At 69.1% G+C, this 101,785-nt stretch carries 93 protein-coding genes and 3 tRNA genes; 49 read left to right on the top strand and 47 right to left on the bottom strand.

What is annotated here, in order from left to right; all coding sequences use genetic code 11:
• Nucleotides 1–9: 9 nt before the first annotated feature.
• Entirely contained in the window at nucleotides 10–522 is a 513-nt protein-coding gene (locus ABD793_RS19520) for a hypothetical protein (RefSeq protein ID WP_344861910.1), read from the bottom strand.
• Nucleotides 523–714: 192 nt separating this feature from the next.
• On the opposite strand from ABD793_RS19520, the gene ABD793_RS19525 reads away from it, so the two are divergent.
• The 4 genes from ABD793_RS19525 (at nucleotide 715) to ABD793_RS19540 (ending at nucleotide 5,673) form a co-directional block, all read left to right on the top strand.
• Nucleotides 715–2,262 (top strand): molybdopterin-dependent oxidoreductase, encoded by a 1,548-nt coding sequence (locus tag ABD793_RS19525; protein WP_344861912.1) that lies wholly within the window; start codon nucleotides 715–717, stop codon nucleotides 2,260–2,262.
• Nucleotides 2,263–2,359: 97 nt separating this feature from the next.
• Nucleotides 2,360–3,028: a fasciclin domain-containing protein gene (locus ABD793_RS19530; RefSeq protein ID WP_344861914.1), complete on the top strand. Its 669-nt coding sequence runs from the start codon at nucleotides 2,360–2,362 to the stop codon at nucleotides 3,026–3,028.
• Between the two features lie 120 nt (nucleotides 3,029–3,148).
• Complete coding sequence (locus ABD793_RS19535; protein ID WP_344861916.1) at nucleotides 3,149–4,120, top strand: LacI family DNA-binding transcriptional regulator; 972 nt, start codon at nucleotides 3,149–3,151, stop codon at nucleotides 4,118–4,120.
• A gap of 107 nt (nucleotides 4,121–4,227) precedes the next feature.
• Nucleotides 4,228–5,673 (top strand): GntP family permease, encoded by a 1,446-nt coding sequence (locus ABD793_RS19540; RefSeq protein ID WP_344861918.1) that lies wholly within the window; start codon nucleotides 4,228–4,230, stop codon nucleotides 5,671–5,673.
• A gap of 10 nt (nucleotides 5,674–5,683) precedes the next feature.
• On the opposite strand, the gene ABD793_RS19545 is transcribed toward ABD793_RS19540, so the two are convergent.
• Together ABD793_RS19545 and ABD793_RS19550 are read right to left on the bottom strand one after the other, a co-directional pair.
• Nucleotides 5,684–6,097 carry an acyl-CoA thioesterase gene (locus tag ABD793_RS19545; RefSeq protein ID WP_344861920.1) on the bottom strand — a complete coding sequence of 138 codons (414 nt, stop codon included), beginning with the start codon at nucleotides 6,095–6,097 and terminating at the stop codon, nucleotides 5,684–5,686.
• Nucleotides 6,091–7,413, bottom strand: a complete 1,323-nt coding sequence (locus tag ABD793_RS19550; RefSeq protein ID WP_344861922.1) for a hydroxyacid-oxoacid transhydrogenase — start codon at nucleotides 7,411–7,413, stop codon at nucleotides 6,091–6,093. The genes ABD793_RS19545 and ABD793_RS19550 overlap by 7 nt, the downstream gene beginning before the upstream one ends.
• Nucleotides 7,414–7,497: 84 nt before the next feature.
• Here ABD793_RS19550 and ABD793_RS19555 point away from each other — a divergent pair, with 84 nt between their 5' ends.
• From ABD793_RS19555 to ABD793_RS19590, 8 genes are all read left to right on the top strand, one after another.
• On the top strand, nucleotides 7,498–9,141 hold the full coding sequence (locus ABD793_RS19555; protein WP_344861924.1) for a thiamine pyrophosphate-dependent enzyme: 1,644 nt from the start codon (nucleotides 7,498–7,500) through the stop codon (nucleotides 9,139–9,141).
• A 175-nt stretch (nucleotides 9,142–9,316) separates the two neighbouring features.
• Complete coding sequence (locus ABD793_RS19560; protein ID WP_344861926.1) at nucleotides 9,317–9,691, top strand: hypothetical protein; 375 nt, start codon at nucleotides 9,317–9,319, stop codon at nucleotides 9,689–9,691.
• A gap of 2,743 nt (nucleotides 9,692–12,434) precedes the next feature.
• Nucleotides 12,435–12,638, top strand: coding sequence for a cold-shock protein (locus ABD793_RS19565; protein WP_344861928.1), 204 nt, complete (start codon nucleotides 12,435–12,437; stop codon nucleotides 12,636–12,638).
• A 104-nt stretch (nucleotides 12,639–12,742) separates the two neighbouring features.
• The gene (locus ABD793_RS19570; protein ID WP_344861930.1) at nucleotides 12,743–12,964 is read left to right on the top strand and encodes a heavy-metal-associated domain-containing protein; all 222 of its coding nucleotides are present in this window, start codon (nucleotides 12,743–12,745) and stop codon (nucleotides 12,962–12,964) included.
• 1,144 nt (nucleotides 12,965–14,108) lie between these two features.
• Entirely contained in the window at nucleotides 14,109–15,146 is a 1,038-nt protein-coding gene (locus ABD793_RS19575; RefSeq protein WP_344861932.1) for an NAD(+)/NADH kinase, read from the top strand.
• Nucleotides 15,147–15,674: 528 nt separating this feature from the next.
• A complete protein-coding gene (locus ABD793_RS19580) occupies nucleotides 15,675–17,060 on the top strand; it encodes a hypothetical protein (protein WP_344861934.1) in 1,386 nt (461 codons plus the stop codon).
• Nucleotides 17,060–18,031, top strand: a complete 972-nt coding sequence (locus ABD793_RS19585) for a glutamate ABC transporter substrate-binding protein (RefSeq protein ID WP_344861936.1) — start codon at nucleotides 17,060–17,062, stop codon at nucleotides 18,029–18,031. The genes ABD793_RS19580 and ABD793_RS19585 overlap by 1 nt, the downstream gene beginning before the upstream one ends.
• Before the next feature lie 1,231 nt (nucleotides 18,032–19,262).
• Complete coding sequence (locus ABD793_RS19590) at nucleotides 19,263–21,653, top strand: serine/threonine-protein kinase (RefSeq protein ID WP_344862478.1); 2,391 nt, start codon at nucleotides 19,263–19,265, stop codon at nucleotides 21,651–21,653.
• Between the two features lie 4 nt (nucleotides 21,654–21,657).
• On the opposite strand, the gene ABD793_RS19595 is transcribed toward ABD793_RS19590, so the two are convergent.
• Entirely contained in the window at nucleotides 21,658–22,248 is a 591-nt protein-coding gene (locus ABD793_RS19595; RefSeq protein WP_344861938.1) for a PaaI family thioesterase, read from the bottom strand.
• Nucleotides 22,249–22,521: 273 nt separating this feature from the next.
• Between ABD793_RS19595 and ABD793_RS19600 the strand changes: the two genes are divergently transcribed.
• Nucleotides 22,522–23,805: an MFS transporter gene (locus ABD793_RS19600; protein WP_344861940.1), complete on the top strand. Its 1,284-nt coding sequence runs from the start codon at nucleotides 22,522–22,524 to the stop codon at nucleotides 23,803–23,805.
• A 443-nt stretch (nucleotides 23,806–24,248) separates the two neighbouring features.
• Here ABD793_RS19600 and ABD793_RS19605 read toward each other — a convergent pair whose 3' ends face one another.
• From ABD793_RS19605 to ABD793_RS19620, 4 genes are all read right to left on the bottom strand, one after another.
• Entirely contained in the window at nucleotides 24,249–24,722 is a 474-nt protein-coding gene (locus ABD793_RS19605; protein ID WP_344861942.1) for a RodZ family helix-turn-helix domain-containing protein, read from the bottom strand.
• Nucleotides 24,723–24,726: 4 nt separating this feature from the next.
• On the bottom strand, nucleotides 24,727–25,272 hold the full coding sequence (locus ABD793_RS19610; RefSeq protein ID WP_344861944.1) for a SigE family RNA polymerase sigma factor: 546 nt from the start codon (nucleotides 25,270–25,272) through the stop codon (nucleotides 24,727–24,729).
• A 7-nt stretch (nucleotides 25,273–25,279) separates the two neighbouring features.
• Nucleotides 25,280–25,606, bottom strand: coding sequence for a hypothetical protein (locus tag ABD793_RS19615; protein ID WP_344861946.1), 327 nt, complete (start codon nucleotides 25,604–25,606; stop codon nucleotides 25,280–25,282).
• Nucleotides 25,607–25,766: 160 nt separating this feature from the next.
• On the bottom strand, nucleotides 25,767–26,969 hold the full coding sequence (locus ABD793_RS19620) for a L,D-transpeptidase (protein WP_344861948.1): 1,203 nt from the start codon (nucleotides 26,967–26,969) through the stop codon (nucleotides 25,767–25,769).
• Between the two features lie 458 nt (nucleotides 26,970–27,427).
• Here ABD793_RS19620 and ABD793_RS19625 point away from each other — a divergent pair, with 458 nt between their 5' ends.
• A complete protein-coding gene (locus tag ABD793_RS19625) occupies nucleotides 27,428–27,631 on the top strand; it encodes a cold-shock protein (RefSeq protein WP_003097368.1) in 204 nt (67 codons plus the stop codon).
• Nucleotides 27,632–28,104: 473 nt separating this feature from the next.
• On the opposite strand, the gene ABD793_RS19630 is transcribed toward ABD793_RS19625, so the two are convergent.
• Nucleotides 28,105–28,524 (bottom strand): hypothetical protein, encoded by a 420-nt coding sequence (locus tag ABD793_RS19630; RefSeq protein WP_344861951.1) that lies wholly within the window; start codon nucleotides 28,522–28,524, stop codon nucleotides 28,105–28,107.
• A gap of 435 nt (nucleotides 28,525–28,959) precedes the next feature.
• On the opposite strand from ABD793_RS19630, the gene ABD793_RS19635 reads away from it, so the two are divergent.
• The 4 genes from ABD793_RS19635 (at nucleotide 28,960) to ABD793_RS19650 (ending at nucleotide 29,809) form a co-directional block, all read left to right on the top strand.
• Nucleotides 28,960–29,211 (top strand): hypothetical protein, encoded by a 252-nt coding sequence (locus ABD793_RS19635; protein WP_344861953.1) that lies wholly within the window; start codon nucleotides 28,960–28,962, stop codon nucleotides 29,209–29,211.
• A 331-nt stretch (nucleotides 29,212–29,542) separates the two neighbouring features.
• Nucleotides 29,543–29,615: transfer RNA gene (locus tag ABD793_RS19640), tRNA-Glu, on the top strand.
• A gap of 15 nt (nucleotides 29,616–29,630) precedes the next feature.
• Nucleotides 29,631–29,704, top strand: a tRNA-Asp gene (locus ABD793_RS19645).
• 31 nt (nucleotides 29,705–29,735) lie between these two features.
• Nucleotides 29,736–29,809, top strand: a tRNA-Phe gene (locus ABD793_RS19650).
• A gap of 67 nt (nucleotides 29,810–29,876) precedes the next feature.
• On the opposite strand, the gene ABD793_RS19655 is transcribed toward ABD793_RS19650, so the two are convergent.
• The 9 genes from ABD793_RS19655 to ABD793_RS19695 all read right to left on the bottom strand — a co-directional run bounded on the left by ABD793_RS19655 (nucleotide 29,877) and on the right by ABD793_RS19695 (nucleotide 36,448).
• Nucleotides 29,877–31,256, bottom strand: a complete 1,380-nt coding sequence (locus tag ABD793_RS19655; protein ID WP_344861955.1) for a tyrosine-type recombinase/integrase — start codon at nucleotides 31,254–31,256, stop codon at nucleotides 29,877–29,879.
• A gap of 21 nt (nucleotides 31,257–31,277) precedes the next feature.
• Nucleotides 31,278–31,481: a helix-turn-helix domain-containing protein gene (locus ABD793_RS19660; protein WP_344861957.1), complete on the bottom strand. Its 204-nt coding sequence runs from the start codon at nucleotides 31,479–31,481 to the stop codon at nucleotides 31,278–31,280.
• Between the two features lie 26 nt (nucleotides 31,482–31,507).
• Nucleotides 31,508–31,777, bottom strand: a complete 270-nt coding sequence (locus tag ABD793_RS19665) for a MerR family transcriptional regulator (RefSeq protein WP_344861959.1) — start codon at nucleotides 31,775–31,777, stop codon at nucleotides 31,508–31,510.
• 852 nt (nucleotides 31,778–32,629) lie between these two features.
• Entirely contained in the window at nucleotides 32,630–32,968 is a 339-nt protein-coding gene (locus tag ABD793_RS19670) for a hypothetical protein (protein ID WP_344861961.1), read from the bottom strand.
• Nucleotides 32,969–33,402: 434 nt separating this feature from the next.
• Nucleotides 33,403–34,812: a DUF3987 domain-containing protein gene (locus ABD793_RS19675; protein ID WP_344861964.1), complete on the bottom strand. Its 1,410-nt coding sequence runs from the start codon at nucleotides 34,810–34,812 to the stop codon at nucleotides 33,403–33,405.
• Nucleotides 34,813–34,915: 103 nt separating this feature from the next.
• Entirely contained in the window at nucleotides 34,916–35,263 is a 348-nt protein-coding gene (locus ABD793_RS19680) for a hypothetical protein (protein WP_344861966.1), read from the bottom strand.
• A 110-nt stretch (nucleotides 35,264–35,373) separates the two neighbouring features.
• Nucleotides 35,374–35,757 carry a hypothetical protein gene (locus ABD793_RS19685; protein ID WP_344861968.1) on the bottom strand — a complete coding sequence of 128 codons (384 nt, stop codon included), beginning with the start codon at nucleotides 35,755–35,757 and terminating at the stop codon, nucleotides 35,374–35,376.
• Complete coding sequence (locus ABD793_RS19690; protein WP_344861970.1) at nucleotides 35,757–36,206, bottom strand: hypothetical protein; 450 nt, start codon at nucleotides 36,204–36,206, stop codon at nucleotides 35,757–35,759. The genes ABD793_RS19685 and ABD793_RS19690 overlap by 1 nt, the downstream gene beginning before the upstream one ends.
• Nucleotides 36,203–36,448 (bottom strand): helix-turn-helix domain-containing protein, encoded by a 246-nt coding sequence (locus ABD793_RS19695; RefSeq protein ID WP_344861972.1) that lies wholly within the window; start codon nucleotides 36,446–36,448, stop codon nucleotides 36,203–36,205. Before ABD793_RS19695 ends, ABD793_RS19690 begins: the two co-directional genes overlap by 4 nt.
• A gap of 172 nt (nucleotides 36,449–36,620) precedes the next feature.
• Here ABD793_RS19695 and ABD793_RS19700 point away from each other — a divergent pair, with 172 nt between their 5' ends.
• Nucleotides 36,621–36,971 (top strand): GntR family transcriptional regulator, encoded by a 351-nt coding sequence (locus ABD793_RS19700; RefSeq protein WP_344861973.1) that lies wholly within the window; start codon nucleotides 36,621–36,623, stop codon nucleotides 36,969–36,971.
• Here the strand turns inward: ABD793_RS19700 and ABD793_RS19705 are convergent.
• A complete protein-coding gene (locus ABD793_RS19705) occupies nucleotides 36,968–37,168 on the bottom strand; it encodes a hypothetical protein (protein WP_344861975.1) in 201 nt (66 codons plus the stop codon). The two genes, ABD793_RS19700 and ABD793_RS19705, sit on opposite strands and share 4 nt — an antisense overlap.
• 175 nt (nucleotides 37,169–37,343) lie before the next feature.
• Here ABD793_RS19705 and ABD793_RS19710 point away from each other — a divergent pair, with 175 nt between their 5' ends.
• Nucleotides 37,344–38,738: an NsdA family TPR-like regulatory protein gene (locus tag ABD793_RS19710; protein WP_344861977.1), complete on the top strand. Its 1,395-nt coding sequence runs from the start codon at nucleotides 37,344–37,346 to the stop codon at nucleotides 38,736–38,738.
• An 8-nt stretch (nucleotides 38,739–38,746) separates the two neighbouring features.
• Here the strand turns inward: ABD793_RS19710 and ABD793_RS19715 are convergent, their stop codons facing one another.
• Nucleotides 38,747–39,649: a phosphotransferase gene (locus ABD793_RS19715; protein ID WP_344861979.1), complete on the bottom strand. Its 903-nt coding sequence runs from the start codon at nucleotides 39,647–39,649 to the stop codon at nucleotides 38,747–38,749.
• 961 nt (nucleotides 39,650–40,610) lie between these two features.
• Here ABD793_RS19715 and ABD793_RS19720 point away from each other — a divergent pair.
• From ABD793_RS19720 to ABD793_RS19730, 3 genes are read left to right on the top strand one after another with little or no spacing between them, the layout of a single operon-like run.
• Nucleotides 40,611–41,495: a CPBP family intramembrane glutamic endopeptidase gene (locus ABD793_RS19720; RefSeq protein WP_344861981.1), complete on the top strand. Its 885-nt coding sequence runs from the start codon at nucleotides 40,611–40,613 to the stop codon at nucleotides 41,493–41,495.
• Nucleotides 41,492–42,649, top strand: a complete 1,158-nt coding sequence (locus ABD793_RS19725) for a sensor histidine kinase (protein WP_344861983.1) — start codon at nucleotides 41,492–41,494, stop codon at nucleotides 42,647–42,649. The genes ABD793_RS19720 and ABD793_RS19725 overlap by 4 nt, the downstream gene beginning before the upstream one ends.
• Nucleotides 42,646–43,305, top strand: a complete 660-nt coding sequence (locus ABD793_RS19730) for a response regulator (RefSeq protein WP_344861985.1) — start codon at nucleotides 42,646–42,648, stop codon at nucleotides 43,303–43,305. Before ABD793_RS19725 ends, ABD793_RS19730 begins: the two co-directional genes overlap by 4 nt.
• 28 nt (nucleotides 43,306–43,333) lie before the next feature.
• Here the strand turns inward: ABD793_RS19730 and ABD793_RS19735 are convergent, their stop codons facing one another.
• The 4 genes from ABD793_RS19735 to ABD793_RS19750 all read right to left on the bottom strand — a co-directional run bounded on the left by ABD793_RS19735 (nucleotide 43,334) and on the right by ABD793_RS19750 (nucleotide 49,036).
• Nucleotides 43,334–44,527, bottom strand: a complete 1,194-nt coding sequence (locus ABD793_RS19735) for a hypothetical protein (protein ID WP_344861987.1) — start codon at nucleotides 44,525–44,527, stop codon at nucleotides 43,334–43,336.
• 86 nt (nucleotides 44,528–44,613) lie between these two features.
• Nucleotides 44,614–46,098 carry an arabinofuranosidase catalytic domain-containing protein gene (locus ABD793_RS19740; protein ID WP_344861989.1) on the bottom strand — a complete coding sequence of 495 codons (1,485 nt, stop codon included), beginning with the start codon at nucleotides 46,096–46,098 and terminating at the stop codon, nucleotides 44,614–44,616.
• A gap of 23 nt (nucleotides 46,099–46,121) precedes the next feature.
• The gene (locus ABD793_RS19745; RefSeq protein ID WP_344861991.1) at nucleotides 46,122–47,735 is read right to left on the bottom strand and encodes a glycoside hydrolase family 76 protein; all 1,614 of its coding nucleotides are present in this window, start codon (nucleotides 47,733–47,735) and stop codon (nucleotides 46,122–46,124) included.
• A gap of 425 nt (nucleotides 47,736–48,160) precedes the next feature.
• Nucleotides 48,161–49,036 (bottom strand): serine protease, encoded by an 876-nt coding sequence (locus tag ABD793_RS19750; RefSeq protein WP_344861993.1) that lies wholly within the window; start codon nucleotides 49,034–49,036, stop codon nucleotides 48,161–48,163.
• 121 nt (nucleotides 49,037–49,157) lie between these two features.
• Here ABD793_RS19750 and ABD793_RS19755 point away from each other — a divergent pair, with 121 nt between their 5' ends.
• Nucleotides 49,158–49,958 carry an arylamine N-acetyltransferase family protein gene (locus ABD793_RS19755; RefSeq protein WP_344861995.1) on the top strand — a complete coding sequence of 267 codons (801 nt, stop codon included), beginning with the start codon at nucleotides 49,158–49,160 and terminating at the stop codon, nucleotides 49,956–49,958.
• Between the two features lie 1,791 nt (nucleotides 49,959–51,749).
• Here the strand turns inward: ABD793_RS19755 and ABD793_RS19760 are convergent.
• Together ABD793_RS19760 and ABD793_RS19765 are read right to left on the bottom strand one after the other, a co-directional pair.
• Entirely contained in the window at nucleotides 51,750–54,479 is a 2,730-nt protein-coding gene (locus tag ABD793_RS19760; RefSeq protein WP_344861997.1) for a sensor domain-containing protein, read from the bottom strand.
• 206 nt (nucleotides 54,480–54,685) lie between these two features.
• Complete coding sequence (locus tag ABD793_RS19765; protein ID WP_344861999.1) at nucleotides 54,686–55,516, bottom strand: rhomboid-like protein; 831 nt, start codon at nucleotides 55,514–55,516, stop codon at nucleotides 54,686–54,688.
• A gap of 170 nt (nucleotides 55,517–55,686) precedes the next feature.
• Between ABD793_RS19765 and ABD793_RS19770 the strand changes: the two genes are divergently transcribed.
• Nucleotides 55,687–56,226, top strand: coding sequence for a hypothetical protein (locus tag ABD793_RS19770; protein WP_344862001.1), 540 nt, complete (start codon nucleotides 55,687–55,689; stop codon nucleotides 56,224–56,226).
• An 18-nt stretch (nucleotides 56,227–56,244) separates the two neighbouring features.
• On the opposite strand, the gene ABD793_RS19775 is transcribed toward ABD793_RS19770, so the two are convergent.
• Complete coding sequence (locus tag ABD793_RS19775) at nucleotides 56,245–56,691, bottom strand: pyridoxamine 5'-phosphate oxidase family protein (RefSeq protein ID WP_344862003.1); 447 nt, start codon at nucleotides 56,689–56,691, stop codon at nucleotides 56,245–56,247.
• An 84-nt stretch (nucleotides 56,692–56,775) separates the two neighbouring features.
• Here ABD793_RS19775 and ABD793_RS19780 point away from each other — a divergent pair, with 84 nt between their 5' ends.
• On the top strand, nucleotides 56,776–57,366 hold the full coding sequence (locus ABD793_RS19780; protein WP_344862005.1) for a TetR-like C-terminal domain-containing protein: 591 nt from the start codon (nucleotides 56,776–56,778) through the stop codon (nucleotides 57,364–57,366).
• Here the strand turns inward: ABD793_RS19780 and ABD793_RS19785 are convergent.
• Nucleotides 57,317–58,663, bottom strand: coding sequence for a nucleobase:cation symporter-2 family protein (locus tag ABD793_RS19785; protein WP_344862007.1), 1,347 nt, complete (start codon nucleotides 58,661–58,663; stop codon nucleotides 57,317–57,319). The genes ABD793_RS19780 and ABD793_RS19785 overlap by 50 nt on opposite strands.
• 114 nt (nucleotides 58,664–58,777) lie before the next feature.
• On the opposite strand from ABD793_RS19785, the gene ABD793_RS19790 reads away from it, so the two are divergent.
• Nucleotides 58,778–59,899 carry a 5-methyltetrahydropteroyltriglutamate--homocysteine S-methyltransferase gene (locus tag ABD793_RS19790; protein ID WP_344862010.1) on the top strand — a complete coding sequence of 374 codons (1,122 nt, stop codon included), beginning with the start codon at nucleotides 58,778–58,780 and terminating at the stop codon, nucleotides 59,897–59,899.
• A 56-nt stretch (nucleotides 59,900–59,955) separates the two neighbouring features.
• Here the strand turns inward: ABD793_RS19790 and ABD793_RS19795 are convergent, their stop codons facing one another.
• Nucleotides 59,956–60,663, bottom strand: coding sequence for a MerR family transcriptional regulator (locus tag ABD793_RS19795; RefSeq protein ID WP_425548726.1), 708 nt, complete (start codon nucleotides 60,661–60,663; stop codon nucleotides 59,956–59,958).
• A gap of 59 nt (nucleotides 60,664–60,722) precedes the next feature.
• Here ABD793_RS19795 and ABD793_RS19800 point away from each other — a divergent pair, with 59 nt between their 5' ends.
• Nucleotides 60,723–61,817: an erythromycin esterase family protein gene (locus tag ABD793_RS19800; RefSeq protein ID WP_344862012.1), complete on the top strand. Its 1,095-nt coding sequence runs from the start codon at nucleotides 60,723–60,725 to the stop codon at nucleotides 61,815–61,817.
• 206 nt (nucleotides 61,818–62,023) lie between these two features.
• Complete coding sequence (locus tag ABD793_RS19805) at nucleotides 62,024–63,259, top strand: NAD(P)/FAD-dependent oxidoreductase (RefSeq protein WP_344862014.1); 1,236 nt, start codon at nucleotides 62,024–62,026, stop codon at nucleotides 63,257–63,259.
• A gap of 141 nt (nucleotides 63,260–63,400) precedes the next feature.
• Here the strand turns inward: ABD793_RS19805 and gndA are convergent, their stop codons facing one another.
• Complete coding sequence (gene gndA, locus ABD793_RS19810) at nucleotides 63,401–64,840, bottom strand: NADP-dependent phosphogluconate dehydrogenase (protein ID WP_344862016.1); 1,440 nt, start codon at nucleotides 64,838–64,840, stop codon at nucleotides 63,401–63,403.
• 87 nt (nucleotides 64,841–64,927) lie between these two features.
• The gene (locus tag ABD793_RS19815; protein ID WP_344862018.1) at nucleotides 64,928–65,845 is read right to left on the bottom strand and encodes an MBL fold metallo-hydrolase; all 918 of its coding nucleotides are present in this window, start codon (nucleotides 65,843–65,845) and stop codon (nucleotides 64,928–64,930) included.
• A gap of 322 nt (nucleotides 65,846–66,167) precedes the next feature.
• Between ABD793_RS19815 and ABD793_RS19820 the strand changes: the two genes are divergently transcribed.
• Complete coding sequence (locus ABD793_RS19820; protein ID WP_344862020.1) at nucleotides 66,168–67,022, top strand: helix-turn-helix domain-containing protein; 855 nt, start codon at nucleotides 66,168–66,170, stop codon at nucleotides 67,020–67,022.
• On the opposite strand, the gene ABD793_RS19825 is transcribed toward ABD793_RS19820, so the two are convergent.
• Nucleotides 66,982–68,136 (bottom strand): glycosyltransferase, encoded by a 1,155-nt coding sequence (locus ABD793_RS19825; protein WP_344862022.1) that lies wholly within the window; start codon nucleotides 68,134–68,136, stop codon nucleotides 66,982–66,984. The genes ABD793_RS19820 and ABD793_RS19825 overlap by 41 nt on opposite strands.
• 129 nt (nucleotides 68,137–68,265) lie before the next feature.
• Between ABD793_RS19825 and ABD793_RS19830 the strand changes: the two genes are divergently transcribed.
• Nucleotides 68,266–69,114, top strand: a complete 849-nt coding sequence (locus tag ABD793_RS19830; protein WP_344862024.1) for an SAM-dependent methyltransferase — start codon at nucleotides 68,266–68,268, stop codon at nucleotides 69,112–69,114.
• Between the two features lie 200 nt (nucleotides 69,115–69,314).
• On the opposite strand, the gene ABD793_RS19835 is transcribed toward ABD793_RS19830, so the two are convergent.
• The gene (locus tag ABD793_RS19835; RefSeq protein ID WP_344862026.1) at nucleotides 69,315–69,560 is read right to left on the bottom strand and encodes a hypothetical protein; all 246 of its coding nucleotides are present in this window, start codon (nucleotides 69,558–69,560) and stop codon (nucleotides 69,315–69,317) included.
• A 503-nt stretch (nucleotides 69,561–70,063) separates the two neighbouring features.
• Between ABD793_RS19835 and ABD793_RS19840 the strand changes: the two genes are divergently transcribed.
• A complete protein-coding gene (locus ABD793_RS19840; protein WP_344862029.1) occupies nucleotides 70,064–70,324 on the top strand; it encodes a DUF397 domain-containing protein in 261 nt (86 codons plus the stop codon).
• A 734-nt stretch (nucleotides 70,325–71,058) separates the two neighbouring features.
• Here ABD793_RS19840 and ABD793_RS19845 read toward each other — a convergent pair.
• Nucleotides 71,059–71,916 carry an alpha/beta fold hydrolase gene (locus ABD793_RS19845; RefSeq protein WP_344862031.1) on the bottom strand — a complete coding sequence of 286 codons (858 nt, stop codon included), beginning with the start codon at nucleotides 71,914–71,916 and terminating at the stop codon, nucleotides 71,059–71,061.
• Between the two features lie 54 nt (nucleotides 71,917–71,970).
• Between ABD793_RS19845 and ABD793_RS19850 the strand changes: the two genes are divergently transcribed.
• Entirely contained in the window at nucleotides 71,971–72,510 is a 540-nt protein-coding gene (locus ABD793_RS19850) for a CGNR zinc finger domain-containing protein (RefSeq protein WP_344862033.1), read from the top strand.
• Here the strand turns inward: ABD793_RS19850 and ABD793_RS19855 are convergent.
• The 4 genes from ABD793_RS19855 to ABD793_RS19870 all read right to left on the bottom strand — a co-directional run bounded on the left by ABD793_RS19855 (nucleotide 72,486) and on the right by ABD793_RS19870 (nucleotide 76,258).
• A complete protein-coding gene (locus tag ABD793_RS19855; protein ID WP_344862035.1) occupies nucleotides 72,486–73,337 on the bottom strand; it encodes an oxygenase MpaB family protein in 852 nt (283 codons plus the stop codon). The genes ABD793_RS19850 and ABD793_RS19855 overlap by 25 nt on opposite strands.
• A gap of 1 nt (nucleotide 73,338) precedes the next feature.
• The gene (locus tag ABD793_RS19860) at nucleotides 73,339–73,917 is read right to left on the bottom strand and encodes a TetR/AcrR family transcriptional regulator (protein ID WP_344862037.1); all 579 of its coding nucleotides are present in this window, start codon (nucleotides 73,915–73,917) and stop codon (nucleotides 73,339–73,341) included.
• Nucleotides 73,884–75,260, bottom strand: a complete 1,377-nt coding sequence (locus ABD793_RS19865; RefSeq protein ID WP_344862039.1) for an amidase — start codon at nucleotides 75,258–75,260, stop codon at nucleotides 73,884–73,886. The genes ABD793_RS19860 and ABD793_RS19865 overlap by 34 nt, the downstream gene beginning before the upstream one ends.
• Nucleotides 75,261–75,346: 86 nt before the next feature.
• Nucleotides 75,347–76,258 (bottom strand): S41 family peptidase, encoded by a 912-nt coding sequence (locus tag ABD793_RS19870; protein WP_344862041.1) that lies wholly within the window; start codon nucleotides 76,256–76,258, stop codon nucleotides 75,347–75,349.
• Between the two features lie 55 nt (nucleotides 76,259–76,313).
• On the opposite strand from ABD793_RS19870, the gene ABD793_RS19875 reads away from it, so the two are divergent.
• On the top strand, nucleotides 76,314–76,814 hold the full coding sequence (locus tag ABD793_RS19875; protein ID WP_344862043.1) for an ArsR/SmtB family transcription factor: 501 nt from the start codon (nucleotides 76,314–76,316) through the stop codon (nucleotides 76,812–76,814).
• A 166-nt stretch (nucleotides 76,815–76,980) separates the two neighbouring features.
• Nucleotides 76,981–78,009 (top strand): D-cysteine desulfhydrase family protein, encoded by a 1,029-nt coding sequence (locus ABD793_RS19880; protein ID WP_344862045.1) that lies wholly within the window; start codon nucleotides 76,981–76,983, stop codon nucleotides 78,007–78,009.
• Here the strand turns inward: ABD793_RS19880 and ABD793_RS19885 are convergent.
• Both ABD793_RS19885 and ABD793_RS19890 read right to left on the bottom strand, forming a co-directional pair.
• The gene (locus tag ABD793_RS19885; protein WP_344862047.1) at nucleotides 77,987–78,670 is read right to left on the bottom strand and encodes a DUF998 domain-containing protein; all 684 of its coding nucleotides are present in this window, start codon (nucleotides 78,668–78,670) and stop codon (nucleotides 77,987–77,989) included. The genes ABD793_RS19880 and ABD793_RS19885 overlap by 23 nt on opposite strands.
• Nucleotides 78,671–78,729: 59 nt before the next feature.
• A complete protein-coding gene (locus ABD793_RS19890; RefSeq protein ID WP_344862049.1) occupies nucleotides 78,730–79,491 on the bottom strand; it encodes a hypothetical protein in 762 nt (253 codons plus the stop codon).
• Nucleotides 79,492–79,563: 72 nt separating this feature from the next.
• Between ABD793_RS19890 and ABD793_RS19895 the strand changes: the two genes are divergently transcribed.
• Together ABD793_RS19895 and ABD793_RS19900 are read left to right on the top strand one after the other, a co-directional pair.
• The gene (locus ABD793_RS19895; protein ID WP_344862051.1) at nucleotides 79,564–79,773 is read left to right on the top strand and encodes a helix-turn-helix domain-containing protein; all 210 of its coding nucleotides are present in this window, start codon (nucleotides 79,564–79,566) and stop codon (nucleotides 79,771–79,773) included.
• Nucleotides 79,773–80,309: a Clp protease N-terminal domain-containing protein gene (locus tag ABD793_RS19900; RefSeq protein WP_344862053.1), complete on the top strand. Its 537-nt coding sequence runs from the start codon at nucleotides 79,773–79,775 to the stop codon at nucleotides 80,307–80,309. The genes ABD793_RS19895 and ABD793_RS19900 overlap by 1 nt, the downstream gene beginning before the upstream one ends.
• On the opposite strand, the gene yczE is transcribed toward ABD793_RS19900, so the two are convergent.
• Nucleotides 80,306–80,947, bottom strand: coding sequence for a membrane protein YczE (gene yczE / locus ABD793_RS19905; RefSeq protein ID WP_344862055.1), 642 nt, complete (start codon nucleotides 80,945–80,947; stop codon nucleotides 80,306–80,308). The two genes, ABD793_RS19900 and yczE, sit on opposite strands and share 4 nt — an antisense overlap.
• Nucleotides 80,948–81,008: 61 nt before the next feature.
• On the opposite strand from yczE, the gene yczR reads away from it, so the two are divergent.
• Nucleotides 81,009–82,457 (top strand): MocR-like transcription factor YczR, encoded by a 1,449-nt coding sequence (yczR, locus tag ABD793_RS19910; protein ID WP_344862057.1) that lies wholly within the window; start codon nucleotides 81,009–81,011, stop codon nucleotides 82,455–82,457.
• Between the two features lie 423 nt (nucleotides 82,458–82,880).
• Here yczR and ABD793_RS19915 read toward each other — a convergent pair whose 3' ends face one another.
• Both ABD793_RS19915 and ABD793_RS19920 read right to left on the bottom strand, forming a co-directional pair.
• Nucleotides 82,881–83,525, bottom strand: a complete 645-nt coding sequence (locus ABD793_RS19915) for a hypothetical protein (protein WP_344862059.1) — start codon at nucleotides 83,523–83,525, stop codon at nucleotides 82,881–82,883.
• Nucleotides 83,526–85,532: 2,007 nt separating this feature from the next.
• Nucleotides 85,533–86,699 carry a pyridoxal phosphate-dependent aminotransferase gene (locus tag ABD793_RS19920; protein WP_344862061.1) on the bottom strand — a complete coding sequence of 389 codons (1,167 nt, stop codon included), beginning with the start codon at nucleotides 86,697–86,699 and terminating at the stop codon, nucleotides 85,533–85,535.
• 29 nt (nucleotides 86,700–86,728) lie between these two features.
• Between ABD793_RS19920 and ABD793_RS19925 the strand changes: the two genes are divergently transcribed.
• A complete protein-coding gene (locus ABD793_RS19925; RefSeq protein ID WP_344862062.1) occupies nucleotides 86,729–88,027 on the top strand; it encodes a DUF445 domain-containing protein in 1,299 nt (432 codons plus the stop codon).
• Nucleotides 88,028–88,069: 42 nt separating this feature from the next.
• Here the strand turns inward: ABD793_RS19925 and ABD793_RS19930 are convergent, their stop codons facing one another.
• Nucleotides 88,070–89,017: an NAD-dependent epimerase/dehydratase family protein gene (locus tag ABD793_RS19930; protein WP_344862065.1), complete on the bottom strand. Its 948-nt coding sequence runs from the start codon at nucleotides 89,015–89,017 to the stop codon at nucleotides 88,070–88,072.
• A gap of 68 nt (nucleotides 89,018–89,085) precedes the next feature.
• On the opposite strand from ABD793_RS19930, the gene ABD793_RS19935 reads away from it, so the two are divergent.
• Complete coding sequence (locus ABD793_RS19935; protein WP_344862067.1) at nucleotides 89,086–89,538, top strand: MarR family winged helix-turn-helix transcriptional regulator; 453 nt, start codon at nucleotides 89,086–89,088, stop codon at nucleotides 89,536–89,538.
• Nucleotides 89,539–91,463: 1,925 nt separating this feature from the next.
• Here the strand turns inward: ABD793_RS19935 and ABD793_RS19940 are convergent.
• Entirely contained in the window at nucleotides 91,464–91,931 is a 468-nt protein-coding gene (locus tag ABD793_RS19940) for a CGNR zinc finger domain-containing protein (protein ID WP_344862069.1), read from the bottom strand.
• 91 nt (nucleotides 91,932–92,022) lie between these two features.
• On the opposite strand from ABD793_RS19940, the gene ABD793_RS19945 reads away from it, so the two are divergent.
• On the top strand, nucleotides 92,023–92,391 hold the full coding sequence (locus ABD793_RS19945; protein ID WP_344862071.1) for a VOC family protein: 369 nt from the start codon (nucleotides 92,023–92,025) through the stop codon (nucleotides 92,389–92,391).
• Nucleotides 92,392–92,424: 33 nt separating this feature from the next.
• Nucleotides 92,425–92,820: a TFIIB-type zinc ribbon-containing protein gene (locus tag ABD793_RS19950; protein ID WP_425548727.1), complete on the top strand. Its 396-nt coding sequence runs from the start codon at nucleotides 92,425–92,427 to the stop codon at nucleotides 92,818–92,820.
• A 566-nt stretch (nucleotides 92,821–93,386) separates the two neighbouring features.
• Here ABD793_RS19950 and ABD793_RS19955 read toward each other — a convergent pair.
• A complete protein-coding gene (locus ABD793_RS19955; protein ID WP_344862073.1) occupies nucleotides 93,387–94,313 on the bottom strand; it encodes an alpha/beta hydrolase in 927 nt (308 codons plus the stop codon).
• Nucleotides 94,314–94,443: 130 nt separating this feature from the next.
• Here ABD793_RS19955 and ABD793_RS19960 point away from each other — a divergent pair, with 130 nt between their 5' ends.
• Nucleotides 94,444–95,322 carry a helix-turn-helix domain-containing protein gene (locus ABD793_RS19960; protein ID WP_344862075.1) on the top strand — a complete coding sequence of 293 codons (879 nt, stop codon included), beginning with the start codon at nucleotides 94,444–94,446 and terminating at the stop codon, nucleotides 95,320–95,322.
• Nucleotides 95,323–95,599: 277 nt separating this feature from the next.
• Here the strand turns inward: ABD793_RS19960 and ABD793_RS19965 are convergent, their stop codons facing one another.
• Entirely contained in the window at nucleotides 95,600–96,736 is a 1,137-nt protein-coding gene (locus ABD793_RS19965) for a methyltransferase domain-containing protein (RefSeq protein WP_344862077.1), read from the bottom strand.
• 141 nt (nucleotides 96,737–96,877) lie between these two features.
• Here ABD793_RS19965 and ABD793_RS19970 point away from each other — a divergent pair, with 141 nt between their 5' ends.
• The 6 genes from ABD793_RS19970 (at nucleotide 96,878) to ABD793_RS19995 (ending at nucleotide 101,768) form a co-directional block, all read left to right on the top strand.
• Nucleotides 96,878–97,270, top strand: a complete 393-nt coding sequence (locus tag ABD793_RS19970; protein WP_344862484.1) for a helix-turn-helix domain-containing protein — start codon at nucleotides 96,878–96,880, stop codon at nucleotides 97,268–97,270.
• The gene (locus tag ABD793_RS19975) at nucleotides 97,267–97,938 is read left to right on the top strand and encodes a hypothetical protein (RefSeq protein ID WP_344862079.1); all 672 of its coding nucleotides are present in this window, start codon (nucleotides 97,267–97,269) and stop codon (nucleotides 97,936–97,938) included. The genes ABD793_RS19970 and ABD793_RS19975 overlap by 4 nt, the downstream gene beginning before the upstream one ends.
• A gap of 475 nt (nucleotides 97,939–98,413) precedes the next feature.
• Nucleotides 98,414–98,707 carry a DUF2516 family protein gene (locus ABD793_RS19980; protein ID WP_344862081.1) on the top strand — a complete coding sequence of 98 codons (294 nt, stop codon included), beginning with the start codon at nucleotides 98,414–98,416 and terminating at the stop codon, nucleotides 98,705–98,707.
• A gap of 42 nt (nucleotides 98,708–98,749) precedes the next feature.
• On the top strand, nucleotides 98,750–99,295 hold the full coding sequence (locus ABD793_RS19985) for a YbaK/EbsC family protein (RefSeq protein WP_344862083.1): 546 nt from the start codon (nucleotides 98,750–98,752) through the stop codon (nucleotides 99,293–99,295).
• Nucleotides 99,292–100,299, top strand: a complete 1,008-nt coding sequence (locus tag ABD793_RS19990) for an ornithine cyclodeaminase family protein (RefSeq protein WP_344862085.1) — start codon at nucleotides 99,292–99,294, stop codon at nucleotides 100,297–100,299. Before ABD793_RS19985 ends, ABD793_RS19990 begins: the two co-directional genes overlap by 4 nt.
• Entirely contained in the window at nucleotides 100,296–101,768 is a 1,473-nt protein-coding gene (locus ABD793_RS19995) for an aromatic amino acid lyase (protein ID WP_344862087.1), read from the top strand. Before ABD793_RS19990 ends, ABD793_RS19995 begins: the two co-directional genes overlap by 4 nt.
• Nucleotides 101,769–101,785: the final 17 nt, after the last annotated feature.

The raw sequence follows: 101,785 nt of genomic DNA on the forward strand, positions 1-101,785 counted from the left end.
GGTGGCGGCTCAGTCCTGGGTGATCACGCTGAAGTGCGCGGACGTGGTGAGGTCCTGGCCGGGCCAGCCCACCGCGATCGCGGTGCGCGAGGCGTCCGAGGGCAGGTGCAGGCCGAGCTTGGCCACGGTCGGGCCGGCCGCGGTGTCGTTCGGGATGATCACGTAGGAGCTGGCGGTGTGCGTCGCGTCGATGGTCACCTGCGGCGCGCCGGCGCTGTCGTCCGACGAGCTCGGCACACCGAGCGGAGCGTTGCCACCGTCGTAGAACACCGTGCCGTAGGGTGCGCCGCTCAGGGTGCAGTTCGTGGTCGGAGTGGCCGCGGAGTAGTGCAGGATGTCCGCGTGGTGCCCGGAAGCGTGGTCCGGGGCGGGCGTTGCGGTCACGGTGACGTCGGCGTCGGTGCACAGCGGCACTTCGGCCGGGGCAGCGTTGGCGGCGGAGGCGGTCAGCGCCGCGGCACCCCCGACGGTCGCGAAAACGGCGGCTGCGGCGAGGGCGCGGCGGACAGTGGTGGCGATCATGGTGACTTCCTCCCGGTGTCATTCGGTGATCGTTTGACCGATCCTGCTTCTACCCGGTAAGACGCCTGCTTCCGGCGGGGGTGCGCCCGCTGTGCGGTTTGGCACCCGGACGCAACCTCGCCGCCTCCCACCGTTTTCACCGGTTCGGGACGGCCACCAATCCATCGTGGACGCAGTCTCGAATCCCCGGATATGACGAAGGACGACCTGCGGTTGCGACGTCCCAGCGCTGCGGTGTGCGGTGTGCTGGCGTTGCTGGCCGCACTCGCCGCGGGACACCTGGTCGCGTCGTTCATCGCGGTGGACGCCTCGCCTTATCTGGCGGTCGGCAGTGCGGCGATCGACCTGACCCCGACGTCGCTCAAGGATTTCGCGGTGCGCACGTTCGGCACCCACGACAAGGAAGTGCTGCTCGGCGGCATGGCGGTGGTCATGGTCGTCGTCGCCGCGGTCGCCGGCCTGGTTTCGGTGCGGCGTGCCTGGCCCGGGGCTGCGCTGGTCAGCGCGTTCGGAGTGGTCGGTATCGCCGCAGTTCTCAGCCGGCCGAGCCTCCCCGTGGTCGCGGTACTGGCACCGGTTGCGAGCACATTCGTCGGCGTCGGGATTTTCCTGCTGTTGCACCGGATTTCGTCGCGGGTCGCGCAGCGTGGCACGGACGGCCACCGCCGCGGTACGCCGCGGCGGGCATTCTTACTGGGTGGCGCAGGTGTCGTGGTCGGCACCGGACTCGTCGGCGGGGCGGGACAGTTGATCGGCTCGGCGCGGGACGCGGCTGCTTCCCGTGCTGCGGTCGGGAAGCTGGTCCCGGCCCGTCGCGCACCGGCCATCCCCGCCGACGCGGACTTCGAAAAGCTCGGCACACCACCGTTCATCACCCCGAACGCGCGCTTCTACCGAGTCGACACCGCGCTGTCGGTACCTCAGGTCCGTGCGGAGGAATGGACGTTGCGCATCCACGGCATGGTCGAACGGGAGCGCACCTACCGGTACTCCGACATCCGTGACCGGGCGCTGATCGAGCGCACGATCACGATGACCTGCGTGTCCAATGAGGTCGGTGGCGACTACGTGTCCACTTCGAACTTCATCGGCGTCGATCTCGCAGACCTGCTTGCCGAGTGCGGTGTCCGGCCGGGTGCCGAGCAGCTGTTCGCGACCAGTGTGGACGGTTGGACCTCGGGCACCCCGGTGGCGGCCGCGCTCGACCGGGGCAGGGGAGCGATGCTCGCGATCGGGATGAACGGCGAACCGCTGCCGTTGGAACACGGGTTTCCGGCTCGGCTGGTCACCCCGGGGTTGTTCGGCTACGTGTCCGCGACCAAGTGGGTGGTCGATCTCGAAGTGACCACCTGGGCCGCGCGGCAGTCGTACTGGCTGCGCCGCGGCTGGGGGCAGGAGGCACCGATCAAGACCGAATCCCGCATCGATCAGCCGAAGGGGTTCGCCACGGTGTCCGCAGGTGCGGTCCGGTTGTCCGGGATCGCCTGGGCCCAGCACAAGGGGATCGAGAAGGTCGAGATCAGTGTCGACAACGGACCGTGGACACCGGCCACACTGTCCACAGAGGTCAATGTGGACACCTGGCGGATGTGGTGGACGCAGATCTCGGTGAAACCCGGCACCCACCAAATTCTCTGCCGTGCCACCGACCGGACCGGCTACATCCAGACCGCCGACCGTGCCGGCACGGTGCCGGACGGGGCGACCGGCCGGCACTCGACGACGTTCATCGCGAACTGATCCGAATTCACACCAATCCGGTTCGGGGGCAGATCCGAATCACCAGTGAAAGCGGTTCGAACAAGGACCGTCCTACCCAGACCCTGGAGTGATGATCGTGAACAAGCTTCGTGTGGCCGGAATCGGCCTGACCGCCTCCGCCGCGCTCGTGCTGACCGCGTGCAGCAGTAACGATCAGGCTTCGTCTGGTGGGGATTCCAGCAGCGCGCCGGCACCCTCGTCGTCGGCGCCTGCCTCGGGCGGTGCTTCCGCGGACGGCGTGACCACCAATGCCGATGTGTTCGGCTCGGCCTGTTCGAAGCTGCCGCAGGGCAACGAGGCGGGCTCGCTGGACTCGATGGGCCCGCAGCCGGTCGCGAGTGCCGCGTCGACGAACCCGTTGCTGACCAAGCTGGTTGCCGCGGTGAAGGCGAGCAATCTGGTCGACACGCTCAACAGCCAGCCCGCGATCACCGTGTTCGCCCCGGCGGACACCGCGTTCCAGGAGCTTGGCGACGCGAAGTTCAACGAACTGGCGAAGAACCCGAGCCAGCTCACGCCGATCCTGCAGTACCACGTGCTCGGCAAGCGCTACGACGCCAAGGGGCTCTCCGCCGCAGGCAGCGTGACCTCGCTCAACGCCGGGGGCGGCCCGGTCAAGATCGAGGGCTCCGGCGACAACATGACGGTCAACGGCGCCAAGGTGCTGTGCGGCAACATCCCGACGAAGAACGCCACCGTGTTCGTGATCGACAAGGTGCTCAGCCCCGGCGCCAACCAGAACTGACGCTCCCCGCGCCACCCGTCGTACGGCTTCGGTCGTGCGGCGGGTTTCCACTGCCCGGACCCGGCGCGCTGTGGGATGCTGTCGGAATCGGTTCCGGTCCGGGAGGGTGCCATGCGTCGGGTGTCGCTCGCAGACGTCGCGAAGGCCGCAGGAGTGGCCAAGGCGACGGCTTCGCGTGCGCTTTCGTCCCGGCAGCAGGACGTCGGCGCGGCCACTCGGGCGCGCATTCTCGAAGTGGCCGCGGACCTCGGCTACCAGCCCAATCGCGCGGCGCAGAGCCTGCGCACCGGGCGGCTGCGGCTGCTGGCCGTCGCAGTGCCCGCGGACTTGCGCGGGTGGGAACCGATTCTGGCCGGCGCCGCCGGGCAGGCCCGGCGGCGTGGCTATCACCTCGTGCTGCACTACCTGGACTCGGCGAGTGAAGACGAGCAGCTGGCCGAGGGTCTTTCGGCGGACGGCCTGTTGCTGATCGCCCCTGGCCGCACATTGCGCCCGCCGGTCGGTGAGGACGGCGTACCGCTGCCGACCGCAGTCGTGGACGACACCGTCGAGCACGGTGACGGTGCCTTGCTGCGCACCGCGTTGTGGCAGGCAGGCCGTACCGCCGGGCGGCACCTGGCCGATCAGGACCGGTTCCGGCTCGCGGTATTGGCCGAATCATCCGGCCCGGTGGTCGACGGTTTCCTCGCCGCTTGCACGGACGCCGGGCTGTCTGCGCCGGAAGTGCACATCTCGGCGCCGGGAGAGGTCGCCGTCGAGCGGGTGGTCACCGATGCGCCGGTGGACGGGTTCTTCGCCACCACCCCGGCGTTGGCCGCGCATTCCGTGGCGGGCTTCCGCCGGATCGGGCTGACCGTGCCGGAGGACGTGTCCGTGGTGGCCCTCGGGGACGGGGACCTGGCGCAGCATTTCGACCCGCCGCTGACCGTCGTCTCCCCGCCGTGGCAGGCACTCGGCGCACGTGCGGTGGATCTGCTGGTGGACGCGATCGAGGACGGCGCCGTGGTACCGGCGGGCCTGGAGCTCGTGGCGGAACTCGTGGTGCGCGGCTCCAGCGTTCCGGAACGACGGCGCGCGGTCGCCCGCGACTGACTCGGGCACCCCGGGGTTGACCAGGGGTAACCTGACTGGCACACTTCCGGAATCGATTCCAGTAGTGCGGTGCCGCACGGTCGGGCGCCGCCGAGAGGAGGCTGCCGGTGACCGGGCACACGTGGTTCCTGCTGGTGGTGCTGGTCGCGGCGATCGCATTGCTGGTCACGCTGATCAACTCGCGGCTGCGGCTGCATCCGTTCGTGGCCCTGCTGGTCGTCGCGCTGGCCGCGGGCCTGGTGGCGGGCGAGCCGGTGACGAAGCTGGCCAAGTCGATCGAAACCGGTGCCGGCGACATCCTCGGCAACGTCGGTGTCACACTCGCGCTCGGCACGATGCTCGGCAGGCTGCTGGCCGATTCCGGGGCCACCGACCGGATCGCCACCGCGGTGGTCGAGCGGTCCACCCCGCGTACGCTGCCGTGGCTGATAACGCTGGCCGCGTTCATCATCGGGATCCCGATGTTCTTCGAGGTCGGGCTCATCGTGTTGCTGCCGCTGGTGTTCAGCGTCGCGGAGCGGCTGAAGCGGGCCGGTGCCGCCACGACGTCGTCCTACACGCTGCTGGCCACCCCGACCATTGCCGCGCTCGCCACCCTGCACGGTATGGTCCCGCCGCATCCCGGCCCGCTGATCGCGGTGTCCGGGCTGCACGCCGACCTCGGCAAGACGATCCTGATCGGCTTCGTGTGCGCCATCCCGACGGTGATCCTCGCCGGTCCGGTTTTCGGCCGCTGGCTCGCCGCGCGGCTGAGCGTGCAGCCGGAACAGGCACTCGTGGACCAGTTCACCCAGCGCGGCCGCATCGAGGACCGCGCGGACGCCGGTGGGATGGCGGGGGCGGGTGTCCCCGCCCGCGGTGGCGATGGGCCCGGCCGGGCGCGCACCGCCGTGCCCACCGGAACCGCAATCGTTTCCATCCTCGTGCCGGTCGTGCTGATGCTGTTGCGCACGCTCGCCGAAATCGTGCTGCCGGACGGAAACGGTGTGCGGTCCGCCGCGACGCTGCTCGGCGAGCCGGTGATCGCGATGCTGGCCGGGTTCCTGTTCGCACTGTTCGCCCTCGCGCTGGTGCGTGGCCGCGCCGGTGAGTCCGTGCGACGGTCCCTTTCGGACAGCCTCAAGCCGGTCGTCGGCATCCTGCTGATCATCGGTGGCGGCGGCGCGTTCAACGAGGTGCTGCAGGATTCCGGGATCAGCGACGCGGTGGGTTCGGCCGCGGGCAGCCTGCGGATCAGCGTGCTCGTGCTCGGCTGGCTGCTGGCCCTGCTGCTTTCGGCGTCCACCGGTTCGGCGACGGTCGGCATCGTGTCTTCCACCGGGATCGTCGCACCGCTGCTCGTGCACGGCGACAGCTGGTACACCGCGATGGTCGTGGTCGCGATCGGGGCCGGTTCGATCGGCCTCAACTACGTGAACCACGCCGGGTTCTGGCTGGTCAAGGAGTCGTTCGGGATGAGCATGGGGCAGGCGACGAAGCTGCACACCACGGTGCAGACGCTGGTCAGCGTGCTGGGCCTGGCGGTACTGGGGGTGCTGTCGATCTTCGTGTGACCCCGCGCCCTCAGGCCGGGAGCAGCAGCTCCGCCAGCGACTCGCGCAGCTTCCCGGAAACCGATACCGGACGCCGGGTTTCGCGGTCCACGAACACGTGCACGAAATGGCCCTCGGCCACCAGCACGTCCGCGGTGGAGTACATCCCGATCTCGTACCGCACGCTCGACCGGCCGAGGTGCGCCACCCGCAGTCCGATCCGCAGCGAGTCGGGAAAGGACACCGATGCGTGGTACGCGCAGTGCGATTCCACACACAGTCCGATCACCGGCCCGGTGGCGATGTCCAGTCCGCCGCGTTCGACGAGCCAGGTGTTGATCACGGTGTCCATCAGCGCGTAGTGCACCACGTTGTTCACGTGGCCGTAGACGTCGTTGTCCTTCCAGCGCAACGGAACCGTATGCCAGTGCGGATAGCTCACCACAGGTTCACCGAGGCGAGCAGGATGTCCGCGAGGTCCTCTTCGGACGCACTGCGCGGTGCGGTCGCCAGCAGCCGCTGCTGCTTGAGCGTACCGGACACCAGTGAGTCCACATCGGACTCCGAATATCCCACGGAACCGATTCCGGCCGGAATGCCGATCTCGCGCATCAGGTTCGTCAGCACGGCCGGCAGGTGGTCGGCGAGATCGCCGGGCCATTCGAAGTCCGGTGCGAGCAGCCGGGCGACCTGCAGGTGCCGTTCCGGCGCCGCGGAGAAGGTGAACCGGAACGCCGCGGGTGCGGTGAGCGAGACGGCCATGCCGTGCGGCACCATCGCCTCGTCGCCGGGATAGCCGTCGGGGTGGAAATCCCGGACCTGCCCGGCGATCGGATACGCGTTGGCGTGCGGGATGTGCACGCCGGCGTTGCCGAAACCGAGTCCGGCGAAGGTCGCGGCCAGCGCCATCGCCTCGCGCGCGGCCAGGTTCTCGCCGTCGCGCACCGCGGCGGGCAGTGCCCAGGACAGCAACTGCAGCGACTTCTCCGCGAACATGTCCGCCAGCGGGTTCGCACCGCAGTAGGGCACGCGTTGCTCGGGTTGTTTGCGGGCGAATTCGGTGTACGGCTTGGCCGTGTAGCTCTCCGCGGCGTGGCACAGGATGTCCATGCCGCTCGCCGCGGTGACCCCGGCAGGCTGGCTGACCGTGAGCCGCGGGTCGACCACGGCCAGCGACGGCCGCAACCGCAGGTGGCTGATCCCGCTCTTGACCCGCAGCGACAGCACGTCGAGCACGCACACCGTGGTGCTCTCGGAACCGGTTCCGGTGGTCGTCGGTACCGCGACCAGCGGCTTGAGCGGGTTCGCCGGGGCCTTGCCGGCACCGACCGGCGCGTTGACGTAGTCCATCAGTTCACCGTCGTTGCTGGTCAGCAGGTTGGCCGCCTTCGCGGTGTCGATGCTGGAGCCACCGCCGACGGCCACGAACGCGTCGTACGGGCCGGAGCCGCGGGCGAAGTCCACCGCCTTCTGCAGGCTGACGTCGGTGGGTTCGACGTGCACCCCGTCGAAGGTCTCGGTCGTGATGCCGTACCCGCGGATGCCCTCGGCGATCCGCTCCGGCCAGCCGGTGGCGGCGACGACCGGATCCGTGACCACCAGGACCCGGCGTGCGCCGTACTGGGTCAGGTCGTACCCGATCTCCTCGCTCGCGCCGGTGCCGTACTTGAGGGCCGGCGCACCATAGGTGAATACGGTTTCATGTTCGGTGGGCGGCACGGTGGTGACCTCGCTTCCGGCGCGGGCGGGCAAAGCGGACATTCTGCTCAGTCTGGTACCCAGTTGTTCAAGATCACTTGACGGCGGTGAACGGTGCCGCCCTAAGCTCTCCTCATTAGATACCAAGTGGGAACCACCGTCGCGCAGACGGCCGTGCGCATCCTGATCGAGGCCCGGGTCCGCCGGGTGTACGCGGTCGTCGGCGAGTCGTTCCTGGAGCTGCTCGACGCGCTGCGCCGCGAACGCGAGGTGACGCTCGTTGCGGCCCGGCACGATTCGGGCGCCGCGTTCATGGCCGAGGCGGAGGGCAAGCTCACCGACCGCCCGGCCGTACTGCTCGCCAGCCGTGGTCCGAGCGCGAACGGTCTGGTGCTCGGCGTGCAGACCGCGTACCAGGACGAGACCCCGATGGTGGTGCTGCTCGAGACCCCGGCGCTCGATCCGGTGCTCTCCGGTGACGTTCCGGCGACCGATCTGACCAGCACGTTCGAGCCGATCGCCAAGTGGATCGTGCGGGCAGAGGGCCCGGACGACGTACCGCACCTCGTCGCCGAAGCGCTGGCCCGCTGCCGGGAGGGGCGGCCGGGACCGGTGGTCATCGGGGTGCCGAGCGATGCGTGGGGAGTGCCCTACGACTCGGCCAAGCCGGCGGCGACGGTGCGGCCGCCTGCGACCGGCACGCTCGGCCGTTCGGCGGAGGCGGTGGCCGCGCTGGTCGACGAGGCCCGCTATCCGGTGGTGATCGTCGGCGGACGGGCGCGTTCGGCGCGCGACGAGCTGATCGCGGTGGCCGACGAGCTGTCGTTGCCGGTGTACAACGCGTTCCGTCGGCAGGACGCGTTCCCGGAGAACCACGAGCGCTACGCCGGGCACCTCGGGCTCGGCATCCCGGCCCGGCAGCTCGACGCGCTCGAGCGGGCCGACCTCGTGCTCGCCCTCGGGACCCAGCTGGACGAGGTCACCACACAGGGCTACCGGTATCCGACCTCGCAGCAGACGCTCGTGCTCGTCGGCACGGGTATGGAGGAGCAGCGTCGGCGCGGTCTGACCTTCCGTGTCGACTCGGAGGTGGAGCCGTTCTTGCGGGAGCTGCGGTCGATCGCTTCGCCGCGTACGCGCCGGGCGTCGGCTGCCAATGCCGCTGTGCACACATTTATGACGCCACCGGACACAAGCGGCGAAGCGCGCGTACACCCGGCAGACGTGGTCCGCGTGCTGCGGAAGCTCGCGCCGGAGGACACCATCGTCACGAGTGACGCCGGGAACTTCGCGCAGTTCATGCACCGGTACTGGTGCTTCACCGAGCCTCGAAGCCAGCTCGGCCCCAGTAACGCCGCGATGGGGTACGCGGTGCCCGCAGCGGTCGCGGCGAAGCTGGCCGAACCACGCCGGGCCGTGGTGGCAATGGTTGGTGACGCGGGCACGCTGATGACCGGGCAGGAGATCGAAACCGCCGTACGGTACCGCGCGCCGGTGATGGTCGTGGTTTTTCAGAACGGTATGCACGGCCCGCTCGCTGTGCATCAGGCTCGGACATACGGGCGGCTGTCCGGGGCGACTGTCCCTCTCGTGGACTTCGCGTCGTGGGCGCGCGGCCTCGGCGCGGCCGGGTACACGGTGGACGATCGGGACCAGCTGGAGCCGATCGTCGCGAGCGCGCTGGTGCGGCAACGTCCGTGTGTGCTCGATGTGCGGACCGATCCGGACGTGGTGACCCCCGATCTTCGGCTGAGTGCCCTGCTCGGCGCGGCTCGGCCGCCGGTGTCCTGAAATCTTCCTGAGAACAGGGGGAAACGCCGGAGACGTTCGGTGGCCTACGGGGGTGTGCTCGGGTAGCCTTGGCGGTGTTCCCGGGGTGTGGTCCACCGGCCGTGGCTGTTGTGGAATCCCCGTGGGACAACCGGATTCCCGGAACGGCACCTGCAGTTCCGGACGGTTTCTGTCGGTGCCCGATGGCATCATCGCGGTCATCACCCCGCCACCGCTGCGGGGGAGGAACGAGGGGAGTTTCGCCGTGACCGACGAAAAGGACGAGCACAACCGGCCTGCCACGACGCGGACCAGGGCAACTCGGTCCGCGCGTGGGACAGTCACGGGAGTACGGGGTGCGACTGGGGTTGACTCGCTGGCAGCCGGGCGCGCCGCCCGCGCAGCGACCGGTTCCGGCACCCCCGGACGCGACGCGGCCGAATCGGGCGTGGTGCCGGTGCTGTTCAGCGCCAGCGCAGAAGCACACGACACCGCCGTGGCGGCCCCCGACCACGGCACCGACTGGCGCTCCCCCTTCGGCGAGCCACTGCGCCCGGCGAGCGGGGAATAACCCGACAGTCCGACTTTGCCGGCCCTTGCCCCTGCCACACACGCCCGGCAGGGGTTTGTGGCGGGTTGACCGGTCGCCTGGTCGGGCCGATGCGACCTGAACGGCAGGCGGGTCGGGTCGGTGGTGGCCTGAGCAGTGGCCCGGTTGGACACTGAACGGTGACCCGGTCGGCGTGTGAACGGTGACCCGGTCGGACACTGAGCAGTGACCCGGTCGGCGTGTGAACGGTGACCCGGTCGGACACTGAGCAGTGACCCGGTCGGCGTGTGAACGGTGGCCCGGTCGGACACTGAACGGTGACCCGGTCGGAGTGTGAACGGTGGCCCGGTTGGGGACTGCAGCGGCCTGAACGGTGGCCCGGCTGGAGTTTGTGGCAGTCTGGCGGCGGTTCGGCTAGCTCCGTGGCGGGGCCCGTGCGGTGGTTCGGTTACGTTTGCGGCGGCCACGGACAGTCGCCTGGTTGGCTCGATGGCGGTCCGAACGCTGTCTTGGACGCAGAGCGTGCGCCCGGTTGGTCTATTCCGGCCCGCGGGCGATGGCTCGGTCGGCCTCCGCGACGGCCCGGACGGTGCTCGGGCAGGTCCGGCGACCTTCTTGTCCGCGGAACGTGCCGACCTCTATCCGCGGAACGTGCCGACCTTCTTGTCCGCGGAGCGTGCCGACCTCTTGTACGCGAAGCATGCCTGCCTACGGCTCACGTGCACTGGCCATGCGGATACCACTTCGCCGTCCGGCCGTTGCCGGCATGCACGAGCCAAACCCCAGCCACAGCGGGCAATACCGGCGTCGTGGCGACCGGTCCGTCTGGTGCTCCAGCGGGACAACGCCCCGAGGCAGTCGAGACAGCCCGCCCCGGCCCGCCCGCGCAAAGCGCAATGACGGCACCCGTCGACCGGCATTGGCGTGCTTACTGTGGTGACTGACGGTGGTTCGGTCGCCCGCGACTGGGCGATCGCGTCGGTTGTGCTGGTGGCTGGCGGTGGGTTGGTTGCCCCACGCCTGGTGATGGCGTGGTTGTGCTGGTGGCTGGCGGTGGGTTGGTTGCCCCACGCCTGGTGATGGCGTGGTTGTGCTGGTGACTGGCGGTGGGTTGGTTGCCCCACGCCTGGTGATGGCGTGGCTGTGCCGGTGGCTGGCGGTGGGTTGTCCCGTTTCTGGTGATGACGTGGTCGCGTTGGTGGCTGACGGTCGGTCGACTGCCTTCGCGATCTTCGCCCGGCGACCTGCAGCGGTGCGGTTGCCGTGGTGACAGCACCTTTTGCGACGACGACCATGGCGGTTAGCTGTGCCGGACCTGTTGATGGCACGTCAACCGTGGCGACCGGAGACCAGCGGCCAACTGACCACGGACGGCGCTCGATTGCTTTGCAGACGGATGCCCGACGAGAGCGTGGTTGTGCCCGGGTGACAGCGCGTTTGCCCGCCCATCGGTGGGGTGTAGCGATGGTGCGGTCGCGCCAGCGAACGGCGAAGGGGCGAGCCGGCTGTCGGTTACGGTGGTCCAGAATGGACACCGCTTGACCAGAAACTGGATCACGTGTGTTGACGAGCAGCTGGATCATTCGGTCTGACGAGCAACTGGATCACTGCGGCGCACGCATCACGAAGCAACGCTGTGGTTTGCTGCAGGCAGCAAGGCAATCGCTCCCACAGACGGGTGCCATGTACACACGTTCCACGTCGCCACCCGCACGTTGCCGTGATGCTCCCCGACGGTGCCGCTGACGAGGCGTGCGCCTTCTTGTCCGCGGAGCGTGCTCGGTCACCTCGGCTCTGCCGCAGCGACCGCGGCACCCAACTGACGGTCCAGATCGCAGACCGCCCCCTCATCGACGCCAAACCCGTTGTCAACCAAGGGATAAGCCTGAATTCGACGACGAGCTGTACCGGCGTCCGGCTCACTCGTCAGCCTGGGCGCAGGTCTCCAGCACTTGCCACCACGGAATACGGAGTACAGAGGTGCGCCCGCCGCCTGGGTAACGGAGTACAGAGATGAGCCTCCCACTTGGTAACTGACCTGAGGACCAGTTCCCGTCGCCCTGTCAGGGCACGGTTGTGTGCAGGCACGGGGTGTGTCCCGGCTGCCTGTCGGACAGGTTAAAGCGCAGGAGTGGCGCGGAAAACTGGCTAAGTCTTCCCGGGAAGCGGCATGTGCATGGTTCTTCGTAGCGCGATATTCATGCGATTTGCCGGATGCCAGACGCCGCGGACAGGGTCGTCGGTGACGTTATTTGGTCGCCCTGGTCCTGCGTGATTTGGCTGCCCTGGTCCCGCGTGGTCGAGCGCGGATGCCGACTGGGTCCTCTTCGGGTGATATGTTCTGCAACAAAGGTTTTTGCTCTTACCTTCAGTCTACCGGAGCGGGCCTGTTGTTCGCCGGGATGTTCCCCGATCGAGTTACTTGGATTCCGGTCTACCTGCTCGACCTGGGACGCGGCATTTCGTGGCGTGGGACGGCTGGGGCGGGCGTGACCTGCTGGTCTTGGGGTAGCGAGCGTCCGGGTGTCAAGAGTCACAGGGGGTGTGGGCCTCGACTGGACCCGTGCGGGTGAGCCCGGGTTGTCTGTTCCCGGTGGACTGTGCTTTACTTTAGGTGGTCTTGATTTTTGTGTTCGTGATGAGTCGCGCTCGCAGAATCCAGCGGGCGTAGGGTTTCCTCAGCATCGAGGTACGCTTCGCCCGGGGATGGGCCCAGGGTGCCGATGTGGCCTCCTGTTTAGTTTTATGTATGGAGATTGTTTAGATGACTGAGGGCATTGTGAAGTGGTTCAACTCCGAGAAGGGGTTCGGCTTCATCACTCCCGACAATGGTGGCGGCGACGTCTTCGTGCACTACAGCGAGATCCAGGGTAACGGTTTCCGTACCCTCGAGGAGAACGCTCGCGTGCAGTTCGAGATCGGTCAGGGCGCGAAGGGCCCGCAGGCCACGTCGGTCAGCGTTATCTGACCCACGTCCTTCCGAATGAGGGCCGTCACCCCGATCGTGGGTGGCGGCCCTTTTCGCGGGCGCTACCCGATCGTGGCTTGCCCTGCACTCGTAGGCTGCGCACCATGATCGAGAACGGATACCTGGTTTTCGGCATGTCCTGCGGCCACTGCGCCCAGTCGGTGACCGAGGAACTCACCGCGTTGTCCGGCGTCGAAGTCGTGACCGTCGACGTGGAAACCGGACAGGTGACAGTCCGGAGCACCGAAGTGCTGCCCGAGCCGGCGATCCGCGCCGCGGTGGAGGAAGCGGGCTACACCTACGCCGGCAGCGCGACAACCGTCTGACCCCGCACTGTGATCTGTCCCCGCGTCATGACCTGCCCGCGAGCCGTGGCCTGACTTCGCGTCGCGAGTTGCCTGCGAGCCGTGGCCTGACTTCGCGTCGCGAGTTGCCCGCGAGCCGTGACCTGACCCCGCACCGTGAGTCGCCCGCGTGCGGTGAGCTGGCTTGGCGCGGTGAGCTGCTCGCGTGCTGCGACTTGACTTTCGCGTCGTGACCCATCCCGTCTCGCGGTTGGCTTGATGCCATGCGTCTACCGGTCTGGCTCTGGATTGCGGCCGACTGGTCTTGACTGCGGTTGGTCCAGCTCCGTGTCGCGGTTGGCTGATGCTGGACTGTGGTTGAGCCAGTCTGGCCCGGTGGCGGATCGCGGGTGGGCGGGGCTCGTGTTGTGGTTGGCTGGTCTTGCATTGCGGTGTGGCTGTCGGGCGCCGGCAGCGGGGGTTCTGGCGTGGTTCGCGGCGTGGTGGCTGGACTTGCGTTGCGGCGGATTGGGTTCAGGGTGCGAGAGTGTCCATGGTGGACGGTTCGGCCGTGGTACTCGGATCATGCGTGAGTGCGGGACTGGTCTGGCTGGTGGTGAGATGTGCGGGTGCGCCTGACTTGCCGTCGGGGAGTTCTGTGCTGTGTTCGGAATTGGTCCGGCGGGAGGCTGGGTGAGTTCGCACGGCTGCCGGAACGGTGCGGGTGTGGATCGGTTCGCCGGCGGGTTCCTGCTATCGGGCGGGTGGCAGCTGGCCCGCGTCATCGGGCTCGGACTGCCCGGCCCGCACCGATGGGCCAGTGCCGCACTGATTGGCCCGGCCCGCGCCGATAGGCCAGTGCCGCACTGATTGGCCTGGCCCGCGCCGATGGGCCAGTGCCGCACTGATTGGCCTGGCCCGCGCCGATGGGCCAGTGTCGCACCGATGGGCCCGTGCCGTGCGGCCAAAGCCACCGGGGTCACCGCACCTAGTCCTGCACGATCCGGCTCACGTCACCCAGCCTGCGTCCGCTGGCTCGCGTGACCTGGTTCGCGCCACGAGGTCACAACGCGCGGTGGGCCATCTGGGCGAGATCGTCGGGTGCAACCCGGTGCACCTCTGTCCCTCAGTCGTGTTCGGGGTGTCTGCTGGGTACGGGCAGGACCGTGGGAGGGGAGATGTGGTCGTGGGTGGAGCCGTGGCGGGGATCGTCGCGAACCCGGTGTCGGGGCGGGACATTCGGCGGCTCGGGGCCTGGGCGTCGGTCTTTCCGGCCGACGGGAGGGCCGGCCTGGTGCAGCGGTTGCTGTCCGCGTTCGCCGTCGCGGGGGTGCGGCGGGTGCTGGTCTCCACCGACCGCGGGGGGATTTCCGCAGCCGTGCTGCGGGCGCTCGGGCGGGAGTCCGCGGCTCGGCCCGAGGTGGAGTTCTGCGAGCAGGATCCGTTCACCGGTTGCGCGCAGGACACGGTCGACGCCGTCCGGTGGATGGTCGACGCCGGGGCTTCGGTCATCGTCTGCCTCGGGGGCGACGGCACCGCGCGGGTGGCCGCCTCGGTGTGTGGTGACGTGCCGTTGCTCGCCTTGTTCACCGGCACCGACAACGCCTTCCCGCAGATGCGCGAGGCGACCGTCGCCGGGCTTGCGGCCGGGCTTGTTGCGACCGGCAAGGTCGACGTGGATCTGGTCGCTGAGCGCGTCAGCGTGCTCGAAGTCGTCACCAAGAACCGCAGGGCGATCGCGCTCGTCGACGTCGCCGTCACGATGAGCAAACACGTCGGGGCGGAAGCGTCGGGGGAGCCGGCTGCGCTGACCGAGCTGTACTGCACGTTCGCCGAACCCGACGGCATCGGCCTCTCCAGCGTCGCCGGGCAGCTGTGCCCGAGTCCGCGTTCCAGCCCGGACGGTGTGGCACTCCAGCTCGGCCCGGCCGACGAATGCGCAAACGTGGTGCACGCCCTCATCGCGCCGAAGCTGGTGCGGCCGATCGGGGTTCGCGGCTGGAGTGTGCTGCGGCCGGGCGTGCGGGTGGACCTCGCCGCGGACGGTGGGGTGATCGCCGTGGACGGTGCGCGTGAGCTGGAGTTGAAGAACGGCGAAGGCGCCTACGTGGAGCTGCGGTCCGACGGGCCGTGGTGCGTCGACGTCCGTGCGGTGATGGCCGAAGCCGCCACCCAGGGACTGCTGCGCGATGCGAGCGGACCGAGGAACGAACGTCGACGATGACGGACCTCTCGCTTCGGCCGGATCTCCAACCAGGGAGCCAAATTCCGGGCAAACCGCCGGTGCCGCCGTCCAGCCCGGTACGGGAACTGCGCCAGCAGCACCTCGAGGCAGCCTTGCCGATCGGGACGGCCGGCTGTGCGGCGTCGTGGACCTGTCCGATCTCGACGGTGCACCGACGGCCTTCCCCAGATCACCCGACTGGCCGAATCTCAGTTGCGCACCACGCACCTCGCGGATCCGGAACGGCTGCGGCACGTACGGTCCCGGTGCCGGCCAAGGTCTCCCGGCGCGCCTCGGTGACCGATCGACAAGCCTGGTCACGGTGCGCGCGGAGGCGTCGCGGCTGCACCGGACGGTCGGCGGGATCGTGCCGGGCCGGCCCCGTCGGTTCGCCGATCACCCGGAAGTGATCGTGCGGGCGGGTTGCGGAACCTGAGATCACGTGCTGGTGACACCTTCCGGGTGTCGTTGGCCCGCCTGATCCGCGACCGGCTACCTTCTGCGGGTGGCGTACGGGGAGGATCGGGGATGACCAGCACTGCGACGCGGCCGGAAACGACTGCGCCCGCGCCGGAGGAACCGGAGGGCCGCAGCGGGATCGCCGGGCTGCTGGAGCTGCCCGGCCAGGCGGTGCGTGCGGTGGTCAGATCCGCGGCGACGACCCCGGGCCGACTGTCCGTGATCGCCGTGGCGCTCGTGCTGCTCTCGCTGGTCGCGGGCCTCGTCGGCACGTTGTCCGTACAGGGCAAGGACAACACCGTCGAGGGTCTGATGGACCACCGCGAGCCGATGGCCTCGGCCGCGCAGCAGGTCTTCCGTTCACTTTCCGACGCCGACGCGACAGCGGCAAGCGCGTTCCTTTCCGTCGGCTCCGAGCCGCCCGCGCTGCGGAAGAAGTACGAACAGGACATTGCGGAAGCGGGTTCCGCACTGGCCAAGGCCGGTTCGGACGTCACCGACGTCGGTGACGCCGCGCGCCAGGTGGACATCCTGAACCAGAAGGTCCCGGTGTACACCGGGATCGTCGAGACGGCACGGGCGAACAACCGGCAGGGCTTCCCGTCCGGCGCGTCCTACCTGCGCGAGGCCTCGCAGCTGATGCGCTCGACGATCCTGCCCGCGGCGCAGGCGCTCTACGACGCGCACACCAAGAAGCTCTTCGACGAGCAGGACGACAGCGCCGGCGTGCCGTGGGCGGCGGTGGCGCTGATCGTGGTGCTGATCGCGGCGCTGGTGGCCACCCAGATCTACCTGACCCGGCGGACGAACCGGGTGGTGAACATCGGCCTGCTGGTGGCCACCGGTTGCATCGTGCTGTCCCTGCTGTGGGGCGCGGTCGCGCTGGTCGTGCAGGGCAGCTTCGTCGCGACCGGCCGGACGGACGGCACGTCGCAGGTCGACGTGCTGGTGCGCGCCCGGATCTTCGCACTGCAGGCCCGCGCGGACGAAACCCTCACCCTGGTCGCGCGCGGTGACGGCGCGACCTACGAGCAGCAGTTCATCAAGCTGGCCGAGCATCTCGTCGGTGCGGACGGCAAGGGCGGGCTGCTCGGCCAGGCCCGTGATCTGGCCGCAGGCACGTCCGGTGAGCAGAAGATCGAGGCCGCCGAACAGGCCGCACGCGAATGGTCGTTGGCCCATCTGCAGGTACGCCGGCTCGACGACGGCGGGCAGTATCAGGAAGCGGTGGACTTCGCGACGAGCGTGAGCCCGAACAGCGCGGCCGCGGCGTTCAGCCGGCTCGACACGAACCTGCAGGCCGCGATCGACGTCTGCCGTCAGGAATTCCTCGACGACACCAACGCGGGTGATCGGGCGCTCACCGCGCTTGCGCCGGGGGTCGGGGTGCTGGCCCTGCTCGCTGCGGGCGGGGTCACCGTCGGGGTACGGGAGAGGCTGAGGGAGTACCGGTGATGCGGTCGCGGCACTTCGTCCGGGCAGCTGTGCTGGTGGTCGTCGCCGCGCTCACCGCCGCCTGCGGGGCCGCGGAAGGGCCCGCCGATTCGATCACGGTGAGTGATGCGGCGTGGCCGATGCCCGCCGACGTCGGCGGCCCCGATGCCAGCGCGGGCGAGGACACCGACACCGGCTGCAACCCGCTGGCCAGCATCCGGCCGACGGATGGACTGTCGGTCTCGGCCGGTTCCACGATGGCGAAGATCAAGGAACGCGGGAAGCTGATCGCAGGCGTTGACCAGACCACGTACCTGTTCGGCTTCCGAAACCCCAAGACCGGCCTGCTCGAAGGCTTCGACATCGACGTGGTGAACCAGATCGCCGCGGCGTTGTTCGGCACCGCCGACGGGCACGTGCAGTTCCGCGCGATCCCGTCGTCGCAGCGGGAACAGGTACTCGAAGACCACCAGGTGGACGTGGTGGTGCGGACCTACAGCGTGACCTGCGCCAGGCGGAAGGCCGTGCAGTTCTCCGCGGTGTACTACGTGGCCGGGCAGGAGATCCTCGTGCCGAAGGCGTCGAAGGCGCAGTCGTTGTCCGATCTGGCGGGCAAACGGGTGTGCGCGGCGAAGAAGTCCACGTCGCTGGCGAAGATCGCGACCGATCCGGCCAAACCGGTCGCGGTGTCGGTGGCCAACTGGTCGGACTGTCTGGTGATGCTCCAGCAGAACCAGGTCGACGCGGTGTCCACGGACGACACCATCCTCGCCGGGATGGCCGCACAGGACCCCAGGGTCAAGGTCGTCGGTGAGCCGATGACGCGGGAGAACTACGGCGTCGGCATCCCGAAGGACCAGGACGACATGGTGCGCTTCGTGAACGCGGTGCTGGAGAAGATCCGCGGCGACGGCTCGTGGGCGGCGAGTTACCAGAAGTGGGTCGGTACCCGGCTGGGCCCGGCGGCCCCGCCGGAACCGCAGTACCAGTGACCAGCGCGTGGCGACGGGGAAGCCACCCCGCCGCCGCCCTCAACGGGGTAGCTTCGCTACGCGATACGTTTAGCTGCGGACAGTGCCGCGGGGAGCTCGGGAGGTAGTTGTGTCGGAGGAGGCGCGCCGTCCTCGGCACGCAGCACCGGACGAGGGCACCGGCCCGGCCCCGGACCAGGCGGCCGCATCCGGTCCGCCGGCTTCGGGCAACCCGGAGTCATCGGCGGGGGAGCCGTCGGGCCAGGGTGCGCCGGGCGCCGGTGGTTCACCGGACTCGTCGTGGACCCCGCCGCCCCCGGTTCGCTGGGACACACCGGAACCGTCGGTGTCCGGCCGCCTCGACTCCGATGCCGACTCCGGCTCCTCGGAGAACCCGGACGCCGAGACGCTGGTCAACGCACCCATCCAGCGTCCGCAGCAGTCCGGTCGCCCGCAGCAGCCCTACGGCAGGCAAGCCCCGCGGGCACCCGGCCGGACGCCCGGACCGGGGACCCCGCCGGCCGGCAGGCCCCAGCCGGGCAGCCCCGGTCGTCCGCAGGGCGCCCCCGGCCGGCCCGGTCCGGGCACCCAGGGCCAGCCGTACCCGGGGACGCAGGGACAGCCACCCGCCGGTGGCCAGGGTCAGTCGTATCCGGGTTCCCAGGGACAGCCGCCGGGCGGAGGCCAAGGGCAGCAGCGCCCGGGACCGCAGGGCCAGCCGCCTTCCGGAGGCCAAGGGCAGCAACGCCCAGGTACGCAGGGCCAGCCGCACCCGGGTGCCCAAAGCCAGCCGGGTGCTCCAGGCCAGCCGCCCTCCGGTACGCAAGGCCCGCAGCCTTCCAATGCGCAGGGTCAGCCGGGCGCTCCAGGCCAGCAGCCGCACCCTTCCTCTGCCGGGCAGCCGTATCCGCGTGCGGGGCAGGGCAGGCCGTATCCGCCGGGACAAGCGGGCCAGCCGGGGCAGGGACAGCCTGCTTCGCGGTCAGGTTCGGCCGGTCGTCCGCAGGTGCCGGGGCGGGCCGGGGAACGGTCTGCGTCCGAAGTGGCCGGTGGACAGCAGGACGCGGGCAGGCCGGGCGCCGAAACCGGTTCCGGGGGCGCGTCGCCGAGCCGGCCGGTGTCCGGGGGTTCCGGGCAGGCCGAGTCGGCCGTGCGCGGGGCCGAGGATCCCACCCGGCCGCCGGGTGATCTGGCGCCGGTGATCCTGCCGCAGTCCCAGCAGCCGGTCGCGCCGGTCAATCCGGCCGCGCCGATGCCGACGAGCGTGCTTGCCAACCCCGCGCCCGCGACCCAGAGCATCATGCCGCCGACACCCCGGGTGGAGCCGGCCGAAGGGGAAGGGGCGGCGCTGCCCGATCCGGGCACCGACAGCGTCGTCGCCGCCGGCGGCAGCGAAGGCCGTGGCAGCGAAGGCCGTGGCAGTGAGGGCCGTGGCAGTGAGGGCCGTGGTACTGGATCGGGCAGCCGTGGCACCGGCAGCGGAACCGGTTCCGGGAGCACCGGCACGGGCACGGGTACCGGCACCGGACGCTCCGGCACGTCGCGGCGCACCGGCTCACGGCGTTCCCGGCGAGGACGGCTCGGTGCGGGTCTCATCGAGGTGCCGCCGGTGCCGTATCGCGATCCGTCGACCGCGGTGCTCGCGAACCCCGTCGTCTCCGAGGAGAAGCGGTACTGCGGCAACTGCGGGGCGAAGGTCGGCCGCAGCAAGGACGGGCAGCGCGGTGAACCCGAGGGCACCTGCGAAAAGTGCGGTACCCACTTCTCGTTCCTGCCGAAACTGCAGCCGAACGAGCTCGTCGGTGGCCAGTACGAGGTGCTCGGCGCACTCGCCTACGGCGGGCTCGGCTGGATCTACCTCGCCCAGGACCACAACGTGTCCGACCGCTGGGTCGTGCTCAAGGGCCTGATCGACACCGGGGACTCCACCGCGATGGCCGCCGCCGCCAACGAGCAGCGGTTCCTCGCCGAGGTGGAACACCCGAACATCGTCAAGATCCACAACTTCGTGCAGCATCCGGACCCGCAGACCGGCAACTCCGTGGGTTACATCGTGATGGAGTACGTCGGCGGCCAGTCGCTGCGGCAGCTCGCGCTCCAGCACCACCGCGAGAGCAAGCGCCCGGAACCGCTGCCGATCGGCCAGGTGATCGCCTACGGCCTGGAGATCCTGCCCGCGCTCGGCTACCTGCACAGCCAGGGTCTGTTGTACTGCGACCTCAAGCCGGACAACGTGATCCAGACCCGCGAACAGCTCAAGCTGATCGACCTCGGCGCGGTGCGGCGGGTCGACGACTACGAGAGCCCGCTCTTCTTCACCAGCGGCTACAGCGCGCCCGAACTGGCCAAGCAGGGCGCCACCATCTCGTCGGACCTCTACACGGTCGGTCGCACCCTTGCCGTGCTGAGCTTCGAATTCTCCGGCTACACCACGAAGTACAAGAATTCGCTGCCCGGTCCGGACGCGGTGCCGCTGTTCGCGTTGTTCGGTTCGTACTACCGCTTCCTCAAGCGCGCCACGCACGCCGACCCGGACCGTCGGTTCATCGCCGCCGACGAGATGGCCGACCAGCTGACCGGGGTGCTGCGCGAGATCATGGCGCTGGGCACCGGGGCCGCGCGCCCGGCCGCGTCGACCGTGTTCGGGCCGGAGAGCCGTACTTTCGGCGTGCACCTCGTGGTGCCGGAGCACGGCGAGAGCGTGCCGCTGCCCGAGGCCGCCGAGGTGGTCGCCGGGCTGCCCATCCCGCAGGTGGACACCGACGACCCGGCGGCGGGGGTGCTGGCCACGACCACTGCGCTCGACCCGCGTGAGGCGATCGAGGCGCTGGCCGGGGCACCGCGGGAGTCGATCGAGGTGCGGCTGCGGATCGTGCGTGCCCGGATCGAACTCGGCGAGTTCGTGGAGGCGCAACGCCAGCTGCAGGCCGCGCAGTACCTCGCGATCCGGCACGGCTTCCCGCACGACTGGCGCATCGACTGGTACCGCGGCCTGATCGAGCTGGCCGGCGGCAGGCCGCGGGTCGCGCACGTGGCGTTCGACGCGGTCTACGACGATCTGCCCGGCGAGATCGCGCCGAAGCTCGCACTCGCGGTGAGCGCGGAGGGCGTCGGCGACTACTTCGGCGCCGCGAGGTTCTACGAGCTGGTGTGGCGTACCGACCCCACGTACGTGAGCGCGGCCTTCGGCCTCGCCCGCGTGTACCTGGCCCAAGGCGCGCGGGCGAGCGCGGTGGAGGTGCTGGAGGGAGTGCCCGCGACGTCGACGCACTACGTCGACGCGCAGGTCGCCGCGATCAAGATCAAGGCCCGTGCGCAGGGCGCCGGCACCGAACAGGCGCAGGTCACCGAGGGCGATCTGGTGGACGCGTCCGGCCGGCTGGAACGCCTCAACCTCGACGCCGAACGGCACACCCGGCTCAGCGCCGAGGTGCTCGAAGCCGCCTACGAGTGGCTGCAGGTGCCAGGGCAGCCGAAGTCCACGTCGTCCTCGAAGGTGCTCGGTTGCGCGCTGGAGGAACGCGACGTGCGATTCGGGCTGGAGCGCTGTTACCGCGCGCTGGCCCGGCTCGCCGGCACCGCGGCCGACCGCGTGGCACTGGTCGACCGGGCCAACGCGATCCGCCCGCGCACGTTCACCTGAGCCGTCAGGGGTTGATCTCCCATTCCTCGCCGCGGGTGCGACGGTTGTTCCGTTGCGCCTCGGCGAGCTTCTCCATCGCCTGCGGATCGCCGTGCGTGCTGAAGTGCTCGAACCCGACCTCGACGAACAGGCCGCGTGCGCGCACCGCGACCGGCCCGTCCGGTGCGTCGAGCCTGCCGTCCGCGCTCACGTAGATCTTGCGTCCGGCCGTGCCGTCGAGCCGAGCCTCGATGTACAGCGTCGAGCCCACCGGTACCGGACGGCGGAAGTCGGTCTCCAGCTTGCCGGTCACCGCAGGACGGCGCAGCAGGTTCCCCACCGTCGAGCCGAGTGCCTCGTCGAACGCGCAGGCCAGCAGCCCGCCGTGGGCGAGGCCGGGCGCGCCCTGGTGAGCCGGGGTGACGGTGAACTTCGAGTGCACCGTGTGCTCTTCGCCGATCGTCGAACGCAGGTGCAGCCCCGCCTCGATGTCGTCCCCGCAGCCGAAGCACTCGTCGAAGTGCACGCCCAGTTCGGTGCCGGGGGAGGGGGCCTTCGGATGGACGGCAGGCGGTTCGACGTCGACCGGCGGCCACGGTGGGGAAACACGACTCATGAGAGGGACGTTAACCCGCGGGAAGGACCCCGGGGGAGCCACCCTGACCTGGGACGGCCGATTTCCTCAGCACACAGTAGTCGGTGAATTCCGTACGGTAGAAGTTTCCGGCTCGTTCTGCCGATTAATCTCCAGAGGACAAGACTGGGCGGATGAGCTCTACCCGATTCATTGGACGCGTACGAGGAGGTCGCCGCGGGGATGAGTGACACAACGACGGGGAAACCCGAGGTCGATCAAAGGACCGTCAAACGCGCTGTAATCGCGTCCGCGATGGGTAACGCTACCGAGTGGTACGACTACGGCGTTTTCACGTCCGGGGCGATCTCCGCGACCATCGGCACGGTGTTCTTCCCCGGTGAGGGCAACGCGGTGCTGAAATCGCTCGCCCTGCTGGCGGTCGGTTTCATCGTGCGGCCGTTCGGCGGAGCGTTCTTCGGTCCACTGGGGGACAAACTCGGCAGGCAGCGGGTTCTTGCGCTCACCATTCTGCTGATGTCCGGCTGCACCTTCCTGGTCGGTGTGCTGCCGACCTACTCCGGTGGCTACAGCATGGGTATCGCGGCGCCGATCGCGATCCTGCTGCTGCGGCTGATCCAGGGCTTCTCCACCGGTGGGGAGTACGGCGGCGCGGCCACCTTCATCGCCGAGTACGCACCGACCAAACGCCGGGGCTTCTTCGGTTCGTTCCTGGAGATGGGCACGCTGGCCGGCTACGTGCTCGGCAACTCGGTGGTGCTGATCACCTCGCTGTCGCTCTCGAGCGAGCAGTTCGACAGCTGGGGCTGGCGGATCCCGTTCTTCATCGCGCTGCCGATCGGTGCGGTCGGGCTCTACCTGCGGTCGAAGCTCGAGGACACCCCGGAGTTCCGGCGGCTCGAGGCGGCAGGCGAGAAGGCGAAGAAGGCACCGCTGCGAGAGACCCTGCAACGCAACTGGCGGATGATCCTGAACCTGATCGGGATCGTGCTGCTGGTGAACATCGCGGACTACATGCTGTTGACCACGATGCCGTCGTACTTCACCGACACACTGCACATCGGCGACACCGAGTCCAGTTTGATCATCATCGGCGTGGAACTGGTGCAGTTCGCGCTGCTGATCCCGCTGGGCGCGCTGTCCGACCGGATCGGCCGGAAACCCTTGTTGCTCACCGCGGCGATCGGGTTCATCGTGCTGAGCTGGCCCAGTATCAAGCTGATGCAGACCGGCAGCCTGGCGTGGCTGATCATCGGCTTCCTGGTCGTGGCGATCCTGCTGGCGCTGATGCTCGCGGTGATCGGCTCGACGTTCCCGGCGATGTTCCCGACGCGCGTGCGCTACGGCTCGTTCGCGATCGGGTACAACATCTCGACGTCGCTGTTCGGCGGTACCTGCGGGGTGGTCGTCACGGCCTTGATCGACAGCACCGGCAACGCGGACTGGCCGGCGTACTACCTGATCGTGGCCGCACTCATCGCGTTGGTCCCGATCATCAAGATCCCGGAGACGTCGAAGGTGCCGATCGAGCAGATCGACACCGCCGACAGCGGAGGGAAGCTCGCCGCCACGAAGTGAGCTCCCGTACCCGGCACGGAAAAACCGCCCCTGTCCACTGTGGACGGGGGCGGTTCCGTTGCGGGTCGCCGAACCTGCCGGGACCCCGGGTCAGCGGGCTTCGGCCGCCTCGACCGGGCGAGGAGTGAAGCGCTTGCGGGCCCACGCAGCCAGGCCACCGGCGACCACGACGGCAACAACGGTTTCGATCATCAGTGCAACGAGCACCATGGTGCTTCCTCCTCGAGTTCTCGGGCCGGCCAGTACTGTGCCGGCTGAGCGATCGGTTTCGGCGGTCACCGCGACCGCCACTGGGAACATCGCACTGAGAGCCCGGGATATTTCGCCGAAATCCCACTTGAACGGGTGACGTCAGCCACTCTTGTTACCGGCACGTTTCGGCCGGTGCAGTTTCTGGGTAACGGCGGGTTTCCGCTGGTCCGAGTGGGTGTGGCGGGGGTAACTCAGCCGGGCGCCGTCGTCGGCGTCGGATTGCCTTTCCCACGCGGCGGTTCGGGCGTTCGCTGGGTCGTCGTCGAGGGTGTCTCGCGCGGGGGGCCTGCCGTTCTGCTCTGGGAGACCCGCGGCGGCGGGACCGCGGAAGTGCCGCGCTGGGACGCCGGCGAACGCGGGGCATCCGACGGTGTTGCGGTGCTCGGCCGTTGGTTCGGCGGATGCGGAGCCGGGCTGGACGAGACGGTGGCGAGACCGGGTCCGGCCGGTTCGACCGGGGGAGGCGGGCCACCGCGGTGGCCGACCGCGAGACCGGCCACCACGAGCACCGCGACCGTCGCCGCCGAGCTGCCTGCGACCGCCCAGCGCTTGCGCCGTCGTCGCACGACCGAGCCGCGGGCGATCACGTCATCCGGGTCCAGTTCCAGTGGAGGGCCGTCCGGGGCCTGGGAGAACAGCGCGCGGATGTCGTCATCGGGATCCATCTCGTCACCTCCCTTCGGGAACGGGTAACGCACCGAGGTGCGGGCCGAGCCGGGTGCGCAAGGTCGCCAGGCCTCGTGCGGCCTGGCTTTTCACCGTGCCGGTGCTGCAGCCGAGCGCCTCCGCCGTCTCCTCGACGGACAGGTCCTCGAAATACCGCAGCACGAGCACGGCGCGCTGCCGCGGAGCCAGCACGGACAGCGCACGGCTGATCAGTGGATCGGGTTCGTCCGCGGCCGCGGGTGCCGCGACCTCGGGTGGGGCGTCGGTGAGCCGCTCCCGTTTCCACCGGCTGCGCCGATTCTCCGCGAGGAAGGTGCGCAGCACCACCTTGCGGGCGTAGGCGTCGAGCGCGTCGTGGCGGGCCAGCCGTGGCCACGCGAGGTACAGCTTGAGCAGCGCTGACTGGGTGAGGTCCTCGGCGCGGTGCCAGTCCCCGCACAGCAGGTAGGCGGTGGCCCGCAGGCTGTGCGCGCGCTCGCCGAAGTACCGGGCGAACTCGCCGTCCCACGGCGAGCCCTGCCCGGACCTCGGACGAGAGCGCGAAACCACCTGGCGATCAGCCCCAGACGGCCGGCAGGTGCAGATCGCCGGTCGGGCCGGCGGGCACCGCACTCGGCACCCGATTGCCGTTCGACCGCGGCGCGGGCGCCTGGCGGCCGGGCTCGGACGGACGAGCCGACGGTGCGTCAGTGGGTGCCTGCGCCGGCGGTGTGCCGGTGCGGGACGGTGCCGGGGGCGCGTCGGTGGGCGACTGCGCCGGCGCGCCCGCGGGGGCCTGCGTGGTCGGCGGCGCGTCCGGTGCGGCGAAGGCGACTGCCCCACCGGTCACCGCACCACCGGCCAGCAGCAGGGCACCGATGCCAAGGGCGAAGCGAATACGCACAACTTCCTCCTCGTTGCTGAGCGCCGTCCGGGATCGGCGGCGCTTCTCTGCGTTGGTCATGCGGTCGGGCAGCCACCGGGTTGCATCGGATTTTCCCGGATGCCGATACGGCCGGGAGCCCATCGGGTCTCCCGGCCGTATCGGTCCTGCGGATACGTCGTCAGCCGGCCAGCGCGGAAAGTTTGCTCCACGCGGTCCAGTCGTAGGTCCAGTCGTTGTAGTCGCCGTCCTTCGAGGACAGTTTCTGGGTGCTGCCGGTGATCTCCACCGGATCGCCGGGCAGCACGCTGTCGTAGTACCGCTTCGCATTGGCAGGCGAGAGGTTCAGACAGCCGTGCGAGATGTTCTTCTTGCCCTGCGCCCACACCGAACCGGCAAGGCCGTGGATGAACTCCCCGTTGTTGGAGATGCGCACCGCCCACGGCACGTTCACGTCGGTGTAGTGGTAGCGCGGATTGCTCATCGAGTAGGTGGAGTGCTTGGACATCACCACGTGCACCCCGCTGTGGGTGACCCGGCCCGGATCGGAGTCGAGGCCGTAGCTGACCGGGAAGTCCATGATCTCCTTCCCGTCGCGGACCACCTGCATGGTGTGGTCCTTGGTGTTGCCCTTCACGATCTGGGAACGGCCGATGGTGAAGCTCGCGGACACGTCCTGGCGCCCGTAGGAACCGCCGCCCATCGAGGCGCCGTAGAGCTGCGCGTCGACGGTGACCTTGGTGCCGGGCTCGAAGTACTCCTTCGGCCGCCAGTGCACCGAGGTGTCGCCGTCGAGCCAGGCCCACGAGCCCTCGGTCTTCGGCTCGGTCTTCACCGACAGCGCCCGCTCCACCGCGGCCTTGTCCTTCACCGCGCTGGGGAAGCTGAGTGCGATCGGCATCGCGATGCCGTAGGTCTGCCCGTCTCCCACGTTGAGGCTGCCGGTCACCTGCCGGCTCGGCTTGACGGTGCTGAACGATCCGCCGACCGGCACCTGCTTGCCGTCCGCGCCGGTGGCCTGGCCGGACCAGGTGTAGGTCTTGCCGTAACCGAGGTCCTCGCTGGTGCTCCAGGTCTTCTTGTCCGCCGACGGCTGCCCCTTGACCTGCTTGCCGTCCGGGTTGGTCAGCGTGACCGAGGACAGCGTTCCGTCCGCGACCGACACCTTCGCCGGGTCACCCGGTGCGACGTCCTTGGCCCCGGCTGCCGGGGTGAACGAGACGGTCGGCGGCTTGGCGGCCGGTTCCTCGGCGGTAGGCCCGCCACCGTCGGTCCCACTCGCATTGACGGTCGGCTCGCTGCTGCACGCACCGAGCGTGAGCGCCGCGACCACGCCCAGCACCGCGACGCCGGCCCGGCGACGGGCCAAGTGTCGAAAAGTCACCCTGATCCCCAATCTCCCCTGGATTCCCCGATCATCCAGACGTCCCGTACCGGCGCGGCGTTGACCGGTTGGCTAGTGACCAGCATCACATCGCTGACGGTGACCCTGACGGATCCGGCTCGTCCGATCGCACCCCGTGCACAGCGGACTCGCGCTGGACGCACTGGACCAGCGTATCCCGCGGGACTGACTGCATAGCGTAGGCAGCGATACGACGTTCCGGTGACGTGCGGCAGGCGGAACCGATCGCGTCGATCAACGGGGTTCAGATTTGGCCAGATCCCGGTAGGCTGCGCAGCAGGCCGTCGTTTTGCGTGTTCGTGGCTTCACACTCGCGGAACTTCTGACGCGAGCCGTGGGGCCGTATAGCTCTTCGCTCGACTCGTTGGAACCGCCCGGGACGGCCGGGGTGCCGCTCCGGGGGCATTCGAAGCGGATCTGTTACGAGGAGTACAGCGGTGGCGCAAGGCACTGTGAAGTGGTTCAACGCGGAGAAGGGCTTCGGCTTCATCGCGCAGGACGGCGGAGAAGGCGACGTTTTCGTGCACTACTCGGAGATCGAGGGTCGTGGTTTCCGCACCCTCGAGGAGAATCAGCGAGTGGAGTTCGAAGTCGGTCAGGGGCAGAAAGGTCCCCAGGCCCAGAAGGTCCGCGCGATCTGAGACAGGCCCTGCGCGTTTTCTCAGGCCTGAGTGAAGAGGCCCCGGCGACTCGTTCGCCGGGGCCTCTTCCTGTGTCCGGGTCGGTCCGGCGCTCGCGCCGCGGCTGCTGCCGGACAGGCGGGTTTCCGGTCGGTCCGTGTCTTGTACGCGGAGCGTGCGCGGCTCGGGACGACCGGGCGGGATTCGTCAGGGGCGGGCTGGATGGCCGCGGCGGGGTTGGCTGCTCCCGCGGTCCCCCGGTGATCGCAGTTTGCGCTCGCCCGGCCGGATGATTGCCGTCCGTGGTCGCGGGACTGGTCGGTGCTTGCCGGGTTGGTCCATCCGTGGTCACCGGCAGCGGTCGCGTCTGCTCGGCGTGCGACGCCGTTCCGGTGCCTTCTCGGGCCGGCCCGCCGTCGGGTCTCCGGCGCAGGTGGGCAAAAGAAAACCCCCGGCCGTCGGGGGAAGCCGGGGGTTTTCGTTCGGGGGATCGGTCAGCGGCCGACCAGGGGCTGGTCGAACGTGTCCGGGGGGAAGGTCAGTTCCTGGGTGTGTGCGTCGGACTCGCGGCGGTCCTGGGCCGAGGCGGCCTGGCCCTCCCACGAGAGGCGTTCCAGCAGCCACTCCTGCGCGAGGGCCTGCGGGGACAGGTCGCGCTCGTTCGCGAGGTCCTTGAGCTGCTGGCTCGCGATCAGGTTCAGGCGCAGCTGGTAAACCTGCGCCTCGCCGAAGCGGCCGCCGGTCCCGGTGCTCTCCGGGTCGGCGTCCGGGGCGAGTGCGGCGAGGTAGCTGGTGAGCTCTTTGTCCTCGACGATCTCGTCTTCGGGAGTCCTGGCGACGGTGCGGTGCCGTCCGGTCGAGACGGCCTTGAGGTTCGTACGGCTGCTCAGGCGGCCTAGGGAGGGTAGGGGCACGCAGACACGATAACGGTTCGGTCTCGGCAAACAAACCACTGTGAGCCACAACACAGCTATTTCGCTGCCCGTTAAGCCTATTCGATCACCTGATCAGCCCAGTACGCGAACGCATTCCACCACTATCGGTCAAGGCGAACATCCGCAGGTGGCGACGGGTGCAGAAATGGAGAGACCCCCGCGCCAGGGGGAGGAACGCGGGGGTCGGAGGGGATCTCCACAGGCGCTGACCGGGGGTGTGTCAGCGCCTCCGATTCTTGCACGAGTTGCGGGGTTCGGCGAGGGGGAGCGAAGAAAATCCGTTGTGCCGGGGTAGCCGGGAATACCGAGGCGAAGCTGCGGAGAGTGGCCCCAGGTTCACTCTCCGGGGGGCTGCCGGTCCGGCTTGCCGCTGATTAACCTCGCGCCCAGTTGTTGCGAACCGGTGGAGGAGCCATGAGCGGATCGGTCGAAGTTCGTCAGTTCCTCCTTCGGTACGAAGGTGCCGACGGAGGAAGTACATCGCTGTCCGGCGGAGTGCCGGCGCAACGTGGCTCGTCGGACGGCCAGCGCGTCTCCGACGACCAGGTGCGGCGCGCCCGTCTGGCAGTCGCGCACGGAGCACTGGACGCCGAGGACTGTGCCAACCTGCTGGACATGCTGGGCCTGTCCCAGGACGACGACGGGCAGGCGCCGGTCCAGCGTTGACCGCGCCGGCCGTAGTCGGTCCGAGCTGTGCGCCTCGGCGTCCGCGGTCGCCGAGGCGGGTTCCCTGGGGCAGGACGGACGGCTGGGTCGGGAGTGGGACTGGCCGTGCCGGGTCGACGTCGTTGGTCGCTCCGGCCGTCGGTGCCGTCCGGTGCCGTTTTGGCCGACGCCGGGTTGCCGGGACTTCGCGGAGATCGTTGTCGCAGGTCCGGGACGTGCGGGAGAGTTAAGGAACCCCCGGTGTGTGGCGGGGTGGACGTGCCCTATGCTGGTAATCGCTCCCAGGGGAACCCTGAGAGCGCGGTCGGCCGGTTAGCCGAAACCTGACCGGGCTCCCATCGTTCAGTGGCCTAGGACTCCGCCCTTTCAAGGCGGCAACGCGGGTTCGAATCCCGTTGGGAGTACGCAGTACCAAGTTTGGCCCTGTGGCGCAGTTGGTTAGCGCGTCGCCCTGTCACGGCGAAGGTCGCGGGTTCGAGTCCCGTCAGGGTCGCAAGATCGTTCGGCTCCTTGCCGGCGTTCCCGGCCAGGTAGCTCAGTTGGTACGAGCGTCCGCCTGAAAAGCGGAAGGTCGCCGGTTCGACCCCGGCCCTGGCCACAGCCATCTACCTGCGAAAACAGGCCCCGCCAACCCCCGGCGGGGCCTGTTTCGTTCGTGCTCCGTCTCAGTCTCCGTCTCGATTGCCCTTCTTGCGGCCCTTCTGTTTCTTGCCCTTGCCCTTGCGCTCGGGCTTCCACAAGTACGCGTTCAGCTGGTCGGCGATGTCCCGCCGGAGCCCGCCGGTCATGTGCTGATACCGCTTCGCCATCGCTCCATTCGACCAGCCCATGAACTCCATCACGGCCCGCTCCGGCACCCCGAGTACCAGCAGCACGGTGGCCGCGGTGTGCCGCGCGTCGTGCAACCGGGCCTCCCGGACACCGGCCTCTTCCAACAGCGCCTTCCAGTCGTCCAGGTCCCGACGTGGGTCGAGCGGCTTCCCGGTCGGCTGAGTGAACATCCACCCGCCCTCGCACCACTCGGACCCAGCGTGCTCCCGCTCCTTGGCCTGCTGTTCCTCGTGCGTGATCAGCAGCTCGTAGAGCCGGTCCGGCAGCACGATCCCACGGCGGCCGGCCGATGACTTCACCTCGACTTCGACCAACCCGCCACCGTGACGCTGCGGACACCACCGTGCATGACTCGTGCAGTCCGGTGGGCACGGCGGTGGGCACGGCTTCCGGCGATGACGTTTGCAGTCCTCCGGACACGACTTCACTTTGTGGTACTTCGCTCCGCACTTGTGCGGGTTGTCGCAGCCGTGCTGCCAGGTCTGACGTTGCAGCTGTTTCGCGATCCGCAGCGCTCGGTTTTCCCGGTCGAGCCGTGACCACTTCAGCCCGATGGTTTCCCCTTGCCTGGTACCGAGCGCGAGGGCAAGCACGAACCGGGCACCGTTTCGCCGCGAGAGCGCGGCCACCAGAAGGCGGCCGATCTCGTTGGCCGCGAACGGCTCGATCTCCGTTTCCTCGACGCGAGGCGGCTTCGCGAGTTCCACCGGGTTCCGCACGATGTGTCCTCGACGCCACGCCTCGCCGAATGCGGTCCGCGCCGTGCGATGCACCTGATGCGCTGTCGCCGACTTGAGCCCGGCTTTGAGCATCTTCGCGTACAGCTTTTCGAAGTGCTCGGGCTCGATCTTGTCAACGCGATGGGCTCCGAGATTCGGAATGAGGTGCCTATTCACGGCGGTGCGGTACGCATTGCCCGCCTTATAGCGAACCGACGGAAGCGCGATGTTGTTGAGCCAATGCGTCAGCCATTTCTCGACCGTCCACGAGCGCCCGGCCTTTTTGACCTTGCCCGAGTCGCGCTGTTTTTCGAGCGCGCGTACGGCCTCGATAACCTCCGGTTCGGTTTTGCGTTCGACGTGGCGCCGGTCCGGCTTGCCGTCGTCGCGAATCCCCATGGTGACCCGGCCGTGCCACTTTCCGTCCTTGCCGAGGTAAATCGAGCTCGCGCCGTTCGGTGCGCGGGTGCCTTCTTCTCGCTTTTTCCGTGGCATGTCATGCCCCCTTTCGGTAGGTCAGGCTGCCGTCTGCGCAGCGGTGATCTTGGCGATGTATTCGGCGATTGCCGAAGCTGACACCCGCCGAAGACGTCCGATTCGGATGGTTTCGATGTCACCTGCCCGGATCAGGCCGTACATTGTGGTGCGGCCGATGCTGAGTCGTTGTGCGGCAGCTTCAATGGAGAAGAGCGTGTACGTATCGGAATTGGCGGCGTGCATGACTTTCACCTCCATACTCGGCGGATTCAGGCTTCGGGGAGGTTGCCGATCCAGTCGGTTAAGCGGGTGCGGGGGATTTCCCAGCCGTTGTCGGTGTGGATGGCGGGGATGGTGCCGTTTTCGGCCCACTGGCGGGTTTGTTCGGTGGAGACGCTGATGAGGTAGGCGGCTTGGGTGATGGTGTAGGTGGTGGCGTAGGGGTCGATTTCAGGTGTGGGGCCGGTGTAGGGCTGGTCCTGGCTCGGCCCGGTGTCGGCGGTGGCACGGGACGGGAAGCGGAGCGCGCGTGCGGTCATGGGTGGGTCCTTCCTGGGGTGGCCGGCCGGGTTCCGGGCTCGGTCGCTGGGTCGGCTGCCCCCTCCTGCCAGCGTTGGTGAGTGGGTTGGGTTGGGAGTGCTGGCAGGTGGGGGGTGGGCAGTGAGTGGGTTGGTGCCTGCTCGGTTGGTGGCGGTCTACGGCGCTGTTTCAGCGGTTGTGGTGGGGGTGTCCACTGATCCACTGGGCCCGGGTTTGGCCTGGTCGGGTCCAGTGGATGCGGGTAAGTGGGTGGTCAGTGGGGATCCACTGGCCGCGCGTCGATCCACTGGCGATCCACTGAGGGATCCACTGGGGGTGGCGACGTGTGCGGCGGCGTGGTCGAGCCGGGTGATGATGCGCTCGAGCCGTGCGATGGCGTGGCCGGCCCACCGGTGCAGCCGGACGGCGCTGCGGTCGGTGAGGCGGGCGGTGGTCGACGCGCGGGTCATGGGCGGAGCCTCCTTCTGGGGTTCGGGCGGTGATGGGCGGCGGGTAGCGTGGGTGGTGCGACGGCCCGTGCCCTCCTCCCTTGTGGCGCGGGCCGTTGTGCTGTCCGGGCGGGTGAGGGGCCGGGGTTAGGGACTGCTGGCGCGGGTTAGTTCCGTAACCCGTCGGGTTAGGTGCCGGATCTGGGTGTTGACCTGCGGGAAGTTAGGCGGGTGAGGTTCGGATCGGGGTTAGGTTGCCGGTCGTAGGTGGCCGGAACTGCGGGTCCGCGCGGGGGTCGGCCGCTGGGCTAACCCGCTGGTTACGGGCTGGATTACGGCCGCCGAGGCGGATTACGTTCGTCATTCGGCGGGTTACGGCCCGGTTCTGGCCGCTGACCTGCGGAAAATTACGGAAGTACGGGATTACGGCGCCGCCGGATCGGGCCGCGGGACCCTCGGATTGCGGGGTCCGGGGTAGTGCGCGGCGCTGTAATCCGGGCGGTGGCCGGGGCGTGCCCGGCCGCGCCGGCGGGTGTGCGGGATGGCCTCGCCCCACCGGTCTCCGTGCCGTGGCCGGGCGGTGCGGGGCCGGGGTGGGGTGCCCAGTTGGCCGTCCACGGCGGTCATGACCTGGCCGACGAGGTGGGCGAGGGCGAGGAACGGGAGCCGGGTCAGGTGCAGCCCGGTGAAGACCAGGATGAGGCTGGCGAAGCGCAGCAGCGCGGCCGTGCCGTAGCGGTCGAGAACGTCGGTGGCGGTCATCGTGGGCTGCCTTCCTGCCGTTGGGTGTCGGTTGTGCCGGGGTGAGTTGCGGGTGAGTTGAGGGGTGAGTTCGCCGGTGGGCGGGTGAGTTGACGCACTCGCGGGTGAGTTGGGTTTTCAGGGCTGTGACCTGCGGAAGTGAGTTCGGGTGAGCTGGGTGAGGCGGGTGAGTCGGGGTCCTGGGGGTGCTCGAAACCCCCGGTTTTGGGGGTGTCGCGCGGCCCGGTCCGAGCTCACTCGGGGTCCGGTGGTGGTCTCGGGTGTGCTCTGCGGGTGTGCGCGGTAAGCGCGGTAGCGCGGTATGTGCTGTGACCTGCGGTTTTGTGGTGGGGGTTTCCGGACTTACCGCGCGCCCTGCGCGGTAAGTCCGGGAAGTCGGTGGGTGTTTGTGCTGGTCAGCGAGTTACCGCGCTACCGCGCTTACCGCGCAGGGGTCAGGACGCGCGCGGTATCTCCACGGCGGTCACCACCTCTGTCGGTCGGCCCTTGCCGGGCCGTTTGCCGACCGCGACCTGACCGGAGTCGATCAGGTCGGCCAGCACCTTGCGGGCCTCTTCGGTGGCGCGTTTGTGCTTGTGGCAGTAGTCCTCCCGGATCTCGTTGCGGGTGCGCCCGTCGACCCCGGCGGCCGCGATCCACGCGAGCAGCTTCGCGGCGGCCTGGTCGTCGGTGAGGGCGGTGCGGGCAGAGGCGATGGAGTAGCGGACCAATGCGGCGGCGGGTAGCAGGTGGCGGGTGTCGATCGCGTCGGCCAGGTCGAGCGCCGCGTGGATGGCGGCGATGCGCAGGCAGTAGGGGGCGGCGCGGGAGATGAACTGCTCGACTTCGGGCCGGTCGCCGGTGTCGGTGCCGAACTCGACGTAGAGCTGCCGCCACAGCGCGTCTCCGGCCGTGGTGAACCCGATCGAGTCCAGCTCCCCGGCCGCGTCGAGGCGTTCGGCCAGTTCGGCACCGAGGCCTTTCACGATCGCGTCCGGTGCGCCCTGTCCGCCGGGCAGGAATCGGGTGCGGGACACCATGAGCGGCAGGAACCGGTTGTAGGTGCCGCCTGCCATGTCCGAGCGGGACACCTTGGACCGGAACTCGTCCGGGGTGATGTGCCCGAGGATCCCGATGTGCGACTCGGGCGCGATCCGCGCCGTGACGGCCATGGTGGACAGGTCCCCGCCCTCCCACGCCGCGCGCAGCGTCGCGGACAGGCTGTTGCCCTCGCGTTTCATGCGTTCCATCACCCCGGCCCACTCGGCCTCGAACACCACCAGTCGCCGGTCCCCGGCCGGGAGCCGACCGCCCCGCCGGCGCGGCTTCGCGGGCGTGTCCCCGTCGTCGGGGGCCTCGTCGGGGTCGTCGGTGAACATCGCGGCCAGGCCTTCGCCGGAGGTCAGTCCGGAGCGGACGTTGGCGACCATGAAGTCGGGTGCGGCGGCGGTGGCGAGGCGTTTCGCGCTGGACCAGCCCGCGCCCTTGCGCCCGGAGTTGGTCCGCCCGATCACCAGCGGCCAGACCAGCAGCGGGTGGAAGTCGTCCCCGGCCCGCACGTGCGGGCCCTGCCCGAGGTGGACCCCGCACAGACACAGCAGGGACGCGAGCACGTTCACCGGGTCGCCTTCGGTGTAGTCGGCCACCGCGTGGACCAGGCCGCCGAGGTAGCAGTCGAACACGACCGGGTCCAGGGCCGGGAGGGCGGAGCGGGCGCGGCTGATCTCGGCGACCGTGGCCGCTTCGGCGGCGGCCGGGTCCGTCCCGGCCGGGGTCGTGGTACTGGGCGCGGTCGTGGTGCTGGGCTGGGTGGGCGCAGCGGTGACGGCGCGCAGGCGGCGCCCGGAGGCGTCTGGGGTGTTCACGGTGCAACCTCCCGGGTCGTGCTGGGCAGTGCGGTGCGGCGTGGACTCCTGCTGGTCCCGAGGGGTGTCGGGACCGGTCCGGTCCAGCTCGGGTCCATCGGACTCAGGCCCCGGTCCGGGGCCGGGGGACCGGGGCCGGGCACCCGTCCGGGTCCACGTCGGCGTGGACCGGGAACGGGACGGGAACCGTGTCGGTCCCGTCGCAACGGGCCTGGGCGACGGTCTCCGCGAGCGCGGCGCGTCCTTCCGGGTCGGTGGGTTCGTAGAGGGCGATACCGAGGAACTCGGCACGGCCAGTGGCCGGGTCGACGTCGAACACCGGCACGTAGAAGCGGGTGCCGTCGGTGACGATCAGCGACAGGTCTTCGCGCAGCTCGCCGCGCGGCGTGGGCAGCGGGACGGGCGGGATGTGCCCGGTGCGGCGGTAGGGGTCACGAGGTGCGGATGCCATCGGAATGCCTCCAGGGCTGATGAAGGGCACAGAGATGCCCGGGACAGGACTCACGGGGAAGGCCGGAACGCCGGAAACTGCGGTGGCCGGCCGGGGGGGTGGGACTGGGGTCAGGTCCGGTCGCGGTGGGCTTTGCGGCACAGTTCGTGTGCGGCTTTGCGGCACCGGGCCGGGTTGGCCGCGGGCGGAAGCCCGTCGCGCTCGTTGCCCTCGCGCCACCGGGCCGCCAGCGCGGCCAGCGGGCCGCGTCCGCATACCCGCACACCCCGGGCGGCCATGTCCGCCGCGTCATGGGCCAGCAGCCCGTACCGGCCGATCTCCTCACCGCTGAGCGCGAGCGCGCACGCGACCTCGTCCACGGTCAGCACCCACGGCCCGGCCGCATCGGCCGGCCACAGCCCCAGCCGATCCACCGACGTGCCATCCGCGGCGACGATCGGATCGGCCGGAGCCACCCGGTGCCCGTGCACGCACGTGACAAACCCGGTGCTCATCACGCCTCCCGCGCGGTGCGCGGGGTGGGGACCTGCCGCGCGGTGCGGGCCCGGCGGGCACGGCGAGCGGTGTTCTGCGCGGCGATCAGGCGCCTCACCACCGGCCGGACCAGGTCGGCGCGCTCCGCGTCCCAGCTACCCGGGGCCGCGTCGGCCAGGGCCAGGCGAGCGTCTTCGATGCCGTCACCGCCGATGCCGAACAACATCTCCGCGAGCAGCCGCCGCACGTAGGCCTCATCGGCCAGCGTGTCGAGCACAGCGTCACGGCCATCACCGTTGGTGGCCGCCCACAGCACCACGGTCAGGTCCTCCACTGACACCGGCACCGCGAGCGCGAACGTCATCACCGCCGGGGAATCGTTGCCCTGCCGGTGCGACGCTACGAACTCGGTGTCCAACCCGCCGACCTGGGCATACCCGGTCTCCTGCTGTGCCTGCACCATGATCACGCCACCTCCGCCGCATCGTCACCAGTCACGTCATCAGCGGCCGGGCTGTACGCAGCCTCAGCACAGGTGTTGAGCCAGGTGTTCACCGACGCGCCCGGGATGCGCAGGGCGCCCTTACCGGTGCCGATCTTCAGCGCGTCCAGCTGGCCGGACTCGATCGCCCGGTACACCGTCGACCGGTGCACATCCAGCAGCTCCGCCAGCTCCTTGACCCGGAACATCCGGCTATCCTCAACCCGCATCGTTGCTCCCGAAGTTTCGATGTAGGCCCCGGCCGGTGTGCCAGCACCGCCGGGGCCGCTTGCGTTCTGTGCGACATAGGAGACGTTAGAGACATAGCTATACATAGGCAAGTCAGGCATGTCTGTTACCACCTGAATGGCCTAACTTGGCTGCCTGCGTAGACTGCCGGGCGTGGATGCCTTCGACCCGGATAACCCCCGCGCCGCATACCAGCTGGTCGCAGACGCTATTGAGTCTCGCGTTGCCGACGGGACCTACCCGGTGGGCGCCAAACTCCCGCCGCACCAGGAGATCGCCGACGAGTTCGAGGTGTCGGTCGGCACGGTCAAAACCGCGTACAAGCGACTGCAGAACGCGAAGGTGATCATCACTCGGCAGGGGATGGGCACCTTCGTGCGGCAACCGACCGGAGAGTCCTCCGAGTCCCGCCCGGCCCGCAACCTCGATGAGGCATTTGCGCTGATCGAGGAACTTCGAGTACGCCTCAGTGCGGTCGAGCACCAGTTGCGCAAACACGACTAGTTTCCGAGGCCGCGAAAGAAGGTCACGAGACCGTCGATCGTGTCGGCGGCGACGCTCCCGACGCCCTGGGCCCACGACGCTGCGTCGCTCGGGTACTTCACCACCAGCACCAGCACGGCAAGTGCCAGCGCTCCAACGATCACCTTCGAGAGCAAACCGCTGCCAGACTTCAAGCCTGGGAACTGTTGCTTCGCCATGTGCCTCTCCCGCCTCTTCGATGTGCCCTCGTCCGAGTGGTCCACTCGGGTTGCTGGCGTTGCTCATGGCTCTAGAAAAGCGGCCGGATGGGGGAGCACGGCAGTGCGCACGGAGTGAGCATGGGAGCACAAGGGGGAGCACGGCTGTGCTTGACTGGCGTGGAGGGAGGAAGCGATGGGCGACACAGGGAGGCAGCCAAACCGCCGTTTAGCTGCCGTTATGGACGAGGCGGGCGTCAGCAACAAGGGACTCGCGCGGCGCATGATGGACGCGACCGCTGGTACGCCGGAGCCCGTGCGGGCCGATCACAACGACGTGCGCAAGTGGCTCGATGGCATGGTGCCCCGCGCGCCAAAACCGCAGGTCATTGCCGAAGTCCTCGGGCGCAAACTTGGCCGGCGGATCGGGCTCGACGATATCGGCTTTGAGCAGATTGACCCCTCTGGCGACGACTCGTTGGTCACCGAGGGACTTGCGTACCAGGCCGAATCTGCGCGAGCTGTTGACCTGCTGCGACAGCTCACCGATGCCGACCAGATGGATCGGCAACAGGTTGTAGAGGCGACTTGGCGCCCTGACGCGGCGCCGCAGATCATCACCGGCTACATGTTCGCGGCACCAGTGCTGATCGATCCTCAGTTTGACGAGCCGCTGCGGGGTTCAACAGCTGCTGCTCGGATCCGGAAGACCGCCGGGAACTTCATGGAGATGGACTTCGAGTTCGGAGGCGGTCACACGCGGCGCATGCTGATCGAGTACTTCCGTGACCAGGTTGTGCCGCTGCTGCGCCGCCACCATCCCGAGCCCATCCGGCGCGAAGTATTCGGCGCGGCAGCCGAGGTTGCCCAGCTACTCGGTTGGACCGCGTACGACGTTGGTCGGCACGGCGTTGCCATGCGGTATTTCACGCAAGGGCTGCGTCTCGCGCGGGAGGCGGAAGACGACATGCTCGGCGCGAGGATGTTTTCCAGCCTTTCGCACCAAGCAAACTACTTGGGACGATTCACCGATGCTGTGAACTATGCGCGGGCAGCACAGAGTGCCACAATCGGTCGAGCGACCTCTACCGTGTCAGCGATGTTTCTGGCGCACGAAGCGCGTGCGCTTGCAAGTCTTGGTGACAAAAGTGGTACTGGACGTGCGCTGAGTCAGGCGGAAAAACTGTTCGGTACGCGGGACCCTGACCAGGACCCGGAGTGGGTAAAGTACTTTGACGCATTCGAGCTGGCGGGGGAGGCCTCGCATTGCTTTCGCGATCTCGGCGACTGGCGGCAAACAAAGGTTTTTACTGAGCAGGCGATTGACCCTGCGTCAACTCCGCCTCGAACGCGTGCTTTCATTCAGATGGTGTCTGCCGCTGGCTCGCTTTCTTCTGGTGATCTGGAGGAAGCGGTCACTCTGGCATCGCATGCAGTAGAGCTGGCTGATGGCCTGCAGTCCGCCAGGTACATTCGCTACCTGACGGACTTCCACGGCGCCCTTGCAAAAGCAGCACCGGAGCATCAGCTTGCGCACGGGTTCGGCGAACTCTTGCACAGGCAATATCCGGCTCTCAAGCGTTCGGTCTAGTCCGGGTGTTACATCGGGCTCCACTTCGCTGAAGTGGAGCGATATCGGATCTTCTCCATGCGAGTCTCGAACTCGGATGCGATCTTCTGTGATTGAGAGATGTTCTGCATTACCCACGTTGTCATCTTTATTTCGTGGGTGGCCTGGAGGGTTGCAAATCCAGACCAATCCCGAATGTCGAAGCCGTATGCTTCGCTGAAGCTCGCGTACTGCTCTGCGTTCCACCATCCGGCCGTGAGATATTCAGTCGCAGTCATCGACAAGTCCCACTCGGGCTGCCCCCATGCGACGTTCTCAAAGTCGATTAGGATCGGATTGCCGTTCTCCATCATGAGATTTTTAATGTGAGCGTCTCCGTGGATTACTGTACTTTCGAGAGGGTAATTTAACTGGGAGATATCCTCGCGCAATTCTGTACAGCGTTCTAGGAGAAACTCCTTATCGCGGGATGGAATTTCTGCCGAGTTGACTCGGCGATTAACCCGGGCGAGTACATCGAGTGCGGGGATTGAAAAGGCCTCCGGATGAGGCAGTCTGTGGAAGGCAAGCAAGACACGGCCCAAAGAGGAAACGTCTTCAGGCATGGCGGGTTGGCCGGGGATAAGCTCCCAGAACGTTACCGGGTGCTCGCCCACAGCTATGGGTTGATCGGTCGGTTTTGCGACACGACCGGCCGCGAAGTTCTCCGTGGCCAGCCACCGGGCCACGGAGACCTCCTTTACTGCGGTCTCCCAGTGGCTCATGTTGCGGGCGATCCGCACCACGACCGGCGCGGATCGAAGCCTGAACAGCGCGTTCTCGCCGAGCCGCATCAGTGATGCGCCCGCCGGATCGAGGCCGGCCGCGCGACAAGCTGCCACCAGGACGCGGCGCGTCGACTCGGGCGTAAACGACACCGTGGCGTGGGTCATCAAACCTCCTGTCGTGATGGCTGGAATCAGCCTAAAGGCCGTGCTGACGAGAGAGCTGGTCGGTCGTATGCAGTCCGACCCCCCGGACTTACCGCGCGCCCTGCGCGGTAAGTCCGGGAAGTCGATGGGTGTTTGTGCTGGTCGGAGAGTTACCGCGCTACCGCGCTTACCGCGCAGGGGGTCAGGACGCGCGCGGTACCTGGACGCAGCGTGGCCATATGGGAACGGAGCGCAGTTAAGTGCCCGAGCCCCCGACGCGCCCGGCCGAAGTCGCCCGGTGGCCGTACCGGCCTCCCGGCTGCTACGCCAGCGCTTGGCGCGGGGATTCTGGGTCGCCCGTCTCGTTCTCCGTCTCAGTCCACGTCCGTTCATGCTGCTGCCCATGTCGCAAGTACTGCACTGACCAGGCGTTTTAGTCGCTGGCGAACCCCGCCGTACGGTCGTGCCGAGAACTGAAAAGCGGAAGGTCGCCGGTTCGACCCCGGCCCTGGCCACCGCATCTACCTGCGAGAACAGCCCCCACCCGATTCGGGTGGGGGCTGTTCTCGCAGGGATGGCGGCTCAGTCTCGCGTCCGCGATCAGTCCGTCCCGGATCCCGGTGGGCTGTTTCGTACTCGAGGGGGCCAGGTAGGTGCCCGGTGCGCGTCTCGTTCGAGGGGCCCGAGAAGGTGTCCGGTCCGCGTCCCGTTCGAGGGGGCCGAAAAGGTGCCCGGTGCGCGTCCCGTTCGAGGGGCCCCGGTAGGTGCCCGGTACCCGTCTCGCCGCGGGCGGCCGGACGTTCTCGTCGAGTCCCGGACAACGGCTGGGCTGAACCGCGTGGTCAGCCGCCTTCCGCTGGGGTTGTCCCCCGTGCGAGCTACCCGCAAGTGTCCACTGCCTGGTGACGATTTCGGCTGGTCGGAGCCGTAATTTTCAGTTCAGCCGCGGCGCACCGGCCGCGGATCCGACTGAGGAGTCTTGATGAAGCTCGTGAAGCTGGTCCTGCGGCTGGTCTCGCAGTTCGCGGCCGCGCTGGCGGTTCAGTTCGTCGGCGGCCAGGGGATGACCGCAGCACAGGACAACCCGGCGCTCATGGTCGCCGCCGGCGTGCTGACCGCCGTGCTCGGGGTGTTCGTCTACCGGTTGCTGGTCGGACGGATGGAGCGCCGCCAGGTCACCGAGCTGTCCGCGAAGGGCGCGCTGCCCGGTCTCGTCGGGGGGACGCTGGGCGGCCTCGCCATCTTCGGGCTCGTCATCGTGGACATCGCCTGCAACGGCGGCTACCAGGTGCACGGACTGGGCACGATCCCCGGCGCGGTGGGGCTGTTCGGCTTCATGGCCGCTGCCGCGGCGACCGAGGAACTGATGTACCGCGGGGTGCTGTTCCGGATCATCGAGGAACGCACCGGTACGTGGATCTCGTTGGTCGTGACCGGTCTCGTGTTCGGCATGTCGCACCTGCTCAACCCGGACGCCGACCTGTGGGGCGCGCTCGCCGTCGCCATCGAAGCGGGCGGCATGCTCACCGCCGCGTACGTCGCGACCCGCAAGCTGTGGGTCCCGATCGGCCTGCACTTCGGCTGGAACTTCGCCGCAGGCGGCATCTTCAGCACGCAGGTTTCCGGCAACGGCACCTCGCAGGGCCTGCTGAACGCCACGACGTCCGGCCCGGACTACCTCACCGGCGGTGCCTTCGGCCCGGAGGGCAGCGTGATCTCGGTGGGCTTCTGCGTGGTGGCGACGATCGCCTTCATGTGGGTGGCGTACCGGCGCGGCAACGTCAAGCCCATCCCGCGTCGTCGCCAGTCGGACGCCGACCAGCAGGTCGCGGCCGAGTCCGACGTTCTGACTAAGCTTTCCCGGTGATCGATCACCGGCGGGTGCTGCAGACCTGGCGCCGGTTGGACGTCGTGATCAGGGACCTCCCGCTCGGGCTGGTCCTCCTGATCGCGACGTTACTTCCGTTCTTCGACAGCCACGGGACTCAGGTCGGCAGCCTGCCCAACCGCCCCTACGACGCACTGGCCGGTGTCGTGGTCGCCCTCGAGTGCCTCCCGCTCGCGGTGCGTCGCCGGTGGCCGCTGATCTGCCTGTTCCTGGTCTCGGCCGGGTTCGCCGTCGACCAGCTCCGCGGCTACCACACGTTGTCCGGCACCGCGATTGCCCTCGCGCTGCTGAGCGCGGGAGCGCATCTGGAATGGCGCCGCCGGCTCACCGCGGTCCTGCTCACCGTCGCCTATGTGCCGTTCGCGATCGTGCTCTACCGGCTCGGTGCGGGCGGGGAGCCGGTGATCGAGTTCGTGACGTTCTACGCGGCGATGTTCCTGCCGTGGGGAGCCGGATCGTGGTTGCGCTCCACCCGTGCGCTGGAAGCCGAACGACGCAGGCGGGTCGCGGAGGACACCCGCACCGCGGAACGCACCCGGATCGCCAGGGAACTGCACGACGTCGTGACCCACCACGTGACGGCGATGGTCGTGCAGACCGAGGCCGCCAGGTATCTGACCGCCGCACCGGAACGGCTCGACCAGGCCCTGGGCGCGGTCACCGACACCGGCAGGAGGGCCATCACCGACCTGCGGCACCTGCTCGAACTGCTTAACCCGGACCACGGCATCGAGGTCAGCACGGCCTCACCGGGTAAGCTCCGTACGCTCGTCGAGCAGACCCAGCAGGCAGGCCAGCCGGTGGAGTTCATCGAGGCAGGTACGCCCGCCGAGTCGAGTGGCAGTGCCGACCTGGTGGCCTACCGGGTCGTGCAGGAAGCTCTGACGAACGCGCTCAAGTACGCGCACGGCAGCCGCACGTCGGTCGAGGTGCACCACCGCGAAAGGGAGATCACCGTGCAGGTGAGCACGGACGGTTCCGGATCCTCGTTCGCTTCCCCCGGTGGCAGCGGTCGGGGGCTGAACGGACTCCGGGAACGGGTCGATGTGCTCGGCGGCGAGTTCAGCGCCGGCCCGGCGAACGGCGACGGATTCGTGGTGCGGGCCAGGATCCCCACCGGGAGCCGCTCGTGACCGCGCCGGTCCGGGTACTGGTCTGCGACGACCAGATGCTGATCCGCACCGGGCTGGTGACGATCATCGACGCGCAGCCGGACATGGAGGTGGTCGGCGAGTGCGGCGACGGGCAGGCCGCGGTCGAGCTCGCCGCCAAGGTGACACCGGACGTCGTGGTGATGGACGTGCGGATGCCGGTGCTCGACGGGATCGGGGCCACCCGGCTGCTCGCCGGGGCCGCGGTGGAGGAACCGGTCAAGGTGCTCGTGCTGACCACGTTCAACCTCGACGAGTACGTCTACGAGGCACTGCGTGCCGGAGCGAGCGGGTTTCTGCTCAAGGACGCGCCGCCGACCCAGCTGCTGCACGGCATCCGGACCGTCGCCACCGGGGCGGCATTGCTGGATCCGGAGGTGACGCGCCAGCTGGTGGGCCGGTACGCCGCGCGGATCCGGCCCACCGAGGAGACGCCGGGGGACCTTCCGCTCACGCCGCGGGAGCTGGAGGTCCTGCGGTTGATCGCGGACGGGCAGTCCAACAGCGAGATCGCCGGCACGCTGTCGATCAGCCAGGAGACGGTGAAGACCTTCGTGTCACGGATCCTGACCAAGCTCGGCCTGCGGGACCGGGTACAGGCGGTCGTCTACGCCTATCGGCACGGTCTGGTGACCTGATCCGCCCGGCGTCCGGAGCGGGCGTGCCTCAGCCGCTGTAGCCCGCTTGGCCGACCGCGAACACGTTGCGGTTGCCGGTTCCCTCCTGCAACGACCACAGCAGATCCGGGTTGGTCCCGTCCTCCCAGTACGAGATGCTCTCGCCGCTGCTCACCCACGGGTAGGTCTTCGAGCCGCCGTCCGGGGTCCAGTAGTAGAGCTGCTTGTCACCGGAGGAGTTGAACCACCACCGGCCGTTGTGCGAAGCAACGCCGTTGAGCTTGTACCAGGGCAGCTGGAGTGCCTGGCTGGCCGTGGTGGAGTCGGCGAACGTCGTCGACGACGGGGCGAACGGGTAGCGGATCGCCCGCGGCGCGCGGTTCGGGTAGTCGGTGCAGCCGGACTTGCAGGTGTACTCCGTCATGACCATCGATTTGCTCGCCCGGTCGAGCGAGATCGAGGACCAGGCGAGATTCGTGCCCGAGGTGGTCTTCGAACTGATGGTGCCGACCTGCGGCAGGACGTAAGCGTAGTTGTGCGCGTAGTACACGGTCGGCGACTGCCTGCCGATCTGTCCGGCGTCGCCGCCGGGGTCAGTCTTCAGGATCTTGCGCATGTCGAAGACCCGCATGCCACCGCCGGTATCGGCGACGTAGAGGTTGTCGCCGTACCAGGAGACGCCGCCGGCGTGGATCGGGACGTCCTTGAAGTCCGGCGCGGAAGTGCTGCCGGTCGGCTCGACGAGCAGGATCTTGCGGTACTTGTCCGGGTAGGTGGCGTCCCAGTCGACCAGGGTGAGCCGGCTGCGCTGCTGCTTGCCGTCGCAGGAACCCTTGGTGTACCAGCTGATGAGCACGAGCTGGTGGCCGTCGTAGTTGCCGCCGTCCGCGGTGCCCACTGCGTCGCGGCTGGTGGTGATGCCCTGTGGATAGCTCTTGCAGTCCTTGTTGTCCGCGTCGTCGAACTGGAAACCGCCGGTGAGCCCGGCCAACGAGAAGGACGAGGGCAGTGCTCGCCTGCTGTGGTTCGCGTTGTCCATGACCGTGTGCACGGCCGCGGTACCGAGGGTCGAGACGAGTGCCGAGTTGAGGGCGTCGAACTTGTGGTAGTCCGCGCTGAGTGTGTACTGGTCGGCCGGCAGGGTGGTCGGCCCGGCCGCCGCGGAGGCCGGTACGGAACCGGCGAGCAGCAGGCCGGTGGCGAGAATTGCCCCGGCGACGGTGGTGACACGATGCGACCGCATAAAATCTCCCCCTAGCGTTCGGTCAGCTTTGTCAACGCTAGGACTACCGAGGGTGGTTCGCAACGCCTTCGGGGCAATTCCCTTGGTCAGGAACCGGTGTGCAATTCGAACTTCTGCGCGTCCGCTCCGTTACAGTCCCAGATCCGCAGCAGGGTGCCGTCGGCGGTGTCGCCGTTCGGGGAATCGAGGCACCGCCCGGATTGCGGGTTGAGCAGTGAACCGTCCGGCTGCTGCTGCCACTTCTGGTTACCGCCGCCGGTGCAGTCCCACAGCACGACCTGTTTGCCTGCCTCGGTGCCGTTGTCGCTGATGTCGAGGCAGCGGCCGATCGTGGTCAGCGAATCGTCCGGCTGGTGCGTCCAGTACTGGTCCTCGGCGTAGTTCTGGCAGCCCCACAGCTGGACGGCGGCCAGGTTGACACCGGTGTCGTCCCCGGCGACGTCGACGCATTTGCCGCCGGGACCGGTGATGGTCCCCTGTGGACCGTTGGGCACGTCGGTCGCTCCGTCGTAGCCGACCGAGACGACGTTGGCCTGTACCGCGTTTTCCGTTTCATCGCTGGGGAAACCGGCGACCATGGCACCCTCGAAGAAGGTGCCGCGGTTCCAGTTGCTGTTGTCGCCGCCGATGCCGAGGATGATGCCACCCTCCTGCTGCATCGGCCGGTAACCGTCGCGGCTGGGCAGTGCGCCGTCCCACCACGTGGTGAGGTCACCGGACTGTGCGTCGCCGCCCTTGAGGGAGTACTTCGTCTGGCCGTCGTTGCGCAGCACCGCGGTGACGTAGTGGCTGTTGTTGCCGAGGTTCGCGGTGTTGGAACCGTTGTCGCCCTGGAACATCCCGTTTTCCAGATCGGCCTCGACCCACGGGCCGGTGCCGTTGCACGGTTCGAAGTAGCAGGTCGTCGCGATGCTCACCGCGTCCATGTGGCCGTTGCCGTTGTCCGCGGAGTCGGTCTCCGCATTGCCGTAGTCGAAGCAACAGGCGTCGCCGACGTGGGTGCCGCTGGCCACCATGTAGGCACCTTCCGGCTGCCCGTTCACCGCGACGCCGTTCGCCGCGCCCTGGTAGCGGTAGCCGACGCCAGGGGACGTCCAGATGCCGTAAACCTGGTGGCCGCCGGCGGTGACCGAGAGTTCGGACGCGTCGGCGCCACGGTCGGCAGCGGGGTTCGCGGATCCGCCCGGTGCCGGGGTCAGGTCGCTGTGGTTGGCGGTCTGGTCGTAGATCTTCGTGATCTGGCAAGTGGTTCCGGCGCAGAACGAATCCTGGTCGGCCGCGTTGGCGTAGCCGTCGGACAGCAGCCCGATGTCACGCGTGGTTTTGTCCGAGGTGCGGGTGATTTGGTAAAGCGGGCCCTGGTAACCGGACAGCAGTGCCCTGGTCGTGCTGTGCGCGGCCACGCACGGGGTTCCGCCGGAGGCGTAGGCATCACAGGGCAGGCCGGACGACGCGGCCGTCGCGCTGGTACCGCCTCCGCCGACGATCTGAACGGTGACCAGCAGGAATGCCGGGACCACTGCGATCAAGCCGGTGCGTACCCGGGTGAGCCGTCTCCACCGGAGCTTCATGGCGGGTTTCCTTCCTCGTCCGTTCAGTGCGTCGCGTTCATCAGGTCGAGCGCAGACTGCTGCCTGGCGGCGTCGCTCTGGTCGAAGGGGCCGGCCCAGAGCAAGCCGTACTGGTCGGCGGTGTTGCGGTCATTGGCGTAGGCGGAATCCGCCTGCCGCTTCAGGTAATCGGTGTAGGGGTGATCGGAAAGGGCGGCGTTGAGCGTGGCGAGATCGCGGACGTAGACGCCCTTGAACGACGGGCCGTCACCGCCGCCGCCGCCCGGTGCGTCGCCGGTGTCGTGCAGGATCCCGTTTTCGTTCAGCGAGGTGTTCGTGGTGGATGCGTCGGCCAGCACCTTGGCTGTGGTGAGCAGGCTGTCGTCCCCGCTCGCGCGGTGGAGTTCGGCCAGTGCGGCCAGCGGCACTCCCTGGTTGTAGGTGTAGACCGGGCCGTTGTTGTTGGTGCAGGTGCTCAGGTCGATCCCGTCGTTGACCACATGGGAGTCGTTGATCATGCCGCTGGCGGAGAACCAGGACCAGCCGTCCTCGGCCCGTTGCAGGTAGTCGCCGTCACCGCTGATCCGGTTGTGCAGTGCGGCGTTGAGCTGGATGTAGAGCGAGTTGGCGATGGCGTTCTTGTAGTTTTTCCCGACACTCCACCAGATGCCGCCGCCGCAGGTGGAATCCCAGTAGGAGTGCAGATAGTCGGCGTCGATTTTCGCGGTCTCGAGGTACTTGCTGTCCTGGGTGAGGTCGTAGGCGTCCACCCAGGCGAGTCCCCACCATGCGGTGTCGTCGAGGAAGTCGTTGGTGAAGTTTCCCCGCCCCGCCTTGAGATTCAGCTGGTAGGTCTGGTCGATGACGTACCGGTAGCTGTCCATTCCGCTGACTCGCGCGTTGTCGATGAGCGCGGTGAGAGCGTTGGCGGAATTCCACCAGCCGGTGGTGTCGAACAGCCCGCCGGCGCCGTTGTAGTACTCCATCAGCGCGGTCGCCGCCGCGGTGCTGCGGTCCCCGGCGTTCCAGGTGGTGCGGGCCCAGCCGGTGCAGCCGGCCTCGGTCGCGCCGGCGGGTAGGCCGCACGCACGCAGCAGGCCGTAACCGGCGTTGTTCCAGTCGTCGACGTTGTACATCAGCGTGCGCCAGTCCTGGGAACCGGACGGGGTGCTCGCGTCACCCAATTTGCTGCCGGAGGTCCAGCTCCGCCCGCCGTCGAACGAACGGTCCAGCCAGACCTCGTCCCCTGCGTCGCCGTCGGTGATCACCGCCCAGCCCATGTCCTCGCCGTCGTCCATCCGCAGTTCGAGATTCCGGCCGGCCGCGGCCGTCGCACTGGCGGCAATCCGATCGGACGGCGCGAGGGCGGGGTCGCGGCCATCGCAGTACTGATCGCAGATGGTCGCGTTGTCCGCTGGGGTGCGGGGTTTTGTGCTTACCCCGGACGGGTCGGACGGCTTGCCGACGATGGTCGGTGGGGAAGTGGGATCGTCGGCGCCGGGTGGCGGGGTCGTCGTCGTGCCGACGCTGGGCGGCGCGCTGCCCGGCGGCTCGGTGGGGGTCGCGGCCACCGCCGGACCGGCTGTCGCGAATGCCGCGACCGCCAGCATGATCGTGACGAATACCGGTGTGGATGCCGTTCTGGTGACTGCTCGCATGCCGGGTCCTTGGGGAGCATGTTCCGGGCGCAGCGGAAGCCGGCATCGACGGTTTCCGTCACGGGCATCGAAGGAAATTGTTCAAACGTTTCAATGTGCGCGTCACCAGATTAAATACCCGGCAGACGGGGTGTCAACGGACCGGCGATGTTCTGTCCGGTAAGTCGTCCTGCCGGAGGGAGATTTCCGGGCAGGTCGAATTGGGTGCTTTGCCCGCGCGGGCGGGCGGGCGAAACCGGTGGGCGCGACGCAGGACTGCTCTGCCTGGCCGGGTTCCGTTGGCTTGGCCACGTTTCCCGGCGCCGATGGGTGTATCCGGCGAATTCAGCGGAATTCTGCGCACCGGTGCCCGGAGCAGGACGGTTGCCGCTGGTCGGGATCGGCCGATTTCATTCCTCCGGCCCAATCCGAAAGTAGGGGATGGTTCAGAGCAATGGTCCGCGGAATGGTGTGGTTCCGGGAACCATTTGCACCGCCCCCACGCCGCCGTTCGCATTCGCGTAGGCGAGTTCGAGGGAGAGATTGCCGACGCCGTTGGTGCCCGGCTGCGGGAGGAGGTTCAACGTGCTGAGCACGCCGAGCGCCTTGCCGTCGCGGTCCAGGAACGCACTGCCTGAGTCGCCGGGGATGCCGGGCGTCACGGTGAGCACGGTGTGGCTCCAGCCACCGCCGGTGTCACCGAGGCTGGCGCCCTGTTTCGGCGACAGCTGCGTGATCCCGCCACGCAGTTCGGAGTTGCCGTAGCTGAGCACCGTGCCGAGTGCGCTGGTGCCTGCCGTGCTGAGGCCGGTCGGGCCGCCCCAGAACGGGAGGCTCGGATTGACCTTCGCGACGTCCGCCGGGTCGATCTTCACCAGCGCGAGATCGTTGTACTGGCAGGTGTTCGCGTCCGTCTCGTGCTTGGCCTGCATGGTGAGCCAGGAGTTGTAGACGAGCGTGCCGGGCTTCGCGGCACCTTCGACGGTCACCGGGGTGCCCAGGGGGAGTGATCCGGAATCGCAGCCGTTCGTGTCGGTCTCGCCGCCGGTGCCGGAACAGTGCGCGGCTTGGCCGAGGAAGACCTCGGATCCGTTGGAGAAGACGAAGTTCGAGGTGCACTGCGCGCCGTTGGTCTGGGTCTGCACGCCCGGGTGCACCGCGGCGGTGTCCGCGGATGCCCAGGTTTGGGCCGCTCTTTGGGGTGCCGTCCGGGTCGTTGCCGACGCTGCCGAAGCTGCCGTGGCGATTCCAGGCGTGAGCGTCGCGGCTGTGGTGAGCACTGCTGCCGCACCGATCAGCGCGATCGTTCGCGAGGCCTTCATCGGACTCCCATCTAGTCACCCGAACGTGTGGTACATGACACCAGAGAGTGGCTCGGTGCACAATACTGATCACACCCTGTCAGGTTGACCTCGAGCGTCCTTGAGGTTGCAGACTGCGCCTATGACCGGGGAATGGAACATCGAAGCTGTCGACCTCGATGCGTACCTGGCGCGGGTGGGGCAGCCGCGGGAGGCGCCGTCGGCGGCTGCGCTGGCCCGGCTCGTGCAGGCGCACGTCGAGACGATTCCGTTCGAGAACGTGGATGTGGTGCTGGAGCGGCACCGTGGGATCGGGCTCGAGGCAGTGTGCGAAAAGCTCATCGGACGGCGTCGCGGCGGGTACTGCTACGAGCAGGCTGGGCTGTTCGCCGCGGTTGCCGAGCAGCTGGGTTACTCGGTGCAGCGCACGGCCGCGCGAGTGCAGCCCCGTAAGAGCGGGCCGTACACCCACATGTCGCTCGTAGTCACCGTCGAGGACCGGGAGTACCTCGTCGATGTCGGGTTCGGTGCCGGAATCCTGGTACCGATGCCGCTCGTCGACGGCGCCGTGGTCGACCAGGCGGGCTGGCCCCATCGGATGGCGGCGAGGGGCGACTGGTGGGTGTTGCAGAAGCAGACCGCCGACGGCTGGGACGACCTGCACGAGTTCCTGCCGCAGGTGCACAGCCTGCCGATCGACTACGAGGTGTTCCACCACTACACCTCGACCCACCCGAGGTCCCCGTTCACCGGACGACTGGTCGTGATGCGCCTGTCCCCCGGCCGCTTCCGCCGCATGGTGGGTCGCGAGTACCAGGAAAGCCACCCGAACGGCACAACGCAGACCCGCACCATCACCCCAGCCGACCTGAGCGAAACCCTGGAAAGCCTGGACGTCGTCCTGAACGACGAGGAACTGGCGGAGCTGCTGAAGATCTACTGAAGGCAACTGCCGAACCATGGGACCTGGTGTGCGTCGGTACGGGGGTTGGTGTGGGTCGGCACGGGACTGGCGTGGGTCGGTACCGGGGGGGTGGTGTGCGTCGGTACGGCGGCTGGTGCGGCTCGGCACGGGACTGGCGTGGGTCGGTACGGGGGTTGGTGTGGGTCGGCACGGAGTTGGCGGAGGCACCCGGAGTCATGAGTGGCGTTACCGGCGCCGGATTCATGAATGGAGCCACCGGAGTCACTCGCTTTGGAATCATGAGCGGAATCACCGGCATCGGAGTCATGAGTTATGACCGACCGGAGCCGTGAGCACGGCGACCATTGTTGGCCATGAGCACCGTGACCACTGGTGGACCACGAGCACGGAGGCACCGGAGCCATGTGCGCCGCGATCACCGGTGCCGTGAACACGGAGACCACCGGAGTTACCCGGCACCGGAGCCACGAGTGCGGTCGCGCCGGAGTCTTCAGCACAGTCGTGATTGGCACAGTCGTGATTGGAGTCGCCAGCACAGCCGCCAACGGAGCCACCCGTGGCACCAAGCACAGCCACCGTCGAAGCGAGGAGCGAAACCGCGACCGGGACGCTCGCGCCCAACCCCGTTCCAGCTGACGGCACCGACAGCACCGACAGGGACCACCGCACCAGAAACGTGCACTGAACGGGACCCTCACGCCGAGCACCCTGCCGATTGGCGCGGCGCGAGCGGGACGGTGGTGCCTAGCGGGCGGGTGCGAGCGGGACGGTGGTGCCTGCCGGGCGGGTGCGAGCGGGACGGCGGTGCTCGGAGCCGGGAAAGCCGGAGGTGCAAAGGGGACCGTCGCGCTCGGGGCACGATCCGAACCAGCCGGGCAGGAAGGGGACTGGACCGGTCGGTCACGCGGCAGCCGGACCGGGAAGCCGGACGAAGGCCGGGCGGGAGGCTCGACGGGACCGGGACCGGGACCGGGACCGGGACCGGGACCGGGCCAGGCCAGGCGGGTCGGATCGGGCGAGTGGTCCGCGGGAAGTTCGACGGGAGTCGCTTCGGTCAGATTGGGCAGGGGCCGGGCAGGGGAGCCGGACGGGCAGGGGAACCGGACGGGCTGGGGAACCGGACGGGCTGGGGAGCCGGATGGGAGCCGGTTGGTCGGGCTGACGGGGGCGGGCACCGGAGCCTGATGGGGACCGGTCCGCGGGAGGCTCGACGGGAGTCGGGTGGGTCGAGTCGGTGGGGCCGGACAGGTGGGTGGGCGCGGGCCGGGTCGCCGGAGGGGCCTGGCCGGGCGGCTCGGTGGGAGCCGGTTCGGTCGGGCACGCTCCGCGTACAAGAGTCGGTCGGTCGCGGGGCGGGAAGCTGCACGCTCCGCGTACAAGAAGCCGGGCGGACCGGGGAGCCGGACGGGGGCCGGTTCGGGGGAGGCTGGCTGGGAGCTGGCCGGGGGAGCCGGATGGCAGTCGGTTCGGTCGGTGGTGCGGGAGCCGGATGGAGCCGGTTCGCGGGAGGTTCGGCGGGAGCCGGGCAGGGAAGCCGAAGGGGCCGGGCCGGTCGGATCGGGCGAGTTGTCCGCAGGAAGTTCGACGGGAGTCGCTTCGGTCAGGTTGGGCGGGGAAGCCGGGCGGGCAGGGGAGCTGGACGGGGGCGGGTCCGCAGGAGGTTCGACGGGAGTCGCTTCGGTCAGATTGGGCTGGGGCCGGGCAGGGGAGCCGGACGGGCTGGGGAGCCGGATGGGGGCCAGGCCGGGAGGCTCGAAGGGAGCGGGTTCGGTTGGGGGTCGGTAAGGCGGGGTGGGCCGGACCGGGGGGTCAGTGGAACAGTTCGGTGGCTGCCAGTGGTTTTCCGAGGTGGTAGCCCTGGGCCTGGTCGCAGCCCAGTTCCTTGAGGATGGTCAGTTCCTCGGGTGTTTCCACGCCTTCTGCGACTACCGTCAGGTTTACTGCGTGGGCCATGGCGATGATGCTCGACACGATTGCGGCTGCGTTGTGGGATTCCGCTATTCCCGTGATGAACGAGCGGTCGATCTTCAGGGTGTCCAGGGTCAGTCTGCGTAGCTGTGCCAGTGACGAGTAGCCGGTGCCGAAGTCGTCGATGGCCAGTAGTACGCCCAGTGATCGCAGGGCGGTCAGCACTTCTGCGGCGGCCGACGCGTCGCGCATCAGGGCGCTTTCGGTCACCTCCAGGGTCAACGCGCTCGGTGGCAGTCCGGTGGTCGCCAGTGCATCGCGTACGGCGGGGATCAGGTGCGGATCGTCCAGTTGCCGTACCGAGAGGTTCACCTTCAGGCTCAGGTCCAGACCACGTTCGCTGCGCAGTGTGGCCAGTTCCCTGGTCGTGTCGTGCAGGACGAACTTCCCGAGCACGTTGATCAGTTCGCTCTCCTCCGCCAGCGGGATGAACTCCGCGGGCGAGATCTCGCCGTGCTTCGGGTGCGTCCAGCGCAGCAGGGCTTCCACCGCGACCATGTCGCCGGTGCGCAGGTCCACCACCGGCTGGTAGGCGGGCCATAGCTGTCCACTGTGGACGGCGTCGCGCAGGTCCTGTTCCATCCGCAGCCGCCGTTGCATGCGCATCCGCAGTTCCACGTCGAAGAATTCGAACCGGCCCCGGCCACGGGATTTTGCCTGGTACATGGCGATGTCCGCGTCCCGCAGCACGTCCTGTGCACTGCGCGGGTCGGCTGCACCGACCAGCACGATGCCCATGCTCACGTCCAGGTGCAGTTGCCTGCCGTGCACGGAAACCGGTTCCGCCAGTACCGAACGCAGGTGCGCGGCGAACGTCCGCACCTCGTCCGGTTCGGCGGCACCGGTGGTGACCACCACGAACTCGTCGCCGCCGAGACGGCCGACCACGTCGTCCTCGGCGGTGGCCCGGCGCAGCCGTTCGCCTGCGATGCGCAGGACCTGGTCACCGACCGGGTGACCGAGGGAATCGTTGATCAGCTTGAACTTGTCCAGGTCCAGGAACAGCACCGTGGTCGCCGCGGTGCGGCGGCGCCGTTCGAGCCGGTCCAGCACCAAGGTGCGGTTCGCCAAGCGGGTCAACGGGTCGTGGGTTGCGTCGTGCGCGAGGCGGGCGCTGATCGCGCGCTGCTCGGTGATGTCGGTGAACGAGGTGACCACGGTGACGTTCTGCGGATCGTCCGGATCCAGCAGTCGCGAGGTCAGCGACATCCACACGTCGCGCCCGTCCGGACGGCGCGAGCGCACCACGAGACCGTTCTGCGGGATCCCGGTCCGCCGGGTGCGCACGGACGGCAGTTCGTCCGGCGGGATCCGCGCGTCGGATTCGTCGAACAGCACGAGCGTCGAGCACGGCACCCCGATCAGCTCCGCCGCGGGCACGCCGAGAATGCGGCTGGCGGCCGGGTTCACCGATTCGATCAACCCGGTCGGGCCCATCACCAGCACGCCCTCGTCGAGGGCTGCGACCACCGTCCGGTAGTGCAGCTCCGCCCGCCGCCGCGCGGTCTCGTCGGCGCAGACGAGCACGTACCCGTCGGCCGTCTCGGCAGTGAAGACCCGCACGGACAGCGGTGCCCCATCACGGCGGCGGTGCGTCTGCGCCACGACGCCGCCTGCCTGCCGGATGGCTTCCGGGTCCAGCTCCGCGCCGAGCACCTCGCGAACCCGCCTGCCGACGGCTTCGGGCTCCGGCCATCCGTACACCGCCTCCGCCGCGGGATTCCAGCTGGTCACGATGCCTTCGGCGGTGATCGCGACGATCGCGTCGCTGACGTGGGTCACCACCGCGGTCTGCGCACGCAACGCGGCCGCCGCGGCCAGTTTCGTGGTGACGTCGCGGATCACCACCTGGAACGACGGCGTGTCCTCCTCGGTGGTGCGCACGGACACCGTCTCGGCCGCGAACTTGCTGCCGTCGACCCGCTTGAGCACGGATTCGACCGGTCCGGGCCCGGCTCCGCCGAGCAGCAGGCCGGCCGACTCCGCGGCCACGAACTCGGCGAACGGATGACTGACCACCTCACCTGCCGACCGTGCGGCGAACAGGTCGAGCGCGGCGCGGTTGGCGTAGGTGATCACCCCGCCCTCGTGCACGCAGATCGCGTCCGGGCTCAGCTCCACCAGTACCCGGTAGCGGTCGGTGAGTTCCGCCAGCTCGGAACGCCCCGGCTGGATGTCGGGCACCGCGGAGACCACGCCGAGCAGTCCGGTCGCCCGGCCGGTGTCCCCGACCGTGCGCACGCGCAGCCGGATCCGTCGGCGGGCGCCGCCCGCCGCGTCGTAGGGCTGCTCCAGCTCGAAGTCCCGGCCCGGCCGGGTGCGGGGCAGGTGCACGGTGAGCGGGCCGAGCAGTTCGGTGAGCCGTTCGCACAGTTCGTGACCGCTCGCGCCGGGCAGGTCGAGCACGGTCTCGAGGCCGGGTAGCCAGGTCAGGGTGGCGGGCCCGTTGCCGGTGTGCAGGGCGAAGACGACGCCCTCGCCGTCGGCTGGACGCAGGCCGGCCAGCTCGGCGCGCCACGCGGCGGAGCCGGCGTCCTCGGCCGGCTCACCGGCTAGGGCGTCAGCCTCCATGTGCTTCCGGACCCCCTGTATCGGCGGATGGCTCGTCGATTACACCACCGAGTGAAGCCCGTGTATACGTGCGCACGCAGCTTCCTCGGGCCACCCGTCCGGACTAGGCGGTTCGCTCTCCCGGCCGGAATTGGCCGTGCGGCCGACACGCTCCGCTTCGGCCGGTGCAGCCCTTGCCGACGGTCTGCGCAGGCAGCCGCCCCGGATCAGGGTGTCCGCGCCCTGGCCGTGGTGGTCGCCGTCATCCGTAGCCGTGGTCCCCAGAAGAGCAGGCCGAAATGCGCGGCGAAGGCGTGTCCGAGAGCTGTGACCACCGAGTCGACGCTGCCCGGATCGTCGGCGACGTACACCAGGACGACGAACAGCTCCATCGTCACCAGCGCGACGATCCGCGCGCGCCCGCGCAGCAGGTGCACGAGTGCGCCGGCGGTGGTGAGGAAGCCGTAGCTCACGCCGATGTCGAGCCACTGGCCCGCGGAGGTGGGCAGGACGGCGGAGTGGATCAGTGCCATCACCGGCAGCTCGGTGGCGAGGGTGGCGAGCACGTGGCCGCTGAAGAAGACCGCGGCGGTCCGGCCGGGCCCGAACCGCCGTTCGAGCGGCGCGATGACCAGGGCGAAAATCGCCGCGTAGGCGAGCCAGCCGCCGTCTTCGATCCAGAGTGCGCTGCTCAGCAGCGAGGTGAGCGGACGGTGCCACAGGTTGTGCGCGTCTGTGCTGGACAGCTGCAGCAGCTTCGCGGTGAGCATCGGATCGGCGAACCGGAGCACGAGCGTGGTGGCCAGCAGCAGGACCAGGTAGCTGAAGGTGAACGGGGTCGTCCTCGGCGAGGGCAGGTAGCGCACCCACGCGCGGCCGGTCCGCCAGAGCGAGGCACCGTCCGGCCGCAGCAACGCGCGGGTCGTGTGCACCGAATCGAGCACCACCCAGGCAGCGAACCGGAGCGGGGCCAGGCTGCGGAGCCACTTCTGGGGGAAGCCCCGGTCGGCGCTGCGGTGCGTTCGGGGGCGGACCGAGTCCGCGGCACGCTGCAGCATCTCTCCAGTTTGACTGGGCATACTGGGAGTTTGACTAAGCCGAGCTGTGAAAGTGCTGTGACTGTGACTCACCAGGCCGAAGCACCCTGCGTGAACTTTGTCGTCGTTTATCACCCATTCGATAGGCAGATCCGGTAGGAAGAGACGACTCCTGGTGAAAGGTCCCGCTGGTGAACGATGAGGTTTCGGTCGCCGAGCTGCTGGTGCGTGAAGGCTGGGGCGAGCGCGTGCCGCCGCGGTCCCGGTCGCGCTGGCGCATGGTCGCCGTGATCCTCGCCGTGGTCGTCGGATGCGGCGCCGCGGCCGTTCTCGTGTCGTTCGGGACCACCGCGCACGACGAAGCGGTGCGCGTCACCGAAATGCGGGTGATCGAGATGCCCGACCGCACCGGCGGCGCGGGCGGCGTCGACGAGACCAACCCGGCCACGACCGCACGCAGCGAGAGCACCGTGCCCGCCGCCGGGCCGGCGACCACGGAGCGCACCAGGCCGAAGTCGGGTCTCGCGGTCGATCCGCTCGGCCCGGCCTCGTCCGCCGAGCACAGCTCGGCCGAGCCTCGTCCGAGCACCGCGGCGACGGGGACCACGGGTACTCCGGTGCCGTCGGCCACGTCGTCTGCCGCGCCGCCTGCCACGACCTCGGCGAAGCCGCCCTCGTCCGAGCGCCCGAAACCGCCCCCGCCGTGCCTGCTCGGGATCCTTTTCTGCTGAGCGGGCCGGGGTGGGCGCTCAGTTGCTCAGTGCCTCGGTGACGTCGCCGAAATCGCCGGTGTTCCAGCGTTCCGGACGCATGGTGATCGCGACGTTGCCGGACTGCTGGTCGTAGGTCAGGCGGACGTAGCCCGCCGCGGTCTCGGCAGGCAGATAGTGCTCCGCCATGGCCAGCCGGTCGGCTTCGGTGACCGGGCGGACGCCGGTGACCGGGCCCTCCACGCTCACGTACCGCAGGCCGCCCGGTGCCAGTACGCACAGCGCGAACCGGCCGGCCGCATCGATCAGCCTGGCCTTGCGCAGATGTGGGGTCGTGAGCACGGTGACCTCGCCGCCCGGTGTGTAGCTGTGCCAGATCGGTGTCGTCAGCGGGGCTCGGCCGGGTTCGGCAGCGACGCTCAACACGCTCACATGTGCGGCCGCGAGCAGTGCTTCTCGTTCCGGCACGGAAATTTTGCGGACCATCTCGACTCCTAAAGCCATTGGATTTGACTTAAGCATACGCAGGTCCGGGTGTTAAGGCAAACATGACTGCTTTAGAATCAGAAGATGACCGAACCGAGTCGCACCAGACCAGGCGGGCGCAGTGCGCGGGTGCGCGAAGCGGTGCACGCCGCCGTGATCGAGCTGCTTGTTTCCGGGGAGACCGAAGCGGCTATCCCGCGCATCGCGGAGCGTGCGGGCGTGAACCCGACCAGCATCTACCGCCGATGGGGCACCGCTGCGAATCTCATCCTGGACGCCGCGGTCTCCCGGCTGCGGGCCACCACGCCGGTGCCGGACACGGGATCACTGCGCGGTGATGTCGAGGCATGGGCCACCGGGGTCGAGCGTTCGCTCAACGCTCCCGACACGCAGGTGCTGCTCCCCGCGCTCGTTGCCGCCCAGGGCACCGACGCCAGCCCCGCCGAGCACCTGCTCGTGCGTCTCGCGGATCTCGAACAGATGCTCACCGTGGCCGCCGAACGCGGCGAATCCACGCCGCCTGTCGAAGATCTGCTGGACCACGTGCTTGCGCCGCTGTACCTGCGGGCGCTGCTCCGGATACCGATCGAGCCGGGCTTTGGTGCCCGGCTGGCTGCGCGGGTGCTCAGGGAGTGCCCAGCGGATCCGGATCGCGGCGTCGTCCGAGGTGATTGAAGAGCAGGTTGAGCACGAAGGCCAGCACCGCTGCCACGGTGATCGGGCTGCCGCAGATCGTGCGCAGCCAGGCGGGGAAGTGCTGGAAGAAGATCGAGTTGCCGGACCGGTCCAGTCCGAACGCGGGCAGCAGCCCGACGCCGAGCGCCACCGCGACCACGAAGGCGTTGTGGTTGCCGGAGAAGTCCACCTTCTTCAGGTTCTGCACGCCGACCGCGGCGACCATCGCGAACATCACCACGGCCACCCCGCCCACCACCGGCTCCGGGATCGCGGCGATGAACGCGCCGATCTTCGGCACCAGTCCCATCACCACGAGCAGTCCACCGGTCACCGCGACCACCCAGCGGCTGCGCACCCCGGTCATCTGGACCAAACCGACGTTCTGCGCGAAAGCGGTGTCCGGGAAGGAGTTCATGAACCCGCCGAGTACCGCGGAAAGCCCGTCGGTGGCCAGGCCGCGTGCCAGATCGGAGCCGGTGGCGGGACGGCCGGTGATCTCGCCGACCGCGATCAGGTCGGCAGTGGTCTCGGTGAACGACACCAGCATCACCACGCACATCGACACCACAGCGGCGATCGGGAACGTCGGCGCGCCGAAGTGGAACGGCGACCCGAGTCCGAACCAGCTCGCGTCCGCGACGCCCGAGAAGTGCGTCCGGCCCAGCGGGACGGCCACAACCACGCCGAGCACGAGCGCGACGAGCGGTCCGATCTGCCCGAGGAATCCCCGCAGTACCCGGGTGAACAGCACCACGAGCGCGACCACGCCGAACGCCAGTCCGAGGTTCGCCGGATCGCCGTAGGACGGGTCGCCGGTGTCATGGCCCGCGATCATCGCCGCACCCGGGCCGAGCAGCGAGACGCCGATGACCAGCAGCAGGGTGCCCGAGACCAGCGGCGGGAAGAACCGGATCAACGCGGCGAACGGTTTCGCGATCAGCAGCCCGAACACACCGGAGACGATCATCGCGCCGTACACCGCGGTGATGCCGTACTGCGCGGCGATCAGGATCATCGGGTTGACCACGGTGAACGTCGCACCCGCGACCACCGGCAGCCGGATCCCGAACACCCGCCCGATGCCCACCGACTGCACCAGCGTCGCGAGCCCTGCCACGAACAGGTCGGCGTTCACCAGCAGCGCGACCGACGCGTCGTCCAGATGCAACGCGCTGCCGACGATCAACGGCACGGCAATGCAACCGGTGTACATGATCGCCATGTGCTGCAGCCCCAGCAGGAGCAGCCGGCCGGCGGGCAGGCCGCGGTCGACCGGGTGCGGCGAGTTCGTCATGAGCGGGCCCCTTCGTGCGATTCCGGCGCACAGCCAACGCCGAAGCCGTGTCGTGGGCAAGTCCGGCAGATGATGATCCGGTATCCGCTGCGATTGTGTGTGACCATGCCAGCTATGAATCCTCGTCCCCCATTCCGCGCCGATCACGTCGGCAGCCTGCTGCGTCCACCGGTGCTGCGCGAGGCACGCCGTCGCCATGCCGCCGGTGAGCTCGGTCCCGAGCAGCTGCGCGTGGTCGAGGACGATGCGATCCGCGACGTGGTGAAGATGCAGACGCTGGCGGGGTTGTCCTCGGCCACCGACGGAGAGTTCCGGCGCTCCTCGTGGCACATGGACTTCATCTACGCACTCGGCGGCGTCACCCGCGGCGACGAGCAGTTGCACGTGAAGTTCCACAACGCGGCAGGCGACATCGAGTTCAACCCGTCGACGCTGCGGGTCGAGGGAAAGGTGCGGCTGGACGAACCGATCTTCGCCGAGCACTTCGAATTCCTGAAGGAACACACCAGTCCGGGGATCACACCGAAGCTCACGATCCCGTCGCCGAGCATGGTCTACTACCGCGGCGGCCGGGCAGCGGTGAGCGAGACCGTGTACCCGGACCTGGAGGAGTTCTACGCCGACCTCGCCGTGGCGTACGCGGACCAGCTGCGGGCGATGGGGGAGCTCGGCTGCACTTACCTCCAGCTCGACGACACGAGCCTCGCCTACCTCAACGATCCGAAGCAGCGCGAGATGGTCGCCGAACTTGGCGGCGATCCGGACACCCTGCACCTGCGCAACATCGCGCAGATCAACGCCGCGCTCGCCGGGAAACCCGACGGCATGACGGTGACCACGCACCTGTGCCGCGGCAACTTCCGCTCGTCGTGGGTAGCCGAAGGCGGCTACGAGTTCGTCGCCGAGGCACTGTTCGGCCAGCTGGGGGTGGACGGGTTCTTCCTGGAGTTCGACGACGACCGCTCCGGCGGGTTCGAACCACTGCGATTCGTGCCGAAGGACAAGCGCGTGGTGCTGGGCCTGGTCACCACGAAACGGCCCGAGCTGGAGGACCCGGACGCACTGGTGCGGCGGATCGAGGAGGCGTCCCGGTTCATCGACCTCGACCAGCTGTGCCTCTCGCCGCAGTGCGGATTCTCCTCGACCGAGGAGGGCAACGACCTGACCGCCGACGACCAGCTGCGGAAGCTGGAGTTGATCGTGTCGACGGCCGAGCGCGTGTGGGGCCGTTCGTGATCACCTGCGTGGCCGACTACGTGATCGACCCGGTGAAGATCGCCGGCGAGTAGCTCTCAGCCGGCGAGGTAGGCCGACAGCTGCGCCGCGCCGTCGAGCATTGCGTGTGCGCGGGCGGTCAGGCGGGATTGCCAGGTGCGCAAGGCCTCTTCCAGCGGTTCGACGCCGCCGGCGTGGCGGACCTGGTCGAGTACGGCGGCGATCCGGGTCAGCGGGTAGCCGCCGCGGCGGAGTTGATGAGCCAGACGGGCGTCGCGGACCGCCACCGGGGGATAACGGCGGTGGCCGGCGCGATCGCGTTCCGGGCGGAGGATTCCGGCGGCTTCCCACTTGCGCAAGGTGGCGGGGTGCACGGACAGCTGGTGCGCGAGTGCGCTGACGGACGGCGGTGGCTTGCGGTGCTGGTCTTCCGGTTCGGTCAGGTTCGCCAGCGCGCGGGTCACTTCGGTGAGTGTGGTGCGGTCCTGCAGCAGTTCGGCATGGCCCTCGTCGATCAGGCGGAACGCAGTGTCCGGCGTGCCGTCGTTGACCGCGTACAGGATCGCCGCAGCTCGGCGGTGGCCGAAACCGGGCCGTAGCGCGAGGAACGCGCGCAACGCCTGCGCGTGCCGCTCGGTGTAGCGCCGGTACCCCTGCGGGCCGCGGTCGGCGGGCGGCAGGACGGCGTCCTGCTCGTAGTTGCGGACCGCCTGGGTCGACAGGCCGTGCTCGCGAGCGAGATCGACGGGACGCACAGTGACCTCCAGGTTGAGGGTTTTGTGCACTGCACCTGGCTGAAATCGGGAAAAGTGCCAACCGAATGTTCAACGATACCGTCGAAGGAATGATTACCGCACTGGAAACCCTTCTCGCCGACCGCAATCCCACCCTGCTCGCCCTTGGCGAGCCGACCCACGGTGTGGCGGCCTTCACCACGCTGCGCAACGAATTCCTGTACCACCTCGTCGAGCAGCACGGCTACCGCTCGGTTGCGCTGGAGAGCGACTGCCTGGCAGGCCGTCTCGTCGACGCCTACGTGACCACCGGCGAGGGCGACCGCCAAGCCGTCCTCACCGCCGGATTCAGCCACGGATTCGGGAACCTGCAGGGAAACCGCGACCTCGTCGAATGGCTGCGCGACTTCAACGCGGGACAGCGCCCGGCGGATCGGGTGCGGTTCCACGGCATCGATGCTCCGACCGAGATCACCGGCGGGGACAGCCCCCGTGGCGTGCTCCTCGAACTGCACCGGTTCCTTTCCGCGCACCTCGACCACGTGCCCGGCGACGTCGCGACCATCGAGAAGCTGGTCGGCGACGACGAGGAGTGGACCACCGAGGCCGCCATGTGGGATCCGACCAAGTCCAAAGGGGACAGTGCGGACGCCGGTGCGCTCCGGCTGCTCACCGACGATCTGGTCGCCTTGCTGGAGAAGGAAAAGCCCGGCCTCCCCGAGGGCGGGGACCTGCTCGCCCGTACCGCACAGGGCCTGCTGCGCTACCACGCGGTGGTCGCCGATCCGGCGCCGACGCGGATCAGCCTGATGCTGGGCCAGCGCGACGCGATGATGGCGGCCAACCTGCTCGCGCTGCCGCGCACGTTCGTCTTCGCACACAACGGGCATCTCCAGCGCAACCTCTCGACCGGTCAGGGCTTCGGGCCGGCCTGGCGCTGGTGGAGCGCGGGTGCCCAGGTTGCCCGGCACCTCGGCGACCGCTACACGTTCATCGCGGGTGAGCTGGGCGCGTCGGAGACCCAGCCGGATCCGGATCCGGCGACGCTGCAGGGGTATCTCGCCAGTGTGGTGCCGGACCGCGCGTTGGTGGCGACCGCAGGGCTCGATCCGGAACTGGCCGCGCGCACCGATGCGGTGCAGGGATACTCCCCGTTCTCCGACGTGACCGGGGCGGACGCGATCGCGTTCCTCCGCCGCGTCTGAGCCGCGCCGCTTCTCGCCGGACGTGGCGGTGTGCGCCCCGTCACGTCCGGTCCGGTCCACCCGCCGCTCGACGATCATGGGCCGTTGTGCTCAGATGAAGGGGAGATATTGGACTGCATGGCCAGCCCGCGGGAGGCCACCAGCAGGCTGTCGTGTCAGCTGTCCGCTGCCCGGGTGTCGGTCCTGCGCTTGCCGGAGGAGCAGCTATGAGCACCGGATCCCCGTCCGAGACCGTTCTGGTCGTCGGCGCTGGCCAGAGCGGTTTCCAGGCCGCGGCGTCGTTGCGGGACAAGGGGTTCACCGGGCGGGTGGAGCTGATCGGCGACGAGCCGGGCGTGCCGTACCAGCGGCCGCCGCTGTCCAAGGGCTACCTCGACGGCACCGCCGGCGACGAGCAGCTGCGCCTGCGTCCGGAGGATTTCTTCGCGGAAAAGGACATCCGGCTCGTGCCCGGCCGGGTGGCCGAGGTCGACCGCGCCGCCACGCGGGTGCGGCTCGAGGACGGCAGGCGGCTGGACTACGACTACCTGGTGCTCGCGACCGGCGCCCGCAACCGCACGCTCCCGGTGCCCGGCGCGGACCTCGACGGTGTGCTGATGCTGCGTACCCGCGACGACGCCGACCGGCTGCGTGTCTCACTCGAGGCCGCACGCGACGTCGTGGTGATCGGCGGCGGGTTCATCGGGCTGGAATTCGCCGCACACGCCGGTCGTCCGGTCACCGTTGTGGAGGCGCAGGACCGGCTGCTGGCGCGGGTCGCGTCTCCGGAGATTTCGGAGTTCTTCGCCGAACACCACCGTGCCGCCGGGCACACCGTGCTGCTCGGCACCGGCGTGACCGCGTTGCACGGTGCGGGGCGGGTTGAGGCCGTCGAGCTGTCGGACGGCAGGCGGCTGCCCGCGGACCTCGTGGTGGTCGCGGTCGGCGTGCTGCCGGAGACGTCGCTGGCCGAGCAGGCCGGACTGGACGTGGCCAACGGCGTGGTCGTGGACGAGCACCTGTGCACCGGCGATCCGAAGATCTTCGCGATCGGTGACTGCGCGAGCTTCCCGTGTGTGCAGGCCGGCGCGGCGACCCGGCTGGAGTCCGTGCAGAACGCGGTGGACCAGGCCCGTTCGGTGGCCGCGGCGATCGCCGGGGAGCGCGCGCCCTACGACAGCCTGCCCTGGTTCTGGACCGATCAGACCGGCGCGAAGCTGCAGATCGCGGGCATCCTCTCGGCAGCCGACCGGACCGTGGTGACCGGTGACCGGGAGGCAGGCAGGTTCTCCGTGCTGTCGTTCCGGGACGACGTGCTGATCGCCGTGGAGTCGGTGAACCGCCCGCCCGACCACATCGCCGCGCGCCGGCTGTTCACCGCCGAACCGCGGCCGGCGTACGCCGATCTCGAAGCCGATGCGTTCGATCTCAAGGCACACCTCAAATCGCGCACCGCTGCTTGAGTCTTGTCAACCTCGGATTGACGGGGCGGCGAAGCTGCCGGTGGCGGCGCAGATCCGCGAAACCCTCGCCGAGATCCTCGCGGCAAGGGCAGCGGCGATCCGTGGTGGACTCCTCGGCACGGAGGAGTCCACCACGCAGCCTCAGGCGTCGACCTCGGAGCGGTCGTCGGTGGCCCACAGGGTGTGGAACGAGCCTTCCCGGTCGACGCGGCGATAGGTGTGCGCGCCGAAGAAGTCGCGCTGTCCCTGCACCAGCGCGGCGGGCAGGCGATCGGCGCGCAGGCCGTCGTAGTAGGACAGTGCGGTGGCGAAGCCGGGCGTCGGGATGCCGAGCCGGACCGCGGTGGAGATGACCGAACGCCACGAGTCCTGCGCGTCCTCCACGGCCTTGCGGAAACCGCCGGACGTGAGCAGCGTCGGCAGAGTCGGCTCGTCGGCGTAGGCGGAAGTGATGTCGTTGAGGAACTTCGCGCGGATGATGCAGCCACCGCGCCAGATCGCGGCGACACGGCCGAGGTCGATGTCCCAGCCGTATTCGGCGGCGCCGGCCTGGATCTGGTTGAAGCCCTGTGCGTACGCGACCACCTTCGACGCGTACAGCGCTTGCTCCACGTCATCGGCGAAGGTCTCCAACGCGGCACCGCTCAGCGGCGCGCGCGAAGGTCCGCCGAGCCCGCGCGCGGCCTCCCGCAACGGTTTCGAGCCGGACAGCGAACGCGCGAAGACCGCCTCTGCGATACCGCTGATCGGCACGCCGAGGTCCAGTCCGATTTGCACCGTCCAGCGGCCGGTGCCCTTCTGTTCCGCGGCGTCCTCCACGACGTCGACGAACGGTTTGCCGGAAACCGGGTCCACGTGCTTGAGCACCTCGGAGGTGATCTCGATCAGGTAGGAGTCCAGCCGTCCGGTGTTCCAGGTCTTGAACACCTCGGCGATCTCGGCCGGTCCGTAGCCCGCGGCGCCGCGCAGCAGGTCGAACGATTCGGCGATCAGCTGCATGTCGGCGTACTCGATGCCGTTGTGCACCATCTTCACGAAGTGGCCCGCACCGTCCGCGCCGATGTGCGTGCAGCACGGTTCGCCGTCGACCTTCGCCGAGATGTCCTCGAACAGCGGGCCGAGTGACTGGTAGGACGCCTTGGAACCACCTGGCATGATGCTCGGGCCGTGGAGCGCGCCTTCCTCCCCGCCGGACACGCCGGTGCCGACGAAGTGCAGGCCGCGTTCGCGCAGCGCCTTCTCCCGCCGACGGGTGTCCGCGAAGTGCGCGTTGCCCGCGTCGACGATCACATCGCCCTGCTCCAGCAGCGGAGCGAACTCCTCGATGACCGCGTCGGTGGGATCTCCTGCCTTGACCATGATCACGATCTGCCGCGGCCGCTCGAGCGCGTTGACGAACTCCTGCGCGGAGTACGCCGGGATGAACTCACCCTCGTCGCCGAACTCCTCGACGAGCTTGCGGGTCCGCTCCTCGGAGCGGTTGTGCAGGGCGACCGTGTGGCCGTGCCGGGCCAGGTTCCGCGCCAGGTTGCGGCCCATGACCGCGAGGCCGGTGACCCCGATGCTCGCCTTCTTGCTCATCCGAACCCTTTCCGATGTCTCTGCCGAAGTCCGAGCGTAGTCCGATTGGCCCAGCCGTGACTCGCGAGAACTCTCACGGACGGTGGATCAGGAGAAGCAGTGGATCGGACCACCGTGATACGCGAGCATGTCCTGCAACGCGGCGGCGAGGTCGACCGGCCCGCCCCATTCGGCGCCGTCGAGTTCGGCGTAGGCCCGGTGCAGATTGCCGGCGAGCCGTTCCTGCTCGGTCAGCTCGGCGAACCGGCCGAGATCGGTTTCCCTCGCCTGTTCCAGCGGTGACCGGCCGGCCGCTTTGCCGCGTTCCGCGGTCTGCTGGACGAACTCCAGGTACGCGTCCACCAGGTCCACCGCGGCGAGATCACACGACGGCCCGTGCCCTGGCAGGATCAGCGCCGGATCGAGTTCGCGAACCACATCGAGTGCGGCCCGCCAGCCCGCGATCGAGCCCATCAACGCGAACGGGCTGCCCCCGTTGAACACCAGATCGCCCGCGTAGAGCACGCGCTGCTCGGGAAGCCAGGCGAGCACGTCGTTGGTGGTGTGCGCGGCGTGCCCGGGGTGGATCAGGTCGATCCGGGTCTGCCCGGCGTACACGGTGAGCCATTCGTCGAACACCACGTCGGGTACCCGCAGTTCCAGGTGGCCCCAGTCGTTGCCGACGAGCACGCCCTCGTACCGCGGGATGCCCTCGGCCAGCATCGCCGCCCTGGTCTTGCGGTGCCCGACCACGGTGGCGTCGGTGACGAGGTAGTTGCCGTTGGTGTGGTCGGTGTGGTGGTGCGTGTTGACCAGGGTCGTGACCGGGCCGGTCGTCTCCCGGACCGCGGCGAGCAGTGCCAGGGTCCGCCGTTCGGTGGCGCACGTGTCGACGAGGACGGTGTGCCCGCCCGCGTCGACGAAGCCGCAGTTGTTGATGAACCAGGAACCGTCGGGCTGCAGGTAGCCGAAGACGCCGTCGGCAAGCCGTTCGACACGCGCCGCGCCGGGAGAACGATCGATCACCGGGCCACTATGCCGGACCGATCGCGGACCGGCCGGGTCAGCGGTGCGCGGGAAGGCAAGCGTGCCCGGATGTCCTGCGGGCGTCCGGCTGCTGGGAGGCACGCACTGGTCCGAATGGAGCAATTTCGGTGTCCGGTGGACCGGAAATCGGCTGCTCCGGCCGAGTGGTGCAGTGAGTGACTGGCATCCTGGCGCATTTCCTGGAACGCTGCGCGGTGTCATCATCGAACCCCGTTGGGTGAAGTACTAACCTGGGTGGTTCGAACGTTCGTGTTCCGGTGGAAGTTTCACCGGCGATCATGGTCCGGGAGAGCAAGGGGAGATGGCCAGCACCGTCACCTCGCGCCGCAAGCAGCTCGGGAACGAGCTGCGGCACGCCCGTACCGCCGCGAAGCTGACACAGCAGCAGGTCGCCGAGGTTCTCGGCTGCACCCAGGGCAAGGTCAACAAGATCGAGTCCGGTGCGGTGGGGGTCAAGCTCGGAGATGTGCGGACCATGCTGAACGCGTTCGGGATCAACGGTGAAGAAGCCGACACCCTGATGAACCTCGCCCGTGCCGCGGCCGGGCAGCGCGGCCACTGGTCGGGCTACCGATCGGTGGTGCCGCACTGGTTCCGTACCTTCACCGACCTCGAACCGGCGGCTGCGGAGATCATGACCTGGCACGGGGAGCGCATCCCCGGCCCGTTGCAGTCCGAGCACTACATGCTCAAGCAGTTCACCGAGGCAGGCGCCACCGACGTCACGTCGCTGGTGCGCAACCGGCTCGACCGCAAGGCCGTGTTCGACCAGCAGCAGCCGCCGTACTACCGGTTCATCATCAGCGAAGGCGCGCTGCGCCGGGCACCGGGCGGCTTCGCGCCCGCGGTGATGCTGGACCAGGTCGAGCACCTGCTGGCGCTCGACCGGCATCCGCGGGTGTACGTGCACGTGCTGCCGTTCGGCGCGCGGCTCGCGTCGGTGCCCAACGACTTCACGATCATGCGATTCCCCGACCGCACCCGTGATTTCGTCTACATCGAACACTCTGCAGGCGGGCTCTACCTCGACGACGTGAAGGACTTCAACATCTTCGTCGACTCGTGGGACCGGCTGCGCGGTGCGGCACTGGAACGCGGTGAGACGCGGCAGTTCCTCAAGGAACTTGCCGAGAGCTACCGCGCCCAGATGCAGTGACGAGCGCTTCCAGCAGCGGTGCGGTTTCCTCGGCGCCGGGCAGTGCGTTGATCTCCGCGCGCAGCCGTTGCGCGGCTTCGCGGTAGGCCGGATCGGTCAGCAGGTCCACGGCGGCGTGGTGGATTTCCTCACGGGTCGCGGTTTCCGGGTCGAGCGCGAGTGCGGTGCCGAGCGCGACGCTGCGGCGTGCGTTGGCGGGTTGGTCAGCGCCCATCGGGAAAAGCAGCGACGGCAGCCCGTGCGAGAGCGCGCCGAGCACACTGCCGGAGCCGCCGTGCGACACCACGAGATCGGTGCGCGGCAGCAGTTCGTTCTGTGGCATGAACTTTTCCACGCGCACGTTCTCCGGCTGCGGCCCGAACCCGGTCGGATCCAGCTGTGTGCCCACGGTGGCGGTCACGTCGGCAGCCAGCAGGCCGAGTCCGGCGAGCGTGCGTTCGATGAGGTCGCCGGACTCGAGGTTGAAGTTCGTGCCGAGGGTGAAGTACACACCCGGCCGTGCGGCCTGCGGACGGGGCGGAACCGGTTCTCCCGGCCGGAACGCGAAGGCCGTGCACGGCAGCGCCGCGGCCGGGTCGCGGAACGCGGGCGGGAACGGGGAAAGCACCAGGTCCCGGTGGAGCATGGTGAGTTCGGGATCGTCCGGCAGGCCGTGTCCGGTACGTGCTTCGCTCAGCGGTTCGGCGAGAAGTTCTTTGCGCAGCAACGTTCCGGCCGCGAGGACGAGCACCGTTGCGCAGGGCAGACCCAGCTTTTCCGCGGCGATCGCGGCGGCGAAGTCGACCTCGTCCCGGACCACGACGTCGGGACGCCATTCGCGGATCAGCTCCAGCAGCACCGGCGTGCGTTCGGCGGTGGCCCGGCGGGCGAACAGTTCCCGGATCTCCCAGTCGTCCCGCGCGGGGTCGACCGGTGGCATCGGTTGGCGCGCTGTGGTGGTTTCCCGCGGTTTGCCGGTCGCGAACGCGGTGAAGCCCGCCCGCTCGACGGCGGGGACCTCGCTGCCCGATCCGGCGACCGCCACGGTGTGCCCACGGGCGGCCAGCACGCGCGCGACCGGGACCATCGGGTCGAAGTGGCCGCGACCGCCGACGAAGGAGAAAAGGAAGCGCATTCGGAGCAACGTAGTACTCCGCAGTGGTCAGTCGCCGGGATTTTCCGTTTGCTCCGGGGGTCGGCGGCGCGGCGCCCGGTGGCGATGGGCACACTGGTACCCGCACGCGTGGCCGGAAGGGGACAGCTGATGACGCAAGTACCGGATCCGGATGCCCCGGAGGGCGTCGATCTCGAACGGCCGAACGCGGCGCGGATCTACGACTGGTTCCTCGGCGGCACGGCCAACTGGGCCATCGACCGCGAGTTCGGCGAGCAGGCGGTCCAGACCTTTCCGATGATCAAGACCCTCGCGAAGGCCGGTCGCGAATTCCTCGGCCGCGGCGTGCGGTACCTGACCGAACAAGGGATCGACCAGTTCCTCGACATCGGTTCTGGCGTGCCCACGGTCGGCAACGTGCACGAGATCGCCACCTCGGTGAACCCCGACGCACGGTGTGTCTACGTCGACAACGAGCCGGTGGCCGTTGCGCATTCGCAGGTCCTGCTGGAACGCGAGGGCGTCGCGCACCGGCACGCGGTGCTGCAGGGCGACCTGCGCAACCCGAGTGACATCTGGAACCGCGCACTGGAGACCGGCGCGCTGGACCCGAAACGCCCGATCGGCTTGATCATGGTCGGGGTGCTGTATTTCGTCGGCAGGGACGAGCCTGCCACGGAGATCGTGCAGAAGTACTTGTCCCTGCTGCCTTCCGGCTCGTACTTCCTGTCCTCGCACCTGACCAACGACGGCGTGACGACTCCCGACGGCGAACTGCGCGATGAGATCCACGAGCAGTACAAGCGCTCGAGCACCCCGTTCCACTACCGCACGCGCGCGGAGTTCGGCGAGTTCTTCGACGGGCTCGAGCTGGTGGATCCCGGAATCGTGTGGGTATCGGAATGGCACCCGGAAGCAGGGGAATCACGCAGCAGTGCCCGGCTGGCCGACAACCCGTCCTTCAGCGGCGGGATCTGCGGGCTGGGCCGCAAGCCCTGACGCCGAGGGGCTTGGCGTCGCTTGGGATCTCGCGGCGCCGCCCCTGGCCTTGTCGCATGTTGCTGCCCTGGGGCGTTGCCGTGCTGGCCGCCTCGCAGCTGGGGTCTTGCGGCGTCGTTTGGAGTCTCGCGGCGTCACGCTGAGGTCTTGCCCGACGCGCGGCGACCGGGCCGGTGTGAGTTACGTCGGCTGGGGGGCGCTCAGGCGTGGGACGAGCCGAGGCCGTGCAGCAGCGAGACGTGGGCTTCCAGCGGCCGGGCCGCGCTCAGCAGGTCGGGCTGACGCGGTAGCGGGACCTCGAAGTCGTCGTCCAGCGGCGTCGAAGTGAGCAGCGGGGCCTGGATCAGGCTGAAGCCGAACCGGTTACGAAGTTCGTGATTGATCCCACGCCGGCCGCGGGTGTGTTCGTCCTCACGTCGGAACAGCGTGGTAAGCCGGACGGCCATGGGATCACACCCCCAGTTCGGAGAGCGGGCACCGGGGCCGGTCGGCTCCGGTCGGATCGGTGGCACGCGCCCGGCTTGTCCTCGCCGAGCGATACCGCACCCGCCACGGGTTCCTTCCGCGGCGCGGGTGTTCGCGATACCCGGACCCGCGCGGACCTGGGCAAAGCGGTGTTCCGGCCGGATGGTCCGGTCCGCACCGGATGATCCGGTCCGGCGTTCCACGCCTTCCTGCTGCTCTGCCCGAGGCTCACAAGTGATCCGCTCACCCGGACCGGCTGCCCGGGTCGGTACCGGCCGAGGTTGGGCTGAATGCCGTAAGCCATTCACCCACCATCGGCGCCCCGATCGCTGCGATTAATCCTACTCCTGGAATAATCTTCATGTCGAGATCGGGTCGAGTTGATCACCCGCTTGGCCCTGCGGTTTGCTCCGTAGTGACGCAAAGAAGCCGGAGACGTGCGCTCGGCCGCACGCCCTGCTCAAGGCTCGGAGGTGTACGACCCATGGCGGATTATCCGTCCTCCCCGGATTACGACCCGAACACGGCAGAGTCGCTGTTCGAGGACGCAGCCTGGGAGAAGTCGTTCGCGAGCGAGCCCAACGGCGGCAACTGCGTCGAGGTCAACCTGGGTGGCAAGGACCTGGTGGGCGTCCGCGACACGAAGCTGACGGCAAGCCCGGTCCTGATCTTCGACCGAGGCGAATGGGCCGCATTCCTGGCCGCGGTCAAGGCAGGTCAGTTCGATCTGCCCCCGAACCCCTGAGCCAACCGAGGCAAGCGCCCCAGGGGGTGGGAGGTTCACCAGATGTCACCTAGCCGGGCTAAATCCGGCAGCAAAGGTCACGCTGAGTACCTGTAGCTCGCTCCGAGCGGGCAGTCGCGCCGAGAGGCCAGAGACCTCGCGCCCCGGCGGCCCGCCCATCACTTGCGCACCACGGCACCAGGCCTTCGCCCTCAGCACCCAGCACCCAGCACCCAGCCCTGGTACTGGGACCGCCGTCCGGCATCGGTGTTGGGGCCGGCGTCCGGCTCTGGCGTTGGGGTGGATATCCGGTGTCGGTAGTGGGGCCGGCGTCCGGCTCTGGCGTTGGGGTGGATATCCGGTGTCGGTAGTGGGGCCGGCGTCCGGCTCTGGCGTTGGGGTGGATATCCGGTGTCGGTAGTGGGGCCGCCGTCCGGCTCTGGTGTTGGGGTGGGTGTCCGGTGTCGGTACTGGGGCCAGCATCCGGCCTTGGTACTGGGACCGGCGCCCGATATTGCTCCCTCGCCGTCGGGTACCCAGCACTGGAGCGGGGACCGGCTCCCAGCGCCGGTACCTACCGGAGCGGGGACCGGCGTCGGTGCTCAGTGTGCGACGCCGGTACCGGTGCGGGAGGGGGTCGGTTTGCGCGCGCTTTGCGCTCCCCGGACGTCGTTGCGGGCCGGTGCGTCGACGAGTGCGATCGGGCGGTGTGTCCCGGCGCAGGGGGGAAGCCGCAGCGGGGGAGACGGTGCTCCTCAGGTGGCCAGGAACTCCTGCAGGTGCCGGACGACCTGCTCGGGTTGTTCCTCGGGGAGGAAGTGCCCGCAGTCGGACAGGCCGGAGCCGGTGACGTTCTCCGCGTAGTCGCGCCAGATCTCCAGTGTCGGCAGGCTTCCGAGCAGTCCGGCTTCGCCCCACAGCGCGAGCAGGGGCTGGGTGATCCGGCGGCCCGCGGCGTAGTCGGCGTCGTCGAGTTCGGCATCGTCGGGGAAGGCGGCGCGGTAGTCGTCGAAGCCGGCGCGGAGCGCGCCCGGAGCCTCGAACGCGCGCACGTATTCGGCGATGTCCTCGGCGGGCAGACCCTGGCGCTGGAAGGTCCAGCGTTCGAAGAAGTAGCCGAGGTAGGCGGCAATGTTCTGGCCCGCCAGCAGTTCCGGCAGGTCTGGCTGGAGGTGGAACAGCCAGTGCCAGTAAGCTCGCGCGACGCCGCTGTCGAGGCGGTGCCACATCTCCCTGGTCGGCGCGATGTCCAGTACGGCAAGGTGCGTCACCTGTTCCGGCCGGTCGAGGGCCCACCGGTGCGCGACGCGGCCACCGCGGTCGTGCCCGGCCACCGCCACCCGGTCGAAACCGAGCTGCTCGGCCAGCCGTGCCAGGTCGGCGGCCATCGTGCGTTTGTCGTAGCCGCCGCGAGGTTTGTCGGTGCGGCCGTAGCCACGCAGATCGGGCGCGATCACGGTGTGCGTTTCGGTCAGTGGACCGGCGACGCGGTGCCAGCAGTGCGACGTCTGCGGCCAGCCGTGCAAGAGGAAGAGCGGGGGTCCTTCGCCACCGCGGCGATAGTGCATCCGGAGGTTGCCGACTTGGGCGGTCTGTTCTTCTAACCGGCTCATAGGGTTAGAAGGTAGCCGGTGTGCTAACCGGCGGCAATGGTTAGACTCGACGATATGGACTGGGTGTTCGACGGCGGGCGGCCGTGCCTCGATCTCGTCAACACGATGCGGTCGCGGTATCTACCCGGTGGCGGGATCGAGCTGCTGACCAGTGCCGCGGCGTTGTCCGAGTGGTTCGACCTGGCCGGGTTCGGCCGGCTCCCGGTGAACGACGGCGAACTCGCCGCGGCGAAGACGTTGCGGGAAGCGGTGAATCGGTTGCTCACCGGGCCGCCGCAGGTCAAGGACGTGCAGGTGGTCAACGCAGCCGTGGTGGCCGCACCGTTACCGGCTCGGCTGCGGCTGGAGGGCGGTGAACTGCACCGCGAGGTGCCCGCGCCCGGGTATCCGGTGGCTACCGCGTTCGCCGTGCTGGCCGGCGACGCCGTCGAACTCGCGACCGGGACTGCGGACGTCCGCATCTGCCTGGCCGACGACTGTGGCCTGCGGTTCTGTGACGCCTCCCCGCGCCGCACCCGGCAATGGTGTTCGATGGCCCGTTGCGGCAACCGGGCCAAGGCGCGGGCGCACTATCGGCGGGCGAGGAACCGATAGGCACGCGGATGGGCGCGCAGCCACACGTTCAGCCTGCCGACCCAGCGCATGTGCGCGGTGCGCAGTGCCGGCGGGACGGCGAAACCGATCAGCCGGACCGCTCGCCGGAACCGGGCGAAGCATCGTTCGTCCCTGGCCGTCCACTCCAGACCCAGGCGAGCCCGAAGCTCGGTGGGCAATGTTGCCCGGATCAGGAACATCTGCACCCGAGCGTGTCCTTTTTGGATTCTCCGCCACCACGAGTCCGGCAATCCGGACCACGGTTTGCGTACTGTGCGGATGGTTTCGAACAGCGTGCTGATCGTCTCATTGGGACCGAACGACGAGATGGTCTCCCGGTAGTATTGCTCGAATTCCGGCCAGCTCGATGGAAGATCCTGCGCGCGCACGCCGAGAAGGCGCCCGACGTCGCACATCTGCGCGTAGTATTCGTCCAGCTCCGATGTGGACATCGGGCGACCGAAGAACCGTTGTGCGTCAACGGGTGCCATCACGAGCGTGGCGTGCACCCAGGCGTAGGCCCCGGGGTGCAAAGCGCTGTAACGACGACCGCCGGTGAAGCCGGTGAACTTCCGGTGCAGTTTTCGCAGGCGTTCCGCCTCGTACCGCGCACCGTCGGATCCGCCGTAGACGTAGATCGACAGCGACGCGCCGGTGCGCATCAGACGGGTCCACGGATCCTCGGTGTAGTCCGAGTGGTCCCGCACCCCGGCCGCGACGATCGGGTGCGCGACCTGCAGCACCAGGATCTGCCCGGCGAGCAGCAGATCACGGAAGTCGCCGAAGTAACGCCAGGCCGCGGTGCCGCGAACCACCGGTGGTGCCATGTCAGCCCCGTGCCCCGTGCAGCAGCAGCATCAACGGTTCCGCGGCGGGCACGTCCGCCCCGGTGGCGAGCCTGCGCAGCTGCAGCCCGGCGATCAGCGCGACGACCGGACCGGCCAGCCGCGCCGGATCGGGCAGGCCGAGCGCGCCGAGGATGGTGGTGGCCAGTTCGTCGTAGGCGGCGAAACACCGCTCCGACGCCTCCCGTAGCCCCGGATCCCGCGCTGCCTGCAGGTAAAGCTCGTGCGGGGCCAGTTCGTCGGTGCCGAACGGCAGCTGCTCGATCACGCGCTCGACCACCGTCGCGGCCTGCTCCAGGCTGAGCTCCTCGGCCCGGTGCGCGTCGACGATCGCCGCCAGTTTCGCCGTTTCCTCCTCGGCGAAGAGCAACATGGCCTCGCGCAGCAGTTCGGTCTGGCTGGGGAAGTGGTAGGTCAGGGTACCGAGGGAAACGCCGGCGGCAGCCACGATCCGCCGGTTGGTGAGGCCGCCGACGCCCTGCTCGCCGACCACCTCCAGCGTTGCGCGCAGGATCGCGTCGCGGGTGTTCAGCACGCCCGCGCGGGGCGTCGCTCCGGCCACCGTTGTACCTCTTCCAGTTGCGCGGCAACGGAAATCAGCCGCTCCTCGGCGTGCGAAGGACCCAGCAACTGGGCACCGAGCGGCAGCCCGTCCGCGGTCTGCCCTGCCGGTACGTTCAGCCCCGGCCAGCCCAGCACGTTCCACGGCCAAGCGTAGGGGCAGGCGGCGATCATCGTCTGGTCGGTCTGCCAGCCGGTGAGCCCGTCGAACGTGCCCACGGCCGGTGGCGGAGTCGCGGTGGTCGGCGTCAGCAGCACATCGACGTCGCCGAACACCGCGCCGATCCGGCGGCGTAGCAACGGTTCGAGCGCTCGCGCGAGTTTCAGCGCCGGTCCGGCGAGCAGGCTGCCGTGCTGCGCGTTGGCCCGGGTGCGCGGGTCGAGTGCCGCGAATTCGGGAACCTGGCGGGCCCAGTCGCGTACGCCGGTGAGTGAGCGGGGCAGGAAGGTCAGGCCGATCAGGCCGTAGTCCGGTGCCACCGGGACGATGTCGTGACCCAGTCCGGCGAGGGCTTCCGCGGTACTCGTCACGGCCGCCTCGACCACCGGGTCCAGTCGCGTTTTCGTTGCGGTGAAAGGAATCCTCGTGGACAGGCCGATGCGCAGCCTACCGGGTTCGCGCCGGGCGGCGGACCGGAACGCGGTGCCGGTGCCTGCGGTGACGTCGAGCAACGCGGCGGCGTCGGCCACCGTGCGGGCCAGCGGTCCGAGCACGGTGAGGCCGTGGAACAGCTCGGTGCCGGTCGGGATCCGTCCGCGCTGGGGCTTGATGCCGACCAGTCCGGTCCACGCGGCGGGGATGCGCACCGAACCGGCGCCGTCCGAACCGAGCGCGGCAGCCACCACACCGCCTGCCACCGCGGCCGCCGATCCGCCGGACGACCCGCCCGGCGTATGGTCCGGCTGCCACGGATTGCGCGTCACCCCGAACGCTTTCCCTTCGGTGAACGGCCATTGACCCAGCTCGGGGGTGTTGGTCTTGCCGATCAGCACGGCGCCGGCCTGCTTCAGCCGCGCCACCGCGGGTGCGTCCGCGGTCGCCGCCGGGAAGTCGCCTGCGCAGCCGAACGCCGTGGGCAGACCGGAGAGGTCCACGTCGTCCTTGATCGCGATCGGCACGCCGAGCACCGGTGAGCGGTCGCCACGGGCACGGCGCCGGTCGGCGGCTGCCGCCTCGGCGAGTGCTTCGTCGTCGCGCAACCGGCGGAACGCGTTGAGCATCGGCTGGGTCGCGTGCGCCCGCGCGAGCGCGGTCTCGGTGAGCTGAACGGCGGTGACGGTTCCCGCGTCGAGCGCGGCGGCCTGGTCGGCGAGGGTGGCGAAGCCGGTCGTCGCGGAAGTCATCGGCAGTTCCCGTTCTCTCGTTCGTTCGAACGAACGTAGCACAGGATCCGGTCCGCCGGTCGTCAGCGGTGATGCAGAGCCGGTCGTCAGCCCGCGCTCGGCGCACCGCTTGCCGGCAGCGGCGCTGGGGAACGAGACAGGCTGCGCACGGCGGTGTCCAGCGCGTCATCGGCCGGGCACGCCAGGTCCGGGCGAACGCCGACCTGCTCCCAGTTGGTGCCGGTGACCGCGTTGACCGACCTGGCTGTCGGCAGGTGCAGCTCGAGTACGTCGGTCAGCCGGAACGACTCGACCGGATGCGCGCCGCCGCCGGTCGTCTCGCCGACGACCACGGCTCGTCCGAGCGCCTGCAGGTTGTAGGCGAGCTCTTCGCAGCCGGAGAACGTGACGCGGCTGGTGAGTACCCGGATCGGACCCTCGATCCGGGTGGCGGCCGGGGTGGTCCAGAACTGCCGCGGCCTGCCGTCGAGCCCTTCGATGTCCTGCAAGTGCACCGGTTCGTCGCCGAGCAGATGGCCGCAGATCAGCGCGACGGTCTCGGGTGTGCCGCCGCGGCCTTCACGGAGGTCGAACACGAGTGCGGTGGCCGAGGACAGGAGGGTGAACGCGGCGCGGACGTAGGGTTCGGCGAGGTGAACCGGTGACAGGTACGGCGCGATCTGCACGAGCCCGACACCGTCGTCGAGCAGCTGGACCCGGCGGAAGCCGCCGGCGTTGCCCGCGGCCTCGGCCGCGTGTCGCGCCGCGTGCTCGGCGCCGGCGAAATCCGAAGCGGCGCCTTCGGGCCGATGTCGTACGCGCAGGTGCCGGTCGTTGCAGGCTCGCTGCAGGCGCCGGGTCAGCGCTGCGGCGCTCGCTTCCGGGGTGAGGGCTGCGATCTCGGCGTCGCTGCCGGCCAGGTCTGCGGCGATGGTGGCCGCGTGGTCTTGCAGGATGTACCGCTCACGAACCAGTTCCTGCAGGTGGGCGATCAGTGGGGACACGTCGGTTTCGGCCATGACGCAGTCAAGCAATCCGGTTGCCGAAGAGACAACTCTCCTTGACGCTTGAGCCATGACAAGCGCACCGCGGTACGAGACCCTCGACGCCACGAGCCCGGCGCAGATGCGCGCCTTCGCCCATCCGACCCGGCACCGGATCCTGCGCGACATCGGTCCGGACGGGGCGACGATCAGCCAGCTGGCCCACCGCCTCGGCATCAACAAGGGCAACGTCGCGCACCACCTCGGCGTGCTCGTCGAAGCCGGGCTGGTCGGCAAGGGCGCCACGCGAACCGTCCGTGGCGGCACCGAGCAGTACTTCGTCAAGACCGCCCGGATTTACCGGTTCGGCGCAGGCGAAAGCGGCGAGGCGACCAAGGCGATGCTGGCCACGGTCGCCGACGAGATTCCCGCCGACGACGAGCACCTCCTGCTCCACCGCGTCATCCGGCTCACCGCGAGGCAGGCGAGCGCACTCGGGGAACACCTGGAATCGGTGGTGCACGGGCTGAGCCCGGCCAACCCTCGCGAAGCCGAGCACGGCGTGCTGGTGAGCGTCTACCGGCGCAGCTGAACCGCGCTGATCCGGCATTCCACCTTCGGGTCGACGAACATCGGATCGCGCGCGGACGGAGAACGGCCGGGTAGGTTGACGCCAACCCGGCCGATTCCGCGGACCAGGACGCGGCCGGGAGAACACCGCTTGACCAGCACCGTGCCAGCCGTTGCCCGGAGGATCGATGACGTTCGAGTTCGACCGCTTTCCCGCTCTCGATTCCTTTCCCCGCGCCGGACTCGGCCACGGGCCGACGCCGCTGGTCCCGGCGCCGCGGCTCGGCGAAGCACTCGGCCTGCCGCACTTGATGCTCAAGCGCGACGACGTGCACCCGCTCGGTGTCGGCGGCAACAAGCTGCGGAAACTCGACTTCCACCTCGGTGCCGCGCTCACTTCCGGCGCGGACACGGTGATCACCTTCGGTGCGCTCCAGACCAACCACGGACGGCAGACCGCGGCGGCCTGCGCGCGGCTCGGATTGCGCTGCGAACTGGTGCTCACCGCGAAGGTGCCGCGTTCCGGCGAGGCATACGAGGAGTCCGGCAACATCCCGCTCGACCTGCTTTTCGGCGCTCGGGTGCACGTCTGCGCGGACGAAGCCGAGACCGCCTCGACGTATGAGACGTTGCTGGCCGAGGCGGCCGAGGAAGGCCGCAAGGTGGCCACGATCCCGGTCGGTGGGTCCGACCCGCTCGGCGTGCTCGGCTACGTCGCGGCCACGCACGAACTCGCCGTGCAGCTGTCCCACCTCGGCGTGGAACGGGCGCGGGTGGTCGGTCCGCATGCCAGCGGCGCGACCGCGGCCGGTCTCGCGCTCGGTGCGGCCGTGCTCGGTTCGCTCGAGGTGGACATCGCCTGCGTGAGCCATCCGCTCGACGAGGCCGAGGAGAACCTGGCCGAGCTGGTCACCGGGGCCGCGCAGCTGCTGGGGATCGACCCGCCCGCGCTGGCGCACGTGTGGATGAACGACAGCACGATCGGCGAGGGCTACGGCATCCCGGCTCCCGAGACCTGGGGTGCGCTGCGGCTGTTCGGGCGCACCGAGGGTGTGGTGCTCGATCCGGTCTACACCGGGAAGGTCGCCGCAGCGCTGGTCGAATGGGCCGCAGAAGGCCGGTTCTCGCCCGAGGAAACCGTGGTGTTCGTGCACACCGGCGGGCTACCCGGGTTGTACGGCTACGCGCCCGAATTCACTGCCGCGATGCGGGAGTGACGGCCAGTTCGGCACGTGCCGATTCGGTGCGCACCGCGACCCTGATGAGCACGAACAACAGTGCGACGTCGGCGACCAGGGTGAGCCGCTGCGTCACGCCGACCGGCAGTGCTTCGGCGAACAGGTGGAACGGCGCGATGCCCGCTTCGTCGAGCCGTGCGAACAGGAAGCTCAGCCCGAACAGTGCCACCGAGGTCAGCCCGTACCGCAGCCACCGCACCACGAACGCACGCTCCGCGGTGCCACGCAACGAATCCAGGAACGTGATCGCCGCACCCGGCAGGCTCATGAACGCGATCAGGCACGAGTAGAGGTGGATCTCGCCGCTCACCGGGTTCGGGCTCTCCGGGTAGCTGGCGGGGAACATCGCGGCGGTGGCCAGCCCCAGCGCCCACAGGGTGAGCAGCAGTTTCGTGGTGCGGGTCATCGGCACCCCCGCGGCGGCCAGCGCACCGAGCACCGCGACCGAGCCGACGGAGAGCGAAAGCACGCTGGCGCCGAGCATCCCTTCGCCGTGGTCGGTGATCGTGTAGCTGGAAAGCGTGTCGTAGAGCGGATCGTGCGAGCTGACGAGGTGCAGCACGATGATCGTGAACAGCGACCAGGCGATGGCTGCGACCGCGGCCAGGCGCCAGACCCGGATCCCCAGTGAATTCCCCATGGGTCCATCGTTGCGGGTCGGCCTCGCGGCGAGATCCGGGAAGACCCTGATCTCGACCCCTATTCGAAGTCGGCCAGCACGAGCGCTTGATCGTCGTGCCGCTTCGCGCGGGGCCAGCGCACGCATCCGGGGTCTTGCTCCTCCGCCGCGCGTACCGCGTCCAGCACCGCAGCCGGGCCGTCGTGGCGGGCGCGGCGCAGGACTTCGGGCCAGTCGAACAGGCCGTACTCGTCGACGCCGATCGCGACGCCGTCGGTGGCGATCAGCACCGCTTCGACGTCCGCGCGTGGCCACACCCGGCGCACCGCCTTGTACGCGGCAGCGGGTTCGGCTTCGGCGACCCAGAACCCGTCCTCGGCGTTACGGCGGCGGCGCACGTCGGCGCCGGTCTGCAGCAGGCCGCCGCCGCGCAGGGACACCAGGCGGTCGTCGGACACCGGATCGGTGCCGAACCGGCCGAACGCGACGACCGGGCTGTCCGCGAGGACCAGAGCCTCCACTTCGGACTCGTCCCAGCGCAGCATCGACACCGTGCTGGACGGGGACCGGCCCGGCAGCAGATCGTGTTCCCGCGCGAGCGCACCGATCGCGTTCGCCAAAGCGACGCCGAGGTCTTCCCGCGGATGGGTGCGCAACTCGGTGCTCAGCCGGCGCACGAGCAACCCGGCGTACCAGCCGCCGGAGGGCAGTTCGGGACTCGGCGAGGTCGCCCCGTCCAGTACCAGCACGGCTTGGTCGAGAACCGCGACGTAGTCCTCGGTGGGGCGGGGCCTGCCGTCCGCGGCGACCCCGGCCCGTTCGGCGATCGAGATTTCCGGCACTCGCCGACTGTAACCCGCGATCTCCGTCAACTCGGGTTGACACGGCCCGTCATGTCAACTTAAATTGACAGCATGACGGAAGCAACGGACCTGGCCGCCCGTGCCGGCGATCGTGACCCGCGAGTGGGGTTGCGCGCGGTCGCGGCGCTGCGGCGGCTGCTGGAGCAGCTGGAGGCCGTGCAGGTGCGCAGTGCGCGCATGCACGGCTGGTCCTGGCAGGAGATCGCGGCCGAGCTGGGGGTCAGCAGGCAGGCCGTGCACAAGAAGCACGGGAGGCATTGATGTTCGAACGGTTCACCCCGGCGGCCAGGATGGCTGTGGTGGAGGCGCAAGAAGCAGCACAGGAGGGTGGCGCCGGCGAGATCTCCGCGCAGGCGGTGTTCGCGGGCCTCGTCCGGGTTCCGGACGGCAGTGCACTGCGGTTGCTGCGGGAACTCGGCGTGTCCAAGGAGGAGATCTTCGCGGAACTCGACCGGCTCAGCCGCCGTGGCGGGATCAGCGACGCGGACGCCGAAGCGCTCATCGAGCTGGGCATCGACGTGGATCAGATCGTCGAGCGGGTCGAACAAGCGCACGGTCCGGGGGCGCTCGCCGGCGCCGGACGGCGCCCGAAACGAGGCCATCTGCCCCTCACCGCGGACGCCAAACGGGCATTCGAGCTGAGCTTGCAGGAGGCGGTCGAACTCGGCGGCAAGCACCTCGGCCAGGAGCACCTGCTGCTCGCGCTGGTCCGCCAACGCGGGCCGGTGGCGGATTTCCTTGCCTCGCGCGGAATCGACTATGCGGCGGTGCGCCGTGCGGTTGCCGGGGCAGGCTAATGCTGTTGCTGTTCCTTCGCCCCGGTCCGCCACGTGACCAGAGGCAACAGCGCCTGGGTGAGCGGGCCGATGCTGAGTGCGTAGAGGACCGTGCCGACGCCGAACGTGCCGCCGAGCGACCAGCCGACGGCGAGCACGCTCACCTCGATGCCGGTGCGGACCAGCCGCACCGACCATCCGGTGCGTGCGGTGAGCCCGGTCATCAGCCCGTCCCTCGGTCCGGGGCCGAGCCGGGTGCCGACGTACACCGCGGTGGCGACCGCGTTGAGCACGACCCCGCCGACCAGCAGCAGGATCTGCCAGACGAGCACCTGCTGGTCCGGCAGCACCGCGCGGACGGCGTCGACGGTCACCGAGATCACCACGATGTTCGCGACGGTGCCGATACCCGGCCGCTGCCGTAGCGGAATCCACAGCAGCATCACGAACACCGACGCGATCGCGGTGACCGTGCCGAAGCTGAGGCCGGTGAGCTTGGTGAGGCCTTCGTGCAGCACGTCCCACGGGTCGAGGCCGAGGTGGGCGCGGGTGAGCATGGCCATGCTCGCGCCGTAGAGGGCCAAACCGGCGAGCAGCTGTCCACCCCGGCGCAGCGGGGCCCGGCGGAGGCTGAGCGGACTGAGGTCGGTAACTGCCACTTCTCTACTATTGGCCACTATTGGTCTGCTAAGCCATGGCCAATCGTGGATAATTGGCCTTATGGATCCGCAGATACCGTTCGGTGGCCGGATCTCCGGTGCAAGATTGGCCACCTTGCTGGGCGAGTGGCGGCGCCGGGGTTCCCGGCAAGGCGCCGCCGACCTCGCCGCCGCCGTCGAACTGCACGTGCTCGACGGTCAGCTGCCGATCGGCACCCGGCTGCCCGCGGAACGGGAGCTGGCCGACGAGCTCGGGGTCAGCCGCACGCTGATCGGTGCTGCACTGGACCGGTTGCGGGAGGACGGTCTCATCGCCAGCCGCCGCGGTGCCGGTTCGTGGGTCGCTGCCACCGGACACCGGGAGGCGGGCTCGTCCGCCCGGGACGACCTGCTCGACCTGGCCAGGGCGGCACCGGCCGCGTTGCCGGGGATGCTGGCGGCCGTCGACACCGCACGCCGTGAGCTGGCGGATCACCTCACCGGCAACGGCTATCTCACCGGCGGTTTGCCCCGGCTGCGGGAACGGATCGCCGAACGCTACGTCGCGCGTGGGCTGCCCACCACGCCGGAGCAGATCATGGTGACCTCCGGGGCGTACTCGGCGTTCGTGCTGTGCCTGCGCATGCTTGCCGGGCCGGGGGATCGGGTGCTGGTCGAGCAGCCGACCTACCCGAACGCGATCGATGCCGTGCGGGCCACGCACGCGCTGCCGGTGCCGGTTGCGCTGGACCCGGTCCGTGGCTGGGACCCGGTCGGGATCGAGGCCGCCGTCCGGCAGGCCGCGCCGCGGGTGGGCTACCTCGTGGTCGACTTCCAGAACCCGACCGGCCTGCGGATGGACGCGGCGGGCAGGGAACGTCTCGGCGGTCTGCTCGCCCGGTCCCGTACGCCGGTGGTGGTCGACGAATCACTGGTGGAACTGGACTACGAAGGGGACCCGGTGAACGGGCCGCCGCCACTGGCCGCGTTCGCCGGCGACCTGGCGCTGACCGTGGGGTCGGCGGCCAAATCACAGTGGGGTGGGTTGCGGCTCGGCTGGATCCGCGCGTCGAGCGAATTGCTGGACCGGCTGCTGTCGCCGCGGTTCGCGGTGGACCTCGGCGCGCCGGTATTCGACCAGCTGGTGCTCGCCGAGCTGCTGGAACCGGACGGGTACGCCGCGCTCGCCCGGCGCCGGGTGGAACTGCGGGAGCAGCGGGACACCCTGGCCGCGGCACTGCGCACGCACTGTCCGGAATGGACGTTCGAACTGCCGGCAGGCGGACTGTCGCTGTGGTGCCGGCTGCCGGAGCCGATGAGCACCCGGCTGGCGGTGTCCGCGGCGAACCACGGGGTACAGCTGGCTCCCGGTTCGCGGTTCGGCGTGCACGGCGGGCTGGAACGGTGGCTTCGACTGCCCTTCGGACTGCCGCGGGAGCAGCTGGTGGAGGCGGTGCGCAGGGTCAGCGCGGCGGCGGCTTCGGTGCGGGGCCGCGCGGACGTGCCGGCCGGGCAGGTACCGGTGACGTAGAACAGCCGGTGCACCGGGCGGTCCGGCCACTCCAGGGAGGGTGGCGGTCACGCATCCGGCGCACCGGCTGTTCGTCCGCTCGCGGAGGAGCGGACGCCGCGGCGGCTTCCCGGCACAGCCCCTCGAAGTGCCGGGAAACGCCGACGGCTCAGGCGCGCTTCGGTTGGCGCAGGTTCCCGCTCGGCGCGGTGAGCGGGAACCTCCGGAGCACGCCCGTGGTGGGTCCCGGCGCCGCGGGGGCAGCGCGGCGCCGGGACCAGGACCCGATCCGGCCGGGCGCGGTCGGCCGGTCGGGGAGCGAAGTGGTTGCGAACATGGAGCAGCCCCTGGTTCTTCGTGCGGTGGGGCGAGCCGGGCGCGGGCGAATTCCGCGAAGTTGATCTTGGTCTGGACGTGGCTCTCCCCGGAGGACCGGTCGAGCGGTCAGTCCGGGGAGGTGGTGGGCAGGGCGGCATCCCTGCCGGCGCCGTCGACCTCGTGGTCGCGGCTGACGCCGATGAGCTTCAGCTGGGTGACGGTGTCGCCGTCGGTCGCGATGGCGAACGGAAGCCGGACCCCGCCCGGCCCGTCGTGCCCCGGACCGGCGAAGCTGACCGGCGCGGAAGGCGCACTCGGCGCGGCGGGCAGCCCGCCCCCGCCGCCGCTGCCACCACCGGCAACGCGCGTGCTCTCGTTTTCGGAGCCGTGCCCGGCCGTGCCGCCGTGCCCGGCGTCGCCGCGGGGACGGACCTGCAACAGCACCTTCACCGGCGACCCGGCGTCCGGCGTGACAGCCGGGTCGGCCGGGGTTTTCACCGGCGCCGGTGCCGGTGTGCGTGCCGGTGCGGCTTGGGGAACCGGCAGCGGTGCGGTCACCGTGACCCCGCCACTGGCCGAGCCGCCGGTGAACACCGGCCCGACGACGTCCTCGATGGGAAGCAGCGGATCCGCAACGCCGACATCGCCGGTCCCGGTCACCTCGTGGACGGTGGTGAGGGTGTCGCGGAAGAGATCGTCAACCGTGCCGCCGAGCGCACCCCCGGCAACGCCGAGGAGCCCCCCGAGCAACCCCGGCGCCTGCCCGGCCACGGGGCCGGGATCGGTGCTCGTGCGGCCGGGTTGGTCGCCGGTGGCCGGGGAGTTGGCGCCGGGTAGGCCGTTGGCGCCGGTCGGGTCGCTCGTGACCGGGAGGTGGATGGCCGGCGGCCGAGCGTCGGTTGGGTCGTCGGGCTGAGCGCCGTTTTGATCGTCGCCGGCCGGGGCCTTGGTGCCGGTGCCGTCCGGGGGCGTGGTGCCGTCCGGGCCAGTGGTGACCGGAGGGGCGGTGCCGGGCCGGTCGTCGCCCGCGGGGGGTTTGGTGCCAGTCGGATTGGTGCCAGTCGGGGGTTCGGTGCCGGGTTGGCCGCTGACGATCGGAACGTCGGTGCTGTTCTGGCCGATAGAGGCCGGAGGGTTGGCGCTGTTGCGGTCAGCGGTGGCCGGAGGGCTGGTGCCGTGGTGATCGATGGTGACTGGAGGCGGGGTGTTGCTCGGCTGACTCGCGACCGGTATGTCGACGCTTGGTAGCGGACTCCCGAGTTCGGTGCCGGGTTGGCCGCCGCCGACGTCCGGGCCGGTGCCTGCGGATTGCCCGGCCGCGCCGGTGGTGGTCTGCCCGGTCCCGGCATTCGCGCCCGGCCGGACGATGCCGATCGGACCGGTGGTGTCGCTCCCGCCGGTTTGGGCAGTACCGCCCTGACCGGCAGCGTTGGCGATACCGGTGGTGCTCGGCTTCGAGGACATCCCGTCGTCGGCTTGGCCGGTGCCGTGCCGGTTTGCCGAGCCGTGACCGCCGTGCTGGCTGGTGGCGGCGTCGGCTGTCTGGCTTGCCGAGCCGTGACCGCCGTGCGGGCTCGCGGTTTTTCCCTTGCCGGGACGGTCGGTGCCGGGTCGGCTTCCGCTGCCGGTCCAGCCGGCTGAACGGTCACCGGCACCGCCCGCGCGGTCGTGGTGTGCGGAACCCGCATGGTGGCCGGAGTGTGGAGAAGCCCAGGTCAGCGTGCCCGACGTATCGGGCACGGCGTGTCCTCGCCCCCGTTCGCCGTCCCGTCCGTGCTCGGCCCCGGGTGCAGTGGCGGCGGGCCGGTCACCCGCGCCGGGCGGCCGTTGGTCCGCCGACGCAGTTGGCTGCGACAGCGTCGCGCCGAGCAACCATCCGGCCACCGCGAGCCCGCCGGTCAACGCAATCCGCGCCGCCGGCCGAGCAATCGACGTGGCCCACGGCCGGGGCCTGCGCCCACCCCACGCCCCGCGGCCGACCCCTCCACCCGGCGACCGCCGCCCGTCACCCGGCCGCCCGGACATCGCCGGAACTACGCTGGTCACGCCCTCCTCCGCCAGCGCGGCGCTGATCCCCAACGGCCCCGCTGAACCGGCGCCCACCTCGAGGGCCGCTGCCTGAGCGCTGGTCTCGAGCGGTGCCGCCGGAGTCGCGCCGGTCCCGGGGGGTGCTGCGTGAGTGGCGGTGGTTTCGAGGGGCCCGGCTGGGGTCGGGCTGGTCCCGAGGGGTGCTGCGTGAGTGGCGCTGGTCCCCAGGGGTGCCACCGAAGTGGCGTTGGCTCCGAGAGATACCGCCGGACCGGCGCTGGTCCCGAGGGTCTCTGCCGGAGCGGTGCTGGTCCCGAGCGCTCCCGCGCTGGTCCCGAAACCGTCGGCCGGGGCGGGGGGCGCGACGTTGCGCACGGCTGCCATGCCGGTCACGCCACCACCACCCGTCCGCGCCTGAGGCTCATGCGCCCCACCGCACGAGTCTGATCTTGCTGGGGTTCACTTCGGCCAGGTCGCAGGTCCCCCGGGGCTGCCCTCTTTCTAGCACCGCTCGCGAGTCTTTCATCTCTCCCGCGCGCGATCCACCCCGTAAGGCGGAACGTCGCCACCGCCTTCGGCGCCCAAACGGCCGAAGTTGATCACTGAGCGTGGTTTCATCGGTTCAGCTGCGGCCATCCGGGCGGCTGGTTCGACAACCACTTCCCGTCGTTGACCTGAGCTTTCGACCGCCGTGCCACTCTCGGTGCGCCGGCTTCTGCACGTCCGTTCCGGGGTATCGGAAGGTCTCGTTCAGCCCAGTTTCCGCAATCGTTCGACGGCCTCGTCAATGACTTCATTCTGTTTGCAGAACGCGAACCTCAAGAGGTATTTCCACTCGTCCGGGTGATCTGTGAACACCTTGACCGGGACCGCCGCGACGCCGGCGCGTTCCGGCAGCGCCCAGGCCAGCTCGGCAGCGTCCGAGAAGCCGAGCGGACGGACGTCGGCGGTCACGAAATAGGTACCAAAGCTCGGACGGACGTCGAATCCCGCATCCGCAAGTCCCGCTGACAGTCGATCACGCTTGGCTTGAAGACTTCCGCGGAGCTCCTCGACCCAGTCCAGCTCGTGCTCGAGCGCGTAGGCGACGGCCGGTTGCAGCGGCCCGCCGGAAACGAAGGTAATGAATTGTTTCGCCGCCTTCACGGCCGCGACCAGTTCCGGAGTCGAGCAGACCCAGCCGATTTTCCATCCGGTGCAGTTGAACGTCTTGCCCGCGCTCGAAATGGACACGGTCCGGTCGCGCATCCCCGGCAGCGAAGCGAGCGGCGCGTGCTCGGTGCCGTCGAAGACGAGGTGTTCGTAGACCTCATCGGTGACCGCGATCAGGTCGTGCTCGACGCACAGCCGGGCCACTTCCGTCAGCTGTGCCCGGGAGAAGACGGTGCCGGTCGGGTTGTGCGGTGAATTCAGCAACACCGCCCGCGTGCGGGGCGTGATCGCGGCGCGGAACGCGTCGAGGTCCAGCTCGAGCCGCCCGTCGCCGCCGTCGGCAAGGCCGATCACCCGCCGCTGCGCGCCGGCCATCGCAACGGCCGCGGCGTACGAGTCGTAATACGGTTCGACCACGACGACCTCGTCACCGGCTTCGGTGAGCGCGATCAACGCGGCCGTGATGGCCTCGGTCGCCCCTGCCGTGACGAGGACCTCAGTGTCCGGGTCGTACTCGGTGCCGTAGCGGCGCCGGTGCCGGGCGATCGCCGCGCGCAGCTCCGGTCTGCCCGGCCCCGGTGGGTACTGGTTGTCGCCGCCGAACAGGGAGTTCTTCGCCGTTTCGAGCATTCCGGCCGGACCGTCGGTGTCCGGGAAGCCCTGGCCGAGGTTCACGGCGTCGTGCCGCACCGCGAGTGCCGTCATCTCCGCGAAGACGGTCGCGGTGAACGGTCGGAGCCGGGGAACGAGAGCTGGTTCACGCACGAAAACGCATCCTCACGGACAATGGCCCTGTGGAGCAACTCTCACCGCAGAAGGTCACGCCCGCGGACCCGCCCGGCGGCGCGACGGCAGAGGCGGCCAAACAGCGTGCGCTGCGCAAGATGAAGCTGGTGGCGCTGTGTTTCCTGCTCGGCGCCACGGTGATCTTCCTGCTCACGACCTGGGCGGAATCGGCGGGCTGGCCAGGCTGGGTCGGCTACCTGCGTGCGGCAGCCGAGGCGGGCATGGTCGGCGCGCTCGCGGACTGGTTCGCGGTCACCGCGCTCTTCCGGTATCCGATGGGCCTGCGCATCCCGCACACCGCGATCATTCCGAACAAGAAGGACCAGCTCGGCAGCAGTCTCGGCGACTTCGTCGGCTCGAACTTCCTCTCCGAGGACGTCATCCGCGACAAGCTGCGCCGGGTCGGCATCGCCCGCAGGCTCGGCGGCTGGCTGGCGCAGCGGGACAACGCCGAGCGCGTCACCTCCGAGCTGGCCACCGTGGTCCGCGGCGCGGTGACCGTGCTGCGCGACGAGGACGTGCAGGCGATCATGGAACAGGCCGTGGTCAAGCGTGTGATCGACCGGCCGTGGGGCCCGCCGCTGGGCAAGATCCTGGCCGGCGTGTTCGAGGACGGGGCACACCACAAGCTGGTGGACCTGATGTGCGACCGGGCCTACGAATGGGTCAGGGACAACCACCAGACGATGCTGCGTGTGGTGTCCGACCGCGCGCCGAGCTGGTCGCCGAAGTTCGTGGACGAGATGCTCGCGGACAAGGTCTACGGCGAGGTGCTGACGTTCACCTGGGCGGTCAAGACCGACGTGAACCACCCGATGCGGCTCGCGCTGGACAAGTTCCTCGGCGAGTTCGCACAGGACCTGCAGACCGATCCGGCGACCATGGAACGGGCCGAGCAGGTCAAGGGCCAGATCGTGCACCACGCGGAGGTGCAGAAGCTGATCGGTTCGGCATGGGCCACCGCCAAGGAAATGCTGCTGAACGCCGCCGAGGACCCGTCGAGCGAACTTCGGGTGCGCGTCCGCGGGAGCCTGCAGTCGCTGGGTTCGCGCCTGGTGTCGGACGAGGAGCTGACCGCGAAGGTGGACGGCTGGGTCGAGGGCGCGGCGGCGTACTTGGTGACCCACTACTCCCGCGAGATCACCACGGTCATCACCGACACCGTCGAACGCTGGGATGCCGAGGAAACCTCCCGCAAGATCGAACTCCAGGTCGGCCGTGACCTCCAGTTCATCCGGATCAACGGCACGGTGGTGGGCGCACTGGCCGGGCTGGTGATCTACGCGGTGGCGCAGCTGCTGTTCTGAGCTCGCGGACTTTTCCGGTCGTGCCCGGGGAGGGCGTCGCGCTCATCGCTCGTTGCCCGCCCGCAGCCAGGCGAGGTAGTCGGCGACCGCGCGTTCGGTGTCGTAGGCGGGCCGGAAGCCGGTGTCCTGCTGCAGGCGGGTGATGTCGAGGTGGTCCGACGAGCCGGTTCCGCCGGTAGGCAGGTCGATCCGGGCGTCCGGCACGGCGTGTTTGATCGCCGTGATCAGCTCCGCGTTCGTGGTCGCCCGACCCGAGCCGACGTTGTAGGTGCGGTGGTTGAGCCGGTCCGCGAGCTGGAGCAGTGCGATGGCACGGCCGGTGTCCTTCACGTAGCAGAGGTCGAGTGCGTCTTCCGCATACGCCGGCGCGGGGAGGGTGGACAGCTCCGGCTCGGTCCCCTGCGCGGCCGCCCGGACGAGCTCCGGCGCGGCGAAGAACAACGCGCCGTGCGGGTCGCCCGGACCCCAGGTGCCGGAGATCCGGTAGTTGACGATGTCGATCCCGGTCGCGTCGGACAGGTGGCCGGTGAGCAACTCGCCGATCTTCTTGAACGTCGGGATCAGGTGCCCGGAAGTCATCGACAACGGCAGGTCTTCCCGCAGTGCGCCTTCGACGGGTTGCCCGCGGTAGATCCCGATCGTGCTCGCGACGCCGATGCGGGACACACCCCAGTTCCGGGCGGCCTGCACGATGTTGAGCAGCCCGCCGAGCGCCGTCCGGGTGGCCTCGACCGGCTGGTCTGCTCCCGGCGGCCAGGGCATGGACCCCGCGAGATGCACGATTCCGCTGATCTTGTGCCGGTCGCCGATCCCGAGGAGGGCGGCCAGATCGGTGATGTCGGTCCGTTCCACCGCCACGTCCTGCCCGGTGAGGGCGGACGGCACTGCGGCGCTGCGGCGCTGGACGAGCACGCAACCTTCGCCCATGTCGAGCAGTGCGCGCACGGTGTGGGAGCCGATGAAGCCCAAGCCTCCGGTCACCAGGATCATCGCGGTGCTCCCGTCCTCTTGCTGATTATCAGTACTACTGACGATCAGCTTAGCGATAGCATGAGGGGATGTCGAGCACCGGTGAGCAGCACCTGGACCTGCGCAGAAACCTGATCTACCTGCTCAAGCACGCGCACTTCCGGATTGCCGAGCTGACCACCGAAGCGTTGGAGCCATTCGGCATCGACGCTCGTGAGCTGGGCGTGCTGCTTGCGTTGGCGGGCCGGGAACCGAAATCGCAGCAACAGGCAGCACAGCACCTCGGCATCGACCGGACGACCATGGTGGCCAAACTCGACGGCCTCGAGGCGAAGGGCTTGGTATCCCGCCACCCGGACGCGAACGACCGACGCCGCAACGTGGTCGAACTGACCGACACCGGCCGGGAAACCCTGCGCAAGGCAACGATCGCCAGCACCCAGGCGGAACAGGACTTCCTCGCATCGCTGACCCCCCAGGCAGCGGAATCCCTGCGCCGTTCACTTCGATCCCTAGTGGCGCCACCGGATACCGGGGATTGATGAGGTCTTTCGGGCCTGCCTGGGTTACTTGGCTGCCTGGGTTACTTGGTTCGCCGACGCTGCCTGGGTTATTCGGGTTGCCTGGATCACTCGGGTTGCTGGGCCACTCGAGTTGCTGGGGCCGCTTGGGTTGCTGGGGGTCGTTTGGGTTGCTGGGGGCAGCCTGGGCCACTCGGGCTTGCCGAAGTTGCGGAGATCGCGGAGTTGCCGGGCTTGCCGAAGTTGCCGGGGATCGCGGAGTTGCCGAAGTTGCCGGGATGCCGGCGCAGGGCCCGAGTAGCTCCCAACCGGTCTTGACCCCGCCACGGCTGGCCGCGATGGGGGCCGGACTGGGCTGGGCTTGCCTTTCCGGGGGCGGGGAACGTGCATGATCGGACTGGTCCCGTCCGTCCGGAGCTGGGGAGCGCAGCCGTTCGGACCGGCTCTGTCCGGCTCGGGTTTGGAGAGTGCGCGTGGCCGGACCGGGCTTGTCTGGCCGGGGTGGGAGAGCGCGGGTAACCGCACCGGGTCTATTCGGCTGGGGCTAGGGAGCGTGGATGGTCAGATTGGGCTTTACCTTGGCCGGTGGCAGGGGAGCGTGCGTGGCCGGGCCAGGCTTGTCGGGCCGGGTGAGGGAGTGTGGTGGCCGGACCGGGTTGGTTCGGCCGGGTTTGGGGCGTGTGGTGGCCACACCGGGTTGGTTTGGCCGGGGTTTGGGGAGTGTGGTGGCCGGACCGGGTTGGTTCGGCTGAGGGCGGGGAGCCTGCGTGGCCGGACTGGACTTGTCTGGCCGGTGGTTGGGAAGCGTGCGTGGGTGGTCGGTCCTCCTGGCTGTCCGCAGGTGGTTGGCAACTCGCCAGTACTTCTTCCACTGCCGTGCCTCGTAGGTGCTGTGTTCGTCCGCTTGTTCCCGCGTCGGGCCTGGCTCGTGGCCTCGCGGTGGTTGTTGAGCGTTAGCGGTGCCCGTTGATGGGTTCGGGTCCGGGGCTTTCGCTCGCGGCCTTCTCGCCGTTATGTCAGCTGGCGGCTCTCCGGCTTCGGCTACCTGTCAACCCCTCGTCGCTCCGCTGACCGGCTTCTGCCGGCTCGACGAACCGCCACCGAACCCGCCCGAAGCGATTGCACCGCCGACGCGTACTCGAACGCTTCGGCCCCGACCGTGGGGCGGCTTCGATTCCGCGCCAGATTCCGAGCCGCCTCTGCGACTTCGAACCGAGCCGGAGGGCCCTCGGACGATGCCTCGGGGTTTCCAACCGAGCTCCCAGGACGTCGGGTGATGCCTCGGGGTTTCGAGCTGAGGCTCCGGGACGTCGTGTGTCGCCTTGCGTCTTCGGATGGTGCCCCACGACTTCGGGCGGTGTCCGAAGGGCTTGGATCGGTGTACGACTTTGGGGCGGTGTCCAAGGGGCTTGGGTCGGTGCACGACTTCGGGCCGTGTCCAAGGGGGCTTGGAGCAATGTGTGACTCCGGGCGGTGCCCAAGGGCCTGGGGCGGTGTGTGACTCCGGGTGGTGCCTAAGGACCTGGGCCGGTGCGTGAGTTTGAGCAGCGGCCCCGATGGCCTGCGGCGGCGCACGAAGACCTGGGGACCCAAGGGCTTCGCATGGCAACCTCTTCGGGCCTCTTCGCTCCTCGGGTGCGACCCGGGGCTTGCCCTCGGGGTCCGGGTTGCCTGCGGATGGTGGCCGAGGTGTGGGCCCGGGGTTGTGGGTCCCGCTCGCGCCGCTGCGTCTGATCGGATGAACCTCGGGCGGTCGGGTTTAAACGAACCGTTCCCTTACCACACGCGCCGGCCGTTTGATCCAGTTGTCCACAGGAAGCTGAGTTATCCCCGGGGTTATCCACAGGAATTCACGGTGATGGCCTAATCCCTATCCACAAGTTGTGGGGATCCAGTGCGGCTGCACGTGCATATGTGGGGGCTGTGGGCCGGTTGTCCACAGGGCTTCAGTTGTGCACAGCGGCCGCTCGAGCTCGCCAGGAGCGGGCTTTTTCGCGGTTGCCGCAGACGCGCATCGAGCACCAGGTGCGCGAGCGGTTGCGGGATTCGTCGTAGAAGGCCCAGAGGCAATCGTCGGCGGGACAGATCTTCAGGCGGACCCAGTCGCCGCGGATGGCGAGCCGGGTCGCGGCGGCCAGGACCGCAGCGACCGCATCGGTCGTCACCAGCGCCGGGCCGGCGTCGGTCAGGGAGAAGCGGAGTGGCAGGTCCAGCGGCCGGGCGGGCAAACGCGGATCTCCGACCGCGGCGCGCAGGCTGTCGCGTGCGGTCCGGGTCTCGACGAGATCGTTCGGTGCCACGCCGTAATCCTCGGCCCAGCGGCGCCAGAGATCCGGATCGTCCAGCAGGTCGTCGCCCCGTTCGATGTCGACGGTGTTGAGGAAGGCGACCACCAGGGAAGCATCGGTGTGCACCTGACCAGTGTACGGGCGAAACTGGTTGCGACCTGGACCGCTAACTCCCATACTTCGTTTACTGGTTACTCGACGACAGAAGTGGGCAGACATGAGTGCGATTCCGACGTTCGGCAGTGTGGCGATCGACTGTCCCGACGCTGTGGCGCTCGCCGCCTTCTACCGGACCGTCCTTGATTGGGACGAACCCACTGTTGCCGAAGGCGGGGATTGGGTCACCCTCGTGAACCCGCACGGCGGCGCTCGACTGGAGTTCCAGCAGGTGCCGGACTATCGCGCACCGGCATGGCCCTCCCCGGAAAGGCCGCAGCAGGCGCACCTCGACCTCAGCGTCACCGACTTGGAAGCTGCACACCGGCGCGTTCTCGGCCTGGGGGCGACGTTGCTCGACGACTCGCCGAAGTCCTTCCGGGTCTACGCCGATCCGGCCGGGCATCCGTTCTGCCTGTGCGCCTGCTGACGTGCCGGAGTGGATCCGGGTAGTCGCTGATGCGTGATCTGTCCGAAATGTAATAACTCGATGCAGACTGTCGAGAAGAACGGTATCCACATCGAGCAGTGCGAAGGTTGCCGCGGAATCTTTCTCGATCGCGGCGAGCTGGAGCAGATCGCCGGTGCGGAGAACTCGTTCTACGGGCATCAGCCGCCGCCGTACGCCGCTCCCGCTGCGCACCGTGGACGCCCTGATTCGCCGCGTCCGTACCGCGCTGGCTACTCCGACTCGCCGCGTCCGTACCGCGCTGGCTACTCCGACTCGCCGCGTCCACATCGCGGAGGCGGGTACGCGGATTCGCCGCGTCTCTATGGCGGCCATCGCGGATATTCGGACTCGCCGCGTCCGTACGGTGGACGTCGCAAGCGCAGCTTCCTCGAGAACCTCTTCGACTGAGTTGTCCACAGGTGCTGCCGGTAGCGCTCGATTTGCGGATCTGCCCGGCTTGTGGAGACCGAGCCGGTTGTCCACAGGCCGAGGGGCGGCGTTGCGGTGTGCGGAGTGCGGTCACCACTAGCCCTTCCACAGGTTGCCGCTGTTCGCGTTGACCGGGCCGAGTGCTCTTGTACGCGGAGCGTGCCGCGGGGAAGTCGACGGTCGGGCCGTTGCTCGCACAGCGAGGTGGGCAGCAGGCGATGTTCAACGCAGGCGAAGCTCCACCCAGCCGCTGGGAAATCCGCCATCGACCGCCGCTTTGGGCCGGGCAAGCCGGCGGTGTCGATCAGGTGCCGCCGCGCTCCAGGTCATCGGTCAGGACCGCCTCGGAGGTCTCGACACTCGGCCCCAGCCGTGGTCCTCGCCGAACGTCATGGTGCCCGGCCCCAGTGGGCTGGGTCGAAGCCCGGAACGGCCGAACGTGCTGTAGAAGTCCAAGGAACTCAAGAGGTTTCCCTTGCCTGGCGATGGGAGCGGTCGCGTGGCGCGAATGTTGGCCGGGCCACGCAACCGCTCCCGCCGGGGTGTCAGGCCGTCGCGTGCGCGGTCTTCGCCGCGAGGTTCTGGGTGAAGAACGGGAGGAGTTCGGTGGTGACCTGGGGTACGTAGCGGTCGTAGAGGTCGACGTGACTGGCTCCTTCGATCCAGTGCAGCCGTTTGGGCTCGTTCGCCTTCTTGACCGCTTCCTCGGACATCCAGGCGGTGGCCGCTTCGTTGCCGGCGACCATCAGGAGCGGTCGCGGGGCGAGCAGGCCGATGAGGTGGAAGGCGTCGAAGTTCACGATCTTGTCGACGCTGGAGAAGGTGAACTCGTCGGCCTGGCGCGGATGCCGACCGCGGTCGGTGCTGTAGTACTCCCAGGCTTCGTAGGAGTAGCGGCCGCCGGCGCGTGCCTCTTCCTCAGTTGGGCGCACGGACATCGTCGGGAGCGGCTCGCCGGCCGCCTCGGTGGTGCGTGCCGCGGCCGCCGCGTCGAGCAGCGCCTGGAGGACGGCGGGGTCCTGGGTGCCGTCGGGGCCGACCCGGAAGTACAGACCGAGGTCGACGGCGCTGGCCGTCGCGACCGCGCGGATGCGGTGGTCGGTGACCGCGGCGGGAATGACGTAGCCGCCGGAGGAACAGATACCCAGTGCGCCGATCCGGTCGGAATCGATCTCCGGGCGGGTGGTGAGGTAGGAGACGGCGTTCTTGACGTCCTCGACACGCTGGGCGGGGTCCTCGGTGCCGCGGGGGGTGCCGCCGCTCTCGCCCTGGTAGGCGGCGTCGTAGGTGAGTGCGGCGAATCCGGCGTCGGCAAGTCGCCGGGCGTAGGCGCCGGCGGTCTGCTCCTTGACACCGGCGCCGGGGTGAGCGACGACCACGGCGGCGAGCGGGCCGTCGGCAGCGGTGTCGGGGGTGTACAGGTGGCCGGCAAGGGTGATCCCGGCGCTGGTGAAGGTCACATCGGTTCGCATGGCCCCACCGTGTCCGCTGTGACCCGTGTACGGGAGACGAAGCTTCCTGCCTGGGGAAAAACGTGCCGGGGAAGATTCTTTCCCCCCCTGACGGCCCGAGTCCGCGGCACCGCGAAAGCATAGTGGTGGCATGTCCGATTCGCGTTCATCCCGATCCGAGTTCGGTGCGTTCCTCAAGGCTCGCCGGGCCGAGCTGACGCCCGCGCAGGTGGGTCTCGCCGATGACGGGACCCTGCGGCGTGTCCCGGGGCTGCGCCGCGACGAGGTCGCCCGCCTTGCCACGATGAGCACCGATTACTACACCCGCATCGAGCAGGGGCGCGTGCGAGCCTCCGCGACCGTCCTTGCCTCCCTGGTGCGGGCGCTGCGGCTCGACGAGGCACAGCAGGCTTACCTGTACGAGCTGGCGGGCAAGACCCCCGCCCCGCGCCGCCGCGCTGGGCATCGGGTGCGGCCGCCGGTGCAGTGGATGCTCGACGCCCTCGGCCACTTGCCGGCGATGGTGCTGGGCCGCTACAACGACATTCTCGCCTGGAACGCGGCCGCAGCGGCCCTCTACCAGGACTTCGGCAAGCTGACGCCCTCCGAGCGCAACTACACCAGACTGCTGTTCCTCGACCCGGCCATGCGCAGCCTCTTCACCGACTGGGAGGACGCGGGCCGGCTCAGCGCGGCACTGCTGCGGATGGAGACGGCCAGTAACCCCGACGACCCACGCCTGGCCACACTGGTCGGCGAGCTGTCGGTACGCAGCCCCGAATTCCGCGAGTGGTGGAACGGACGGATCGTCTCCGACACCACCTACGGCCCCAAACGCTACCGGCACCCCCTCGTCGGCCCCCTCACCCTCGACTGCGACACCTGGACCAGTCCGAACGACCCCGACGTCATGTTCGTGGTCCTCACCGCCGAACCCGGCACCCCTGAGGACCACGCACTGCGGATCCTCAGCTCCTGGCAGACCGTCCCCGCCCCGACTACACATCCGGCCGACACTCCCCACGCCTGATCCGACGCGTCCGGCCCCGTCACCCCATCGCCTTGGCGCTCAGGCACGCGGGACAGGTGTTCCCGAAAACGAGGATCCACTGTCACAACTCGTTCTCATTCAAGAGCGGAACCGAGCATGTTCTGGGAATTGTGGGTGACAACGCGGACATCCGCATCGGGTACGCGAGGTGTTCCAGCCTCACCCCGGAACTCCAGTCGCAGCTTGACGCGCTCGCCGGACACGGCATTCCCAGGGCGGAGCTGATCATCGAGAAAATGTCATCGATCCGGCGAACCTACAGTGGCCAGTGCAAGTCGCTGTCGGGGGTGTCCAGCCAGAAGGTCTGTGCATCGCCGTGCACGGTGAGGCCGAAGCGGGAGCGGGCCGGTTTGCCGAGTGATTTCCAACGGGCGTAGGCGTTTTCGGCCAGGTCCCACAGTGCGCGCGGGCCGCCTTGGGCTACTTCGGTGGTGGAGTTCTCGTGGCGGGTGCGGGCCCATGAGCCGTCCGGGTGGGTCAGTGCGAAGGTGGGCTCCGCTCCGTCGTGCAGCTGGATCGGCTGGACGCCGGGTAGTTCCAACGATGCGAAGAACTCGAACTGCAGCCGTGGCTTCACGAGCAACGAAACCGGCAGTCGGGTCGGGCGCCAGTCCACGGGTTCCGGTAGTTGTGCGAGAGCGGGAAGACGGTGTGCCCGCAATGGCATGAACCGGCCGTCACGAGCAAGGACGTGGCCTTCCGCGGTCGCCCCTTGGCCTGCGGTGAGCCGGACCAGCCCGCCGCCAAGCGGCCGGTTCAGCGTGGTCACGATGAGTCCGCCGGGCACCGTTTGTTCCAGCCAGGCCAACGGGATCCTGGACACCGACGCGGTGCACAGAACCCGGTCGAAAACGATTCCGGAGGGGAAGCCCAGCGCGCCGTCGCCTGCCGCGCACGAAGGTGCGTAACCGCATCCGGCGAGACGTTCGCGCGCCGCCGCCACCAGATCCGGGTCGACGTCTATTGTGGACACTTGCCCGGAACCGCAGCGGTGGCTGAGCAAACCCGCGTTGTAACCGGTTCCGGTGCCGACCTCCAGCACGCGGTTCCCGTCGCGGACGAGGAGTTCCTCGAGCATGATCGCCATGATTGCGGGCATACTCGACGAGCTGGTGGGTACTCCGGAAACGGGGCCGGACTCGCGTGCGCGGGCCCACTGCTCCGGGGCGTCATCGAGTTGCGTGACCAGAACATCGCGGGAGTAGACGCGTTCCAGCCAGTCCGGATCGGTGCGATCGACGGCAGCCCAGGCACCGTCGGCGGGCACGAAAAACCGTGGCAGGAAGGCGTGCCGGGGCACCGTGCGAAAGGCGTCGACCCAGCGTTGTTCGTGCAGGGCACCCTCTTCGACGAGCTGCCGGGCCAGGCGCCTGCGGAGTCGCTGTGCACCCATGGAGTCCACGGTAACCGGGTGAGCGGTAACACACCCGATGGTTGCAAGCAGAGTGCTTGCAATAGCTAGCACTCGCGCGTACCGTCGAAAACGTCGCGAGGAGGTGACCGGATGACAGAACCCGGCGGAGCGCAAGGTCCGATGGACAAGGTCGCGGACATCGCCTCGGACATCGGCGAATACATCCGCCAGCAGCGCAATTCGGCGAAGATCTCGTTGCGCCAGCTGTCGAAACTCGCCGGAGTGTCCAATCCGTACCTGAGCCAGATCGAGCGCGGGGTCCGCAAGCCCAGTGCCGAGATCCTGCAGCAGATCGCGAAGGGCCTGCGCATCTCGGCCGAGGCGCTCTACGTGCAGGCAGGCATCCTCGATCTGCCGATGGGCGGCCCGGTCGGCGACGCGATCCGCGCCGACACCGAGCTGACCGAGCGGCAGAAGCAGGTCCTGCTCGACGTCTACGAGTCCTTCCGGCGTGAGAACGCCGTCGCCACCACACAGACCACCATCCCAGAGACCACCGAGGAGTCGGCATGACCACCCCCAAGACCACCGAGGACGTCCGCAAGGTCGTCAGCACCGCGCTCGACCAGGTCCGCACCCCGCTGCTGGCCGCGCTCGGCGCCGGAAACCTGGCCAGCCAGGCCGTGACGGACGCCGTCTCGAAGGCCCGCGCCAACGTCACCACCGCCCGCAAGGGCATCGAGGAGCTGCCGTCCGACGTCGAGAGCTTCCGCGAGAAGCTCGACCCGGCCGAGCTGCGCAAGGCCATCGACGAATACACCGAGGCCGCGCTGAAGCTGTACAACAAGCTGGCCGAGTCCGGTGAGCAGGCCTGGGACAAGATCGCCGCGCAGCCGCAGGTCAAGAAGGCCCTCGAACAGCTGGACGAGGCCCTCACCACCGCACAGGACCGGGTGGACGGCCTGACCGGCGAGACCCGCGAGCGCGTCGACGGCGTGCTGGCGAAGGTCACCAAGCGCACCCGTTCGGTCGGGGAGAAGGCTGCTCGCAAGGTGACCGAGGTGGCCGGCGAGACCGCGGACGCCGTGGAGGAACTGGGCGACGACATCGCCCACGAGACCCGTTCGGCGACCCGCAAGACCGCCAACCGCACCGCGCCGAAGACCACCTCGGCGGCCCGTCGCACCACCGGTACCTCCGCGAACGCGAAGAAGCCGGCTGCGCCGAAGACCGAGAAGTAAGGTCTGGAAACACCTCACCGGCCGGGCGGCTCGTCCTGTTTCAGGACGGCCGCCCGGCCGGTTTTCTTTCCGGAGTGGGGTTGCGCTGGTGAGATCGTGGGCGAGGTCGGCCGGCTGATCGGCAGCCGGAGGGGTGGCTGAGGCGCACGAGGAGAAGGCCGGACTTCGACGTGCACCGGGCTCTGGAGCTCAGGGGTCGGCCTGCTCCGGGTGGTCCGGAGGGCTCGGATTCCCACGGTGCCGGTTTCCGCAACAGGCTCGGCCCCGCCAAGGAGTATCTCGGGCTTGGCGACGGACCCGGCGCGAACACCCCGCACCCGAAACCCGCGCGGAGACTCCACGGGAAACCCGGTGCTGGGACTTGCTGCTGCGCGGTGCCGGTGACCAGTGTCACGTCGTGGCCGGGCCGTGGCCGGGATCGATTCCAGAACGCCGGGGCGCCGGGTTCGTGGGCGGTTTGCCGTAAGCTGGATCCGTGCTGGTTGCCGAATGGATCCTCAGGGTCATCCACTGGGGCAGCGCCTTGGTCGGGCTTTTCGCCTTCGTTCACGCGCTGCTGCAGAGGGCCGACGCGTACTCGGCGGCCGACCGGAAGACCAAGCCGATCTGGATGTTGATCACCGGTGGTGCCACGTTGGCGATGGTGCTCTTCGACGTCGGCGGGCCAGGACTGATCTTCTGGGTTCCCGCGATGGCCGCGGTGCTCGTGTACATCGTCGACGTGCGGCCGCGGCTGATCGAGGTGCAGCGCGGGCACCGCAACTGGTGACCGCCCTGCCGCCGATCGGGCAGCCGGTTTAGATTCGGTCGGGTGACCACCTGGACCGTCGCCGGGAGCCGCACCGTCGTTCCCGCGCCCACCCGTACCGAACTGCTCGCCGAACCCGTCGCGAAAGCGCTTGCCGCGCTGGCCGCACCCGACGAGGTCGGCGTCACCGAAATCGATCCCGGACTGGCCGACACGGCCGCGTTCTGCGAGGCCTACGGGTCGCCGTTGTCCGCCTCGGCCAACTGTGTCGTCGTCTCCGGCAAACGGGCCGGCGAGGTGCGCTTCGCCGCGGCTCTCGTGCTCGCCACCACCCGCGCGGACGTCAACGGCGTGATCAAGCGCCGCCTCGACGTGCGGAAGGCTTCCTTCGCGCCAATGGACGAGGCGGTGTCGCTCACCGGCATGGAGTACGGCGGCATCACCCCCGTCGGACTGCCCGCCCAGTGGCCGATCCTGATCGACAAGGCGGTGGCCGACGCGCCGGAACTCGTCATCGGCAGCGGGCTCCGTGGCAGCAAGCTGCTGATTTCCGGTGCCGCGCTCGCCGGGCTGCCCAACGCCGAGGTCATCGAGGGCCTCGCCCGGTGACGAGCGTCTGGCTGCGCTATCTCACCGGCGCCGATATCGATTCCCTCGGCATCACGCATGCGGACATCGTCGGTGCGGTCGAAGACGTGCTCGCCGACCACGGCAACGGCGCCGTGGTCTTCGAGCCGCGCACCCATCTCGTACCGGACAACGGCGGCAAGGGGCACTTCAACATCCTTCGCGGCCACCTCTCGGCCAAGCGTGTCAGCGGGGTGAAGGTGGTGGGCGACTTCGTTTCGAACTTCGAGCGCGGCCTGCCCAGTGAAATGGCGCTGATCCTCCTGCTCGATCCCGACACCGGGATGCCGCGCGCGATCGTCGACGGCACCATGATCACCGAGGCGCGCACCGGCGCGGTGACCGCGGTCGGCGCGAAGTACCTCGCCCGGCCGGACGCCAAGGTGCTCGGCCACGTCGGTGCGCGCGGCACGGCCTGGTGGAACGTCGTGCTGCTCGATTCGCTGTTCGACTTCGACGAGATCCGGGTGACCAGCAAACGTCCCGAGTCCCGGGAGGATTTCGGCCGTCGGCTGTCCGAGGAACTCGGCAAACCGGTGCGGGTCTGCCCGGACGTCGCCGCGGCCCTCGACGGCGCCGACATCCTCGTGGAGGCGTCCCGGCTGACCGAGCCGGAACCGCTGGTGCGGAAGGAATTCCTCCGTCCGGGTGGGTTCCTGGTTCCGTACGGCACGATCAGCGCACTGGAACTGGACCTGCTCGACGCCGTGGAGAAGGTCGTGGTGGACAACTGGCGCGAGTCGCAGTCCGGCAATCCCCGCTTCGGCGCGCTGCGCCCGCAGCTCAACGCAGGGCTGCTCACCGAGGACCGGGTGCACGCCGAAATCGGTTCCGTGGTCGCCGGGAAGCAGCCGGGCCGGGAGAACGACGACGAGCGCATCCTGTTCTGGCACCGCGGACTGTCCACAACAGACGTTGCGGTCGCGGACCTGATCCTGCACCGCGCCGAGGCGGCCGACGTCGGCACGATGCTGCCGTACCGATGATCGTCACCAAGCCGGCGGACGTCATCGGGACCTGTGAGCGCCTCGAACTGGCGCCCGAACTGCTGGCCGAGCTGCGTGCGACGCGGTCGGCGATGCTTGCCGGGATCGATTCCGGGAGTGCACCCGTCTACGGTGTGAACACCGGCATGGGCCGGCTCGCCGGAGTTCGGCTGACCGCCGAACAGCAGGCGGCGCATCAGCGGAACCTGCTGGTGGGCCGGGCCGTCGGCGGGCCGCCGTGGTTGTCGGCGGAGCTGACCCGGGCGTTGTTGCTGATGCGGTTGCGCGGTTTCCTGCGGGGCGAGGCGGCGGTGAGTGCCGAGTTGATCAGCTTCCTCGTCGACCGGCTCAACGACGGGTTTCTGCCCGCCGTGCCGCGGGGCGGGCTTGGCAGCGCCGGGGAGATCATCCCGTTGGCGCACGCGTTCCAGACGTTTGTCGGAATCGGTTCCGTCTTGGCGGACGGCGCGACGGTGCCGGCTGCCGAAGCGTTGGCGCGGCGTGGGGTTGAGCCGTTCGTGCTCGGACCGAAGGAGGGCGCGAGCCTGATTCAGGGGTCGCCGCTGGCGGAGGCTTATGCGTGGATCTGCGGCGAGCAGGTGCGGCGGTTGGTCGGTCTGCAGACTGTGTGCGCGGCCCTTGTCGTCGACGTTCTTGGTGCGCCGCAAGACGTTTATCACTCTCCGATGGTCAACGAACACGCCGGCGGGGTGTTGGCGGAGGTTTGCCGGCTTGTCGAGGGTGCGGTGTCGCGACCGGGGGTCGTGCAGGCGCCGGTGTCCGTGCGGGTGGGGCCGCGGGCGATCGGTTTTCTGGAGCAGACTCGCGTGGACTTGGTGCGTGCGGTGGACGAATCCTGGGAGACCCCCGCGGACTCTCCGTCGTTCCTTGACGGCCGGTTGGTGCCGACCACCGGGTATCACGCGGTTGAGCTCGGTCTCCGGATGGACGCGGTGAAGGCGGCGCTGGTGCACGTCGCGGAGATTGCGGTGCAGCGGTTGCACCGGTTGCTCGACCCGCAGTTCAGCGGACTGGCGCCGCAGTTGTCGGCGGACCCGGGTCCGCAGGCCGGGTTGACGCCATTGCACAAACGCGCGGTCGGTGAGTTGCACGCGATGCGTCGGTCGGCCGCGCCGGCGACGGTGGGGTCGGTGGACACCTCGGGCGGACAGGAGGATGTGCAGGCCTTCGCGTGGGCTGCCGGTGCGGAGCTGGAGGAGGCTGTGGAGCATCTGTTCGCCGTCACCGCTTGTGAGCTGATCGCGGTCCGGCAGGCGCGCTACCTTGTGGACAGCTCGGCTGGGTCGGACCCAAGTCCGGGCCCAGCTCAACGTCCGGAGGCCCCGAACTTGGGTCCGACCTACTCCTGGCTCGCCGAGCTGATCGCGCCGATGCCGGTGGACCGACCGCTCGGACCGGAGGTGGAGCGAGTCGTCGAGGCTTGCCGAGAAGGGCGACCGCCGCGGTGAAGGTGACCACTGGAAAC

The sequence above is a fragment of the Amycolatopsis ultiminotia genome (genome assembly GCF_039536925.1).
Classification (GTDB): Bacteria; Actinomycetota; Actinomycetes; order Mycobacteriales; family Pseudonocardiaceae; genus Amycolatopsis; species Amycolatopsis ultiminotia.

Excerpts from the sequence above, each read along its gene's own strand:
- ABD793_RS19520 (WP_344861910.1), bottom strand. The coding sequence starts at position 522 with ATGATCGCCACCACTGTCCGCCGCGCCCTCGCCGCAGCCGCCGTTTTC.
- ABD793_RS19525 (WP_344861912.1), top strand. The coding sequence starts at position 715 with ATGACGAAGGACGACCTGCGGTTGCGACGTCCCAGCGCTGCGGTGTGC.
- ABD793_RS19550 (WP_344861922.1), bottom strand. The coding sequence starts at position 7,413 with ATGTCCGCTTTGCCCGCCCGCGCCGGAAGCGAGGTCACCACCGTGCCG.
- ABD793_RS19565 (WP_344861928.1), top strand. The coding sequence starts at position 12,435 with ATGACTGAGGGCATTGTGAAGTGGTTCAACTCCGAGAAGGGGTTCGGC.
- ABD793_RS19570 (WP_344861930.1), top strand. The coding sequence starts at position 12,743 with ATGATCGAGAACGGATACCTGGTTTTCGGCATGTCCTGCGGCCACTGC.
- ABD793_RS19580 (WP_344861934.1), top strand. The coding sequence starts at position 15,675 with ATGACCAGCACTGCGACGCGGCCGGAAACGACTGCGCCCGCGCCGGAG.
- ABD793_RS19585 (WP_344861936.1), top strand. The coding sequence starts at position 17,060 with ATGCGGTCGCGGCACTTCGTCCGGGCAGCTGTGCTGGTGGTCGTCGCC.
- ABD793_RS19590 (WP_344862478.1), top strand. The coding sequence starts at position 19,263 with ATGCCGACGAGCGTGCTTGCCAACCCCGCGCCCGCGACCCAGAGCATC.
- ABD793_RS19595 (WP_344861938.1), bottom strand. The coding sequence starts at position 22,248 with ATGAGTCGTGTTTCCCCACCGTGGCCGCCGGTCGACGTCGAACCGCCT.
- ABD793_RS19600 (WP_344861940.1), top strand. The coding sequence starts at position 22,522 with ATGGGTAACGCTACCGAGTGGTACGACTACGGCGTTTTCACGTCCGGG.
- ABD793_RS19605 (WP_344861942.1), bottom strand. The coding sequence starts at position 24,722 with ATGGATCCCGATGACGACATCCGCGCGCTGTTCTCCCAGGCCCCGGAC.
- ABD793_RS19635 (WP_344861953.1), top strand. The coding sequence starts at position 28,960 with ATGAGCGGATCGGTCGAAGTTCGTCAGTTCCTCCTTCGGTACGAAGGT.
- ABD793_RS19655 (WP_344861955.1), bottom strand. The coding sequence starts at position 31,256 with ATGCCACGGAAAAAGCGAGAAGAAGGCACCCGCGCACCGAACGGCGCG.
- ABD793_RS19660 (WP_344861957.1), bottom strand. The coding sequence starts at position 31,481 with ATGCACGCCGCCAATTCCGATACGTACACGCTCTTCTCCATTGAAGCT.
- ABD793_RS19665 (WP_344861959.1), bottom strand. The coding sequence starts at position 31,777 with ATGACCGCACGCGCGCTCCGCTTCCCGTCCCGTGCCACCGCCGACACC.
- ABD793_RS19670 (WP_344861961.1), bottom strand. The coding sequence starts at position 32,968 with ATGACCGCCACCGACGTTCTCGACCGCTACGGCACGGCCGCGCTGCTG.
- ABD793_RS19680 (WP_344861966.1), bottom strand. The coding sequence starts at position 35,263 with ATGGCATCCGCACCTCGTGACCCCTACCGCCGCACCGGGCACATCCCG.
- ABD793_RS19685 (WP_344861968.1), bottom strand. The coding sequence starts at position 35,757 with ATGAGCACCGGGTTTGTCACGTGCGTGCACGGGCACCGGGTGGCTCCG.
- ABD793_RS19695 (WP_344861972.1), bottom strand. The coding sequence starts at position 36,448 with ATGCGGGTTGAGGATAGCCGGATGTTCCGGGTCAAGGAGCTGGCGGAG.
- ABD793_RS19705 (WP_344861975.1), bottom strand. The coding sequence starts at position 37,168 with ATGGCGAAGCAACAGTTCCCAGGCTTGAAGTCTGGCAGCGGTTTGCTC.
- ABD793_RS19710 (WP_344861977.1), top strand. The coding sequence starts at position 37,344 with ATGGGCGACACAGGGAGGCAGCCAAACCGCCGTTTAGCTGCCGTTATG.
- ABD793_RS19715 (WP_344861979.1), bottom strand. The coding sequence starts at position 39,649 with ATGACCCACGCCACGGTGTCGTTTACGCCCGAGTCGACGCGCCGCGTC.
- ABD793_RS19720 (WP_344861981.1), top strand. The coding sequence starts at position 40,611 with ATGAAGCTCGTGAAGCTGGTCCTGCGGCTGGTCTCGCAGTTCGCGGCC.
- ABD793_RS19735 (WP_344861987.1), bottom strand. The coding sequence starts at position 44,527 with ATGCGGTCGCATCGTGTCACCACCGTCGCCGGGGCAATTCTCGCCACC.
- ABD793_RS19740 (WP_344861989.1), bottom strand. The coding sequence starts at position 46,098 with ATGAAGCTCCGGTGGAGACGGCTCACCCGGGTACGCACCGGCTTGATC.
- ABD793_RS19745 (WP_344861991.1), bottom strand. The coding sequence starts at position 47,735 with ATGCGAGCAGTCACCAGAACGGCATCCACACCGGTATTCGTCACGATC.
- ABD793_RS19750 (WP_344861993.1), bottom strand. The coding sequence starts at position 49,036 with ATGAAGGCCTCGCGAACGATCGCGCTGATCGGTGCGGCAGCAGTGCTC.
- ABD793_RS19755 (WP_344861995.1), top strand. The coding sequence starts at position 49,158 with ATGACCGGGGAATGGAACATCGAAGCTGTCGACCTCGATGCGTACCTG.
- ABD793_RS19760 (WP_344861997.1), bottom strand. The coding sequence starts at position 54,479 with ATGGAGGCTGACGCCCTAGCCGGTGAGCCGGCCGAGGACGCCGGCTCC.
- ABD793_RS19765 (WP_344861999.1), bottom strand. The coding sequence starts at position 55,516 with ATGCTGCAGCGTGCCGCGGACTCGGTCCGCCCCCGAACGCACCGCAGC.
- ABD793_RS19775 (WP_344862003.1), bottom strand. The coding sequence starts at position 56,691 with ATGGTCCGCAAAATTTCCGTGCCGGAACGAGAAGCACTGCTCGCGGCC.
- ABD793_RS19780 (WP_344862005.1), top strand. The coding sequence starts at position 56,776 with ATGACCGAACCGAGTCGCACCAGACCAGGCGGGCGCAGTGCGCGGGTG.
- ABD793_RS19785 (WP_344862007.1), bottom strand. The coding sequence starts at position 58,663 with ATGACGAACTCGCCGCACCCGGTCGACCGCGGCCTGCCCGCCGGCCGG.
- ABD793_RS19790 (WP_344862010.1), top strand. The coding sequence starts at position 58,778 with ATGAATCCTCGTCCCCCATTCCGCGCCGATCACGTCGGCAGCCTGCTG.
- ABD793_RS19800 (WP_344862012.1), top strand. The coding sequence starts at position 60,723 with ATGATTACCGCACTGGAAACCCTTCTCGCCGACCGCAATCCCACCCTG.
- ABD793_RS19805 (WP_344862014.1), top strand. The coding sequence starts at position 62,024 with ATGAGCACCGGATCCCCGTCCGAGACCGTTCTGGTCGTCGGCGCTGGC.
- gndA (WP_344862016.1), bottom strand. The coding sequence starts at position 64,840 with ATGAGCAAGAAGGCGAGCATCGGGGTCACCGGCCTCGCGGTCATGGGC.
- ABD793_RS19820 (WP_344862020.1), top strand. The coding sequence starts at position 66,168 with ATGGCCAGCACCGTCACCTCGCGCCGCAAGCAGCTCGGGAACGAGCTG.
- ABD793_RS19825 (WP_344862022.1), bottom strand. The coding sequence starts at position 68,136 with ATGCGCTTCCTTTTCTCCTTCGTCGGCGGTCGCGGCCACTTCGACCCG.
- ABD793_RS19830 (WP_344862024.1), top strand. The coding sequence starts at position 68,266 with ATGACGCAAGTACCGGATCCGGATGCCCCGGAGGGCGTCGATCTCGAA.
- ABD793_RS19835 (WP_344862026.1), bottom strand. The coding sequence starts at position 69,560 with ATGGCCGTCCGGCTTACCACGCTGTTCCGACGTGAGGACGAACACACC.
- ABD793_RS19840 (WP_344862029.1), top strand. The coding sequence starts at position 70,064 with ATGGCGGATTATCCGTCCTCCCCGGATTACGACCCGAACACGGCAGAG.
- ABD793_RS19845 (WP_344862031.1), bottom strand. The coding sequence starts at position 71,916 with ATGAGCCGGTTAGAAGAACAGACCGCCCAAGTCGGCAACCTCCGGATG.
- ABD793_RS19850 (WP_344862033.1), top strand. The coding sequence starts at position 71,971 with ATGGACTGGGTGTTCGACGGCGGGCGGCCGTGCCTCGATCTCGTCAAC.
- ABD793_RS19855 (WP_344862035.1), bottom strand. The coding sequence starts at position 73,337 with ATGGCACCACCGGTGGTTCGCGGCACCGCGGCCTGGCGTTACTTCGGC.
- ABD793_RS19865 (WP_344862039.1), bottom strand. The coding sequence starts at position 75,260 with ATGACTTCCGCGACGACCGGCTTCGCCACCCTCGCCGACCAGGCCGCC.
- ABD793_RS19870 (WP_344862041.1), bottom strand. The coding sequence starts at position 76,258 with ATGGCCGAAACCGACGTGTCCCCACTGATCGCCCACCTGCAGGAACTG.
- ABD793_RS19875 (WP_344862043.1), top strand. The coding sequence starts at position 76,314 with ATGACAAGCGCACCGCGGTACGAGACCCTCGACGCCACGAGCCCGGCG.
- ABD793_RS19880 (WP_344862045.1), top strand. The coding sequence starts at position 76,981 with ATGACGTTCGAGTTCGACCGCTTTCCCGCTCTCGATTCCTTTCCCCGC.
- ABD793_RS19885 (WP_344862047.1), bottom strand. The coding sequence starts at position 78,670 with ATGGGGAATTCACTGGGGATCCGGGTCTGGCGCCTGGCCGCGGTCGCA.
- ABD793_RS19895 (WP_344862051.1), top strand. The coding sequence starts at position 79,564 with ATGACGGAAGCAACGGACCTGGCCGCCCGTGCCGGCGATCGTGACCCG.
- ABD793_RS19900 (WP_344862053.1), top strand. The coding sequence starts at position 79,773 with ATGTTCGAACGGTTCACCCCGGCGGCCAGGATGGCTGTGGTGGAGGCG.
- yczR (WP_344862057.1), top strand. The coding sequence starts at position 81,009 with ATGGATCCGCAGATACCGTTCGGTGGCCGGATCTCCGGTGCAAGATTG.
- ABD793_RS19930 (WP_344862065.1), bottom strand. The coding sequence starts at position 89,017 with ATGATCCTGGTGACCGGAGGCTTGGGCTTCATCGGCTCCCACACCGTG.
- ABD793_RS19935 (WP_344862067.1), top strand. The coding sequence starts at position 89,086 with ATGTCGAGCACCGGTGAGCAGCACCTGGACCTGCGCAGAAACCTGATC.
- ABD793_RS19945 (WP_344862071.1), top strand. The coding sequence starts at position 92,023 with ATGAGTGCGATTCCGACGTTCGGCAGTGTGGCGATCGACTGTCCCGAC.
- ABD793_RS19955 (WP_344862073.1), bottom strand. The coding sequence starts at position 94,313 with ATGCGAACCGATGTGACCTTCACCAGCGCCGGGATCACCCTTGCCGGC.
- ABD793_RS19960 (WP_344862075.1), top strand. The coding sequence starts at position 94,444 with ATGTCCGATTCGCGTTCATCCCGATCCGAGTTCGGTGCGTTCCTCAAG.
- ABD793_RS19965 (WP_344862077.1), bottom strand. The coding sequence starts at position 96,736 with ATGGGTGCACAGCGACTCCGCAGGCGCCTGGCCCGGCAGCTCGTCGAA.
- ABD793_RS19970 (WP_344862484.1), top strand. The coding sequence starts at position 96,878 with ATGGACAAGGTCGCGGACATCGCCTCGGACATCGGCGAATACATCCGC.
- ABD793_RS19975 (WP_344862079.1), top strand. The coding sequence starts at position 97,267 with ATGACCACCCCCAAGACCACCGAGGACGTCCGCAAGGTCGTCAGCACC.
- ABD793_RS19995 (WP_344862087.1), top strand. The coding sequence starts at position 100,296 with ATGATCGTCACCAAGCCGGCGGACGTCATCGGGACCTGTGAGCGCCTC.